We start from the raw sequence: 97059 nt of genomic DNA on the forward strand, positions 1-97059 counted from the left end.
ATTACCCATTACCCATTACCCATTACCCATTACCCATTACCCATTACCCATTACCCATTACCCATTACCCATTATGAAACCAATCCTATTAACATTAACTCTCATTCTCTCCTCTGGTATGAGTCAGATAGTTGAAGCAAAAACCCCGATCAAAAATCCCTCCTGGGATTTACAAGATCCGCCAATTGTCAATCAACTGACTCAAAATAGCGAATCCATAACCATTGGAAAAGCCGCGGATTTAATCACACAATGGTTAAATACCAAATCCAGAATTTTTGCCCCTCCCTTTGACCGTGAATCGCTCGGAAATTTAACTACGGGTGTATTATATGCGGATAGTTTAAAAGCAATTAATTTTTTACAGGAAAATAATGGCTATTATCAATATGGAGTCCAGAAAGTGGAATCCATAGAACGATTTGCAGCATCAGGAAATAAAGCTACCATAGAAGTCAAAGTGACCGAAGATACGACCTTATATAAAAATGGAAAAATTATCGAAAGTAGCTTTAATACAAAATTAGTGCGTTATAACTTAGAACAGTGGGATGGACTTTGGAGAATTGCTAACTCTCAAGTGATGAATTAAGGGTTTTAAAAATATAGCAACCGCCAAGGCAGTTAGGACATAGACTGATACTGAAACCTAGACGGTTAACTCTTTTCCTCCGGTGTTCCCTGTTCCCTGTTCCCTGTTCCCTGCTATAGCGATCGCGGAAGAATTTCTAATATTAAATTTATTAGAGATTTTAAAAATATTAATTGATTTCCCTTCCCTCGGGATTTGGCGGGGGAAGGGATTTAGTGGGTTAGGTTTTAGGGTTTACAAGGCCGAATCAAACGGCCCTATCCTAAAATTAACCTTCTTTTCCGGCAAAGCTTCCAGTTACAAAACTTAAACCTGAAGCATAGTCTTCGCCATAAGCTTCTTCTCCATGTTGGTCAATATCCAAACCTTGTTCTTCGACCATCGGTTTAACTCGCAGTTCCATGAAGGAACCCAGAATTTTGATAATGACAAAAGTGCCAACCCCAGCAAAAATGTAGGTAGCAACTACCCCAACAATTTGAGGAATTAATTGTCCTGGATTTCCATATAAAAGTCCATCAAACCCGGCAGGATTGACACTTTTTGTGGCAAAAACTCCAGTTAAAATAGCCCCAACAGTTCCGCCGATACCATGAACGGAATAGGTATCTAAAGAGTCATCAAATTCTAATTTCACCCGCCAACTGACGGCATAGAAACAGCAAACGGCTGTGATAGAACCGATTAAAATAGCAGCAACGGGGGTAACAAATCCTGCTGCGGGAGTTATCCCGACTAACCCGGCGAGGAAACCACTAGCAATCCCAACGGCTGTTGGTTTACCGCGTAAATACCATTCCACAATTGCCCAAGTCAATCCTCCGGCTGATGCTGAAACCATGGTGGCGACAAAGGCCACGGTAGCTAAAGAACCTGCACCTAAAGCACTGCCAGCATTAAAGCCAAACCAGCCAAACCATAACATCCCAATCCCTAATAGGACAAAAGGAACATTATGGGGAGCATGGGGAACCACCATAAAATTTTTCCGCGAGCCAATTATCCAAACGATAACTACCGCCGATACCCCGGAACTAATATGGACAACGGTTCCCCCGGCAAAGTCTAAAGCACCAATGGCTTGTAACCAACCTCGACCCCAAACCCAATGGGCTAAGGGAGAGTAAATAAATGTAGACCAGAGTACGACAAACCAAAAGTAAGCCTTAAAGGTGATGCGTTCCACAATCGCCCCGGAAATTAAGGCTGGGGTGATGATGGCAAACATCATCTGATACACCATAAACAACTGGTGGGGGAGGGTGGCTGCATAGCCGATGGGATCAGGTGTCTCGGCTGTGACTTTATTTAAAAATACCCAATCTAACCCGCCAATGAATTGTTCAATGCCTTGGCCAAAACCTTCCGAGACGGGAGTTGAGACATCAAAGGCGAGACTATATCCCCAGAATACCCAGGTAACGCCGACAATGCCCATTAAGATGAAACTCATCATCATGGTATTCAGGATGTTCCTAGAGCGCACTAAGCCACCGTAAAAGAAGGCTAAACCGGGCGTCATAAACAGCACTAAGGCAGCCGAAACTAACATAAAAGCAGTATCTCCGGGATTAATCGGGTTTTCTGCTGCTGCTTGCGCCCAAGCTGTTCCCGTCAGAGGGCCAGTTAATAGAATAAATGTTACTAATCCAATAATTCCTAGTTTTTTTAGCACGTTACCCCATCTTTCCCTATAAACCAAAAGTCTTTCCTGGTTAAAGTAGTATTTTTGCCATTGGTTCTTACTATGGTTCTGTATTCTCAAATACGATCTACAAATTCAGGGGTTTACCTATTCAACAAAATTAACCCCCAGTGTTCAGCCGAGGGTTATCTGGTTATTGGGTTGTGGAGTATCGTTCCTATTCCTCGTATTCAGGGATTTTGGTTTTTTCAGGAATATTAATCCGGGGAGGTTGATAGGGTTTGGGATTTTCGCCCTCATCCCAAGCTTCGGCATCTACCTCATCTTCATATTCATAGTCTAACTCTTTGGCATAGAATTTTTGTTCTTTACGCGGAGTCGGTTCAATCGGAACTAATTCCCGTTCTCGATAGCGGTCATCTTCATCCCGTTCGACATCGCCCCAGTTATCTTCTTCCTCATAGTCATTGTAAATCGGTTGGGGTTGGCGCAGGGGCTCGACTGGGTCCGGATGTTCTTCCCAGGCGTCATTTTCGTCCCAGGATTCTTCCTGAACCACCGATGCGGCGCGACTGCCTCGTTGGGGCGTGGTTTGGGGAAGTCCGGTTCCTAGCTGGTTAGCGGGTTTCACCGTTGGGGGATAATACATTCCCTCCTCTTCTTTTTCCCAAGGAGCTTCTCCTAAACCTAGGCGTTCTAACAGACCGACGGATAACTGTTGGAGTCTATCTTCTGAACCTTCAAAAACAATTAACCGATTCGGGCCACTACTGACAATTTCCTCAATGGATAATTCGTAGGTGCTGATCACTTGTTCAGGAATTTGAGGCAGACCAAGGGAGGCGATAATCAAGGATTGTATTTTGCCGTCGCGGGTATCGAATTTGAAGCCCCGCACCCGTCCCAGGGGTTCCCCGGTTTCGGTGATCACTTCACTATTGATCAGGGTGCTGTAGTTTTCTACATCCACGTCTTCTTCGAGGACGGTATCATCATCCACCAAAATTACGTCCCCGATTTCGCGGACACTACTCAGGTACATAAATTTTGGCATTCCAGCGATCGCTAGAATATTATTACGGATTCCGATCGCCACAATTTCACGCTGATCGACGTCTACCCAGAGTTGGCTGACGATCCCAAGTCGTTTCCCTCTGTCACGGGTAATCACTTGAGTGCCGAGAATTTCGGAGCGTTGGCAGATATGTTCAGATGTCATGCTAATAGAGAATTTCAGTTTTAAATGTTAAACATACAGATTACTCTACAATTCCTAATGTTATGGATGGGTATCCGTGCCATTAGTTTTTCGGGTTTCCTCTGCTGTGGGTGAAAACCTACCCTTGACCCATTATACAATGATGCTATCAGATGATGCGATCGCCAAGATGATTTCGGTGGAATTTCTCAGATTTTAATTGTTTTTTGCAGGGAAGTTAAAGATCCAACCCTGAGAACGATAGTGGTTCTCAAATGTTCCAGCCGATCTTTTTTCCAATTATTGCCGGAGTTGACCCCGAAGTTGGATTATATTGATCAAGCTAAACAGCAAGCAATCTGGGCGGGTTTTGAGCCAGTTTGTCCTCTAATGGGTCTACCACTAGCAACCTAGTCGGTTAGTTGTTGAGATTATAATATAATCCCATTTTAACCGAAATGAATAGAAGAAAATGGGATTATATTATTAAATATATTCCTTGAGCTAGAGGTTGAAACAATTGATTTATTTTAAGGTAGGTAAGTGATAAAGGAAATTCAAACAGATTTAATCAAAGTTTAGGAATCATCAAAATGAAGAAATTAATTCAAGCTCTGCGGTCTATATCCTTCAAAAATATTTTAGGTGTTTTTTTTGCAGGGTTATTAATGTTTATCAGTACCGCTTGTAGTAATAATCCTCCCACGGGAGCGAGCAGTCCCAAGCCAGATAAAGGATTAACCAGTGAACTTCCTAGCCCCGTTAAATCTACGGAAAAAGGCCAGATGTATGCCTATAACAACAGTGACCAAGATATTGTGAAACGGGTGAAAGATGTATCAGAAAAAGTCAGTAACTCAGCCAGTGAAATGGCAGGGGATTTGATGGAAGGAACCCAAAAGAACATTAAGAAGGCTGAAGGTAACACCAAAAAAGCCCTAAATCAAGTCGAGAAGGCGGCGGAAAAAACCTCAACGGATATTAAACGTCAGGCTTCTAAAGGTGCTGGACAAGTTAAAGATAAAGCAGGAGATTTCCAACGGCAGATACAAAAATCCTGATCAATTGGCTAAATTATTAACTCAGTTGCCATATCTATCTAAAGGTAGATGTCTCAGCAAATCCTGTGGGGTTAGATTGTAGAAACTATCGCACGTTCTCAATTCGCGCTTTCCCCAGTCAACTAAAAGCTGGGGATTTTTCATCGGGTAAGTTCTCCTTTGTTGAATTTCAAATTACGGATAAATTTCATCAATTCCCCCCATGATTTTTGCAGTTAAAATTCTGCAACCGAGTCAATCAGTCTAAGCGTTCAGTCCCCCAAATGTTGATTAATAGGAATGAGAATTGTAAATTCTGCTCCTTCTCCCGATTTGGAATTACAACTCATTTGACCCTGATGACGTTCAACAATAATTGAGTAACTAATCGATAGACCCAAACCCGTCCCACTACCGACGGGTTTTGTGGTGAAAAAGGGATCAAAAATTCGTTGTAGCACTTCTGAACTCATGCCTAAACCATTATCTGCGATCGCAATTTTAACTTGATTATGGTTGATTTTTTGGGTAAAAATGGTAATGGTGGGGGGATAATCACTCTGATTCAGAAGATGGCGACGATGTTCTAAGGCATCAATAGCATTACTAATAATATTCATAAAAACTTGATTGAGTTGAGAGACATAACAGTTCACTTTTGGCAGTTGACCATAGTTTTTAATCACTTCAATTTCCGTACTGTTGGCCGACCCTCGGAATCGGGGTTGTAAAATCATTAAGGTACTCTCAATGCCCTCATGAATATCAACAGGTTTCATTTCCGCTTCATCCAAACGGGAGAAGTTTCGCAGACTCAAAACAATATTCCGAATCCGTTCAGCCCCAACTTTCATTGAAACTAATAGTTTTTGTAAATCTGTGACTAAAAAGTCTAAATCAATGTCAGAAATGGTTTCTGTAATTAAGGGTTTAGGTTGAGGATATTCCTGTTGGTAGACGTGAATTAATCGGAGTAAATCTCGAACATATTCACTGGCGGGGGTAAGATTCCCATAAATAAAACTCACGGGATTATTAATTTCATGGGCAACTCCCGCTACCATCTGTCCGAGAGAGGACATTTTTTCACTTTGAATTAATTGGGCTTGGGTATGTTGCAGTTGATTTAAAGTTTGTTCTAAACGGGAATTTTTTTCGTTGAGTTGTTGGGTACGTTCTTGAACTTTATTTTCCACGGAGGCATATAACAGGGCATTTTCTAAAGACACCGCCGCTTGGGAAGACAGGAGGTTTAAAACTTCAATTCGCTCTGAGGTAAAGGCTCCGGCTGTTAAGTTATTTTCTAAATATAAAATCCCTAAAAGTTTCCCTTGGCTAATAATTGGAGTACACAAAATCGATTTAATTTGATGGCTATTAATATAGGGATCATGAGTAAATTGTCCTTCCAAGGTAGCATTCATTAATACCACATCATGACCTGTTCTTTCCACATAATAGATCACGGTTAAAGGTAAATCAGGGGAGGTTTCAACGTTGATTTTAGGATGAACAATAACTTCTTCCGTATCCGTGGAAGCCTCGGCTTCAATCACTAATTTTTCCTCTTTATATAAAATTAAAAATCCTTTTTGAGCTCCCGCATTTTCAATCACAATTTTCATTAAATTAGCTAATAATTTCTCTAAAACAATTTCCCGTGAGATAGCTTGAGAGGCTTTAATGACGGTGCTTAAATCCAATAACGCTAAACTACTACCATGGGAGGTACTTAGAGTAATTGATTCAGTTTCAAATAAGGACGGTTTAAGGCTGGCTAAATATTTGAGTTGAGGATATTGGCTTTCTAACTGTTCAATTTTACGAACTGCACCCCAACGTTGATAGCTGTAATAGGCTTCTCTGAGGTGAAGATTGGCATATTTAAGTTTATGATGATTCATCCAAAATTTAGCCGCCAGTTCGTGACTCAGGGCAACATTTTGAATAAATCCTGCTTCCTGTGCCGTTGATATTGCTTGTTCATATAAATCAATAGCTTCAAAGGAATCTTGAGAAATTCGAGCCAATTCTGCTTCGACCAAGAGATATTTAGATAAGAAATTGGTCGGACAGTTATCTGACCAGGTTTTAATTTTTTCTTGATTACTTTTAATTTTTTCTAAAAACTGCTGTTGTTGCAATTCTGAAACTTTGTCTAAATTTGCAATTAAAATTAAAGACGAATAAAAATAATATTCTGTGACGGAAATCAATCCCAGAATGAATTGTAGCAATTCTTCCACTTCTAAGGTGAGTTTTAAGGCTGCTTCTACCTGACCATATAGGTAGAGAACTTGCAATTTAAAAATTTTGTAAAGACACAGAGAATAGAATTTCTGATTTTGTTGGCTACTCTCGAGATAATCAGCTTCTGTGATTTCTGGGGCATCAAAAGATAATAAATCTGGGGTTTCATCGATTAAATTAAGCAGAATTCCTCGGAGTCCTGTTAAGGTATCAATCACTAGATGATTGTCAGTTTTATAGGCAAATTTTAAATAGTTTTTAACTTCAATTAAGAATTTAGGCAAGTTTACACCCTGCGCCATTAAATTTAGAGATTGATTATTTAATAAATAACCGGCATATTGCAAATCTCCAGAATCTAAAGCGGATTGATAACCTTCATGACCCAAAGCATTTGAATTCTTAATCGGTTCTAACCAATAGTTGAGACAACTAATTAGGGATGCAGATACTTTATAAACGGGATAATTCCACTTTTTATTAAGTTTTAAAGCCAGTTGACCCAACTCATAGGCGGTTTGATATTGATTAAAGATTGTAGCAACTAGAATCCCATAGGTGGCATAGAAAAATCCCGCTTCGGGAGAATATCCCGATTTAATCGCAACTTTCACACCATTAAGAATTACCACTGTCCATAAACTCGGATTACTGACATAGGCGGAGGGGGCTAAATTATTGAGAAGTTTTAAGATGATTTTTTTCTCCGATTCAACAATTTGGTTTTGCTCCAGGAAAGTCGATAGGTTATTAATATTAATCAATTTTTGTAGGGACTCTAATTCCTGGGGAATGACCGTTTGTAGATTTTCTGTGGGTAAATCTAATCCAAATAAAGCTAAGGCTTTAATTCCGGCATTGATAGAGGCTTCATATTTTAATTGTAAGGTATATTGGATTAAAAGTAGATTATAAACTTCAGCTTTTTCTAAATTAGATTGAGAGTGTTGTAAAATTAATTCAATTAGAGTTTCACTCTCGGCAAAATTTCCATTTAGGTATTCTATCTCGGCTCGTTCTCGATACAGTGAAAAGGCTAAGGAATAATATTCAAACCAACTATTATCGGGTAAAATTTCAATTCCGGCAATTAAATATTCCCGGGCGGCACTATAGGCCGTGGCATCTTTGGCTTTTTTTCCGGCTTCTAAGTTTAAACTTACCAGTTGCAATTTTTCTTGTTTATCGGTAATTAAAGATCGACCGACATTCAGGTGATCAACTAAATCAAATACTTTTTCCAACCAATATTGGGGCGGTGTATTAGCTAATAGTAACCGACCGATAGTTAGGTGAACGGATTGTTTTTGAGAGTCGGCAATTAAGGAATAGGCGGCTTGTTGAACGCGATCGTGGAGAAATTGATAATTCAGAACTAGATAGGGATTAATTTGTTCCGGTTCCAAATTATCAGCATCCAGTAGGGGTTTAATTAAACCTTCTTTTAACGCGGGTAATAAATCTTGGAAGGTATCAACGGATTCCTTACTATAAATTAAGGATAATGTATTTAAGTCAAATTGATTCCCCACACAGGCAACTAATTGTAAAACCTGTTGAGTTTTTGTGGGGAGTTTTTGGAGCTTACCAATCATCAATTCAACAACATTATCGGTGATGTCTAGTGCTTTAATTTCGGCAACATTCCATTGCCAAGCAATTTTTTCTGAGTTGAAGTTCAGAAGTTTTTCTTGATATAAAGTTTTGAGAAATTCATTGACAAAAAAGGGATTTCCCTCGGTTTTTTTGAAGACTAATTCGGCTAAAGGGAGAACGGTATGGCGATCGCTATGGAGAGTATCGGCCACCAATGCCGTCACCTGTGCCAAATTTAAAGCCGTGAGATGAATTTCATGAATTAAGCCTTCAGAACCAGCTTCTGGGGTAAAAGATTCGGACTTTAACCCTTCTAACATCATCATTAAAGGATGGGTAGGACTAACTTCGTTATCCCGATATGCTCCAATTAAAAATAAATATTGGGTAGCCTCATCCGTTAACATTAATTTCAGTAATTTCAAGGTAGCGGAGTCCGCCCACTGTAAATCATCAAGAAAAATAACTAAGGGATGTTCTGGTTGACAAAATAGACGAATAAAGTTCTGAAAGACTAAATTAAACCGATTTTGAGATTCGGTGGAACCCAATTCTAATACCGCCGGTTGCGGGCCGATAATCAGTTCAATTTCGGGAATTACATCAATAATAATTTGTCCGTTTGGCCCCAAAATTCTTAATAATTTTTCCCGCCATTGATCTAAATTTTCTTGACTTTCACTTAAGAGTAATCTGGCTAATTCAGAAAAGGCATTAACTAGGGCAGAATAGGGAATACTGCGTTGAAATTGGTCAAATTTCCCACTAATAAAATAGCCTTGTTTTTCAATAATTGATTTACAAATTTCTTGGACTAATACGGATTTTCCAATTCCCGAATATCCAGCAATTAACAAAATTTCGGTTTTCCCTTGACTCACTCCGTCAAAGGCTTCTATCAAGGTATTAATTTCAGTTTCTCTACCATAGAGTTTTTTGGGAATTTTAAATTGGTCAGAAATATCCTGCATTCCCAATTGAAATTCGCTAACGGTTCCTGTGGCTTGAACTTGTTTAAAACTATCTTCTAAATCGGCAATTAATCCCCAGGCACTCTGATAGCGTTCTTCGGGGGTTTTAGATAATAATTTCAGGACAATTCGAGAAATAATTGGGGGAATTTCGGGGTTAATTTCATGGGGAGGAATTGGTTGTTTTGCCAAGTGGGCGTGAACTAATTCCATCGGATCAGTGGTGGGAAACGGAACCTGTTGGGTTAATAATTCATAGAATGTTGCTCCCAAGGAATAAAAATCCGTTCGATAGTCTACGGAGCGGTTCATTCTTCCGGTTTGTTCGGGAGAAATATAGGCGAGGGTTCCTTCTAAATTTTGCGGGGGATGGAGCCGTAAAGATTCCTGAGTTAATCCACTAGAAATGCTAAAATCAATTAATTTAACCTGTCCGGTGGCGGGATTAAAAACAATATTAGACGGGTTAATATCTTTGTGAATTAAGTTAGCTGCATGAATTTCTCGTAATCCTTGGGCTATTTTAATTCCTAGGGTTAAAAAGCCTAATAGAGTAAATTTCTGAGTAGCTAACAAGATTTTTAACGATTCTCCGCCAAAATCTTCTAAGGCCATGACTAAAGTGTTTTGGTAGGTTTGAAGTTCATAAACTTTAATCACACTGTTTAAATTAAAGTTGCGAAGGATTTTATATTCTCGTTCATATTTTTGGATATCAGATTGAGGGGGAAATTCTCCCTGTAGCACTTTTAAAATTACGGGCGAACGATCCTGTTCCCGGATGGCTCGGTAAACAACGGAGTTAACACTCTCATAGATTTGTGCTAAGATTTGATATCCGGGCAAAGCAATCATGTTTGTTTCCTTCTGCACTGATTTAGGCTGAGTGGGTTAAGTTTCCGTGATCACTCAGAATGTTAATAGAGCTAAAAAATAATTATTGATACAACCTGAAAATATCGATTCCGTTATTAATTTAAGATACCGAACCTAGATCAACCTGATTGGTTAACGGCTGCTCTCAGGGATAACTAGAACTTTGACACTCTCACCTTTAAGCCTTCGGCTATAACGGGAGATTCTTGCTTCTTTGGTGATTGCCTCTTAACTAGACACCAAGATGGCTCTCAATGCCCCGCCAGAAGGACTCCACAAGGGTTTTATACTGGGTTTCTAGTCCAAGTTACCGTATGCCCTACGGCTAATATCTAGGTTTGACCTTTCCTTGAAAGTTTTACGTTGACTAGGTTTTTACAGCCAACAACCCCATACTTTCACTCTTTAATTTTCTAGGTACTGAGTTGGGTTTTAGCAGCCCACATTACTGGTTACTGCTCTGATAATTTTAACACTTACTGCTATTAATTTAACAATATTTGGCTTAAAGGATTCGCTATCGCTCAGTTTTTTATTGGCAAAAATTCATCTCGCGGTTAACCTTTCAGGTTGAACGGGAGTCCTCTTTTTGCATTACAGATAGAATAACATGGCAAGGGTAAAATGAGTAGGGTTTTCCCTTTGCCCGGTCAAAACAGCCTTTCTTGATGTTAGGACTGTACCATAATAACCGAGGCTACCTTTTTCATGGGTTTTTGTCGGAACATCCCCCACCGTTGCACCCAAAGGGGCGAGTCAGAACAAACCCAATCCAAAACAAGGCGACTTTACCGACATGAAACAGTCAGAAGTATTATCCGGTGTTCCCAGATCCAGTGTTCCCTTTTGATCAACAATTTTGAACACAACTCCAATAGGATTGCTATAGCTTTTTGATACTAATTGAATGGAGATCTGCCTCATCAATTACGCCTCTCAAGACCGTATTACCGAGCGATGATCGATCAAACCTTCCTCTGTCATTGGGTATAAATCAAGAAAATTTTAACTCGGTATTGAGACAGAGGTTAAGTTAATAGGAAGTTGATAGACTACTCCATAGATAAAACACATTTTAGCAATTTTTAATGTAATTTCTGGGTTGTGTTTGCTAATTTAATTAGGAGAATTTCATGTTTTTTCATAAAAAAGAACCCCTTGAAAAAAGTGTCCGTATTGATGAACCCAATCCTCGTTTTGCCCAATTACTTCTGGAACAATTTGGCGGTGCAACGGGAGAATTAACGGCAGCATTGCAATATTGGGTGCAATCATTTCATGTTGAAAATGCCGGTATTCGGGATATGCTCCAAGATATTGCCCTGGAAGAATTTGGGCATTTAGAAATGGTGGGAAAACTAATAGAAGCCCATACAAAAAATGTGGATCAAACGGAAGCCTTTAACAGTACCTTATTTTCAGTTCGGGGAATAGGCCCCCATTTTTTAGATTCTCAAGGTCAAGCCTGGACAGCCGCCTATGTGAATGAAGGAGGCGATGTGGTTCGAGATTTACGCGCCAATATTGCGTCGGAAGCAGGGGCACGACAAACCTATGAAGCGTTAGTTAAATTAGCGCCTGACCCCGGTACAAAAGATACCTTAGTCTATTTACTGACCCGTGAAATTTCCCACACCAAAATGTTTATGAAAGCCTTAGATTCCTTAGGGAAATTAACTGATCCGTTCTTTGGAAATATTAAACCGGACGAAACGGTTAATATTTACTATAATCTCTCTAGTGACGGTAAAGATAGTCGCGGCCCTTGGAATTCGGAACCCGATTTTGAATATATTGCTGAACCCCAAGCCCGTCATTAATTCTGTTCCCTTCTTAAGAATTTTGGGCTGAATTATTAATAGAAAAAGCATCTGGGAGTCTGGCCGAGTTTCGACCCCAGATGCTTTTTCTTTTCAGACTTCACTCCTCACACCCCTCAAATATACACGATTATTTGGGGATGTCAAGGAAAAACTCAAAAACAAAATCTACAGCCGGGATCAAGAATGGGTAAACACCTTAGACAACAGACGGTTGAGGCTGGAATTGGAACATGGAATAGATCACGTTTCGCCGAATATCGGTCATCATATCCAAGAACAACTCATATCCCTCGCTCTTATATTCGATTAAGGGGTCTTTTTGCCCATAACTGCGTAAACCGACGGACTCCCGCAGCGCGTCCATTTGCTGTAAATGTTCGCGCCATAAGGTATCAATTTGCTGGAGAATGAAGAAGCGCTCGGCTTCGCGCATTAACCCGGCTCGAATTTGATTGACTTGGTTTTCCTTGAGATCATAGGCATTGCGTAATTGTTCATGTAGGAAGGTTTTAATTTCATCTACGGATAAATCCACCAATTGTTCGGCGGTTAAATCCGCTAAAAGATAAACAAATTCCTTGGCTTTGGTAACAAGATTTTCTAAATCCCATTCTTCAGAAGGTAAGTCAGGATTAATATAGGCTTCCACAATATCATCCATGGTTTGTTCGCCGTATTTAATCACTTGTTCCTTCAAATCTTGCCCTTCTAAAACCCTTCGCCGTTCAGCATAAATTGCCCGCCGTTGGTTGTTCATTACCTCGTCATATTCAAATACCTGTTTACGGATATCGTAATAGTAGGTTTCAACTTTTCGTTGGGCATTTTCCAGCGATCGCGTTAACAATTTAGACTCAATGGGCATATCTTCATCAACGTGAAAAGCATCCATTAATCCGGCCACGCGATCGCCCCCAAAAATCCGTAATAAATTATCCTGTAAACTCAGGAAAAACCGCGTGGAACCCGGATCACCTTGGCGTCCAGCCCGTCCCCGCAATTGGTTGTCAATGCGTCGGGACTCATGGCGCTCCGTCCCAATCACATGAAGTCCCCCCAATTCCACCACTTCGTTATGTTCCCGTTTGGTGAAGTTTTCGTACTCGTGAACAATTAAGTTATAGACCTCGCGCAATTTCTGAATTACCGGGTCAGTGGTCGGTGCTTTTTCCGAAGCCACCGCTAATAAATCCTCCGCCTGTAACTCCGGTAAATTGCGTTCTCCATGGACTCCCACGGCAAAATCCACCGCTTCCTTCAGTTTTTGTTCCGTGGATTTCGATAATTCCGTCGGGAATAATTGGGTCGTTACCTTCCAGGTTTTAGCTTTTTTACTCTGATCAAATCCCTGGGCGGCGGGGCGACGACTCGCTGCTCCGCCGACAAAGGCTAATTCCTTTTCATCATCGGGTTTAACAATTTTTGGCATCAAATACTCGCGCATTTTTAGCCGTCCCATGAACTCCGCATTTCCCCCCAAAATAATATCCGTTCCCCGTCCGGCCATGTTGGTGGAAATGGTCACGGCCCCTTTGCGTCCGGCTTGGGAAATAATTTCCGATTCCCGTTCTACGTTTTCGGGTTTAGCATTTAATAAATTATGGGGAATTTTGCGTTGTTGTAATAAATTCGCGAGAATTTCCGATTTTTCTACGCTCGTTGTTCCGACTAAAACCGGACGCCCTTCTTTATGTAAATCCGCACATTCTTCAGCAATGGAAGTCCATTTTCCTTCTTCGGTTTTATAGACCACATCGGGTAAATCTTCCCGTCCGGTAATCCGGTTGGTGGGAATAATAGTAACTTGCAGTTTATAGATGCGTTCAAACTCCGATTCTTCAGTTTTTGCGGTTCCGGTCATCCCGGATAATTTGGGATATAACAGGAAGAAATTCTGATAGGTAATAGTAGCTAAAGTTTGGGTTTCCGGTTGAATATCCACCCGTTCTTTCGCTTCAATGGCTTGGTGTAAACCATCACTCCAACGGCGTCCCGGCATCACCCGTCCGGTAAATTCATCCACGATAATGACTTCCCCATTACCGATAATATAGTTGACGTCTTTAATAAATAATTCTTTGGCTTTTAAGGCATTAAAAACAAAGTGCGCCCAAGGATCATTCGGATCATATAAATCTTGAACTCCAAACAGTTCTTCCGCCCGGGCAAAACCTTCATCCGTCATCAGAACATTACGGCCTTTTTCATCCACTTCATAATGTTCTTCCTTTTCCATCATTTGGGCAACTTCCGCCGCCCGCATATATTTTTGACTCGGACGTTCCACCTGACCGGAAATAATTAAAGGTGTCCGAGCTTCATCAACTAAAACCGAGTCTACTTCATCAATAATGCAATAGTTAAACACCCTCTGCACGACTTCATCCATGGAGGTCGCCATGTTGTCGCGCAGGTAGTCAAACCCCATTTCACTGTTTGTACCGTAGGTAATATCACAGTTATAGTTTTTCTTCCGTTGGTCGGGATTCATTTCCTGCTGAATTAGCCCCACACTCAGCCCCAGGAAGCGGTGAATTTGTCCCATCCATTCCGCATCCCGTCGAGCCAGATAATCGTTAACGGTGATCACGTGAACCCCTTTTCCGGCTAAGGCGTTGAGATAGGCCGGAAGGGTGGAAACCAGGGTTTTTCCTTCCCCGGTTTTCATCTCGGCAATTTGCCCCGTGTGGAGGATAATACCGCCCAGGAGTTGGACATCGAAGTGTCGCATCCCCAAAACCCTCTTTCCGGCTTCCCTGACAACGGCAAACGCTTCTGGGAGAATTTCATCCAGGATTAGGTTTTCGTCGTCTCGGTTTTTGGCTTTGGCTAATTTTTCCTTAAATTCTCCTGTCTTGGCCCGAAGTTGTTCATCCGAGAGGCTTTGAATTTCTTCCTCTAAAATGTTGATATCCGTGACAAGAGGCTGATATTTTTTAAGTTTACGCGCATTCGGATCACCTAACAGAGCTTTTAACATGGCAAGAGCAGGATATAGTTACGAAAATTTATTGGTTTTGAATAAATCATTGTTGATTCTAGCATTTCCTGGCTGCATCTGTTATATGTTAAAGTATATCCAAGAGTTTTGAAAGCGACAATGTTTCAGGCATACAAATTCCGAATCTATCCAAATACCGAACAGCAAATCGCCTTAGCCAAAAGCTTTGGTTGTTGCCGTTGGTATTGGAATTATGCTCTAAACTTATGTCAAGAAACCTATAAGCAAACAGGAAAAGGGTTATCCAGAAAAGCAATTCAAGGATTGTTACCTGAATTAAAAAAGGAATATCCTTGGTTGGCAGATGCCTATTCCCAATGCTTACAAGTTGTCGCTCTCAATTTATCCGTATCTTACAAAAACTTCTTTGAGAAACGGGCGAGATTGCCTCGGTTCAAATCCAAACAGGGTAGACAATCAATCAGTTATCCTCAAAATGTTAAGTTTGAAGGGGATTATCTAAAACTACCTGGTAAAGTAGGGTTGGTTTATTGTTTGCGCCATCGGGAATTTCAAGGCGTAATTAAAACCGTTGCTGTCTCAAAAAATCCCGATGGGAAATATTCTGCTTCTATCTTAGTTGATGACGGCAAGGAAACACCCAACCTATCAACCAATGGAAAAGCAATTGGGATTGATTTAGGGTTAACTCATTTTGCGATTACTAGCGATGGGGACAAGTATAGCAACCCCAAACATTTTGCTAAACATCAACGCAACTTAAAACGAAAACAACAGAAATTATCCCACAAACAAAAAGGAAGTAATAGCAGACAAAAAGCAAGATTAAAGGTTGCTAAAGTCCACGCTAAAATCTCTCGTTGCCGGGAAGATTTTCTCCACAAACTATCCCGCAAGATAGTGAACGAAAACCAAGTGATTGCTGTAGAAAATCTAGCAGTTAAGAATATGGTAAGAAACCATAAATTAGCCAGAGCGATTAGTGATTGTGGTTGGGGAATGTTCTGTACAATGCTCAAATACAAAGCCGAAAAAGAAGGGAAAACCTATCAAGAAGTTGATCGATTTTTCCCTTCTTCTAAAACTTGTAACGTCTGTCTAAATCAAGTGGGTAGTTTACCACTTGATATTAGAAGTTGGATTTGCGAACATTGTCAAACAACTCATGACCGAGATATAAATGCTTCTATCAATATTAAAACTGAAGCCTTGCGGATACTTCGACTATGCTCAGTACAAGTTTTATCGTTGGGAACCAGCGATACTGCTAGTCTGAGGGGATGTCANGCCGGACTGTACGCGCCATAAACCCGCATAAATACCTGGTGCTTCTAAGAGGTTTTCATGGGTTCCTGATTCGACTAATTTTCCCTGTTCCATCACATAAATACAGTCGGCATTTCTAACCGTTGAAAGGCGGTGAGCGATCGCAATTGTTGTCCGATTTTTGGTAATCTTTTCTAAAGATCTTTGAATGGCGGCTTCGGTTTCATTATCGACGGCCGATGTCGCTTCATCTAAGATTAAGATGGGGGGATTTTTTAAGACTGCCCGGGCGATCGCAATTCTTTGTCGCTGTCCGCCGGATAATTTCTGACCCCGTTCTCCTACAATTGTCTCATATCTTTGGGGTAAATCCTGAATAAATTCATCGGCTTCGGCGATTTTTGCCGCTTCAATAATATCAGTTAAGGACGCATCAAAGGTTCCATAGGAAATATTTTCGGCAACGGTTCCATGAAACAGAAACACATCTTGACTGACTAAGCCAATCGCTTGTCGTAAATCCTCTAATTTCAAACGGTTTAATTCTATCCCATCTATAGTAATTACCCCGGCATTAATTTCATATAACCTCAATAATAGTTTTACTAAGGTACTTTTTCCCGAACCCGTAGCACCGACAATGGCAATAGTTTGTCCGGCGGGAATTTTTAGGGATAAATCTTGAATAATCTGATTTCGATTTTGATAGGAAAAATAGACATTTTTTAACTCTATTTCTCCCCTGACTGAAGCCACGGGTAGGGCAATATCCCCGGTATGAATTTCTATGGGAGTATCTAATAAATTCATCACCCGGTTAATAGAAGCCATAGCCCGTTGATATTGATCAAAGGTATCTCCCAGGCGGGTTAAAGGCCATAATAACCGTTGGGTAATAAACACTAAAACGCTATAGGTTCCCACGGCTAAAGCCCCAGAAGTGACTTGTAAACCACCTAATAATAAAGTTGCAATAAATCCAAATAAAATTAAACTTCTAATCACCGGAACGTATGCAGAAGATAGGGTAATTGCCCGACGATTACTTTGGCGATAGGCTTCACTATGTTCGGTAATTCTTTGGATTTCATACTGTTCGGCGGTAAAACTTTTAATAGTGGTAATACCGCCTAAATTATTAGCCAGTTGTCCATTCAGTAACCCAACTTTTTCCCGCACATCGGCATAACGGGGGGCGAGTAATTTCTGGAACCAAACCGAACCCCAAACAATAAAAGGCATGGGTAACATTGCCCACCAAGCAACAGTTGGGGCTAAAATAAAGAAGGCTGCTCCAATTACAATTACCGTTGTAATGACTTGGATAATTTCATTCGCTCCGATATCTAAAAACCTTTCTAACTGGTTAATATCATCATTTAAAATTGACATTAAATCGCCACTACTGCGTTCTTCAAAATAGGCTAATTCTAAGTTTTGTAAATGTCCATAGGCATCTAATCTGAGATTATGTTGCAAGGTTTGGGCTAAATTTCGCCACAACACTTTATAAGCATATTCAAAAACTGATTCTAAAGTCCAGATAATTAAGCTCAAAAACGATAACATTAACAATTGATTAAATGCCCCTTGAATTCCCCACTGGGACAGGAAGGAAACCTGGGGGTTAATGACAACATCAACGGCCCAGCCAATTAATACGGGCGGGGCTAAATCAAAGATTTTATTTAAAATTGAATAAACCGTTGCTAACCCAATCGTTTTTTGATAGGGACGAGCATACTGTAGAAGACGCTGTAACGGATGAGTTGTTTTAGACATTGCAATTATTAAAAAATAGACTGTTGAAACATGAATCCTTTAGGACTTAAGCAACTAGCATAATAGCTAAGAAGAGGGCGATGTTTCCTCAGCCCTACTGATTTAATAGAAATTAACGATGAGTTTCCTCTAATTCTGTACCCAGTATTCCCTAATATTTTCCCACAATAAACGGGGTATTAATTTTTCTGGCGCAATTTAGCTAAATTGGTTAAAGTATAATTAATTTATAGTTAGTCAAATATTTATATTTCTTAAGAGATTATATCAGGTCAATGCTTATGGTAGCATAAAAAAATAGCAGGTTATTGAATAACCAATAATTGTTATCAACTTTTTCATTAATTTTGGCTTTAGCTGACGAGCATATTTAGCCCCCATGTAACCCCCCATCATTGTTCCCGCCATCATGACTAATCCTTGCTGGCAAGCCAACAATTTGCTCCATTTTGGTGTTAATCCTGAGAGAATGCTAAATTTAGAGATTCTTCGTTTCACTCAGAATGACAAATCTCCTCCTGTCATGCTGAATGAAATGAAGCATCTGAGAGAATATTAAATGTTGTTTACGGAATGATTCTGTTTCGGGATTTCAAGCGTTAAGCTCCAGGTGAAATAACTTTTACATCCAAAAGATCGGCGATCTCCTCAAGAATATCTCCAATGTCTTGCGTTTGCTCACATTGGGCAACAACATATCCAAGGACATAGCTGTTAAACTTTTCAGCAGGTAAATAAACCTGATCTCCAACGTAACGTAATTGAGCAAATTCTCGAAAACAGGGATGGGTTTTAATTGCATCAATGCCATTAATAGAAGAAATACATCCCGGTTGGGGTGGAAGTAACGCTCTTAACCCCGATCTAAAAATGGTATCCTGATAATACTCATCTTTTGTAAAGGGATTCTGTCCTTGAATTACTTGCATGATGCAATCGTAGGGATTTAAGGCAGGATTGGAAAGCGGAATCAGATGAGAGTTAATACATTCACCCCCTAACCTACCGCCAATCTCTAAAATTTTAGGTTGACTGTTAACAACCATTATGTCAATGTGAAAGCCACACCAATTAATCCCGGTCAAGGGAATAGCCTGTTTTGCCATCTTAACAATCTTGTGTTGAATTTCTGTTGTTAATAAAGATGGCGTAATATTTTGATACTGAATTGGAAGTGTCAAGTCGTTTTCTTTATCAACAATTGAAAGGATAATCGGCTGACTATTAACAACCATACCCGCAACTGAGTGTTCACTCCCAATCAGTTCTTGTTCAACAATAAACTCATGTTGATAAAAGCCATAAGTGGGATCATTTTCAGGTCGGACTGTTCGATAAAAGTTAGCAATCTGTTGTTCGGCTTCTTCAGCAGAACGAATTTTAAAAATCCCCCGTCCAAAAGAAGAACCTGGCGGTTTTAAGACACAGGGAAAACCAACTTTTTCAATAGCCTGACCGATGTTATTTTTATCATTGACAATGGCAAAAATTGGGTTTGCTTCAGGGAGATATTGCTCAAGAATGCGACGGGTATTCGCTTTATTACGAACATTATGGGCTAGATCTGGGGATGTGCCTGGAAGACCCAAAGCGGCTGACAATCTCGATACCAAAGCAACAATCGGATCAGTCCATCCGATCACCCCTGCGATTTGAAGATCATGCTGTTTAATATAAGCCAAAATGTCGTTAAATGCTTGATCCTCATCCGTGAGGGGCGTTTGAATCAGATGGGTTAACCCATAAGCGTCATATTCTGCAATGGAGGTATCTGCTAGAAAAATATCCAGTCCATTGTTACGAGCCGCATTAATTTCTGCATCCCTCTCCAAACTGACAGAGCGGGTTCCAATATAGAGAATGTATTTTTGAGCCATTAAGTAGGTGGTCATAAATAGAGTTAAAATAAGAAATGAAGAAATATCAGAGGAATAGTCATGCCACTGAGGTTAAGAATTCAACTAACAGAAGAAGAAAAACAAGAGCTACTAACTCTGTATCAGCAAGAGAAAGTTCCGAAAAGAACAAGGCAGAGAATAGATATATTAATGTTTAGTGATGGAGCGCACTAAGCGCAGAAAGAATTAGAAAAATCTTAAAAAAAAAAGACTGGCGCTGGAAAAGAACAAAAGCCAGTTTAAAGAAAAAACAGAATCCCGAAAAAACAGCGAGCAAGAAAAGAGATTTGGAGACGTTAAAGCGTTATGAAGAAGAGGGTTTGGTCAGATTAAAATATTTAGATGAGGCAGGTTTTTGTTTATGGAGTCCTGTGAGTTACACCTATGTAAAAAAGGGGAAGCAGAAACAAATAAACCAGACGAAAAAGCGAGGAAAAAGATTGAATGTAATTGGAGTATTAGAAAAAGGAAAAAGTTTTGAGTACGGTTTAAGTTTGTCAGGAATTACAAGTGAGAATTACATAAAATTTATAGATTGGCAAGCGGAAAAAGCTGAAAAGCATTTTCAAAATACTCGACAAATTACCGTACTGATTCAAGATAACTACAGTGTCCATAAAAGTCAAAAAATACAAGAAAAAGAAAGGGAGTGGCAAGACAAAAAATTAGAATTTTTCTTCCTGTCTGCTTATAGCCCTGAATTGAATGAAATCGAACCAGAATGGCATCAATTAAAAACTCATGAACTGGCGGGAAGAATGTTTGAAGATGAATATGATTTGAGCCAAGCTGTGATTCAAGCCATTGAAGATAGAAACGAAAGAAATGATTGTACCTGCGATCGCTTGCGATTTAATTCCCTGAGTAACTCTCAAGAATTATCCTAAACAATCTTTTTCTATTATTGACTTTATTTATGACCACCTACTTACTAGCCAGAAGTTGGCTTCCAGAACCTAGAAAACAATGGCTTTGCTTGAGGTTGACTTCTAAGATTGATAAGCGTTTTGCCAATTCTAATGGCAGATGTAGGGGGTCAACGGTGCGGTTAATTTCTTCTATTATTGTTTGATTACTGTCTTTGAGCGCAAAGACGCAAAGGGCTGCAATCAAATAACGTTCTTCATTGCTGAGATCTGCCCAATCTAAACTAGATTCACTCACTTGTATTTTTTGCAAAATTGCGCTCAGTTCACCTTTGCGCTCAGAGCGCTCGCCTCCCCGTTCAACAATTGCTTTTCCACCCAGACCCAGAATAAAATCAGTTGCCGTAATGGATTTAATCAGAATCTGCAAATATAGGAATCCCTTGAGCAAAAACTCACCGCCTTCATCCTGAACTGATATTTGCGGTTTCGTAGCGAAGTCCTTACAGATATTATGAATTGCGATCGCAAGCTCTTGGGTTCGCAGCTTGTCAGGGGTGTTATACCGTCGTACCGAGTCAAGAACAGATCGAGCCGGATCGTACTGAACTTCTGAGGATTCCCAAATGTTAGGAACTCCATACAATAGAGATGAACTTTGAGTCATACCTCGATAAGCACTCAGCAATTCTGGAGGCAGTTGATCAGTTAATATTTCATTGCTCAGATTTGCCTCGTTGGGATCGGCTCGGTGTTGGTTCGCTCCCTGTAAGTCATTTTCAGCAGTTCTGGGACTTTTGAGATCAGTGGTTGTTTGCATCGTTTTATCCTTTATTTTTTTATCGTTCTGGTGGATAGTTGATGATCAAGCCAAAAAGTTTTGGCGAATAGTGTAAGTAAATTATTTAATTATACGAATGAGGGATTTTTAAAATTAAAATCAATGTTAATTTTTATATGAGCTTTCAGACGAGGGGCATCAAATAATCCTTCTTTTTCTTGATTTATGACCACCTACTTAGTCTGCGGAATATAGTTAAAAAGCCGGGGCCATGCCCCGGCTTTTTAGATCTGCGTTGTCTCTATTCAACAGCCGTCTGGCCCGCAGAAACTGTGTCCGTACAGCACCTCCGCCTCACAGATATAGATAATGCCCGCATAATCGAGGAAAAACTTTATTGCGACCTGATCCGCAATCTTGTCGGCCATATCCCGATCCGGGGTGAGCACCTCAAACTTTATATTCGCCTGGGTGTCAGAAACGCTGGGTTGTCCCGACGAGCGCACGTTGCGACTACCTTTACCGCCAGTTTCCAGAACCGTATAACCAGTTGCCCCGGCTTCTTCGATGATATGGGCGATCTTTTTCAGCAGAATCTTTTCCGTGACGATGACGAGCTTTTTGGCTTGCTTGGCCATGTTGGTTACCTCCTTACCTATGTGTATTGTCTTGTATATTAAGTTGCTTGGTCTGCCGAGCCAAGGGATCGCCGACAGACCGCGACCCGTCTGAGATTAGCCGCCACCTATCGCCTGGGCGAGCCCAAGGAAGAGCGGTATACACAAGCCGATCGCAACGGGTGTACCGATGGCTGTGGATGCGCCGATGTAGGCGGAGGGATTGGCCGACGGAATCCCGGCTCGCAACGTGGGTGGGCCTGAGATATCTGAACTCGAAGCCGCGATTACGGCCAGGATCACAACACCGCCTAGGCTGAATCCCGTGGCGTAGTGGGCAATCATGCCGAGACCGAAGGCGATGAACCCATGCACCAGGGGTGCGACTACACTATAAACAACGTACCACTGGGCTACCTTACGCAGTTCGCCAATCCTTGACCAAGCCTCCATACCCATGACCAGCATCAAGATCGAAAGCAAGCCACGGAAGAGGGGATCGTAGAAGCTTTTATAGACACTTTCCGGCTGGGTCAACAGGCCAAGAGCAATGCCGAGCAACATTGCCGATAGGGCAGGCCCCTGAAGGCTTTCCTGTATGATCGGCCATATTTTGACCCGATTATCCTCAGACTGCTGATTGCTGAGATACTCTTGCCGGGTGCCGGGATAATCTTGCTGATCGGGATAATTACCTGCCGCCACGGGCTGCTTGCTGAGATACTCCTGCTTGCTGAGAGACTGGCCTGCTGCACTAACCTTCTTCTTGTTGAGATAAATGTTTGCCACCACAATCGCCGTTACGAGCGCTGGGATATCCATGAAGGGATAGAGTGCCGCAGCCCATGCCTCGTATTGGATGTTTTGTTCTTCCAGTAGCGTCAGGGCGGCAGCCATGGTAGAGCCACTCACAGCACCAAATAATCCCCCGGTCGCAATCGCATCTACGGTTTTGACCTTCGGCAGATTGGCCAAAGTATAGCGTGCGATGAATACAACAAGAACCCCTACTGCTATAGCAAACGCTGCGGGTAAAATCATCTCCGTCAGGTTGGAATTGCGGATCGCCTGACCACCGGTCAGACCAATTTTCATGAGCAACATGAAGACGATGATCTGACAAATCGCCTCTGGAATTACCAATTCGCTACCGAGAGCGGCAATGACCATACCACCAATCAAAAACCCCAGTGTCGGGGACTGCAACTGCTTAACGAAGTCCATTAAAAACAATGACCAAAAATCCACGAATACCTCCTTCCGCCTCCTCTAACGAAGAGCAATTATTGTGATCAGTGAGCTTTAAGAAGTAAGGGTGCAGCGCTTCAACCCTATAGCACAGGTGTTACGCGAACACTTGTCGGCAGGGGGTTCAGAGATAGACGCTCTCCGAATGGGGCTGGAAGGTGTCGCTGTCCCTCAACAACTTCTATAGGTTAAGATCTATCAAGATCCAAAATTCCATGTATTTAAGTCTATCCTTAAATGAGCACAAACTTGCGATCGCTTTACATGGATCTGCCAAATAAATTTCAAATTCAAATCAAATGCAGCATTTCAACGGTTTGTCGCAGCAGGGATGCAGATGATTCAATCCTTTAGTTTACTTTCGTAATAATGCGATTTCTGCCTTTTTGTTTGGCTTCATATAAGGCTTCATCTGCCCGTTTAATTAATACTTGAATTGAGTTTTCTTTTGTTGGAATTAAAGTTGATATTCCTAAACTGAGGGTGAGCAAATCACTGACTTGGGATTGGGAGTGGGGAATATTTAACTCCCGAATGGCGGTCTGAATTTGTGTGGCTATTTGTAAGGCTTCGACTAGACGGGTTTGGGTCATAATCACCACAAATTCCTCCCCCCCATAACGGGCGAGTAGATTTCCGGGGGATTGAATCACTTGGTCGATGGCTTTAGCGACTTTTTTAAGACAATCATCTCCTTCTAAATGACCATAGGTATCGTTATAGGCTTTGAAATAATCTACATCACATAAAATCAAGGAAATCGGTTGTTTTTCCTGTTTATTTCTCAGCCATTCTTGATTTAAAAACTGCTCAAAACAATGACGGTTAGCAATTTGAGTTAACCCATCTAATCTAGCTAAACGAGATAGGTCTATTTCCATCTGTTTTCGTTCGGTAATATCTCGAATAGCTACAGAAAATCCATCCCCAAGTTTTACGGCAATAAAATGATACCAACCTTGATTATTTTTGCCTTTATAAAAAATATCCTCAATCAGAGGGACTCCAGTTTCTACTAAATTAACAAATTTTTTAAATAGATTAATATCTATTTTTTTTAAGATTTTTTTTAAAATAATTTTACCCTGTAAATTATATCGATCTCGGCTCAAAATTTGGCCGATAATTGGATTAATCACTAAACAGCGAAAATCCATAATTTCTCCATTTGTGGGGTCTCGCACCGACTGAAAGGCGGCGATTCCATCCATGGAAGTATTTAAAACACTTTGAATTAAGGCGCGAGATTGATATAAAATTTCCTCGGTTTCTTTGCGTCGGATAATTTCTGCTTGTAATTCTTGTTCTTTAACTAAACGTTGTTGAATTTCGATTTTTAACCGATGTTCCTGGGCTTGGCGGTATTGAATTTCTGCCTGTAACTGGTTTTTCTGTCTTTGAATCGTAAACTGAGTTTTAATCCGGGCTATGACTTCTTCGACTTGAAAGGGTTTACTAATATAATCCACCCCTCCTAATTCAAAGGCTTTAACTTTATCTAAAACTTCGTTTAAACCACTAATAAAAATAATCGGAATTTCCTCAGTCTGAGGATCACTTTTGAGTTGTTGACAGACTTCATACCCATCCATATCCGGCATTTTGATATCCAATAAAATCAAATCCGGTGGAGCAGAATGTATGGCTCTTAATCCTGATGTTCCATTAATTGCTTGACGAATTTTATAGCCTTGGTGTTTAAGCATTTCGGATAAAACTTTTAAATTTTCAAGTTTATCATCTATAATTAAAATTCCACCGGAATATTGTTTTTTTTCTCTAATATTCATTATTTTTTATTGTTTGAATAATATTAAAAATCTGATCAAGTTTATAATTAGAAACGAAATCCGTTAAGGTCTGGGATAGACCCGCCTGTTCCGAAGGAATTTCTTGAATTAAATCTAAAACCAAATCATAATCTAAATCCATACTAGCTTGATACAGTTCATCGACCCAAGCGGAGGGCATTTGGTTAAAGCTCTCATGGGTGAGAATAGAATTGGGGGGTTTGAACAGGTTGGGGGTGGGTTCAGCATAAATGTACTCAAGACCTAGATATTTTTTCATCATCTCAAAAATATGAAATTCCCGAAAGGGTTTTGTGATAAAATCATCACAACCCATAGCAAAGATCTGGGCTTTTTGGTCTTCTAAAACAGTCGCTGTAACTGCAATAATTACAGTATTATTATCCTTAGAACTACTTTTAATCTGTTGTGTGGCTTCCGAACCACTCATAATCGGCATAATCATATCCATAAAAATTAAATCCGGTTTCCATCCTTGAAAAATTTCTACAGCTTCCTTGCCATTGGCAGCTTCTTTTAATTGAAATCCCAAGGGTTGAAGCAGTTGGAATAATAACTTCCGATTGGAAAATTTATCATCAACAATTAATATTTTATAGGCGGGTTGATGGGGAACTAAACCAATGACTTGCTTGGGATAAATTTCCGGGGATAAATCTATATTTTCAATAGAGTGAGCTTGAATATCAAAGGTAAAGGTTGTGCCCATACCGACTTGGGAATTAACTTGAATTTCTCCTCCCATCAGTTGCACAAATTTTTGAGTAATTGATAGACCTAATCCGGTGCCTTCCTGGGTTTCTTTTCCGGTTTTGGTCTGTGTAAAGGCTTGAAAAAGCTGATTCATTTCTTCGGGTTCAATTCCAACTCCCGTATCTTTGACGGCAAAAATAAGTCGAATTTGTGAAGATGCAATTAGCCGACAAGCAACCGTTAAATTTATGCCACCTTTTGAAGTGAATTTGAGCGCATTATTTAGTAAATTAATTAAAATCTGACGCAGTTTAATTTGATCCGTACAGATATATTCAGGGACGGTTTCGGCACAGGTAAATTTTAAAAATAAGTTCTCATTTTGGGCTTTCAGGGAAAACATATCCTCTAAATCTTGAAGCAAATTATATAAATTAAAGTTAGTCTCATTTAAGGTAATTTTACCGGCTTCAATTTTAGCTAAATCTAATAGTTGATTAATTAAATTTAATAAATGTTCTCCGCTTTGTAAAATGATCTCGACTTGTTCTTGATGTTCGGGAGAAAGGGTTTTACTTCGATTCATTAATTGAGCAAAGCCTAAAATCGCATTCAGGGGCGATCGCAATTCATGACTCATATTTGCTAAAAAGGTACTTTTAGTCTGGTTTGCGACTTCAGCAGCCTGTTTTGCCTGTTCTAATTCTGCGGTTCGTTCGGTAACTTTTTGTTCTAGGGAAATATTTAATTGTTGTAATTCTATATTTAATTCTTGTAATTTTTGATTTTGTTCTAAAAGTTGTTGTTCTTGAGTATAGCGTCTTAATGCTTCTTGAACCGTTAAAATTAGGTCAGTTTCATCCCAAGGTTTACTAATATAACGATACAAACTTGCTTGATTAACCACATTACCCACGGATTGAACATCCGCCTGTCCGGTTAACATTATTTTTAACATTTGGGGATAATTTTGATGCAGTTGAATTAATAACTCATCTCCTTGCAATCCTGACATAATTTGATCGGAAATAACTAATGCGACTTCTAACCCTTCCTGGTATAATTCGGCAATCACTTCTAAGGCTTCTTCGCCACTTTCTGCCGATTCTAATTCATAATTTTGAGGTAAATGCCGTTTGAGTTGTTCTTTGAGACTTTCTAAAATAACGGGTTCATCATCTACACATAAAATTGCTAGTTGTTTATTCATAAAAAGGGAAATGAGAATTACGAATTACGAATTACGAATGGGCAATAACTCGACTTATCCTAATGCTGAGGCAATGGTTTGGGCTAATTCTTCTTCTGTCCAAGGTTTATAAATACAGCGATATAAATTAGCGTGTTTTTGGGCCCGTTTGATGGCTTCCTCATCCGCTTGTCCGGTTAACATCACTTTGATAATTTTAGGAAAGCGACGATGAACTTCAATTAAAAATTCATCACCTCGCATTTCTGGCATTAACCAATCAGAAACAATAATTAATACTTCAATAGCTTCTTGTTGTAAATCTTCTATAATATCTAAGGCTTCTGGGGCACTTTCTGCTCCTTCATAGATATACTCATTACCAAATCTACGTTTGAGTTGTTCTAGGATACTTTCTAAAATAAACCCTTCATCATCCACACAAATAATTGCTTTTTCTACCATTTTTTTATATCCTTGATTTTAATTAATGATTTTGGTATTAATTCCCAAACGGGTATCGGCATGGATCGATTCTAACATAAATTATTAAAGTAGGCTGTTATTAGCCTAAGAGCGAGGTAAACACAGGGTAAAAGTTGTGGTTCCAGGTTGGCTTTCAACGGCGATCTCTCCTTGATGTTTACTAATAATTTTTTTAACAATATCTAATCCTAAACCGCTTCCTTCTCCCAGGGGTTTAGTGGTAAAAAATGGTTCAAAAATTCGCGTTTGAATTTCAGAGGGAATCCCACAGCCAGAATCCGTAATTTTAATTATAAACTCGGTTTCTTTTTCTTCAACTAAAATTTTGATGGTTCCCTTACCATTCATGGCTTGAATACTATTATGAATTAAATTTGTCCAAACCTGCATTAATTCATCGGGATAACACTCAAAGGGATGGTTAATTTGATAGATTCGAGTTACTTCTATTCCCCGTTTAAGCTGATTATGATAAAGTTCTAAAACCGTATCAATTCCTTCTGTAATTAAGATCGATTGTTTTTTCCCACTATTATCATGACGGGCATAATTTTTGAGGGCAAAAACGACTTTAGAAGCTCGTTCTATGGCTGTGATCATGGTTTGATTATTGCGTTGCAGTCGCGCCAGATTATAAGTTAAATTTAATAACCATTCTTGTTCAGGATGTTGCAGAATAGGTAAAAATGATTCTGGATGATCATAAATCCCAATATCCACTAAGATATCAGCCACTTTTCGATGGGATTCGATGTGATAATCTTTTAGGGTTTGGGTTAATTGACGTTTATATTCGCGCTGTTCTCTCGTGGAAAGTTGTTGGGGATTGGTACGCGATCGCTCTAACATACTAAAAAACAAAAATTGTAGGTCTGGATTGAGTTTTTGAGAGAGTTTAGGTAATTCAACTAAAGATTCAATTAGAGCTTGACTATTATTATTGATAGAGGCTTGAATTGCCCCTAATGGCGTATTAATTTCATGGGCGATGCCTGCTACTAATTGTCCTAAAGCTGCCATTTTTTCCGATTGGATCAATTGACTTTGAGTGGCTTGTAACTGTTGCAGAGTTTGGAATAATTCCTGGGTTCTTTCATTGACTTGACGTTCTAAAGTTTGGTTATATTCAGCTAAAATTTGTTCAGCTTCTTTGCGGGAGGTAATATCAGTAATTGTGCCAACATATCCGGTAATTTTTCCTTGATTATCGCGTTCAGCCAGGGCTTTTCCATAGACCCAAATACTACTTCCATCCTGTCTAAGAAAACGATATTCGCACTGAAAAGGAATCCCTTCTTCGAGAAATGCTAACCAACTGGAAACGGTATGATCTCGATCTTCGGGATGAATTGTTTTTGTCCAGCCCATCCCCGTCGCCTCCTCTGGACTAAGACCGATCATTTCAAAGCTTTGGTCATTACCATAAATACAATTTCCTTTAATATCTGTGCGAAAAATTCCTACGGGTGCCGCTTTTGCTAAACTGGCATAGCGTTGTTCACTAATTTGTAAGGATTGATTCAGTTCTTGCATTTGAGTTAAAGTGGTTTGTAATTGCTTAATCATATTATTAAAAGAGCGAGTCAGTTCTCCTAATTCATCTTGGCGATTGGTTTCTAAGGGTTGATCCCATTGTCCAGCCGCAATATTTTTTGAGGACTGATTCAGTCGAATAATCGGTAATGTCACCCATCTCGCGGTTAAAATACCAATAATAATTGCCATTATTAAAGTTAATAAACACAATAATAAAGTAGTACGATTATTGGCTTTAATTTGATCTAAAAAATCATCTTCAGGCACAACTAAAATAATTAACCAGCCCAATTTTTTGTTATTAGAAAAAGGAATAACATTGAGAAAATGTTTTTCTTGATTAATAGAAAAATTAAATTTTGTGGAGATAGAAATATCATTAATATTTTTAAATTTTGTTAATAAATGTTGTGTTGCCGCTTGAGTTACTTGATTGTGGCTGGCTGTTGCTAAAAACAGTTGATTTTGATCTCCAACTTTTCTAAACGGTTGCTCTCCGGTAGAACTGGCTAACAAATGACCTTGAGGATCAATAATAAAAACCTGTCCGGTTTTTCCGATATTTAAGCCTTTGAGAAAAGCAATAATTTGGTCAAGCCGCAAGGTCGCCATTAAAATCCCTTCAATTTTTTTCTCCTGATTATAGATAGGTTCTAATGCACTAATTAATAAGCTGGGTTCTAACATAGAAACAAATACGTCACTCCAGACAGATTGGCGTTCTCTAAGGACTTTTAAATAAATGGGATGCTGACGTAAATTATAGTCTTTTTTAATTAATTTACCTTGACTTCGATTTCCCTGAGCATCGAGCTTGAAAGTATAGAAATTATTGCCCACATCATCCCCGACAACATTAACTTGAAAATCCCCATTTATAAGTTTTTGTCCTGTTCGTTGTTTATTTTGATTCGTCGCAATGCCAATAAAAGTGATATCGGGATAGAGTTTAACCTGTCGCCAAAGATATTTTTCCCAAGGATATAAATTATTTGTGTTTAAAAAACCTAATTTAATTTGATTAGAATTGGTTTGGTTAATCTGTTCGGGAGTTTCTAAGAAAAACTGTAAATTTTCCTGAACCCGATTGCTGACTTGATAAATTAATTGTTGGGCTAAATTTTCAACGTCTTTTTGTCCATTTTTAAAGGAAAAATAACCAACTAATCCCACTGTAGCGGTAATTTGTACGACAAATGGTAAGATTAAAACCGTTCTTAAGGGGAGTTTCCCAATGGTTTTGGCTAGTAATTGATTCGGGGGTGGAAGTAACATTATTTTTATAATAACTATCAGTAATAGTGAGGGGATAGCCATTGGTGTCAACTTAAGCCGAAAATCTCTGATTATAGCCAAGATTAGATCCCCCTAAATCCCCCCTTCGGCAAGCTCAGGGCACGGCCTTAAAAAGGGGGACTTGGATCTCCTCCTAGAATATAGGGTTTAAATACATAACAGCTTACTGTTAATTCAGTTTCCAGGAGAAGCTGGAGGAACTTCGGGCTCGGGAGACTGCATGATTGTAGGAGAATTTTGATAGGATTTATTAAAGCTCATGGCAACTAATGAAAATCCCAAATAAGCGGGTAAAATAATCGCAGTAATAAAAGCCAAAACCGTTAACCAAGACCCTAAATCATTGGATTTTCCATAGGTAGAACGATAGGGATCTTGCTTAATTTGATAGGGGTTTTCTTGAATTTCTAATCCTCTTAAACGCTTAAATCTAACCCGTCGGTCATCTAATTTTTCCACTAAAATCCAACCCATTTCGGCTTCTTCCTGACATAACCGTTTAAAAACCGTGGGATTGCGAAATACATCTTGACTGGCGCGGACAATCTTGTATTCCCATTCCTTGACTAAGGGTTCAAGAGATTCGGCATTGGAATAGCCGTTAGATTGTACGGATTTTGCACGCATTTTTTTGATATCTTCTGAGTCGTAGCGAGTCAATGTTTCTTCCTCCTCCTGTTCTAATTCTAAATTAATTTGGATGGAACAGAGCCAGTTAGCGAGTAAAACCGCATCAATTCCTAGACTACTGACCATCAGACTTAATACAGCAATTTCACTCATAATTAAGTGGGAGATAAATAACCTTCTATCCACAAATCACAACCCACAGAACCCCAAGTCATTCTTTCTAATAAAAGTGCCTCTGTCATTTGAGTAAAACCCAAATCTCCTACGGGAGAAAGTGCCGTTTTTCCCCCAATAATTTTAGGAGCAATAAAGGCTAAAACTTTATGAATGCTGCCATCTTTGAGTGCATTGGCGGCGAGGGTTCCCCCACATTCCCACAACACTGATAAAAATTGACGTTCATAGAAATAAGTCATGACCTGGGCGGGTGTCAAGGGGGACAATTCCGCGACCTCTACCCCCTTATTCTGTAGAAAATGTTGGAAATCTGGATTTATACCCTCCTCTGTTATAACTAAAGTTTTTGCCTCTTGAGTGTCCCATAAATGGGCTTGTTTGGGTAAATCTAAGGTACGACTCATGACCACTCGCAAGGGGTTGGGTTCCCCAGCATCGTGAGTTGTGAGCAAGGGATTATCTTGTCGGACGGTATTTCCGCCCACAATTACCGCATCACAGGCGACTCGTAACTGATGAACTTTTTGTCGGGCTTCTGTTCCCGTCACCCAATAACTATGACCGGTTGTAGTGGCAATTTTTCCATCTAAGGTCATGGCATATTTCCAAATTCCTAGGGGTTGATGATGTAGGATTTGATGAATAAATGCTTCATTTAATTGTTGACAATCGGTTGTTTCTATGCCTACAATTACCTCAATTCCCGCATCTTTTAACCGTTGAATTCCTGTGCCTGAAACCAAGGGGTTAGGGTCAACCATTCCGACTATAACTTTAGCCACTTTCGCGTCAATTAGGGCTTCTGTGCAGGGGGGAGTCCGACCAAAATGATTACAGGGTTCTAAATTGACATAAACCGTTGATCCCTGGGCTTGTTCTCCGGCATTTCTCAGGGCAAAAACTTCTGCATGGGGTTGACCCGCCCCGGGATGAAACCCTTCTCCAATAATATTTCCATCTTGAACAATCACACAGCCTACTAAGGGATTAGGTGCAGTTTTTCCTAATGCTTGACGGGCTAATTTTAAGCATTGCTGCATCATTTGTTGATCAAAATTTAAGGTCATAAAATAGGGGTTAAGGGTAATTACGAATTACGAATTACGAATTACGAATGGGTTATGGGTAATTAACAGTTAACTAATAGCTAATAACTAATAACTAATAACTGATGACTGATAACTGATGACTGTTTTAACTGTTTTCAATGGCGGGAAGTTGGGGTAGGATTTGGGACTCGGGAAGTTGGGGGGTTGTGGGGGAATTTCCTTGATAATCAGGGTTTAGGGTTGTGAAAATTGAAGTTCCAGAGGGGGATTGATTTTGGGCTTTGGTGAGTAAATCAACCGTATCCCCTAAAGCCATGGTTAAACTATTACGAGTTTCTAAATGGGCAGTTTTTTCGGCTTCGAGGGCTTCAACCAGTTGATGAATTTGTTCTCGGGAGCGATCGCGTTCTAACATCACCTCAATTAATTTTGCCTTAACTTCATCCAAGGTTTTTAACAGGTCAATCTCTTGGCGAACGGCGACCCGCACCTGTAGCTCATTAGGCAAGGGAGACAGACGTTGCCATCGTTCTAACTCGCCTCGCAGTTCTCCCACCTGTTCTAAATAGCGTCCGGCTTCTTGGCGTCGTTGTTGGGCTTCAGTATTGTAGCGTTGTCGCCATTGGTCGGAACTTTCGACCGCCGCATTGAGATCCCGTTGGGTTTGTGCCAACTGTTGTTTCAAGCGCTTAATTTCATCGAGCCACTGCCGAACATCCTGGGTCATAGAACTGGGAAAAATAAAAAATCGGGCAATTAATTGATTCTAAGATTTTATAACACAAGTCTGGGAGCTTGAAAACAAGCGTGTCTTCAGACCACCAGATCAAAAGCGACCCAGGGAAATTTATTCCCCTGTGAATATTTCCTAATCTATGTTAACATAAGTTAGGTCGAAAAAAGGAGATTTCTATGATAGTTCTGGAATTCAAAGTTAAAGGCAAACCCCATCAATACAAAGCGATTGATCAAGCAATTCGCACAACCCAATTCATTCGTAATAAAGCGATTCGGTATTGGATGGATAATTCAAGAGAATTAAAAGTTGATAAATTTGCCTTAAACAAATATTCCACAACTCTTAGAAAGGAATTTCCCTTTGTTGCCGACCTAAATTCAATGGCAGTCCAATCCGCCGCCGAGCGAGGATGGACTGCCATTGGTCGTTTTTACGATAATTGTAAGAAAAGGATTTCTGGTAAAAAAGGATATCCCAAATTTCAGAAAGATTGCCGTTCTGTTGAATATAAAACATCGGGATGGAAGTTACACCCCACTAAAAGACAGATTACCTTTACCGATAAAAATGGGATTGGTAAAGTTAAATTGTTGGGGAAGTGGGATCTCCATACTTATAATACAAAAGACATAAAACGAGTGCGTTTAATTCGTCGTGCCGATGGATATTACGCTCAGTTTTGTCTAAACATTACCGTCGCCGATGTTCAACCGAAAACTGGTAAAGAGATAGGACTTGATGTTGGTATTGAGTCATTTTACACAGACTCAAATGGTTATCAAGAAACGAATCCTAAGTTTCTGAGAAAGGCTGAACAATCAATCAAGCAATCTCAGAGACAAATCTATAAGAAAGTTAAGGGTTCATCAGGGCGACGGAAAGCTAGAAAAGTTTACGCCAAAAAACACTTAAAAGTAAGTAGACAACGGAATGAACACGCAAAGAGAATTGCGCGTAACGTATGCACATCTAACGATGTAGTCGTCTATGAAGATTTAAGTGTTAGAAATTTAGTTAAAAACCATTGTTTAGCTAAATCAATTAGTGATGCAAGTTGGTATTTGTTTCGGAAATGGATAGAGTATTTTGCAGCTAAGTTTAATAAATTGGCAATTCCGGTTGCACCCCATTACACTTCGCAGAAATGCAGTAATTGTGGGGTAATAGTAAAAAAATCTCTATCAACCCGCACCCATATTTGTAATTGTGGATGTGAGTTACATAGAGATACAAATGCTGCAATTAATATTCTAAATCTTGGGAAACAAACTAGGGATGGGCAATCCCGAAGTAACGCTAATGGACTAGAAACCTCTACTCTACTTGGGGAAACCCTGGCGGAGCAAGTATCTAGGTTGAAGTTAGAATCGAGCCTGTCTTCAGACGGTGAGAGTGTCAACTAAATATTGGTAAAATCTGTTAGATCTGATTAAAATACTGTTCAATATGAACTTTCAGAATTTCTAAGTTTAGTTTAATGCTCTGAAATAATTCGGAACAGAGGGTAATATTCTGCTGTTCTACGGCATCTTCTAGTTGATAGGCGAGTTGAGAAATCATTGTTGCCCCCACATTACCACTAGAACCCTTGAGCCGATGGGCATATTGGTGTAGGACTGTGAAATTCTGGCAGGCGATCGCTTCTTGAATTTCCATAAAATCCTGTTCGCTTCGGTCTATATAAACCTTTAATAGCTTTTGTTGAAACTCTTTTTTACCTCCCGAAATTCTTTGGAGTCGTTCTATATTTAAGGGATAATTTTCAGAGGAGAATGTTGCCATTGGAGCCGCTGTGAATAAGGAAGGGAGAGAAATGTCAGACTTGTGATTTTCTTGATGAATAATATAAGTCCATTTCATTAAAGTTGCCGCTAATTCCTCCTCTTGGACGGGTTTACTCAGATAATCGTCCATTCCAGCCGCTAAACATTTTTCCCGATCGGTGGGTAGGGCATGGGCGGTAAGGGCGATAATAATGGTATGGTGATCAGTTTCTTGTTGTCGGATTTTTTGAGTAGTGGCATAACCATCTAATTGGGGCATCTGACAATCCATAAACACAATATCATATTGTTTTTGATGCAAAATCTCTAGGGCTTCCAGACCATTATTCGCTAGATCGGCTTCATATCCCAAGAGACTCAGTTGATTTAAAATCACTTCTTGATTAATTAGATGATCTTCAGCTAAAAGAATCCTTAACTGGGGTTTAGATGGGGTTAAGAATTTGTCATCCCAGACAATTCTAGCTTGAGATTGTTGTTGGATATTCGATGAAATCTGGATCGCCATGGTTTTTAAGATCGCATCAAATAAACGAGAAGCCCTAACAGGTTTAATTAAATAACTGGCTATACCTTTATCTAATAGGTTTTCGGCTTTATCTCGGTGATTGTTCCGGGTCATTAAGACTAATTTTGTTGAGGATAAATTGTGATCTTTTTGGATAATATCAGTAATATTATTTGAATAAAAAGTTAATAATTTTTGATCGAAAATCGCGATATCATAGGGTTTTCCCAGGGTTCCTGCTTGGCCCAATAAAGTTAATGCTGATTCTGTATCCATGGCTTCATCTAACTCTATTCCCCAGGATTGAGTTAAAAAACGAATCGATTGACGAACTGCACTACTGCGATCAGCAACTAATAATTTTAAATTGATTAAACTAGGGGGGACAACTCGAGTAGGTTTGGTTTCTCCGATTAAAAATTGAGCGGTAAACCAAAATATTGATCCTTTACCGACTCTACTTTCAACCCCAATCTCACCGCCCATTAAATCAACTAATTGTTTAGAAATGACTAACCCTAATCCTGTCCCTCCATACTGACGGGTGGTGGAAGCATCCAATTGGGAAAAACACTGGAAAAGCTTATCTTTTTCTTCCGCAGCAATCCCAATACCAGTATCGGAAATTTCAAACCGTAATCGGGTTGTATGGGACGTATGAGAAAGTTGATTCACCCGGACGACGATTTCTCCGGCGGGGGTGAATTTAATCCCATTTCCTAATAAGTTTAATAGAATTTGGCGTAAACGACCCGGATCTCCGCGTAACTGACGGGGTACATTAGTATCAACAATAATAGCGAGTTCTAATCTTTTTTCTTCTGCCTGAGTTGCCACCCAATCAACAACGGTTTCTAAACAATTTTCCAAATCAAAATCTAGTGTTTCTAGTTTGACTTCGATCGCTTCTAATTTAGAAAAGTCAAGAATATCATTAATAATTGCCAATAAATGTTCCGCACTCATGCGAATTCCGTTAACAAAATTATGTTGTTTGGGAGTTAATTCGGTTTTTAATAATAATCCTGCCATCCCTAAAACTCCATTCATAGGAGTGCGGATTTCATGACTCATATTGGCCAGAAATTGAGACTTAATCCGGGCATTCTCTAAGGCGGCTTCCCGAGCTTCTACTAATTCATCAATTCGATCTGCTGCAATCACCACACCCCCAATTTGTTGATTGGATTCATACCAAGGATGAATCGCCCAGCGAATAATACTTTTTTTACCATTGGCATCATAAAATATATCTTCAGAATTGGAAATAATCTTTCCTTTTAATCCTTTTTTAAAGGCTTTTTTCCAAGTGTAAGGCATTTGAGGAAACACTTTTGAATCAGACTGTTTAAGGGAAGAAAGTTGTTGTTTTAATCGGACTAAACCAAAATCGGATAACCATTTATCACTGTAGGCAATATAGCTCATTTCTCGATTAAACATGGCCATGGCTACGGGAGCATGGGTAATAATTTGTCTGAGTTGTTGACTTTCTCTTTCGATCGCATCTTCTACTTGTTTGCGTTCTGTAATATCTCGACCGGTTCCATACATTAATCCAGTCTGGGCAACTCTAACACAATTCCAAGCAATCCATTTATAGGAATTATCTTGACAACGAAGTTGGGTTTCAAAGGAAAAGATCAGAGCTTCTTGAGTATTTTCTTCACTAATAGATTGTTCAACGGAACTTAAATGATCGGGATGAACTAGGGAGGTAAAGCAGGTTTTTTGGAGTTGTTGGGGAGTAAAACCCAGAATTTTTTCTACGGAGGGACTTACCCGTTTAAATAGTAAATTTCGATCAACAATAATTAGCATATCAACGGATAATTCAAAAAAGCGATCGCGTTCTAACTCTAATTGTTTGCGATCGGTAATATCTTCAATCACCGCAATACCATAGCGTTTTTCCTCCCTTTGATAATAGGGAGATTTATCTAACCATGATCCTAGGGAAACTGTTAAATTAATCCAGACAATTGAGCCATTTTTATGAATATAACGTTTCTCGATTGAATAACTGGAAATTTCTTGATTAATCAGGTTTTTAAATAACAATAAATCTTTATTAATATCCTCGGGATGGGTCAGATCGGTTAACCTATATCTTAATAGTTTTTCTCGGGGATAACCCAAAATATCACATAATTTTTGATTGACTTTTAGCCATTTTTGGGATATGGAAATATGACCTATGCCCACAGCAGCTTGTTCAAAGGTATCTCTAAATAGCTTTTCTTGGGCATGGGTTTGGGCTATTTGCAAGGCTAACTGTTGATCTAATTTTTGCATTAAATATCTGGCGAAAATAGATCCTAAAATTCCTAGTCCGGTTACGGCAAACATGGATAGCCATGTTAATTGAATCTGATCATTTTGATTCTTTCTACGTTCCTCAATACTCAGTTCTTCTTCGTCAATTAATTGATAAATCTCCTGGCGAGTAATCTGCATTTGTTCCCCCATCTCCAGTAAAAGATTTTGTGAATTTGCTGACTGCTGGGGGGATTTAACTGGAGATTTGATTGTATTTAAGTATACTTTAAAAAGTGCATTAGATTTATCAATAGACGTTTGCAGAGTTTTTAGTTTTTGAATTGTATTCGGATTATCTTTGGCTAAATCTCTCATTTCATTCAAGGAAATAAGTAGATTTTTAGTTGCTTTTTCGTGACTGTCTAAATATTTTTTTTGACCCGTTAACCCATAATCTTTGACAACAACTTCTGTGGTCAAAACTTGCGTTAGCAATTCTTGAGCTTGGTTTTTGACAAGATAGGTATGGTAAACTCTGTCTCTAGCTTCTTGTGCTTGGTATTGAAATGTGGCTGCGATCGCTAGACCAATGATTAAACTAGATATGGGAATCACAGCAATCAGACTGGCGCGATGACGTTGGATAAACCTTAGCCACTTCGGTAAGGAATCGGTAAAATCTGTATTCATATCTCCATCTTAAAGCAAGCCGTTAAACCAGAACACCGACATCTAACCGTTTCAATAAGTTAATCAACCCATAACAACATCTACAAAAACACCGATCTGAAGCGAGATCGGTGCATTGGGGGTGTTATGCCCCCTACCATAACAGATGAACACTCCGCTTTGAGGGGAACCTTGTGCTAGTTCTAAAATTGTCACAAGAATCAAATTCTCTAAGAGTTTGATTAATTCAGGTTCAAAAAACAGAGAAGATTAAGTTTAAGAGTTGTATAATAATACAACATTTGTAAAAAAAATTGATCGCCAATAGCCTAAGTCCTTCTTTTGAGGCAATTGGGTTATCTATTGTTTAATTCTGATTGAATCACCCTATGAATATTTTAATCATCTCCTCTACATTTCCCTATCCACCCAGTCGAGGAGGAACGGAGATTAGAACGTTTAACTTGCTCAAATATCTTCATTCTCGCCATCATGTTACTTTGATTACCCAAAGACATTCGGGGGTTAGTGATCAGGATGTAGAAGAATTGCGTCAATGGGTGAGTCAACTGGTGGTGTTTCCCCTGCCTCCCGAACCTCCGACTGGGGCTGTGGCTAAAGTCGGTCGGTTTATTAATTCCCTGGTCAAAAGTACCCCTCCTAATGTCCTTTATCGATATTCCCAAGAAATGCAAACTTGGATCGATCAAGCCGTTGAACAGGGCAAAGTTGATGTGATTACTTGCGAACATAGTGTTAATGAAATTTATATTCGACCGTCCTATTTAAAGCAGGTTCATACCGTTGTTAATATTCATAGTTCCGTTGTCGGTTGGACTCGTAATCATTTAGAAATGGGGGCTTCTCCCCATCCCCAACGCGATCGGATTTATTTACAATTACTCCTAGAACGCTATGAAAAACGTTATGCGGCTAAATTTCATGATTTAGTTGTCACCACCGAAGATGATGAAAAACAGTTTCGCCAATTTCAACCCCAGGGAGAAATTCATGTGGTTGCGAATGGGGTGGATTTAGAATTATTTCCCATGCGATCGCTTGATCCCAATAATCATAACCTGGTATTCGTCGGGGCCATGGACGCCTCCCATAATATCGACGCCGCCAGATTTTTCAGTCTCGAGGTCTTACCCATCCTGCAAAATTCCTATCCCGATACCACCTTTACCATTATCGGCGCCCGACCCGTTCCCGAAGTTCTACAATTAGCGAAGCATCCCGGTGTAATCGTCACGGGGGGAGTTCCCAAGGTCGTCGATTATTTACATCAGGGTACGGTCTGTGTCACGCCCCTCCGCAGTGGCTACGGAATTAAAAATAAAACCCTGGAAGCCATGGCCGCCGGGGTTCCGGTGGTAGCCAGCGATCGCGGTTTAGAAGGATTGGCCGTGGATGGGCCCCATGACCCCCATCGCGCCCTGCGCGCTAACACCGTGGCCGAATATGTAGAAACCATCAGCCGACTGTTTGAACATCCCCATCTGAGGGAAGAATTGTCGCAAAATGGGAGATTATTAATTGAAACTGAATATACTTGGGAACGAGCCGGTCAACTTTATGAACAAGTCTTACTGCGCCGTTAGAATCCTTCCATCCTATCAATCCCCATGATGAATCCGTTAGAGACAGGTCATCAACCCTCGCCCAGAAAAAAGAGTCAACCCCAAAAACCTACGGCTAAACCCGCTAAATCGGGGCAACAGCAGCGTCCAAATCGACGTTCCCAAACGACTGCTTTACCTGCGGGCAAAAAAACAGCCCCCCAAGCCCTGAAACCCAAATCGTCCCAGCCCATCAGCCGATTCTGGAAAAAATGGATTGCCGATGGAGTGGCTTTTACCCTACTTTTTGGGGGTACGACCCTAATTGGGGGCTGTGCCTGGTTTAGTTATCAACTAATTGTTAATCCTGATATTGGGGTTTGGTTAAATCAATTGTTACCCAGTTGGACACAAATTCCCCTACAACGCCGAGACTCAATTGTTACCTTAGAGGAAATTAATCAAGCCCTCAAAACTGAAGGATTAAGGGTGGGAAAATCCCTAACTTTACCGATGGTTGATTCCGTTTCTAAAACGGTGAATGAGCAAAAATCCGCATTCCCCCTTAACTCTTTATTTGTTAATGCCGACGGCGCTGTTCAACAGTCGAATGATTTATTAATTCCCATTATCAAAAGCCGTGAATCGAGTGTGACCCATCCCTGTGAAGGAGTATGCGAGGAAATTGTACAGGTGCGGGTTTATCAAGCGGTTAAAACCCCCTATCAGCGCCAGGGTAGCACTCAATATTATCGGTTAATTCAGCAGCTAGAAACTAAGGGGCCAGCCGAATCTTTTGTGATTGCATCATTAATTGGAACCGAATCTAATCAACAGGGTTCTAATAAGCCCTTACCCTTAACTAGACTGACACAATTTAAAGGCAAAGTTCCTCAAGGGGGGGTCTGGTTTAGTGTCCATAGTGAGCGGATAATCGCAGATAAAACCGTTCCCTATGGACAGATTCTGCATTACAATCCGAGTCATAATTATTTGAGTATGATGTTGGAATGGAAAAGTGCCGCCGGACAACAACCCATCTGGCAAGAAGTGACTGGAGGCAAAGATCCAGAATTATTAATTGAACAAACCATTGGGTTAGAGCCTCAGTTTAGTATTTATCAAGTCCAACCCTTGCAATTTATTCCTAACCCGATTCAATTAACTGCGATTTCCTTAGATGAAACCTTTTTAGATGATTATAATTATCGACAGGCTTTAAGATTAGCCCGCAGTGGTTTATGGTCACCAGCATTGGATTTAATTAAACCCTTGAAAAAAAATATAGTCTCTGGAAATAGTCCTAATTTGAAATGGTCAATGGCGGTTCAAGCCCAGTTAGATTTAATCGAATTTCATGCTAAAATTACTAAGGCTCAAGCGATCGCAGCTTGGGCAAGTCCCAGTCAACAGGTCTTAGCTAGTTTGATTGATGGACGCTGGAATGAAGCCCTAGAGTTCTTAAAAAATAGCCCAGGAAATCAACAGGAAATTGGCAATTTATTAAGATCAAATGGAGGAAGAATTAAAAATCGTTTGAACGCAGCTTTATTAGAAAATCCTGAACAATTGGAATTAAAGACCTGGGGAACTTTAATGATTGCGGCGGAAAATGGTAGAAATCGAGCGATTACTTGGTTAGATGAACAACCCCAAACAGAGCAAAAAGACCGCCAAGAAATCCTAGAGTTATTATTAAAATCCATAGAATAAATTCTATTCCATCAGATCATAACTTTTAACTTATTTTATAGCCTATCTAAATTTATGGGAGATCCAATTTCATCCCCATCTCAATTCGGTTTTTGGGAACATAAACGCCAGAAAGTCGCCTTTTATTTAGAAGATATTAATACTCCCATCGGAAAAACCGTTAATTTAACCTTAACCGGATTAATTTTAATCTCCTTAACCAGTTTTATCGCCCAAACCTATCCGATTTCTGATTTAGTTCATTCTCGGTTAGAATTGCTGGATTTTGTGATTTTAATTTGTTTTACAATTGAGTATTTAATTCGATTTTGGGCGGCTGATAATAAAAAAGAATTTCTATTCAATCCTTTATCTATTATTGATTTAGTTATTATTTTACAGGGTTATTTGAGATTTTTAAATATTAGTTATTTAAGAATATTTCGTTGGTTTAGAATCCTACGACTGATTCGATTTATTGATGTTAAAATCTCAATTTTTAGGATTAGAAGCGAAGATGGAGTCATTTTAGCTCGCATTATTTTTACCCTATTAACCATTATTTTTATCTTTTCCGGCTTAATTTATCAAGTCGAACATCCCGTTAACCCAGAGGTTTTTAAAACCTTCTTAGATGCGGTTTATTTTTCCGTCGTTACCATGACTACCGTAGGGTTTGGGGATGTCACTCCCATCTCAGATAAAGGAAGATTTTTAACCATCTTAATGATATTAACCGGAATTGCTTTAATTCCTTGGCAATTAGGGGATTTAATCAAACAATTACTCAAAACAACTAATCAAATAGAAACGATTTGTTCCGGGTGTGGGTGGTCAATTCATGACCAAGATGCGCGCTTTTGTAAACGCTGTGGCACTCAATTAAACCCTTAATTCATGATTACGTTGTTGCGCTTAAGCGCAATCTTTACAAGGGCTATAAACCAACAACAGGTTGATAACCAAACCTTAATATTTTCCCCCGACCCTCATCTTGAAAACGCTGTTCTCCCACTCCCACCACATCAATAATTATCTCACGGTCAGGGGGATTCCATTCTCCTTGACGGGGTTTAATTTCAATAATTAATTCCTGACTTTCTGGATAAACTTGATATTCTGTTATTGAATAAACTCCCTGAAGATACTCAAAAGAATCACCATCATCTTCATATAAAATCCCCTCTCCCGTCCCGGGAAACACCTTAAAAGTTAAACAATCAATGGGTTTTTCATCCACATATTGCATCACCGGTTGTAAAGGAATAATTGAACCTCCTTTTCCATAAAGTGGCATCCGTTCTAAAGGAGCATCTGCTAAAATATATTGTGATCCCGCATGGGGTTTTCCCGTCCACCAATCATACCAAATTCCTGCGGGTAAATACACCGCCCGAGATTCAATTCCGGGGCGATAAATCGGAGCAGCTAAAATAGCAGAACCCAATAAAACTTGATCGGATAAAGTATAGGTTTTGCTATCATTAGGATAGTGATAAAATAGGGGACGAAGAATTGGCGCGCCCGTTTGTGTCGCTTCCCAAAATAAGGTATAAAGATAGGGTAAAAGACGATAGCGTAATTCTAAATACTCCCGACAAATGCGTTCAACCCGTTCTCCAAATGCCCAGGGTTCATGTTGGGAGGTTGACAAAGCAGAATGACCTCGCATCAAGGGATATAAGATTCCCAATTGCATCCAACGGGCGAATAATTCCGGTGTAGCATTGCCTCCAAAACCTCCAATATCAGACCCTACAAATCCTACCCCCGACAACCCCATATTACACAACATCGGCAGAGACATTTCTAAATGTTCCCAAATCGAATGGTTATCCCCCATCCACACCGATGACCAGCGTTGAATCCCCGCATATCCTGACCGAGTTAAGACAAAAGATCGCTGTTTTGGTCGCAATTTTAACAACCCTTGGGCGCTAGATTTTGCCATCATTAATCCATATAAATTATGGGCTTCAGCGTGGGTTGTTTGTTCTTCTTTTGGCCCCTGTAAACTCTCTAAAGGAAAGGTAATTTTAGTTCCCTTATCCCCCAAAGGACGGTCATCGATGGCGGGTTCATTCATATCATTCCAAATGCCCGCAATACCAATATTTGTTAAGGTTTGATGGCATTCTCCCCACCATTTTTGGACTTGGGGATTTAAAAAATCGGGAAACACGGCTTTATCCGGCCAAACATAACCATGAAATAGTTCTCCGTTGGGTTTTCTAATAAAATAATTCTGTTTTAATCCTTGATCAAAAATAGTATAATTGGCTTCGGGTTCATATTTAACTCCCGGGTCAATAATGGTCACGGTTTTAAAGCCATTTTTTGATAAATTTTGAATCAAATTTTCTGGATTTGGAAATCGTTTTTCACTCCAGGTAAAAACTCGATATCCCTGCATATAATCAATATCTAAATGAATCACATCACAAGGAAGTTTACGGGTTCTAAATTGTTTTGTTAGTTCTTGAACAACGGTTTCTGATTCATAACTCCAACGACATTGATGATAACCTAAAGCCCAACGAGGAGGTAGGGGCATTCGTCCGGTTAGTTGGGTATAGGTATTTAAAATTTGCTCCGGTTTCGGGCCATAAATAATATAATAATCTAATTCTGGGGCGTGGGTTTCTATCTGCAAAATCCCTGGTTTTTTGACTCCAATATCGAAGCGACTCCAATAGGTACTATTTAAAAAAATGCCATAACTTAATTCCGGTCGTAGGGCTATAAAGACAGGAATGGCTTGATACATGGCATCAGTTAAAGCGTCATACTTGCGACAATTCTCTGTCCAATTGGTTTTAATTTCTCCCGTTTTATCTAAAAATCCGGTGCGTTCTCCAAAGCCATAAAAATGTTCTTCTGGTTCAATCTTTTTGTCAACTGCTGTTAACCCGGGTTGCCATTTAAACCCTAATTCTGCATCGGTTCCAAAGGGTTGATTTTGCCGATCATAACATTGAATTCGGTAAGGGTGATGTTGAACAGATATTCTGATTTTTTCGGTAATAATTTCTGTAGTTTCTTCGGTTTGGTTAGTTTGAAAGGGAGTGGGCTGCCATTCACTATCATCTAAATTAATCGCCCAAGATCGACGGGGAAGAAAATCACCAGAAGGAGAATAACGAATTCTAATTAAATTATTAGCTAATATACTAATTTTAACATAGACATTGCCGCAGTTAAAGAGAAGATGGCGATCGCCTATTTCTACACTTTGCACCGCTTCAATTGTTGACCAATTGGCGTCTAGGGCGTGTAACTGTCCGAAATATTGGGGCATATAAATAGGATTTTTATTTTAACTGTATATTATCATATCAAATCGAACTATTTATCCTTGTAATAAAGATTGTCCCCCATCGATCCAAACTTCTGTTCCAGTAATATGACTCGAAGCATCGGATACTAAAAATAATACCAGTTGTGCCACTTGTTCAGAGGTTCCAGGTTGACCATTAGTTAAGGGAATTTTACCTTCAGGAAATTCAACGAGTTCTTGAGTTTTTTCTAAATATTGTCGTTCAGTATTCTGATCGATTTCGGTGGTAATTGCCCCCGGACAAATGACATTCACTCTAATTTTATATTTCGCTAATTCTAGGGCGGTCATTTTAGCAAAAGTAACCTGGGCAGCTTTTGTACAAGCATAAGCTGTTGCTCCAGTATTACTAAACATTCTAGTTCCATTTACAGAAGAATTAATCACCACACTTCCCCCTTGTTTCTTCAGATAGGGTAAGGCATATTTTAAGGTATAAAAAGTTCCATCTAAATTAACAGAAATTGTGGCTTTCCATTCCTGGGGGGAAAGTTCTTCTAAAGGAGCCCAAACTCCGTTAATACCCGCATTAGCAAAAACAATATCAATTTTTCCCCAAGTTTCTGCTATTTTATCCATGGACTGTTGTACCTGTTCGGGGTAGGAAATATCCGCCGTGGTCATCATCGCTTCCCCACCAGTTTGTTTAATCTGATCAATCGTTTTTTGACCTTTTTCCGGTGTGCGATCGAGGGTGGCTATTTTTGCCCCTTCTTTTGCTAATAAAAATGCAGTTTCTTTCCCAATTCCTGAACCCGCTCCCGTAATTACGGCAACTTTATCTCTGAGTAACATTGACCGACTCCTATTTAATTTTATGAGTATTTTAATGTTTGTGATCTTTTTGATTTTTTACGTCTATCCCAAGAAAGATTTTTGTTTTTTCATGACAGTTTTTGGTTTAGTGAAGGATGGGGAATTTTTGAATAAACCACAAAGGCACAAAGACAGGAAGAAAGATGAGTAAGTTCAGCTTTAAGGTAGAATAAACGGAGTTTAAAAGAATGGGTTTATTATTTTTTATGATTTTCCTAAAATTGAAAATAATGTGCTATAATTAATAGCAACGTTGTTCTTGTTTCTCCCGTCATCTTGATCTTATTTCTGAATTTTTTACATTTTTCCTTCTATGATGAGTTTATCTTCGGTTACAGTATTGCTCAATTCTACAAGTTCAAAATGGCAGACTGCAACCTGGGATGATTATTTAGCCTATCGAGATCATCCCAGTTTAGAGCGAGTTAAGTTATTTTATCAGGAAGGTTATTTATTAATTGAAATGGGTGCAGAAGGAATTAATCACGCTAGTATTAGCGATTTATTTACCATGGTTTTTGCATTTTGGTTTACTCGTTTTCCCGTTGTTAGTTTTAGTTCATTAGGTCGCTGTCAACTGGAAAAAGCAAACCATCGTGCTTCAGCACCCGATCAGGTGTTATATATTGGTGAAAATTCACCTCGTTGGCAACAGGGAGAACCCCGTCGGGTTGACTTAAATCGTTGGCGGGTTCCTGATTTAGTGGGGGAAGTTTCTGATACAACTTTAGCCACTGATTTAGATGAAAAAAAACAACTTTATGCGGCGTTAGGGATTCCTGAATATTGGGTAACAGATGTTAAAGGAAAACAGGTGATTGCCTTTCGTTTACAAGAAAATGGCAAATATGAACAGATAGAATATTCTATAGCTCTTTCGGGTTTACCCATTATACTTTTAGAGCAAACTTTAGAACAATTAACCCAAGTAGAGAATGGTTTGGCGGCTCTCTGGTTTAATCAACAAATTGCTAATATTAATATTAAGGAATAGATATTTTGAACACTTTTCGCAGCTTTGATCCCAAACGTCAACGCAGTTTACTGGCTTTATTTATCGCCGGTTTATGTTTCTGGACAGGGATAACCACACTATTACCAACCCTACCGTTATATATTGAATCTCTTGGCGGAACTACACAACAAATTGGCTGGGTGATGGGGGCCTTTGCCTTGGGTTTATTACCGTCTCGATTGTGGTTTGGCCCCCTAGCCGATCGCAAAAGCCGCAAATTAGTCTTATTAATCGGAACAATAGTGGGGACGATCGCACCTTTCGGATATCTGTTTGCGGAGTCTATCCCCTTACTACTGAGTTTACGAGCCTTTCATGGGATCAGTGTGGCAGCATTTACCATAGGCTACAGTGCCTTAGTTGCCGATATAGCCCCCATTGAACGCCGGGGAGAAGTTATTGGATATATGAGTTTAGTGGCTCCGATCGGTATGGCTATTGGCCCGGCGGTGGGGGGATCAATGCAAGCGATGGTGGGTTACGACCCGATCTTTTTATCTAGTAGCGGGTTTGCGTTTTTAGCATTTTTAGGAATTTGCCAAGTTTGGGAACCCCAACATAATAAACCAACAAAAAAAGTCGCTTCTAATTCTTTATTAGAAAAGGGTTTATGGTTGTTTAAAATGTTATGGAGTCCCCCTTTAAGGGTTCCGGCTTTTGTGATGTTAATGGTCGGTCTAATCTTTGGAACTTTAGTCACATTTTTGCCTTTGGCGGTGAAGGAATCGGGGTTAAATTTTAATGCGGGATTATTTTATAGTACCGCCGCGATCGCTAGTTTTTTAGTCCGTATTCCTACAGGTAGAGCTTCTGACCGTTATGGTCGAGGTTTATTTATTACTGGGGGATTAATTTGTTATTTTTTAGCAATGTTACTCCTATCTCAAACTATGCACAGTAACATTATTTTATTTGCTGCATTACTCGAAGGAATGGGGGCGGGGGTTGTGCTTCCCATGATGATTACCTTAATTACTGATCGATGTTTACCCGAACAACGGGGTCAATTTTTCTCCTTATGTTTAACCGGATTCGATGTCGGAATTGCCCTAGCTGGCCCTATTTTTGGCATCTTTGCCGAACAGTTAGGTTATTCAGTTATGTTTGCTATAGATGCGGGTTTAGCTTTAATGGCTTTAATGAGTTTTATCACCTTTTCTAATAAAACAATTCGTCTTTCTCTCAAATTTGCTTTCGGTCAAGCTAAAGACATCTATAGTTTGAATTAACCCCAGATTCCGGTAATTATTTATGAACAAACGAGAACTAATTCAGCCTTTATTATTAACAGCAATAGCTGGGGTTTTCATGGGAATTGCTGCGGAACCCTGGGGACTGTGGGGGTTAGCATGGGTGGCGTTAGTTCCTTTATGGGTTAATGTTTTATCTAATTTTACTCTCCCTAGTTTTACAGGAATTAAAACCCCTTTATTATTAGCTTTAGTTTGGGGAATCGGCTATTACGGAGTCGCCCTATTTTGGATTACGGGAATTCATCCGATGACTTGGTTAGGAGTTCCTTGGTTAGCCAGTTTAGCGATTACCATATTTTGCTGGAGTTTTATCACCCTTTGGGGGAGTGCTTTAGTAATAATTTGGACGGGATTATTTGTAATTTTATCAGCTAAATTGGCTCTAAGATTCTCTAAGATTTCCCTAGCATTAACCAGAGTTTTAATCGCCACAGTTTTATGGTGTGGTTTAGAATTTTTGTGGGGTTCGACTGCTTTATGGTGGTCTTCTTTGTCCTATACCCAAAGTTTTGGAAATCTAATTATTTTACACTTAGGTAAAATTTCTGGCCCCACAACCATTACTGCAAGTTTATTAATTGTAAATGGGTTAATGGCGGAAGGTTTTATTTTAAATCGGGATAAATACTATTCTCAGACTCAAGATCAAAAATCCTATTTATTATTAATTTTAGCGGTATTATTTTTTGTCTTAGCTCATGGATTGGGGTTAATTTTGTATAGTATTCCTTTACAAAAAAATCCAGAACAGGCGTTAAAAGTGGGGATTATTCAAGGGAATATTGCCAATGAAGTTAAATTAAATTATTCGGGATTTCTACAAGCCTTAAATGGCTATACAACCGGATATGTTACCTTAGCTAATCAAGGAGTAGACTTTGTAGTAACTCCAGAAACCGCCCTACCTTTTTTCTGGACTGACCAGAATCAAAGACAAAATAGTTCGTTTTATCAAGCGGTTTTGAGACAGAAAGTTCCGGCTATAGTAGGAAGTTTTGCCTTAAAAGAAGGGGGATATACGAATAGTTTATTTTCCATGGATGGGGACGGAAATATTATCGGTCAATATGATAAAGTTAATTTAGTTCCTTTAGGGGAATTTATCCCCTTTAGTGAGATTTTAGGCAAATTCATTAGCCGATTATCGCCTTTAGAAGCCACATTAATTCATGGTCAACCTACTCAACAATTCCAGACGGCTTTCGGTCAAGCCACGGTGGGAATTTGTTATGATTCAGCCTTTGCAGACCATTTCCGCCGCCAAACCGCCCAAGGAGGAGAATTTCTGATTACGGCTTCTAATGATGCTTACTATTCCTCCGCCATTTTAGCTCAACATCATGCCCTAGATGTGATGCGAGCCATTGAAAATCATCGTTGGACAATACGCGCTACAAACACAGGATATTCGGGCTTTATTGACCCCCATGGAAAGACTCAGTGGATGTCAAACAAAAATACCTATCAACTCTATTCTGATACAATCTATCGTAATCAGACTCAAACCCTTTATGTGCGTTGGGGAGATTGGCTAATGCCTGTATTATTAATTGCAGGAATAACCCTATTTTTATTGAAGATTGAGCCTTTTTGATCAGTTTAATTCATACCAATAACTATAGCAACCCGCGCTGAGGTTGTAATATTTTAATCCTAATATGAAACAACCAGAAGTATTACTCTGTATTCCCTATTCCCTGTTCCCTTTTAATCAACAATTTTGAACACAACTCAAATGGAATTGCTCTATGATTAAGTCTGATTCAATTCTAATTGTGGATGATGAACCAGATGTTTTTGATGTTTTTGAGGGTATCTTATTCCGAGAAGGATATCAATTACATTATGCTTCCAATGGATTTGAGGTGTTTAAATTCTTAGAATCAAGTTTGCCCGATCTGATTTTATTAGATGTGATGATGCCCGATAGTAATGGCATGGATATTTGTCGGAAAATCAAACAAATTCCCGAATGGAAACCGATTCCTATTATTATGATCACAGCACTGAATTCTAAAGAAACCCTAGCTAAATGTTTAGAAGCTGGGGCGGAAGATTTTATTGGAAAACCGGTTAGTGCTTTAGAAGTTAGAGCTAGAGTTCGTTCAATGCTCCGACTCAAAAAACAGCATGATGAGTTAGAAAAGTCTCAACAAAAACTAGAAGAATTGCTACAATTGCGTGAGGATATGGCTTATTCCATAGTTCACGATCTGAGAAATCCAGTATTTGTAATTTCATTATCTTGTGAACTACTAACCCTAACAAATTTAACGGAAAAACAAGCCCACAAAGTTCATCAAATTGCTCACTCAGGAAGACAGTTAAATAATCTGATTAATTCTTTACTGTTGATGGCTAAACTAGAATCAGGTAAGGAATTACTGAATTCTAAACCTGTTAATCTGTCCTTGATAGTTGAAACCGTTATTAATGAATTTGAAGCCCAAATTATCAAAAAGGAGATAAAGATTACTGCTAAAATTCCTACAGTAAAACGGTTAGTAGTTGCCGATGCTGATTTAATCAAGCGAGTTATTGAAAATTTACTTGATAATGGGATTAAATTCTCTCCTTCAAACAGTGAAATTTTAATAGAAGTTGAATATCCAGTCAATACAAATACCGTTAAAGTTCATGTTCAAGATTCAGGGAAAGGAGTGAAAGATGAACTCAAGGAAAGTATTTTTAAAAAATATGAAACCGGTCAACGCTTTGAAGATGTGGCTCAAACCGGATTAGGATTAGCCTTTTGTAAAATGGTCATTGATGCCCATTTTGGTTGCCTTTCTATTCGCGATAACCAACCCCAAGGATCAATTTTTACGATTGAATTAAAAGCAGAATAATCAGTTATCAGTTAACAGTTTATTATCCATTAACCATTACCCTGTTACTGAGCGAAGTCGAAATATTACCCCAGGACTTACGCAAGGACGCTATATATAGCGCATTCAGGATCAGGCGATCGCTTGATTCAGACAGAAGGGCGATATGCGTCCGGCACGCTACGCGAGCGCGCTTATAAAAAGAGAATTAATCTGTGTTTGAATTGATAAGTAAACTAAATAAAAGAAAGCTTGAGAGAGGGATGTTTAAGCTCTTGGCTCAGGTAATCTGCTAACAAACTAGCTTTTAACTGATAGACAGTTTGAGAAACTTTCTTAGCCATACGAGTCAGAAAAACCCAAACTAATAAAGCGCAAGCAATGTGGTTTTTTTGAATACTCGCTTTACGGCATTGGCAAGATTCTATCCCCGTTAATTGTTTAATTTCTCGGTGAAATTCCTCAATTTTCCATCGCAGTTTACATTGAGAGATGACTTCATCTATTGAAGACTGATTTAAATCATTTGTAGCTACATATTCCGTTCTGTTGGCAGAAACAGTTACCCGAAATAGTTTAACTTTTTTATCTCTAGGGAATTTATTTATTTTGATTAGCTTTCCCTGTTTTTCTTCAATTTCAGACCAAATTAACTGTTCAATAGGCTGATATTTTTTTTGACCTCCTGTATCATCAACCAGCCGGTTTTTTTTGAGCGGAACATAATAAATTTTCCCTAAATTATCAATCAAAGCCATTAACTTTTGCGCTGCATATATATTGACGGCGGACAAGTTCAATTTTCGAGGAAAATCTTTTGTCGAGTACCGTATCATCAAAAACTAAACAAGCTTCGGGATGGCTCTGAAGTTCTGAATGCACTTTTTCCCAAATCACTTCGGGTGTTAAGTTTTCTGAATTCAAGTAACGATTAATTGTATCATGGCTAAACTCTTGAATATGTTCAGCGAAGTTGGTTAGAGTATAATTGATTTGGCTACTCAGGAGATATTGGCAATAGTATAGATAATTGATGCTCATATTTTTGGGCATAGATTCTGATGCTATTTTAACATTCCTTATTCTCCCAGGACTTACGCAGTGACGCTATATGTAGCGTACTAAGGAGTTAGCGATCACTAACCCAAAAGAAATCTGGAAACGGAGAATAAGGAATGTTAAAATAGCATCAGAATCTATGCCCAAAAATATGAGCATCAATTATCTATACTATTGCCAATATCTCCTGAGTAGCCAAATCAATTATACTCTAACCAACTTCGCTGAACATATTCAAGAGTTTAGCCATGATACAATTAATCGTTACTTGAATTCAGAAAACTTAACACCCGAAGTGATTTGGGAAAAAGTGCATTCAGAACTTCAGAGCCATCCCGAAGCTTGTTTAGTTTTTGATGATACGGTACTCGACAAAAGATTTTCCTCGAAAATTGAACTTGTCCGCCGTCAATATAGCGGCAATGAACATCGAGTGATTCGAGGAATTGGTTTAATAAGCTGTATTTATGTAAATCCTGAAACCGGATCCTATTCAGTGATTGATTATCGAATTTACGATCCAGATGGGGATGGTCACACCAAGCTAGATCATGTAGCAGATATGCTGAATGATGTCGTCTTTAAAAAAAAGATTCCTGTAGCGAAAGTGCTTATGGATAGTTGGTACGCAGCCCAAAAGCTAATGGCTTTGATTGATAATTTAGGGAAAATTTATTATGTTCCGCTCAAAAAAAACCGGCTGGTTGATGATACAGGAGGTCAAAAAAAATATCAGCCTATTGAACAGTTAATTTGGTCTGAAATTGAAGAAAAACAGGGAAAGCTAATCAAAATAAATAAATTCCCTAGAGATAAAAAAGTTAAACTATTTCGGGTAACTGTTTCTGCCAACAGAACGGAATATGTAGCTACAAATGATTTAAATCAGTCTTCAATAGATGAAGTCATCTCTCAATGTAAACTGCGATGGAAAATTGAGGAATTTCACCGAGAAATTAAACAATTAACGGGGATAGAATCTTGCCAATGCCGTAAAGCGAGTATTCAAAAAAACCACATTGCTTGCGCTTTATTAGTTTGGGTTTTTCTGACTCGTATGGCTAAGAAAGTTTCTCAAACTGTCTATCAGTTAAAAGCTAGTTTGTTAGCAGATTACCTGAGCCAAGAGCTTAAACATCCCTCTCTCAAGCTTTCTTTTATTTAGTTTACTTATCAATTCAAACACAGATTAATTCTCTTTTTATAAGCGCGCTCGCGTAGCGTGCCGGACGCATATCGCCCTTCTGTCTGAATCAAGCGATCGCCTGATCCTGAATGCGCTATATATAGCGTCCTTGCGTAAGTCCTGTCTCCGTTTCCAGATTTCTTTTGGGTTAGCGATCGCTAACTCCTTAGTACGCTACATATAGCGTCACTGCGTAAGTCCTGTACCCATTACCCATTACCCATTACCCATTACCCATTACCCATTACCCATTACCCATTACCTACCCCAAATCTTAATTTTATGTCTAGTGATTCTGATAATTTGTTTATTTCTCCTTTACAAAAGGCTATCACTACTGATCCATTGACCGTGATGCCAGAAACAATATTAAGTGAGGCGATCGCAATTTTCAACCAATCTCAAACCACCTGTTTATTAACTCCCAATTCCTTAGCCATAAATCAGGGGAAAACCTGTCTAATTGTTACCGTAGATCACCGACCCATAGGAATATTAACCCATCGGGACATTGTGCGTTTAATTGCTCAACAAGTTGATCTCAAAAGTTTGACCGTCAGGGAAGTTATGACTCAACCAGTAATTACCCTGCAACAAACAGAATTTAGCCATTTAAGCACAACTTTAAACCTACTCCAAAAGCATAAAGTTCGCCATTTACCCTTAGTTAATCCCGATGGTAAATTAGTCGGTTTACTCACCCATCGAGATTTAAAAAATGCCCTAGAACCTACGGATTTATTAAAACTACGAACCATTGAGGAGGTAATGACTTCCAAGGTTGTACAAGCACCTGTTAATATTTCCCTCTTAAAATTGGCTGAGTTAATCAATTCTGCCCAGGTGAGTTGTGTGGTTTTAGTTGAGGAAAAAATCTGCAATCAACAGCCATTAAAAATTCCCATGGGTTTACTAACGGAAGGAGATATTATCAAGTTTCAAGCATTAGGTTTAGATTGGAACCTAGAAGCCAAAAGCTTCATGAGCACCCCCGTCTTTTGCCTAAAGCCCAATGATACATTATTAGCGGCTCATCTGTTAATGCAGAAACACCATATTAATCGAATACCGATTGTTGACGATCGCGGGGAACTCAGAGGAATTATTACTCCGACGAGCATTTTGCAAGGAATTAACCCGATTGATTTATTAGAATTAGTGAATGTATTGCGACAAAAAGTTAATAATTTAGAAGTCCAAAAACTACAATTACTTCAAAGTCAAAATACTAAACTTGAAGAAAAAATTCAAGAACGAACAAATGCTTTAAAACGGGCTAATCAAAAATTGAAAGATGAGATTCAAGAACGAAATTTGATCGAAGCTAAAATGGCTTTACAGGCTTCTCTTTTAGATCAGGTACAGAATGCTATTATTGCCACGGATTTAGAAGGAATAATAATTTATTGGAATCAATATGCTCAAACTTTATATCAGTGGACAGCAAAAGAAGCCCTAGGTAATAATATTATTAATTTTTTTGTTCCTCTGGATCAACAGGATTTAGCCGAGGAAATTGTTTATGAAGTTATCAACAAAGGATATTGGGAAGGAGAATTTACCACCTCGCGTAAAGATGGTAGCACTTTACCGATTCATGTTTTTGATACTTTAATTCGAGATCAAGCGGGAAATCCCATCGGTTTAGTCGGGATTAGTTTTGATATTAGCGAACGCAAAAAAGCAGAACAGCAATTACACCAACGAGTTCAAAGGGAACGGCTATTTTACCAAACCGCCCTGCATATTCGTCAATCTCTGAATTTAACCGATATTCTGAATAATGCCGTGGTTGATATTCGGACAATTCTCAATTGTGATCGGGTTTTAGTCTATGAATTTGATTCTACATTTAATGGAACAATTGTGGCGGAATCGGTGGGAGAGGGCTGGACTTCCTGCTTAGGAATGTATTTGGAAGATATTTGTTTTAAAGCCGGAGGTGCTTTGGATTATTTGCAAGGTAAAAAAATTGCTATTAATAATATTCAAACAGCAAATTTATCAGAATGTCATGAACAATTATTAACTCGACTTCAGGTTAAATCTAATTTAGTTGTGCCGATTTTAATTCAAGATCAGAATCGAGAAAATGGAAATTTTATTTGGGGATTGTTAATCGCACATCAATGTTCTTCTCCTCGCAATTGGCAGCCCAGTGAATTAGAATTATTAGATGAAATTGCGGTGCAATTGTCAATTGGTATTCAACAATCCCAACTTTATCAAACGGCGGAAATGGAAATCAAAGAACGACAAAAAATTGAACATAAGTTAAGAATTCTGAATCAACAATTAGAAACTAGAATTTTAGATCGAACTGCTAAATTAGAACGTCAAGAACGCAAATCCCGTTTATTTGCCGAAATCGCTTTAAAAATTCGTCAATCTTTAGATATTGACCAAATTTTACAAACTACTGTAACCGAAGTTCAAAATATTTTAGGGTGCGATCGCGTGTTAATTTATCGAGTCTTTGACAATGGAACAGGAAAGACGATCGCAGAAAGTGTATTACCCGGATGGAATTCCATTCTCAATGTTGACTTTCCCGAAGAAGTTTTTCCCCTAGAATATCAACAACTTTATTCTAATAGAACTGTAAAAGCTATTGCAGATATCTACCAAACCTATCAAGAGACTACTCCCTGTTTAGTTGAATTTTTACAAGAATGGAAGATTAAAGCTAAATTGATTGTTCCGATTATTCAAAATAATATTTTTTGGGGATTTATGATTGCCCATCACTGTGTTTCTCCTCGAAAATGGACGGATTTTGAGATTGAACTGATGCGAGAAATTGCCGATCAAGTGGGTGTGGCTTTAGAACAAGCTCAATTAGTAGAAACCCTGCGGGAAAGAGAACAATTTATTGAAAGTATTGCCGATAGTAGTCCTAATATTTTATATCTCTACGATGTAGAGCAGAATCGCAGTATTTATAATAGCCGATCCTTAACGAACATTTTAGGATATACCTCGCTAGAATTATCTATAATGGGGGATAACTTTTCAATGCTTTTTCATCCTGATGATCAAGAAACAGTCATTAAACACCTAGAAGAAACCGCTCAAATGAGTGATCGAGAGATTAGTTACGTGGAATATCGCATCCAGCATAAAAATAAGGAATGGTTATGGTTTTCCAGTCATGCTACTGTGTTTAAACGAGATTCATCAGGAAACACCCAACAAATTTTAGGCGTGGCTCAAAATATTAGCGATCGCAAACAGGCTGAAGATAATCTTAAACGTCAGTTAGCGGCTGTAGAGGCTTCTATTGATGGAATTTCTATTTTAAAAAATGAAGAATATATTTATGTGAATAATGCCCACTTAAAACTATTTGGTTATAGTAGTCCCGAAGAATTATTAACTAAAAATTGGCGAGTCCTTTATACTTTGGAGGTAGTAAAATGGTTTGAAAAAGATATATTTCCCCTGTTAAAACAACAAAAATTCTGGCGGGGAGAAACCATCGGTTTAAGAAAAGATGGTACAACTTTTAATCAAGAGGTTTCCTTTACCGTCACCGAAGATGGGGATTATATTTGTATTTCTCAAGATATTAGTGAACGCCAAGCTGCCCTACACGAACGCCAACAAGCTGAAATTCAACTGCGTCAAACCAATGAACAATTGGCGATCGCCAACGCCGAACTTGCTCGGGCTTCCCGTCTGAAAGATGAATTTCTAGCAAATATGAGCCACGAACTCAGGACGCCCCTGAACTCAATTTTAGGAATGTCAGAAGTCCTACAAGAACAAACCTTTGGAGAACTCAATGAACAACAAAATCAAGCCCTAAAGCTAATTTATAGAAATGGAAAATACCTACTCGAACTAATTAACGATATTCTCGATCTCTCCAAAATTGAAGCCGGAAAATTAGACCTAGAATGCTCTCCCGTTTCTGTGAATGAACTCTGTCAACACAGTTTAAGTTTTGTCAAACAACAGGCTCACCAAAAAAATATTCGCCTCAGTTATCAGATTGAAGATGTCACCGAAGCCCTGAATGTAGATGAACGTCGCATCCGTCAAGTTTTAATTAATTTGCTCAATAATGCGGTAAAATTTACCTCTGAGGGTGGGAGGGTGCGCCTGGAAGTCAGAGGAGATATCGATGAAAAAAGGGTGTGTTTTTCCGTCATTGATAATGGAATTGGTATTGCTCTCGAAGATCAAGCCCGATTATTTCAAGTGTTTGTACAAATTGATAGCCGTTTATCCCGACGTTATGAAGGCACAGGTTTAGGATTAGTTTTAGTTAAAAAACTCGTGGAAATGCACGGCGGGACGGTTACCCTTGACAGTCAACCCGGAAAAGGCAGTTGCTTTACCGTCGCCCTCCCTTGGAATCCTGGGAGAGAATTGCCGACGCTGACTCCAGCGAAACTTTTAGACAGATCAGCCTGGTCGGGGAACACCCCTCGACAATCAAAACGTCCTTTAATTTTGCTGGCTGAAGACAATCCCGACAATATTCAAACCCTGCTTAACTACCTACAGGCGAAGGGATTTGATCTCGAAGTCGCCAAAAATGGGATCGAAGCAGTTCAAAAAGCGGTTAGTCTGCATCCAGATTTGATTTTAATGGATATTTCCATGCCAGAAATGGACGGCTTGGAAGCCATGCGCCAGATTCGGGCTAACCCACAACGGGCTACCCTACCCATCATTGCCCTCACTGCTTTTGCAATGGCTGGGGACAGGGAAAAATGTTTAGCAGCCGGAGCGAATGAATATCTGGCTAAACCCGTACAAATTCGGCAGTTAGTTCAGTTAATTCAGAGTTTTCTGTGGGAAAATCAGAGGAATAATCATGAACAATAGTAGAATTCCAGCCAAAAAATCCCGTAAATTGATTCATTTTTTTTCGTTGGGAATGTTAATCTGTATCGGTTTAGGAATATTAGTTAGTTGTTTTGAGCAACCGACAATACCCCTGCTTGTAGGCGTTAATAATTGGCCGGGTTTCGCCCCTTTATATTTAGCCGAGGAGTTGGGTTACTATCAAAATACTTCGATTGATATTGTTGATTATCCCTCTACAACGGAAGTTAGTAACGCGCTGCGTAGTGGGAATTTACAAGCAGGAGGGATGAGCATTGATGAAAACTTAATCCTGGCGGAAACCTTTCCAGAGGTTAGGGCAATTATGTTGATAGATGTATCCAATGGTGCAGATGTAATTATCGGGAAACCGGAGTTACAAACCCTAGCAGATATTAAAGGAAAAAAAGTCGGGGTGGAAAACACCGCATTAGGGGCTTATATACTGAGTCGGGCACTTGATAAAGCCGGACTTTCTCTACAGGATATTACTGTGGTTTCCCTGGATTTCTCGGAACATGAAGCTGGGTTTAAACAGGGTGAAGTTGATGCCGTTGTTACCTTTGAACCGGTTCGGTCTAATTTACTGGCAACTGGTGCTAAAGTCTTATTTGATACCACCAAAATACCGGGGGAAGTAGTGGATGTGTTGGTGGTACGTCAGGATACCTTAGAAACTCAATCTAAGGATTTAGAGCAGTTAGTGCGGGGCTGGTTTATGGCATTAGATTATTTAAAAAAAGAACCGGAAAATGCGGCTAAAATTATGGCAAGACGGGGAGGAATCACAGCGAAGGAATTTTTGGATTCTCTCAAATTACTGAGTTTTTTTACACCCACAGAAAATCAAAAACTTCTCTCGCAAACCGATCCGAGTATGGTTAATTCTGCTAATAAATTATCTAAATTAATGCAGGAAAAGAAACTACTACAATCAAATATAGATTTTTCCTCATTATTAGATGCTCGTTTTTTCACTCAATTGAATCAGTAATAATCAGTCATCAGTCATCAGTCATCAGTTATCAGTGTAAGAGTTAATACCATTACCCATTACCCTGTTACTGAGCGAAGTCGAAGTATTACCCATTACCCATTACCCATTACCCATTACCCATTCCTAATTCCCATTCCTAATTCCCCCTAAACCTCGAATCCATGAAACGTTTTGCTTTTAGTCTACCTCTGCGCGTCACTATTCCCAGTTTACTTCTATTTTTAAGTAGTGGACTAGGTTTATATAGTTTTATAACAGAAGTAAACGCAACCTACAAACGTCAGGAAAACAGAGTTGTAGAACAGGCAGATTTTTATAGTGAAAAAACTGTTGGCCTCTTAGAATTTATTTTACGGCGAGTTAACATAGATAATAAAAGTTTAGATGGGGCAAAGTTGGTGATTGGTGAAACGGGAGAAGAACCTAACTTACAATTATCAGCTTTCCTAGATGAAAATAATATTGTTATTTTTTCCAATTACTATCAATTACAACAAAAACCCATAATTAATACAAGTTTTTCCTATCTTTACCCCCAGATTCAACAGGCTAAACAAACCAAAGTTACAGAAAAAGTTTGGTCAGATAATCGGCAAATTTTAAAGGTGATTACCCCCGTCATACTTCCCCCAAAACCCAATCAATTGCGTCCTCAAGTGGGAACCCTACTCTCAATTTATGATCTAACTCAAACCAAAAAACAAGCCTATCAAGATGCCTTAAACCGTTCTTTACAAATGAATGCAGTGGTGCTAATTATTTGTTTATTGGTGTGGTTATTTTTTGAAATGACCTTAACCAAAAGAGTCTCGAGGTTGGTATTAGTGAGCCAGAATTTAGCTCAGGGAGATTTAAGCGATCGCAGCCGCCTAGAAGGGTCAGATGAATTAGCTCAAATTTCTATAGCATTTGATCAAATGGCCGAAAAAATTGAACAGGATACCTATAGTTTACAGGAATCTCAAATCGAATTGCAACAAAAAGCCACCGAATTAGAAAAAACTCTCACCCAACTCAAACAAACCCAAACCCAATTATTACAAAGCGAAAAAATGTCAAGTTTGGGTCAATTAGTTGCCGGAATTGCCCATGAAATTAATAATCCGGTGAGTTTTATTTTTGGAAATATCACCTATGCCAAAGAATATACAGATAGCCTACTCCATTTAATTTCCTTATATCAAACCCATTATCCCCAACCTGTCCCCGAAATTCAAACCGAAATTGATGAATTAGACTTAGAATTTATCACCTCAGACCTCCAGAAAATGTTCAATTCTATGCTAACCGGAAGTCAAAGAATTTCCGATATTGTCCTATCCTTGCGTTCATTTTCCCGTTTAGATGAAGCGGATATTAAAACCATAGATTTACATGAAAATCTTGATAACACCTTGATGATTTTAAAGCATCGTCTCAAAGCCCAAGCGTCTCGACCAAAAATTAAAATTGTCAAAAATTATGGCAATATTCCCTTAATTCATTGCTATGTCGGTCAACTGAATCAAGTGTTTATGAATATTTTTATTAATGCCATTGATGCCCTAGAAACAGTCCAACAAAACAGCCCACCCCAAATTTCCATCCATACGGATATTGTCACCGATTCCCAACCAAAAAAATGGGTACAAATTCAAATTTCTGATAATGGCTCAGGCATGGCTGAAACCGTTCGGAGTCGAATTTTTGAACCCTTTTTTACCACCAAACCCGTTGGTCGCGGGACAGGCATGGGTTTAGCCATCAGTTATCAAATTATTGTCGAAAAACATCAAGGTCAACTGCTGTGTACCTCTACACCTGGAGAAGGGAGTACCTTTATCATTACCTTACCCATTCGTAATTCGTAATTCGTAATTCGTAATTCGTAATTCGTAATTACCTCTTAACATTGAGGAGGTAACACACCTGTAGGCTGTGGTGTACCGTTGGGAGGATTAGTCACTAATTCGATAACCCCATCAGCCCGAACTATCCATCCTTGAGCCTCCTGAATATTTCGCCGTAGAGACGTGCCAATAGCCTTCGGCATGGCTGCGCCCGGGCGCGTCTCTACAGGAGATATTCTGGTGACAGGGGATGTTGTCGTGGGTTCAACTAAATTAATCCAATTGATGACCGTGGGTTCAGAACTTAAAGCATCATTGGGACTCGCAGGTAAACCCCCCCGTCCAGTAATCACAAATTGATTTTGTTCATTTCCCGAACACCGAGTTGTAATTAAGGTGGTGGGGTCAACCAAATTACTCGGTAACGACCCTATCCCGGCACTGGGGTCAACTTCTGGACTACTAATTTCCACCGCCCCGCTAAATTCCGCCCCTAACTCACTGGTGGCGGTAATATCACTGTTAGGAGTCTGAAATTCTCGAAACTGGGTTCCAAACACTCCTTGAGCATTAATTCTCACCTGTCCCCCTTTCCCTGCCTGAGCATTAGCGGTAATATCACTATTTTCCAAAGCCACTAAATTAGACGTTCCCAGGGTAATATTTCCCCCATCGGCGTTACTGGCATTAGTGGTAATTTGGCTATCCCGTCGCAGTTCCACCAGGCGCGCCTGTAACCGAATATTTCCCCCGGTTCCGGCTACCGTGGCGGCGCTAATGGTTCCGTCATTATCCAATAAAACCCTATCCGCCTGAATTTCCAAGTTACCCGCGGCCCCTTCATTGGTTCCCCGCACCCCAATTTCCGCCCCATTTCGCACCGTTAACCGTCCGGTATTAATCCGCAAATCCCCCGCACTACCCGCGCCACTGGTATTCGACTCAATAGAACTAGGAACAATACCATCGCCAATAGTTCCAAAGGAAACAGCTTCCACCGATTCATCAATATTGGTGGCAAAGCCCACCACATCAATGGAGTCCGAGGCATTTAAGGTTAAATTTCCGGCCGCCCCTTCCCCGCCAGTGGCCGCCGAAATTTGGGCTCCGTCGCGCACAACTAACCGTTGAGTATTCACGGTTAAATCCCCGGCGGGTGCGGTGCCTTTTTGTCCCTGGACGGTTAAGAGGGAAGATGAGGTGAGTAACCCACTCAAAAACCGCCCATCCTGGGACACGCCCCGCAGTTGTACCGATTCCGCATTCACAGTTAAATTGCCCCCTTTCCCCGCCCCCGCAGCCGAAGCAGATACCTGCGCCCCTTCGGCAACGGTCAGTTCCCGGCTGTTAATCGTGATATCCCCCGCGCCTCCAGTACCCAGGGTGGCGGTAAACAATCCCCCCGGGGAAGCGACGCCCGATTTCACCCCCCGCAGTTCCACGGTATCGGCATTCACCGTAATATTTCCCCCCTGACCTTCCCCGGAACGCCCGGGACTGGTGATGATATATCCATCTTGCAGGACGCGCAATTGGGGGGTAAAAATATTGATATCTCCCGAATCGCCAGGGCTAATAGTTCCGGTGACTACAATGGAACCGTTAGTAATATCAACGGATTTTGAGGCCAATAGGTTAATATTTCCCCCTGACCCCACCCCCACGGTCGGGGTTAAAATCGTCGCCCCGTTCATAATCTGGATTTGTTGAGTTTCTAGGGTGACATTTCCCGAAGCTCCTTCACCCACACTGACGCTAAAAATACCGTCATAAAGATTAGTGGGACTAAACTGTTCGGATAATAATTGTTCGATGAAAGATAGGGGTTGAGTTCCGACTAAATCAATCGAATTTTTGGCTTTAATATTAATATTTCCGGCGTTTCCTGTGCCAATGGTGGAGGAGGAGATAAAAGCACGATTATCTAATTGAAATTGTTCGGCTTGAATTTGGATTCCAGCCCCATTTAGGGCATCTAAAGTATTAGAAATAATCCGAGAACTATCGGTGAGGGAAACCATGCCTCCTTGAATGGTAATTAATCCCCCTCCGGCTCCACTGGTATCAATTTGACTTTGATTTAATAATTTAATTGAGCCGAATTGAAGGGTAGGGGCGTTGAATTGTTCGGGTTGGGGTTGTAAAGACCAAGTGCCATTTTTTAGGGCTGCTAATTCAATTCTACCATTAAAAGCGGTCAGATAACCTTGATTTAAAATCACATCTCCGCCGATTAAACTAATATTTTGACCGGGTTGGACTTGTAATCCTGTTTTTGCACTATTCCCATCAACTCCTATACCTAAAGATTGGGATTGATTTGTAATAGCACCGGGTTGATTTCCTAGTTGTAACCCGATAGGAACATTAACGGTTAATAGGGGCGGTGCTTGGGGATTGCTGGCACTAAATTCACCACCCTGCTCAAAAATAATACTATTAGCGGTACTAGCAGTAAAAGACCCTCCAATATTTAGTTGAGCATTGGGGCCAAATAATATTCCATTGGGATTAATTAAGAATATATTGGCTGTACCATTGGCTTGAATTAAACCTTGAATATTGGAAATATTATTGCCTGTAACCCGACTCATAATATTTTTAATCTCAATAGAATTATTGAAAAAGGCAGCCACACCTTCGGGAACTGAAAACTCTTTAAAACTATGGAATAAGTTAATCCCATTTTGGGTTCCACCTTCTATTTTAATGATACTACCATCGGGGGTAATAATAGTATTTTGAGGTAGGGTTTGGTCGGGTATAATTTGAGCGATCACTTTTGATAAATTCCAACTATTAATTAAGGGAAAAACCAATAAAATCAATGTTGTTTTCAAAAGAGATTTATTGTTTAAATTTTTCATATCTAATTCCTCAAATTAAGGGTTGAAAAACGGAAAATATAGCAAATCAATTTCCCTGATTTAATATAGAAACTTGTTTTTTGTACAGATTATTTTGCATCGGCATTTCCTGAGTAAGTAGGTGGTCATAAATAAAGTCAATAATAGAAAAAGATTGTTTAGGATAATTCTTGAGAGTTACTCAGGGAATTAAATCGCAAGCGATCGCAGGTACAATCATTTCTTTCGTTTCTATCTTCAATGGCTTGAATCACAGCTTGGCTCAAATCATATTCATCTTCAAACATTCTTCCCGCCAGTTCATGAGTTTTTAATTGATGCCATTCTGGTTCGATTTCATTCAATTCAGGGCTATAAGCAGACAGGAAGAAAAATTCTAATTTTTTGTCTTGCCACTCCCTTTCTTTTTCTTGTATTTTTTGACTTTTATGGACACTGTAGTTATCTTGAATCAGTACGGTAATTTGTCGAGTATTTTGAAAATGCTTTTCAGCTTTTTCCGCTTGCCAATCTATAAATTTTATGTAATTCTCACTTGTAATTCCTGACAAACTTAAACCGTACTCAAAACTTTTTCCTTTTTCTAATACTCCAATTACATTCAATCTTTTTCCTCGCTTTTTCGTCTGGTTTATTTGTTTCTGCTTCCCCTTTTTTACATAGGTGTAACTCACAGGACTCCATAAACAAAAACCTGCCTCATCTAAATATTTTAATCTGACCAAACCCTCTTCTTCATAACGCTTTAACGTCTCCAAATCTCTTTTCTTGCTCGCTGTTTTTTCGGGATTCTGTTTTTTCTTTAAACTGGCTTTTGTTCTTTTCCAGCGCCAGTCTTTTTTTTTTAAGATTTTTCTAATTCTTTCTGCGCTTAGTGCGATCGCTCTCTCTCGCAGAAGTTTTTCCGACAGTTGACGGCTATTATAAGTTCTTTCATCTGACTCTATACAAGTTTCTAAATATTCTATATCTTCTTCTTTCCACCTCCGTTTTCTTCCCGAACGAGGAGCATCAAATAATCCTTCTTTTTCTTGATTTATCCATCGAGTTATTGTTTTTCTTACCATGGCTTCTGAACACCTTAAAGTCTGGGCTATTTTTGAGACCATCCATCCTCCATCACTAAACATTAATATATCTATTCTCTGCCTTGTTCTTTTCGGAACTTTCTCTTGCTGATACAGAGTTAGTAGCTCTTGTTTTTCTTCTTCTGTTAGTTGAATTCTTAACCTCAGTGGCATGACTATTCCTCTGATATTTCTTCATTTCTTATTTTAACTCTATTTATGACCACCTACTTAATGGGAATTTCAATAATAAATTCTGTTCCCTGTCCCGGGGTAGAAATACATTGTAAACTACCTTGATGTTTTTCCACCACTATATTTTTGCAGATAGATAAACCAATCCCAGTGCCTTTCCCTACGGGTTTAGTCGTCAAGAAAGGTTCAAATAAATTATTTAAAATTTCCTCAGCCATACCCCCAGCATTATCACTAATTTTAATCGTGACATTATGATCATTGATAATATCAGTTTTAATCACAATCTGACCCGGATTAACCTGCAATTGTTCCATATTTTTTTGTTGATTGTTTTCTTCAATGGCATCAATCGCATTCGCTAAAATATTCATAAAAACTTGATTCATTTCTCCTCCATAACATTCAACCAAAGGTAAAGAAGAACTATATTCTTTGACTACATGAATTGCGGGATGATCCTGTTTTCGTTTTAACCGATTTTGTAAAATCATTAAGGTGCTATCAATGCCTTCATGAAGATTAGTTGCTCTCATTTTAGAACCATCCTGACGGGCAAAACTGCGTAAACTCAGAACAATTTCTCGAATTCGTTCTGCACCCACCTGCATCGATTCTAACATCTTAGGCAAATCTTCTAAAATAAAGTTTAATTCTACTGCTTCAACTTGCTGTTTAATCACCGGATGGGGATTAGAATAATACCGTTGATAAAGTTCAAAAATATTTAAAAGATTGTCGGTATATTCTTGAACATAAGCTAAATTTCCATAAATAAAATTAACCGGATTATTGATTTCATGGGCAATTCCCGCTAACATCTGCCCTAGGATTGACATTTTTTCATTATTCACTAACTGGGTCTGAATAATCTTAATTTGGTTTAAACAGTGTTCTAAAGCAATTTTATTATTTTCTGATTCTGCCATGGATATTTTTAATGCTTGAGCGGAGGATTCGACCGCCATCTCTAATTGATGATTGATTTTTTCAATTTGCAACTTTTCCTGTATTTCTATTTCTAACTGCTCTTGCAATAAATGATAGCTTTGTCTAATTTCTTTTCGAGCTTCTGCCATCCTCAAATAGTTACTAACTTTAAGTAAAAATTCCTCGGTTTCTAAGCAAGTAAAAAGATAATCCATCACCCCTAAGCTCAACCATGTTTTAATAGTTTCTTGTTCCTGGGAGTTCGTAATTAAAATAATCGGAATATTTAGACCCGAACTCTGCAATTGTTGACAAAACAAAAATTCATTCTCACCGGGCATGGAAACCGCTATAAAAATCAAATCAGCTAAAGAGGATTCCTCCATAGAAACCGCAGATTTATCAAGGTTTACCGACAATAAATTGACCTGTTTTTGACTCAATAAATCTAATAATATATGTAGGTCAATTGAACGATTATCAATAATTAATATGGTAGTTAATGCGGACTCACTCATCATTTCTTATTCCTCAATAAATAGTCAAAATTTACAATTGATTGCCTTTGATAAATTGTTTGAATAGGGGATTGGACAACTAACCTGTACAAAAAAGATATAACTTATTATTTGCCTTAACTGCCTTGCCCTAATATTCTCTCAAGAGTACCCCAGATACCTAAATCATACAATATTGTTAGGAAATGACAGGAAATTGAGGAATAAGGTTTCGAGGGTGGCGGAATGTTAACATACGACAAACCCCCTAATACCGACTTTACCCCCTTGATTCCATGAGCTTTCAATGTCCAGTCTGTGACTCTGACTATCAAAAACCGATTCCGCAAACTTGTTTAGTCTGTGGATGGGATTTACAATTCCATATATCAATACCAGAAGGTTTAAAACAGAATCAAAATCATTTAGATTGGGCAAAACAAACTTGGAAATACCGCCAAATTGTCGATATTGACCAACATAAAACTCCTTCTAAATCAAAAAAAAGATTAACTATTGCCGATCTTTTACCTCGGTTAGAATCCCTGGAAAATCAACTCCAACAAGCTACTCGGGAAAGACAAAACCTACAAAATTTGTTAGACTGGATATTACATTATTTAGAAAGTATTAACCCGGAATTATTAGTTAATATAACTCCCCCATCCGATCAAAATTTTCCTCAATCAGAAATTGGCATAGACTACAGTTCCCTGATTGAATTATTAGCCCATGGAGATTGGAAAACCGCCGATGAATATACCTGGAAATTAATGTTATATATTGCCGAAAGAGAAGCCGAAAAATGGTTAAGACCCGAAGATATTGAACGGTTTCCCTGTACGGATTTAAACACTCTAAATTGGCTCTGGGAATATTATAGTCAGGGATTATTTAGTTTAACCCGTCAATGGGAAATTTTCTATAATTTAGAAGGAGATTATCCAAAATTTTGTGACCAAGTTGGTTGGTGTCGGGGAGAAAGTTGGCTTTATTATGAAGAATTAAATTTTACCCTGAATGCACCTTTAGGACATTTACCTATTATTGCTTGGCGAAAACGAGCCTGTTATGGTGTAGGTAATACAACACCAAACGAAAATTTATCCTTAATTTTTTCGCGCCTTTCCACCTGTAGTAAGCCCTTCAGGGCTTAATCCCCCAAAACTTAAAAATATACAAGAAAGCCCTAAAGGGCTTACTACGGTTTTTTTAGGATTAAGATATCTTGGTAGTTGGTAGCTAGTGTTCGTCCACACCATAACCCATAATATTTGGCGGAAACTGTAAAACCCAATGCTTGAATCCACTTCATAACTAAGGCTTCTCGATGACCCATATCACTTTCGGGAATTTCTAAATTAGAGAAAAATGAGTCTTCAAATTCATGGATTAAATTTTGAGAACTTTTTCCTGCTTTAATCAGGGCTTCTGATTCTTCATTTAATAAAAAGAATGTACATAAACACCGTCCTCCGGGTTTAAGCACTCGATAAACTTCTTTAAGATAATTCTGAACTGCATTCGCATATAAGTGGGTAAATACGGAAGTTAGGAAAACAAAATCAAATTGTTCATCTGCATAGGGGAAATCATAGTTTTCTACTTTAATTGTTCCTTCTGTATTATAGCGTTTACTATAAATATTTGCCCATTTAAAGTTAAAATTAGGTCGATGTTCATGAATCATAGATTGATTCCAGTTAATCCATTTTTCAACAATATCAAACCCTTCATAACGAGCGCTATCATCTAAATAATAGGCGAGGGAATAGGCCATGCGACCCACGCCACATCCGGCATCTAAAATAGATTCGTGGGGTTTTAGTTGCGCTTTATTCACAAAATGACCAAGAAAATCACAGGCGACAAATTTAAAACTTCCTCCGACTCCTACTCGGTCTTCTTTCTCTGGAACCGGAAGACTAGATTCTAATAAATTAAATAAAACTTCTCCTGCTTCTCCGTTGACTAAAGGAATTAATTGTACTAAAGTATTAAATTGATTCGGTGCAACCACCTCTACAGGAATATAAATTAAAAATCGAGCTTGGTCAGCTTTAGGTAAGGTGGGAAATAGTTTATAAACATCGGGACTAGGCAGGTTTTTTTCAATTTTGAATTGAGTGATTTCTTGCCCCCCAATGATTAACTTAAACCCTTCTATGGGTTCACCTTGCAGTGAAGTTATCCATCCTTTTAAGCGGACATGATCGGTTTCTAGGGTGACATCTCCTAAACAACCTAGGGTTTTGAGGGGGGGATTAGATTCCATAAGGTAATTTTTGCTAACTTTAATTAGATAGGGAATTATTATCTTATTTTTGTTAACTTGTCAAGGGTAATAATATTAATAAATATAAATAAAATGTAGACTGTAGGTTGAAAAACAAACAGATTGATCATGTATTTTTAGCTTTAAGTTTATACTAATGCTTACTGATCACCGATCTCTTAATCAAAACAATTTTAAAAGATAACATCTTAAATTATTTTTTACAATAAATGATAATTTTTATGATTTCTTAACAATTGATCAAGGAATTATTAATTTTTACTGAATTTGCCACATATCACACCAAAATTAAACAATTTTATGGTAGGTTTCAACTGAAACTTATCAGGGTTAAACCTGATAGTTCAACTCCAGATATATTTTCAAGAGGTTTAATCATGCCGCTAACTAAGAGATGTATTGCCGAATTCTTTGGAACATTTTGGCTAGTGTTTGGTGGATGTGGATCGGCTGTTTTTGCTGCGGCATTTCCAGATGGAACGACTAATGCCCTGGGGATTGGATTTGCTGGGGTGTCATTAGCGTTTGGTTTAACCGTTTTAACCATGGCCTATGGCATAGGTCATATTTCCGGTTGCCATCTCAATCCGGCCGTTTCCTTTGGATTATGGGCGGGTAAACGCTTCTCAGGAGGCAAAGATTTAGCCATGTATATTGGCTCTCAAGTGGTTGGAGCGATTGTCGCATCCTTAGTGATTTATTTAATTGTCACGGGGAAAGCTGGATTTGATCCCGTTGCCTTTAGAAGTGGTTCCAACCCCTTTGCTACCAATGGATATGGAGAACATTCTCCCGGCGGTTATAATCTCGTTTCTGCTCTGATCGGTGAATTTGTCTTGACCTTCATGTTCTTAATGGTGATTATGGGATCAACCGATCGCCGCGCCCCTCAAGGCTTTGCCCCCATTGCCATTGGTTTAGGATTAACCTTGATTCACTTAATCGGAATTCCCGTTACCAATGTATCTGTAAATCCGGCCCGTAGCACTGGCCCCGCATTATTTGTGGGTGGTTGGGCTATCCAACAATTATGGTTATTCTGGGTCGCTCCGATTTTGGGAGGAATTGCCGCCGGGTTCACCTATAACAATTTATTTGGTGAATCTCCATCTGATCCCAATTCTTAATCTAAAACAGTTTTAAATTAATCCTCGTTTTGTGTTTTGTTTAAAACCTTTCCCTGTAAGTAGGTGGTCAAAAAGCTCGTTGTTGCGCTTGGGCACGCCGTGTCAGTGCGCTTAAGCGCAACAACAAGTTTAATTGTATATGCGTTGTTTATTCAGGGATCAAGATTCAAGCCTTATTCTTCCTCTCCCGATTCAAACGGTTTAATTGAAACTACCGGAGCAATAGAAGTCAGTTTTAACTCAGGATGATCGGCTTCCGCTTGACGACAATTCCATTCATTTTTAAACAGCAAAACTGGACGATCCCAGCTATCTTTCACCACCGCCGCGTTAAAAATTCGTCCGACTTTATTTAAAACTTCCCAACCTCCAGTTACCCAACGGGCCACAGTATAAGGTAAAGGTTCTAATAGGGTTTCAGCCCCATATTCATTTTGCAATCTAAACTGCACCACCTCAAATTGTAGTTGACCCACGGCCGCTAAAATCGGGTCACGTTTAGATTGATCAACAGAAAACATAATTTGTACCGCCCCTTCTTCCCGCAATTCTAAAACTCCTTTATGGAATTGTTTAAACTTAGAAGGATTGGGATTTTTTAAATAGGCAAATAACTCAGGGGTAAAACAAGGAATCCCTTCATATTCTAATTTTTTGCCCATATAAATTGTATCGCCAATGGCAAAAACCCCGGGATTATTTAATCCAATTACATCCCCAGGATAGGCGGTTTCAATCGATTGTCTTTCCTGGGCAAAGAGTTTTTGCGGACGGGAAAGACGGACAACTTTTCCAGTCCGGGCATGATTAACCGTCATATCCTTTTCAAATTTTCCCGTACAAACGCGCACAAAGGCCACCCGATCTCGGTGTTTGGCATCCATATTCGCTTGTAGCTTAAAAACAAAGCCCGTAAACTCTGGATACTCGGGTTCCATATTTCCCAGGGTACTCAGATGGGAACCGGGTTTTAAGGCATATTCTAAGAAGGAATCCAAGAATAATTGAACCCCAAAATTAGTCATAGCACTGCCGAAGAAAACCGGGGTCATTTTTCCAGCATGAACTAAATCCAGATCAAATTCCGAACCCGCGTGCTCAAGGAGTTCTAATTCTTCTTTTAATTGTTCATAAAGATCGGGATCTAAAAATTCCTGAATGTGGGGATCATCTAAGTCAAATACCGTATCTAACGCTTCTCGACTTCCGTGGGCGCTGCGTTCAAATAAATGAATTTTTTGTTTACGACGATCAAATACTCCTTTAAAGCGATCGCCCGTGCCAATAGGCCAATTTATCGGATAGGTTTTTAATCCTAATTCTTTTTCTATTTCATCGAGTAATTCTAAGGGTTCTTGACCCGGACGATCCATTTTATTAATAAAAGTAAAAATAGGTAGACCCCGCATTTTGCAGACTTCAAACAATTTGCGAGTTTGCGGCTCTAAACCCTTGGCCGCATCTTCTAACATCACCGCGTTATCAGCAGCGGCTAAGGTGCGGTAAGTATCTTCACTAAAATCTTGGTGTCCGGGTGTATCTAGCAGATTAATTTGACAGTTGTTATACTCAAACTGCAAAACCGTTGAGGTAATCGAAATTCCCCTTTGTTGCTCCATTGCCATCCAGTCTGAGGTGGCATGACGTTGGGCTCTGCGTACCTTAACAGCACCGGCTTCGTGAATCGCACCTCCGTACAGGAGTAATTTTTCGGTCAGGGTAGTTTTTCCAGCATCAGGGTGAGAAATAATCGCAAAATTGCGACGTCTCTCAACCTCCGTTTGAATTTCAGTTTGAATTTCTGTAGTCATTGAAGCCTAAATCGGGAATTTGTATCACATATACCATTTTGACACTCTCAGGTCTGAAGGCGCTGAGATTCTTGGTTCAACGAAACCACTTAATCAAAGTACCTTGCAGTGCTTTAACCAGAGGTGGGATTCTCCCCAAGCGTAAATTCGGGTATGCCCTACCCTATTCGCATTTCTGCGAGTTCTTTTTTTGCTTAAAAACTGGTCGTCTAGCTCCCATGAATCTTTTACCCACTGCTGGGGGAAAACTAGAACTTTGCAGTAGAACCCTATAGATTCAATTGTCAAGGTTCAGCGTTTTGCCGTTAGGCGACTAGGTTTTTATACAGGTTGTTTACCTTTTCCTGTTACTGGATATACTAACATAGATTAAAGAAATATTCACGGGGAATAAATTCCCCTGAGCGGTCACTGAGCCTGTCGAAGTGTCGCTTTTTATCTCAGGTATGAAGACGCTGAGTTTTTAATCTCCCAAATTTGTATTATAAAGGTTAACGGGGATTTTTGCTGGGTTGCATAGGAACACCCGATACTGTTGGTGCTATTATCAATTATTAATTCCCTTTTTTTGAACTCAAATTCAATATTTTATTGTATCTTTAATTCCTCAGAATAAATTCTCAATCCTCATGAACCCCACCTGGATGATCTCACAACAACTGGTTGTCATAACTGCATTCATGTCCCATGGTTCCTGTTACCTTTGGGAATCTAAATTAATCGGACTTCATCTGGTCTCGGATTTATTCACTGCGATCGCTTATTTTTCCATTCCTATCGCCTTAATGTACTTTGTTAATCGGCGTAAAGATCTCCCCTTCCCTAATGTTTTAATCTTGTTTAGTGCGTTCATTTTTGCCTGTGGACTCAGCCATTTAATGTCGATTTTCACCCTTTGGTATCCGGTATATTGGTTAGCCGGAGGATTAAAAGCAATGACGGCCCTGATTTCAATTTTTACCGCTTGTACAATTATTCCTTTAGTTCCCCAACTTTTACAACTTAAAACCCCTAAAGAACTTGAAGCACTGAACCAATTATTAAATAAAAGTCAAAAATATTATCAAAAATCTCAACAAATGTTGGAATTAATTATGAATACAATTCCCCAACGAATTTTTTGGAAAGATCGAAATTCCGTCTTTCAAGGGTGTAATTTACAAGTGGCTTTAGATACGGGATTAAAGTCTCCTGAAGATATTATTGGTAAAACCGATTATGATTTTTTTTACAGTTTAGATGAAGCTGAATTTTATCGAAAAATTGATCAAGAGGTCATGGAAACGAATACCCCGCGCTATCGAATTATCGAAACTCAATTAAGACCTGATGGAAAAATTATTTGGTTAGAAACCAATAAAATTCCCCTTCATGATTCTGAGGGAAATGTGGTGGGAATATTAGGAACATACGAGGATATTACAGAGCGGAAATTAGCGGAAGAATTATTGGCACAATCGGGAACTCGATTTCGACAATTGGCTCAACAGGAAAAACTGATTAATCATTTGGCAAATCAAATTCGTAACTCTTTAGATTTGAAAACAATTTTAGAAACAACTGTTTTACAGGTTTGGGAGTTAATGAAGGTAGATCGATGTTATTTTTGTTGGTATCGACGGCCAGAAATGGGTTTTCATTCAGATTATAAAAATTTATCTCAATCCTATTCTAATGCGGCTTATTGGGAAATTGTTGCTGAAGCTAAAGATCCGGCAATTCCTAATATTATAGGTCGATATCCTATAGAAGATGGGGGGATGGGATCTGAGAAAAATTTAGATTTTAAAATAGGACGAATTGATCAGATTGATCATGTACCTGAATCCCAAAGAAAGTCATTTTTACTCCAGTTTGGCTTAATATCGGTTCTGTCTCTCCCCATTCAAACCCAAACGGGAGAAATCGGGGTTTTAATTTGTGGAAATCATCAGGAACCCCGGTGTTGGAGTGATTCTGAAGTTGAATTATTACAGGCTGTCACGGCGCAAGTGGCGATCGCTATTAACCAAGCCCAACTCTATAATCAAACCCGAGAAGCCGCAGCTTTAGCTAGAGCTCAAACCCTAGAATTAGAAGCGACTTTAAATAAATTACGACAAACTCAAGCCCATTTAATTCAAACTGAAAAGATGTCTTCTTTAGGTCAGTTAGTGGCAGGGGTTGCCCATGAAATTAATAATCCGATTAATTTTATTTATGGAAATGTTGATTATGCAGCCCAATATCTGGAGGATTTATTGAATTTAGTATCCCTCTATCAAGAGCATTATCCCGATCCAGTTTCTGATATTCAAGAAGTGATTGAAACCGTAGATTTAGATTTTTTACAACGAGATTATCCCAAACTATTAAGTTCCATGAAAGTCGGGGCGAGTCGCATTCAGCAAATTGTTTTATCCCTGAGAAACTTTTCGCGTTTAGATGAAGCAGATGTTAAACAGGTGAATTTACATGAGGGCTTAGAAAATACATTATTGATTTTACAAAATCGTTTATCAGAAACCGGAGAAAGACAAAAAATTCAGGTGATCAAAAACTATGGGGAATTGCCCTTAGTCCATTGTTATGCAGGTCAGATGAATCAAGTATTTATGAATTTACTCACTAATGCTATTGATGCAATTCAGGAGCGAATCGTAGAACAAAATCAAGAAATTATTTCTAGTCTGAATCCTAATGATGTAGAGTTATATTCTGAAGATGATATCGGTTTTAATTCATTGAATTGTTGGAAACCCACGATTACGATTACTACAGAAGTCATGGAGGATAATCAGGTTTTAATTATCATTGCTGATAATGGGATGGGAATGACGGAAACCGTTAAAAATAAATTATTTGATCCATTTTTTACCACAAAACCCGTGGGAAAAGGAACTGGCTTAGGATTAGCTATTAGTTATCAAATAGTTGTGGAAAGACATCTGGGTAAGTTAAAGTGTTCTTCTCAAGTTAAACAAGGATCGGAATTTATGATTGAGATCCCAATTCAACAACATCAAAATCTGACTCTTGATCAAAACTAATTCCTTCATATAAAAGCTCAATGAGAAACTCAAATTCTATGCTTTGTAATGTGATCACATCTCCATTTGTGTACTCATAATAATACCACGTTTTTCCTTCCCATCGTCTATTCTAGGGCTTTTTCTTCAGTCCATTGCCTATATTTAAACTGATAATTTGTTCCCTTAATTGCCAAGGTTGCTAGATAGTTTTCTGCGGTTTCAATTCTTTGTAACGTCCAATTTTTAGCTAATTCCGAATCCTGGGAAATTTTCAAAATTTTTAGGTTGGAATCCAGAGGCGTGAAAATTTCAACTTCCTGTAACCCAACCAACCCTTCTCCCGTGGCCTTTAAGTAGGCTTCTTTGCACGTCCAAAGTCGAAAAAATGCAGCATATTGTGCTTCTGAATCAAGGGAATTTAACCACCGATATTCAGACTCACAAAAAAAGCGTTTTGCTAAGGAAATAAGTTCAATTTCCCGAATATATTCTATATCTATGCCGATATTTTCTTCCAGGGCGATCGCATAAATAGCTTTTCCATGGGCATGGGATAAATTAAACTGTAGCGGTAAGGGATCTTGATCTAAACTAGGTTTTCCTTTAGAACTATACTTAAATTTAATCCGTTCTGGCGAAAGGTTTAAATAGTGACCGAGAATAATTCTTAATATTCCCCGGGCAATCATAAACGCCTGTTGATCCCGTGGGAACTTGAATTGTCTTGCTCGTTTTAGCTCAGGATCAGCCAGAATACTTTGATAAAATTCAAGGTATGGAGGCGATCCTGTTAAATTTGTTTGCCAAATATGAACCGTATTGTGATATAATTCAAGAGTTGGTGAAACCATAGCCCCGATTAAATTTTTGGTATAATAGGTAATTTAACTGGATAGGTCTGATTCCGCTTTGAATGATTAAGAAAATAAATTGACGTTAGATTATAAGTGGTGAATAGATCAGATAATAAAGATCAATTGCCAATCCTAACCCGAGATGATCACTATGGAACCCTCAAAAAATCAGCGAAAAAAGCAAGTAAAGCGGGCGCTGGAAAAAACACCTACACCGAAATATGTCGATCAATATATTAGTGTAGCGAATCTCAGCTATTACCTGCAATTTCAACAGCAGTATTAAAAAAATTCGATATATAGCAGTATTACCCCTTAACCCTTACCCCTTGCTATATGTCATGCTTACACTACAGACTGATCTTGATCTGCGGTGATATCATACCAAATGGACAGCTAATTAATACTGAATATGGTTAACTTAACACCGAATCCGAGTTATAGCGTTACAATTCGTCTGGAACTACCTAACCGTGCCGGAATGTTGGCTAGTGTTTTTCAAGCGATCGCCAGCGTCGGCGGAAATTTAGGTCAAATTGACTTAATTGAACAAACTCTGCACAAAACGATTCGGGAAATCAGTGTGGATGCCTCGAGTGAAGAACACGCAGAACAAATTGTCCAAGCGGTAAAAGATTTAACTGAGTTAAAAGTATTAGCGGTTTATGACCGAACTTTTAATCTCCATCGCGCCGGAAAAATCAGTATTCAAAGTAAAATTCCCCTAAAATCTCAATCGGATTTAGCCATGGCTTATACTCCGGGTGTGGGTCGAATTTGTAAAGCGATCGCTGAAGATCCAGAGCAAATTTATCAACTGACGATTAAACAAAATACCGTCGCTATTGTGACTGATGGTAGTGCAGTTTTAGGCTTAGGAAATTTGGGGCCAGGTGCAGCTTTACCCGTGATGGAAGGGAAAGCCATGCTATTTAAAGAATTTGGAGATATTGATGCCTTTCCGATTTGTTTAGATACCCAAGATACTGACAAAATTATCGAAACTGTTAAATATCTTGCCCCAGTTTTCGGCGGCATAAATTTAGAAGATATTGCCGCCCCTCGCTGTTTTGAAATTGAAGCTCGACTGCGAGAGTCGTTAGATATTCCTATTTTTCATGATGATCAACATGGCACAGCAATTGTTAGTTTAGCCGCGTTAATTAATTCCCTAAAATTAGTCAAAAAATCCCGGGAAGATATTCACTTGGTTTTAAATGGGGCAGGTGCTGCGGGGGTTGCCATGGCGCGTTTATTCAAAAAAGCCGGAGTTCGTAATATTACTCTATGTGATTCTAAGGGAATTATTAGTCATAATCGCACCGATATTAACGAACAAAAACGGGAATTTGCTGTTAACTTATCGGGAACTTTAGCCGATGCGATGAAAGATGCGGATGTGTTTATGGGAGTTAGTGCTCCTGGGGTGGTAACTCCCGAAATGGTGCGATCTATGGCGAAAGATCCTATTGTTTTTGCTATGGCTAATCCAATTCCTGAAATTCAACCGGAATTAATTATAAATGATGTCGCCGTCGTAGCAACAGGACGCAGTGATTATCCCAATCAAATTAATAACGTTTTAGCCTTTCCCGGTCTATTTCGAGGTGTCTTAGATTGTGGAGCTAGAAGTTTAACAATTTCCATGTATTTAGAAGCAGCAAATGCGATCGCTTCTTTAGTTTCTCCCACGGATTTAGATCGGGAATATGTTGTGCCTTCGGTATTTGATAAACGGGTGGCTACGGCCGTCGCCAGTGCCGTTACCCATACCGCCCGTCAAGAAGGTTTAGCCCGCAATTAAAAAATCGTAGTGAGTCCTGAAGGACTCTCTTAAGGGTGTGAAAGACTCACTACGATTTTTTATATAAAAAATTTATTTGAGATAAACAACCATGTCTAAAATTCTGGTTATTGAGGATGAAGACTTAATTAGAGATAACATTATCGAATTACTAGAAACAGAAAAATTTGAAGTTTTTAATGCCGGAAATGGCAAAATTGGTTTACAATTGGCAATTCAGCATCAACCAGATTTAATTTTGTGTGATGTGGCGATGCCGGAAATCGACGGTTATGGGGTTCTCGTTGCTTTACAAAAAAATCCGGTCACGGCAACTATTCCCTTCATCTTCTTAACAGCAAACTCCGATGTCGGCGACCTGCGAAAAGGAATGCAGCTTGGGGCTGATGATTATCTAACCAAGCCTTTCACCCCCACAGAATTACTCAAAGCCATTGTGATTCGTTTGAAAAAAAACGCCACTTTAAAAGCTAATTATACTCACCAATTAAAAATAGCTGAATCTAAACTTAATCAATTAATTTATCAAGATAGCCCCACTAACTTACCCAACCGTTTATCCCTGTTGGAATATTTTCAACAAAGGTTGGATGAGTTTTCATTGCTGTCTGTTGCTAATCAAAATTGGCAACAAAATGGGATGATACCGATTATCTATTTAGGGATAGATCGGTTTGGTAGAATTAACGATATTTTAGGTTATGAAGGGGGAGATTCCCTTTTGAAAGCGGTGGCCGAGCGGTTAAGAAAAAGTTTACCTGCTGATAATATTATTATTCATATTGATAGCAATCAATTTGCAATTTTACTCCCACCAATTTTGGAGCAACAACAGATTAAGACCGTAATTGAAAACTTACAACAGCAGATCTCCGATCCCTTTGTGTTAACAAATCGAGAAGTTTTGATCACCGTTAGTGCTGGAATTTCCCTTTATCCCCAAGATGGTCGGGATATTCAACACCTGCTGCGGGAGGCCAAACAAGCCATGAATCAAGTTAAACAACAAGGAGGAAATCATTATAGTTTTTATATTCCTGCTTCGGAACATCAACTGTCGGAAAGGATTGATTTAGAAGTTGCTTTGCGGTATGCTTTAGAAAGAGAAGAATTGGAACTTTACTATCAACCGCAAGTCAGTTTGAAAACGGGAAATATTATTGGTGCGGAGGCCTTACTTCGCTGGAAACACCCCCAAAAGGGCAGGATTTCCCCAATAAAATTTATTCCTATTGCGGAAGAAACAGGTTTAATTGAATCCATTGGCGAATGGGTTTTATCTCAAGCCTGTCAACATAGTCAAGCCTGGCGATCTCAAGGTTTAGGACGTTTGCGCGTGGCGGTAAATTTATCGGGGCGGCAATTCCAAACACCTAATTTATGCCAAAAGTTAATGGAAATTTTACTCACTACGGGCTGTGAACCGGATTATTTAGAATTAGAATTAACCGAAAGTTTATTAATTCGAGATGCTGAATTATCCATCCAACAGTTACAGGCTTTAAAAGCCTTGGGAGTAACCATAGCTATTGATGATTTTGGGACGGGATATTCTTCCCTAAGCTATCTGCAAAAATTCCCCTTTGATGTGCTGAAAATAGATCAATCTTTTGTCCGCAATCTCCATACTAATAAAATCAATGCCACCATCACGCAATCTTTAATTTCAATGGCTCATCTGTTAAATTTAAAAGTGATTGCTGAAGGGGTAGAAACTCAAGAAGAATTAAATATCTTGCAGAGCTTTCAATGTGATGAAATTCAGGGGTATCTATTTAGTCGTCCGCTCAATTTAGAGGATTTTCAAACCTTAGTTAAAAGTGGAAGTCAATTAAATATTTCTCAACCTCATCCATCATAATCCTGAATCAAAATTATTGAGGAAATCAAAATGACCAGAATTTTAGTAATTGAAAATGAAGACTTCATTCGCGAGAGTATTTTAGAACTGTTAGAAATTGAAGAATTTGAAACCATGTCCGCCGAGAATGGAAAGATCGGTTTACAACTTGCTCAAAAATCTAATCCTGATTTAATTTTATGTGATGTGGTGATGCCGGAAATGGACGGTCATGGGGTATTAAAAGCATTACGAGAAGCACCAGAAACTAAGATCATTCCGTTTATTTTTCTAACTTCTAAATCCGATAAATTAGACTTGCGAAAGGGCATGGAATTGGGGGCAGATGATTATTTAATTAAACCCTTTACCCCCAAGGAATTGCTGAAAGCGATCGCCACTCAACTAGAAAAAAAAGCCTCAGTTCAAAAATTTTCCCAGGAAAAATTAGATGAACTCCGTAAAAATATTACCCATTCCTTGCCCCATGAATTAAGAACTCCTTTAAATGGAATTTTAGCATCAACGGAACTTTTACTCGATGAATTAGATTTCATGGAAACTAATGAGATCCGTGAAATTGTCGAGCAAATTTCCTTATCTGGGAAACGTTTATATCGGTTGACAATGAATTTTCTGCTCTATGCGGAATTAGAACTAATTGCCACCGATCCCAAAAAGATTGCCAGCTTACGTCAGGAGAAAACCCGATCCTCGCAAACAGTAATTACGGAAAAAGTAATGGCTCAAGTTCAAGAGGAAAAACGGCAGGCAGATTTAGTTCTCAATCTACAAGATGTGGCGATCGCCATGGCAGAAATGAGAGTAGAAAAACTGGTTGAAGAATTAGTTGATAATGCCATGAAATTTTCCGCCATCGGACAACCGATTGAAATTAACGGATTTGTTAAAGATAATCAATTTGTTTTATCAGTTAAAAACTATGGACGAGAGATCACCCCTCAACAAATAGCTCAAATTGGAGCCCATGTTCAGTTTGAACGCAAATTGTATGAACAACAGGGTTCGGGGTTAGGATTAGCCATTGTCCAAAAACTGATAGGACTTCATCAAGGTCAACTGATCATAGAAAGTCCCAGCGATCACCAAACTCTTGTAACCGTTTATTTACCTTTGTCTGCTTGACGGTTGACTATGGCTTTTTTTCTTTGAAAAATAACTATAATATCCGGTGATTTATGACAAAAAATAATAAAAAAGCAGAGAGGCAACACCTCCTTGACCAACAGGAACAAATAATTGAACAACGGGTACAACAACGCCTGCGGGAACTCCAACTCCCCCTCGACCCCAGCGCGCAACCAACCATAGAAGCTAAATTAGAACAAGCCCATCAACAGTTAACATTTCACGTCGAAAATTCTCCTTTAGCTGTGATTGAGTGGGATGAGCAGTTTCGGGTCAAACGGTGGTCGCCCCAAGCCGAAAAAATCTTTGGATGGAAGGCAGAAGAACTTCTGAATCGTCATTGGAATAACTGGGAATTTGTATATCCAGAGGATTTAGAACAGGTAAATGCGATCTCGTCGCGGTTGCTCAATGGTGAGGAAAACCGGAATATCTGTTGCAATCGGAACTACACAAAACAGGGGAATTTAGTATATTGTGAGTGGTACAATTCTGCTTTAAAAAACTCAAGTGGGCGAGTTATTTCTCTTTTGTCTTTGGTGCAGGATGTCACTATTCGTGAAACTGCCCAACAGGAACTCAAGCGTCGCGCCCGACAACAACAGGTGATTGCCGAATTAGGTCAATATGCCCTCTCACAAACCAACTTAGGGCATCTGGCCAAAAAGGTTGTGACCTTGGTGGGACAAACATTAGGGATCAAATATATTGAAATTTGGGAATTACTCCCCAACCAAGGCACATTTTTGTTAACGGCGGGATTAGGTTTGCGTCCTCGTTCGGTGGGGCGAGTTACCCGGAGCAATAGCCCCCAGTCCCAACCGGGCTATACATTATTAGTGAAACAACCCGTTATCGTTGAGGATTTGCGGGTCGAAACCCGCTTTAGCGTTAGCGATTCGGCATTTTTTTCCAATCATGATATTGTTAGTGGGGTAACGGTTTTAATTTCTGGAAAAGAAAAGCCCGTTGGGGTGTTAGGAATTCATTCTCAGGAGCAACGAACCTTTAGCGCCGATGAAATTAATTTTTTACAAGCCGTTGCTAATATTATTGCCTCTGGTGTAGAGCGCCAACAAGCCGAAGCGGCGTTAAAAACCCTAAATCAAGATTTAGAAATTCGAGTGGCTGACCGGACAACAGAACTAATTTTCACGAATGAAAAACTCCAGCGCCAAGTTGTAGAGTTAAAGAAAATAGAGTCTGAATTAGAAAATAAAGCTGATCAACAAGCAATTATCGCCGCATTAGGTCAAAAAGCCCTATCAGAAACCAATTTAGTTTCCCTCATTAATGAAGTGGTGATTCAGATTGCTAACAATTTAAACATTGAATATTGCAAAGTTTTAGAATATAGTTTAGAGGACTGTTTTCTCACCTTAGCAATTTGGGATGAACCCCTTAAAAATTATATTCTTCTGAGTCATGAACCCCTAATGTCACTATCCTTAAACAGAAATCAAGTCCCCGATAATCAGGAGGATTTAAAATCTAGCTTATTCTCTTGTACCTGCAAATATAGCGAGGATTTAGAGCCAAAAGAGCTTAATTATGGCAAGTTTAATTTTGTTAATCAAGGAATTTGTATTCCGATTCGGGGACAAAATTACCAGCAGTTAGGACAGATAGAAATTTATGGTAAAAAAAATCAACTGTTTCGCGAAGACGAGGTAAATTATTTGCAAAGTGTGGCGAATATTTTAGCAACGGCAATTGAACGAAAACAAACGGAAGTAGCCCTACGATTTAGTGAAGAACGATTTAAAATTACGCTAAAAAATTCGCCTATTATTGTGTTTAATCAAGATTTAGAGTTACGCTACACTTGGATTTATAATCCGGCGGGAGGATATGAATCAGAAGCCGTGATTGGTAAATTGGATTTTGATATTTTTCCCCGGGAAAATGCGATTCAACTCACCCAACTGAAACAACAGGTTTTGAACACAAAAGCGGGTTTGCGAAAAGAGGTGACTACTAATATAGGGGCAGATATTCAATGCTATGATTTAACCATTGATCCTTTGTGGGATTTAGAGGGAAATATTATCGGAATTACGGGCGCGGCATTAGATATTACCGATCGCAAAAAAGCTGAATTAGAGTTACAAGAAAGTCAACGGTTTATTCAACGAATTACTGACGCTATTCCTAATATTTTATATATTTATGATTTAATTGAAAGTCGCAATATTTATGTGAATCAAGAAATTACTAACATTTTAGGATACACGCCAGAACAAACTTTAGAAAAAGGTTCAAATTTCCTCTCTGAATTGATTCATCCAGAGGATTATATTAGTTTAGGAAAACATTATCAGAAAATTGCCACAGCCAAGGACGATGAAATTTTAGAGTTTGAATACCGCATCAAAGATACTCAGGGAAATTGGCATTGGTTGGTCAGTCGAGATACAATTTTTGCTCGGAATTCTGAGGGTAAACCTAAACAAATTTTAGGAGCCGCAACGGATATTACAGAACGGAAAAAGGTAGAAGAACAATTGCGGCTGAGTGAACGAGCGATCGCCTATAGTAGTAATGGTATTGTGATTGCTGATGCTCGACAACCGGATAATCCCATTGTTTTTGTCAACCCAGCTTTTGAAAAAGTCACTGGATATTCTGCGGCAGAAGCCCTGGGAAAAAATAGCCGTTTTCTTCAAGGTAAGGATCGTAATCAGCCCGAGTTAAAACAAATTAGAACCAGATTACAACAGAAACAAAATTGCAATGTTGTATTAAGAAATTACCGCAAAGATGGATCTTTATTTTGGAATGAACTAAATATTTCTCCCATTTATGATCAGGAGGGAAATCTCACCCATTATTTAGGAATTCAGAATGATATTACTGAAAATAAATTAGCCCAGGAACGTTTAGGTCAACAAGTGATTCGAGAACGATTAATTGCCACCATTACCCAACGAATTCGAGAATCTTTGGATCTAAAATCTATTTTATCCACAATGGTAACGGAAGTTAAACAATTTTTGAAAGCTGACCGGGTATTAGTGTATCGAATTTACAAGGATTATACAGGTTGTGTTATTTCTGAGGCCGTTAGTCCTGAGTGGTGTTCCCTTTTAGAAAAAACTTTTTCTGAAGAAATCTTTCCCTCCCAATGTCATAGCTATTATATTCAAGGCAAAATTGCCTCAATTGCTAATATTAACGAGGATCACATTTTACCCTGTTTAGTTGAATTTTTAACTCAATTTAAAGTCCAAGCTAAACTAGCGGTTCCTATTATTGAAAATGAGACCTTATGGGGTTTATTAATTGTTCATCAATGCAGTCAACCTCGACAATGGGAAGCCTGGGAAATTTCCCTACTAGAACAAATTACCAGTCAACTCGCCATTGCGATTCAACAATCTGAACTTTATGAACAATTACAAACAGAATTAAAAGAAAGATCTCTGGCTCAACAATCTTTATTAGTCAGTCAAGAACGATTAAAATATTTGCTATTTTCTAGCCCAGGAATTATTTATAGTGCCAAACCAGGGGAAGACTATCAAACCACATTTATTAGTGATAATATCAAGACTCTTTTGGGATATGATGTTTCCGACTTTACTCAATCTGGATTTTGGTTAAGTCATATTCATCCGGAGGATATCGGGAGAATTACAAATCAATTATCTCCATCATCTCCATTGTTTGAACAAGGATATTGTAGTTATGAATATCGTTTTCAACACCAGGATGGTAGGTATCGTTGGATGTATGATCAAGCTAAATTAATCCTCGATGCCCAAGGAAATCCTTTAGAAATAGTTGGATATCGGATTGATATTAGCGAGCGCAAAAGAATTGAAGAACAATTATGGGCAACTACATCTCGATTAAGCACATTGATTGAGAATTTACAGTTAGGGGTTTTAGTTAAGGATGAATTTCAGAGAATTGTATTAATTAATCAAGCTTTTTGCGATTTATTTAAAATCAAAGAATCCTCCGATAAACTGATCGGTATGGATGGCAAAACATTTTCCTTTGAATATCAAAATCTATTTAGCGATCCCGCACAATTTATTATTAGAAATAAAGAAGTCATGGGCAGAAAGCGACTGATCACGAATGAAGAAATCTCTTTAGTTGATGGACGGACTTTTGAACGAGATTATGTTCCGATTATGATTCAAGGAGTCTCTCAAGGTCATTTATGGATGTATCGAGACATTACTGAACGCAAAAAAGCAGAAGATACCCTGATGACATCCTTGCGAGAAAAAGAAGTTTTACTCAAAGAAATTCACCACCGGGTCAAAAATAACTTGCTGGTGGTTTCTAATCTTTTAGAATTTCAATCGGATTATATTCAGGAACCCGGATTAATTAAGGTTTTGGACGATAGCCGCAATCGGATCTATTCCATGGCTTTAATTCATGAAAAACTCTATCGTTCAACTAATTTAGAAAGAATTAATTTTGGAGATTATTTAGAAGATTTAATTGATAATTTGTTTGAATCTTATAATGTCCAAGATGGTCGAATTGAGTTTCAACTCGATATTGAACCCGTTGGTTTAAATATTGAAACTGCTCAACCCTGCGGTTTAATTGTGAATGAATTAGTATCTAATACCTTAAAACACGCCTTTCCTAATGGTCGCTCAGGAATTGTTTATCTGGGACTACATCAAAACCCCGAAGATAAAATTATTCTCACGGTTCGAGATAATGGCATCGGTTTTCCCGCCGGAGTAGACTTTAGAAATGTTGAATCCTTGGGAATGGAATTAGTTTGCACTCTCACCGAGCAACTCGAAGGAACTATCACCCTCAACCTAGAAAACGGAACCTTATTTACCGTTAGTTTTTCCGAACTCCAATATCGACATCGGTTTTAATCGGAAGCAATTGTCGGGTGCGTGTAGAGCTTCTCCCACGCACCAACAGATTATCCGTATACAGCCAAACCCGCTCCAATCAAAAAAATGTTAATATAGTTAATAGGGAAAGGAGGGAAAAAAATGGCAGCCATTAAAATTTTAATTGTCGAAGATGAATTGATCATTGCCAAAGGATTGGCGAGAAAATTAGAAAAACTAGAATATGTGGTGGTGGGGATTGCGTCCTCTAGTGTATCGGCATTAGAAAAAGTTACAGAAACCCAACCGGATTTAATTTTGATGGATATTGTAATTAAGGGGGATTTAGATGGAATTGAAACGGCAAAAATTATTCAAGAAAAGTTTAATATTCCGGTTATTTATGTAACAGCTTATGCTGATGATGAAACCTTAGAACGGGCTGAAAAAACGCAATCCTATGGATATATTCTCAAACCGTTTAAGGAGCGAGAAGTTCATGCAGCGATTAAAATTGCCTTAAACAAGCATCAAGCCTCCTTACAAATGCAGCATTCTTTGCAAGAAGCCCAATCGGTTAACGATGATAAATCGCGGTTTTTCTCCATTGCTTCCCATGATTTAAAAACCCCATTAACAGCGATTCAAATGTCCGCCGGAATGTTGAAAGATTATAGTGAAAAATGGCCAGAAGATAAAAAGCAAAAACATTTAGATAGAATTCAAAACTCCGTGCAGAATATGAACAATCTTTTAGAAGATTTGTTAATATTAAGTCAGGCTGAATCTGGGAAACTAATCTTTAGTCCTGAACCCCTAGAAATTGTTGAATTTTGTCAAGCAGTTATCGAAGAAATTAAACCCATTGCTAATACTAAAAATCCCCTGGTATTAATCACTTCTCCAGACGTTATTTTGGGAAATTTAGATAAACATTTACTGCGTCATATTTTATTAAATTTGTTATCTAATGCGATCAAATATTCTCCTGATGGGGGTAAAGTCAGCCTGACAATTCACCAAGAGGGTCAATTTGTCCGGTGTGAAGTGGCCGATCAAGGAATTGGTTTACCGAAAGATTATCAAAATAAACTATTTCAACAATTTGAACGCGCTAGTAACGTAGGAAATATTAAAGGAACGGGGTTAGGATTATCAATTGTTAAACAATCTGTTGATTTACACGAAGGTAAAATTACAGTTAAAAGTGAACCGGGAGAGGGAACAATATTTACGGTAATTTTGCCTTTGTAGACCCTAATTTTTTTAACGTAGTGAGTCCTTTAGGACTCCCTGAGAGGCGTGAACGCCTCACTACGGTTTTAACGACGGCGTAAGACTTCTAAAAGCGTTTTTAGAGTGTCTGGAATCGGCGCGATCGCTTCAATTATTTCTCCTGAAATTGGATGGTTTAAGGTAAGTTTCCAAGCATGAAGTGCCTGTCCGGGTAAATTCACACCAATAGCTTTTCCTCGACTATATTCCGGGTCGCCTACAATCGGATTTCCCATAAAAGCAGTATGCACCCGAATTTGATGGGTGCGCCCGGTTTCTAAGGTAAATAACATTAACGTATAGTTGCCAATTCGTTCTTGCATTTGCCAATGGGTAATCGCTTCCCGTCCACTATTTTCTATGGGAACAATTGCCATTTTTTTGCGATCAATCGGATGGCGACCAATGGGTTGATTAATCGTTCCTGATTCGGTTTTGGGAACCCCATAAACCACACCTAAATATTGACGACGGGCGGTTTTAGATTTAATTTGAGCTTGTAAACTTTGCAGGGCAAAATCAGTTTTAGCCACCACTATTGCCCCGGTGGTATCCTTATCTAAACGATGCACAATTCCGGGTCTTTGTACCCCGCCAATTCCTGATAAGTGATCACAATGGGCTAATAAACGATTAACTAGGGTATCATTTTGATGTCCTGGGGAGGGATGAACGACTAACCCAGCAGGTTTATTCAGAATTAATAGACAATCATCTTCATATAAAATATCCAGGGGAATATCTACTGCTTCTAAGTCTAAAGGTTCCGGGGGTGGGAGAATAATTTCTAAGCGATCGCCACCTTGTACAGATACTTTTTTGGTAGTACAAACCTGTTGATTAATTTTTACCCATCCGGCGCTAATTAAGTTTTGAATCCGCGATCGAGATAGATCAGGAATCTGTTGAGATAACCACACATCTAACCGTCGATGCTGTTTATCCTGGGGTAAATTTTCCGTATCTACGGTTAACTCAATCAGAGCGGAATCATTCATTATTTTGTTCAGGTTGTTGTTCTAGGGTGATCCCCAAGGTATCTAAGGTGATTCCCAAGTTTTTTTCTAAATTAGTTAAGGCATTCAGATAATCTATTTTAGCATTTAACTCGTTATTTTTAGCGTCATCTAAGTCAGTTTGCAACCTGACAAGATCTAAAAGTGTCGCCCCCTCTACACCCAACTTAATTTTCTCCACTTGGTTGAAAATTTGCTGTTCAACTAACTCTGTTTCTCGTCGAGCCAACTCAACTTTTTTTAAGTTTGATTCAATATCTTGTAAATCTTGACTGACATCAATATCGATGTTTTGTCTAGCTTCTATTAAATCATTTTCTGCTTTTAAAACATTAACCTGACTCTCTTTAAAATTACGCTCTATGCTGCGATCGCCCAGGGCTTTACTAAAATTTAATCCGGCTCGTAAGTCCGTTGTGTTTTCAGTGATTTCTGGTGCAGGTTTATGAATGAAACTGGTTTCTAAATTTATATTCCAACGGCGGTTATTTTCAGCAAGAATTAATTGTGTTTTTGCCTTTTCTAAATCCAATTTTGCTTTTAAATAACTGGGTTGATTCTCAAGTCCCGACTGTCTAATTTGATTAAAATCTAAAATTTGAGGCTGAATTTCTACCTGATCTGAAGCTATAATATTAACATCTTCATCAATATCTAATAAGTTCAACAACTTGAGTTGTTGTTGTTTTAAACTATTACGAGAACTTAATAAGGAGATTTCTCTCCTGGCAACCTGAGCTTGTACCGTAATCAAATCAGCCCTAGGTTTACGTCCAGCATCAATAAAAACCTGAGTATTTTCTACTTCTTTTTTAGCATTTTCTAAAGATTTTAAAGCAATTTTAACTTGCTCTTGAGCTTGTAATACACTGCGATAGGATATAATTATTTCCGTGATTTTATCAATTAAAGTAGATTTCAAATCGAGTAAATTAATAGTTTCTGTTATGCGTGCAACTTCAATATCAGCACGGTTAACTTTTGCACCGGCTCCTCTTAATAAAGGTTGTTTAAAGGTTAATGCTAAATTTTGTCTTAAAACATCTCGTTCTGAACCTGAATTATTTTCTTGTTGTCGCTGTCCAACCCAACCCATATTCAACTCTCCCCCCGTGGGAATTTTAATCACTAATCCTGCTGATAACTCTAAACCATTGCTCATCACGGTTGAATTTCCTTGACTAAGATCACTCCAGTTAATTGATAAACTTGGGGTAAAATCAGGATTAAATTTATCTTCCGCAACAATTAAATCTTGACGTTGGACAATGCGATCTAAATATTGATTTTTAATCGTCCGGTTATTTTCTAAACCCAAAATAATTACATCATTTAAGGTCAATTCAACGCCATCGATTTCAGTAACAACCGGAACCGGGGGAGAAGGTTTAACCTCGGGAAGTTGTTGAGTTATCCTCTGATATTCGGGACGATTAGCGGTTAAATTCAGAGGAGTCATACTATTTTCTATCATTTCCCTCGGGTTCGATTCCTCTGGCTCAACTTTAAATGAATAATTATCTATATTAAAAAGTTCAGGTTCGGGAGTTAAATATATATTTTGTTCCAAAGTTTTCAATTCAATAACTGAATTATTATTCGGGTTGGTATTTTCTAAAATTCCAAAAATATCGTTAGATTTGATAGGAGTGGGAGCAATTAAATTGCCTGTGGTAAAATTAATCGGAGCCGAGGGAGGAACTGGATTAAAATTAGCTGGAGGTTGAACCGCAGGAATTATAGGAGAGAATAATTCTAACTTTGTAGGCGATGGATTATTAATCGGTTGAGAGGGAAGGGCTATAAAAATTATCCCACCTACACCGGAGATTAAAGTGATAATTATTCCTAAAGGTAAAAACTTGAATGATTCAGATTCCGTTGAATTTTCCGAGTTGAGTGATGATTCCAACTCTAAATGATGCTGTTCTACCATAATGCTTAATCCCTGATTTTGTGATCAATGCTTAATTTTTCCCTATTCTCCTTTTAAGGCTTTTACTGGGTCAAGTTGACTCGCGCGTAAAGCTGGGAAAAATCCGGCTCCTACTCCGACTAATATAGCTGAACTCAGAGCCAGTATAGCCGTTCTATTTTCAAATTCATAGGGTAACTTAAATTGTTGCGCCACAACAACCGTTGCACCATGAACGGTGACAATGGCAATAGTTCCCCCAACAAAACTTAAAATCGCTGCTTCTAAAATAAATTGCAACAGAATATCTAATTGGGTCGCACCCACCGCCCGCCTGAGTCCAATTTCTGGGGTACGTTCTATCACCGAGGCGATGGTAATATTAGCAATTCCAACTCCTCCTACAATTAAAGAAATTGCACCGACTACTAATAAAGCTTTAGAAACAGAATCCAGGGTTTTTTGCTGTTCTAAAATGTCTTCAATGGTATTCCAAGCATAAAATTTATACCCAGGAAACCGTTGTTCTAATATTTTTTGTGTCTGTTTACTTAAAATCTCTAAATCTTCGATTTGATAGGGACGTAACGATATACCTCTAATATCTTTTTTGCCTGTAGCGGCACTAAAAATTGCCATGGGAACATAAACAACTCCAATGGGTTCTTCCCCCTCATCATATTTATGATCAATAATTCCAACTACCGTATAAGGTCGAAGATTTAGATAAACATTTTTTCCTAAAGGATCTATACTTTCAAAGAGTTTATCAGCTAAAAATTGATCAATAATAATTACAGGTTTATAGTTTTCAAAATCACTAGAGTTAAAGGAACGTCCAGCTATTAATTTAATTCCTGATGTGTTTAAAAAATCGATTGTTGTAGCCAGACTATCAGGATTCGCTTGGTTATCTTGAAAAATAATCTCTTGGTTTCCCATCCAATTCATGCCACTAATCGATTGTAAGCCTTTTAACTGTTGGTTTAATATTTTGATATCATCTAAACTTAGTGGTGCTGACTGTCTGGTAATCGGGTTTCTCTGTGAAACTATACGAACTTGTGGTGCATCTCGTTCAGCTAATTGTTGCTGAATCACCGCAGTGCTAATACTACCCACTTGCAAAGTTGCACTCACCGCAGCTACCCCCATAAATACCCCAATTCCTGATAGAAAAGAACGGACTGGACTTCCTAACAATGAACTACAACTTAATTGAATTAAACTCAGACCAGAAAGACTCATAATTCTGTATTTTGAATGGTTTTTATTCTCCTCTTAACGCTTTTACCGGGTCAAGTTGACTAGCGCGTAAGGCGGGGAAAAATCCGGCTCCTACTCCCACTAATATCGCGGAACTCAGAGCTAATGCAGCCGTTTTCGGTTCAAATTCATAGGGTAACTTAAATTGTTTAGCCACAACAACTGTCGCGCCATGAACGGTGACAACGGCAATAGTTCCTCCCACAAAACTTAAAATAGTGGCTTCTAAAATAAACTGTAACATAATATCTAGTTGGGTCGCACCCACCGCCCGCCTAAGTCCAATTTCTGGGGTACGTTCTATGACTGAGGCGATCGTAATATTAGCAATCCCAACTCCGCCTACAATTAAAGAAATTGCACCTACAACTAATAAGGCTTTAGACACAGAATCTAGGGTTTTTTGCCGTTCCAAAATATCCTCAGCAGTCTTATAAAAATCAAATTCATACCCAGAAAACTTTTTTTCTAATATTTTTTTAGCCTGTTCACCCATCGGGTCTAAATTTTCAATTTTAGAGGGACGCAAAAGCAAACTGTTGATTTCTTTTTGTCCTGTAACTGCACTATAAATGGCCATCGGAACATAAACAAACCCTTTTGGTTCTTGCCCACTCCATAGAGGTTTAGTTACAACAATCCCAACCACTACATAGGGTCTAAAATTAATATAAATAGTTTTTCCTAAAGGATCTATACTTTCAAAGAGTTTATCAGCTAAAAATTGATCAATAATAACTACGGGTTGATAGTTTTCAAAATCACTGGAATTAAAAGCTCGTCCAACAATTAATTTACGTCCTGATGTGTTTAAAAAATCGACGGTCATAGCCTGTAAATAGGGATCGGCTTTCTGATTCTGAAAAACAGCCTGTTCTGACCATATCCAACTACTGCCACTAATAGATTTTAAGCCTTTCAACTGTTTTTTTAGGATTATGATATCGTCTAAACTCAGTTCTACCGACTGTTTTGTAATCGGGTTCCAGGGTGTATAGATTTCTATTTGTGGTGCATCTCGTTCAGCCAATTGTTGAGCAATTACCGCAGTGCTAATATTTTTAACTTGCAAGGTTGCACTCACCGCGGCTACCCCCATAAATACCCCAATTCCTGATAGAAAAGAACGAACGGGATTACCGACTAGGGAACTGCAACTTAATCTAATTAAACTTAGAATAGAAAGACCCATAATGTTGTTTTTCAAACCTCGGAATTAACTATCTAATAGAGGCGTAAACGCCTCACTACGATTATTCCCCATTGATTAATTCTTTCAATTTGTTATGAACTTCCTGAATATCTTGCCACATTAACCATTTCGGAGATCCTTGTTCCTTAGAAGAATTTCTTAATAAATAAGCCGGGTGAAAAATGGGCATACATAATCTTCCTTCCCACTCCATCCATTGCCCCCTGATTTTACTAATTCCCCGTTTATCTCCCAACAAGGATTTAACCGCCGTTGCTCCAGTTAATAAAATTATTTTGGGATTAAGCAAACGAATTTGTTCTAATAAATACGGTTTACAGGCTTCGATTTCTGCTGGGGTCGGGGTGCGATTATTCGGCGGACGACAGCGAATAGCATTAGAAATATAAACCTCTTTTTCTGTACTTAAACCCACGGATTCCAAAATTTTTTCTAACAGTTGTCCTGACCTGCCCACAAAGGGTAAACCCTGCTCATCTTCATTTTGCCCCGGTGCTTCTCCGATAATCATAATCGGTGCTTGAATATTGCCTCGACCAATAACCGCATGGGTACGATTTTGCCCTAATTCACATCGATAACAATGATTACAATGGTTGGCAATTTCTTCTAAGGTTTGATAAGTTCCTACGGGAATGGCAATTTTGGCATCGGTCGGAATTAAATCCCGATTTGAATTCGATGATGGAGTAGCAGGCTCAGTATTTGTAAAATTAAATAAACTCAGTTGTTCGTGATCAGACATAATTAAATGGAGTAGAATTTAGGGTATGGGGTATTAATGATGAACCGATACCCAATTTACAACTATTTTCCATCCAGTGGTAATTTTTGAAGTTGCAACTCTCAACGGCAACAGTCATCATAGAGATGATGCAATGGTCGGGGGCAAGCAGATCATGTTATTCACACCAATATTTAAAGATCGGACTCAAGCGGGTGAAGAACTGGCAAAAGAAATTTTGTTACAGATGAGTTTAGAACATCCGAGTCGGGACACAAAAATTATTGTTTATGCCTTACCCCGTGGGGGTGTACCCGTGGCTTTGCCTATTGCGAAGGGGTTGCACGCTCCTTTGAGTGTGATTGTGGCTAAAAAAATCACCTTCCCGGATAACCCCGAATTGGCCTTGGGTGCGGTTACTGCCGATGGTCATGTGCTATGGTCGAAACGCAAACCCTTCGATCTTGAGCTTCAACAGAAGATGTTAGAACAGGCTCAGATAAAAGCCCAGCAGGCGTGGGAACGACTCTCCCCAGCCTGTCCTGAGATTAACCCCCATGGAGCTTTAGCCTTGATTGTCGATGATGGTATTGCCACCGGAATGACCATGGCTGTGGCGGCAAAGGCATTAAAAGCTCATCACCCCATGGCAATTTGGATTTGTGTTCCCGTGGCGCCACTAGAATTAATTCCTTGTATGCAGCAATGGGGCGATCACGCTGTTGTCTTAGAAACTCCCTATCCATTTTTTAATGTTGGTCGGTTTTATCAACAATTTGAACAGGTAGAAACAGAAACAGCTTTATCCGATTTACGACAACAAACTTGGCTACAATAAATTCTGATGCACAGTTGATGATTAATCATGATGAGACGTTGGAATTTTTGGTGGCAAACTTTAGTGTTATCAACCCAATATAACCCACCTCAATTTGTTGAGTTACTGATGTTAATATTAGGATTTTTTTTACTCCTGATTTGGATGGGAAATCAACAATGGCCCTATTTGGTGCTGTCGATGAGTTATGTCGCGGGATCATCTACTTCGATTTTAGTTAGGGAAGCGATGATTCCTTCCCCCAGTCTACAACTCCCCCAAAAACTAGCAATATTATTGTTAATTCTGAGCCTTTACACCCTCTTGGATTTAATCGGGTGAATAATTCCCCTAAATTTGATATAAAATTAAACGGTTTCCCATGGGATCATAAGCATAAATTTCTCGACCATGGGCGACTGTGATGATTTCTCCCGGGGGCGGATATCCTAGATTTTCCAAATGGGCGATCGCTTGTTCTAAATCCCGGACTTCTAAACACAAACTCATCCCGGTTTTACCCGTCGGAGAAAATTCAGAAATATCAGTAGTTTGGGGTTTAAAAATTCCTAATTTCAAACTCGGTAACTGAAATTCTGCATAACGATGGGGAATATAATTTAACGGTTGTATGCCCAACAATTGAGAATAAAACTCAACCATAATTTCCATTTTTGGATCAGCTAGGGTGACAAATGCCTGATTACAGTGTAAAACCATAAAGGGAATTAAAATATTTAACCTTAATATTAAACTTAAAATCGAGAGTGTAAACAATGACAAGAATTTTTTTGTCCGCAGGTCATGGAGGATTTGAAAATGGTGTAAGAGACCCAGGTACTATTGCCGGAGGGACAACCGAAGCCCAAGAAATGATTCGGATTCGGGATTTAGTCGTCGGTGAATTGCGCTCTCGGGGTGTACAAGTGATTGCGGTTCCTGATGATTTGAGTCAAACTCAAACCATTGATTGGATTAATACCCATTCCCGCTCTGGAGATAGGGCTTTAGAATTGCAAATGGGAGGCTCATCAAACCCTCTAATTCGAGGTGCTACAGCTTTTTATATTGCCAACAATCAATCTCGAAAACAAGACGCCGAATCCCTATTATTATCCCTGCTTCAACAAGTCCCCCAACTCCCCAATCGAGGAGCAAAACCCGACACTGAAACGGGCTTAGGAAGTTTAATTTTTTGCCGTTGGATTGCTATTCCTTCTCTGTATCTGGAGTTAGGATTTCTGACTAATCCCACCGATCGCGCTTTAATTCAAAACCGACGTCAAGATATGGCGATCGGGATTGCCAATGGACTCACCAATTGGTTAGGAAATAGTTCAACAAATCCTATTCCAAATGTTCCCCCAGGTACAGCCGTTTATGGTTCTATCGGGATTAATATTAACGGTCGTCTCTATGGAGAAAATGGAATTTTAGTTAATGGTAATTCTTATATTCCTATTGATTTAGTCGATAAGTTTGGATTGAATTTATCACAAATTTCTGCTCGGGTAAGAAGAATTAGATATAATAATATTGTTTATATTCGGGCTGTTGATTTCAAGAGTTTTGGAATTTCTGTGGGTTGGGATAATCCGAATCGAAGTGTGGTTTTTCGTTCTAATAGTCGTCCCTATCATAGTCAGATTGATCAGATTATGGGTAATGGTTTAACCACAGAAGTTCAATTAATTATGTTTATCAAAACCCAAGATTCTCCGATGATCAATACTGTTCCTGAAATTGCCAAACTTTATCGAAAAGAAGCAGCTATAGAAGGAGTGAATCATGATATTGGATTCTGTCAAATGTGTTTAGAAACTAACTTTCTCCAATTTGGCGGAATTGTTAAACCCGAACAAAACAATTTCGGAGGTTTAGGAAGTTTGGGTGGAGCTTCCGAAAGTGCTTCTTTCCCGACAATTGAAATCGGAGTCAGAGCCCATATTCAACATTTAAAAGCCTATGGAAGTTATGAACCTTTAGTGCAAGATATTGTTGATCCTCGCTTTGAATTTGTCACCCGAGGAATTGCGCCTTTTGTTCAACAATTAAGTGGAAGATGGTCAGATGATTCCACCTACGGCGATCAAATTTTAGCCTTACTCAGAAGACTGTATGAAATTTAAGTTATAGGGAATAGGGAACAGGGAACAGGGAACAGGGAACAGGGAACAGGGAATAGGGAATAGGGAATAGGGAATAGTGATTAAGTATTTGTAGCAAACACAGGACTTACGCATCACCGCTATCAATAGTAGGGGTAATTCATGAATTACCCCTACATCCAGGGTTACATCCCCCAATTTGCGTAAGTTCTGAAACATTAAAGGATGGAATATTAGGTCTTTGGGAATAAATGTTGTAGTTTCCGATGACGTTCTTGGGCGGATTCCTCTGACCAATTCCATAAACTTTCATAGAAAAAGAAAGAGACTCCAGCAAAGTTACGTTTGCGAGTTTCTGCTATTTGTTTTTCTATTATCTCCATGGGAGTTGAACGGTTTTTTAACCCGCTTAAAATTCCAATAGCTACGGGAATATGATTTTTTGCTAAAGTTACTTCCGAACGTTCTAACTCCGTGATAAATCGGTTTAAATCAGAGCGATAAATTTGTAAAACCAGTTCTTCTATCCATCCTTTTCGTTCCCAAGTAAACCAATCTTGTAAATAAGCAGGTAGCGAAAAATGTAAGGGATTTGGAGATAAAGAAACAATACAATCGGGCTTAATTGATTTAATGGTTTCAAAGGTTTTTTTCATGAATTGATTGATTTTATCGGCTCTCCATCTGACCCAATAGGTTTCATGAAAATCGGCAGAAGGAGATTGTCCGTTATGTTCCTGCTGATATAATTTAATGGTATAATCATCATAACCAAATTCCGCAGGTAAACCAAAATGATCATCAAATTGAATCCCATTAATATCATAATTTTTAACAATTTCACTAATTAAATTTAAAATAAATTGTTGAACTTCAGGATGGAAAGGATTTAACCAAACCCGTTCTTCAACTCCTTCTTTTTTAATCATGCTTCCGTCTTGTTTTTGAGTAATCCAATTCGGATGTTTTTTAACTAATTCTGAATTAGCAGGAGCCATAAACCCAAATTCAAACCAAGGAATAATAGTAAAATTCTGTTGATGTCCTTGAGTGACGATTTCTTGCAAAATATCCCTTTTTTCTAATCCCGGGTTGGGATCAACAGTAACTCCAAACACTTCCTGAGTAACAGAACTCGGATATAAAGTATAACCTCCTTGCCATATCGTCGGATATAGGGTATTAAAATTTAAGGATTTTAAGCGTTGCAATCCCGAGGTTAAATCCTGGGGAGAATATAAAATATTACTATCAACATTAGTGAGCCAAACCCCTCGAATCTCAGGGGAATGGGGTAAACTCTGACTCCAAGAATGTTGAAAATTAATCAATAAAAAAAATGCGATCGCCCCAATCAAATAAACAGAACTTTTGAAAAATTTATGGTTTAAAAAAACTTGCATAGAGCGTTAAAAATACTTAAAAAACCTAAAAAAATCGCAAATTGACTAAAAAAAATTTTACAAGCTGTTCAAGTTATGAGATATATAAAGATTAAGCTAATCTTAACCGAGAACCGAGGTTAATTCTTATGAATGAATTCCAAGCCCACCGTATTCGAGAAAATAATAGCACAAATATTGTATTTAACCTGTTAAACTCTAGTCCTTCCTTTTATAATCAACCTGAAATTACCATCAGCTTTAACCCCCAGGTCGAAATTCTTTCTCCCATTCCCCAAGGTAGGGAGGGTGAAACCACGACCACTAGCACGTCCCTATTGTCCACTGAAGTTATAACGACTGCCGATAATATTCTGGAACCTCCGACCCCGGTAATTCCCCAACCCCCACCCCCCCCAACCCCCCCC

The 97059-nt window shown here is 38.9% G+C and carries 64 protein-coding genes and 1 pseudogene; 32 read left to right on the forward strand and 33 right to left on the reverse strand.

Going from position 1 to position 97059, the window contains the following annotated elements:
• Nucleotides 1–592 (forward strand): ARC6/PARC6 family protein (locus tag PL9631_RS03530; RefSeq protein ID WP_231516632.1); only part of this gene is annotated, 592 nt, incomplete at its 5' end.
• 268 nt (nt 593–860) lie between these two features.
• Here the strand turns inward: PL9631_RS03530 and PL9631_RS03535 are convergent.
• Both PL9631_RS03535 and PL9631_RS03540 read right to left on the reverse strand, forming a co-directional pair.
• Complete coding sequence (locus PL9631_RS03535) at nt 861–2267, reverse strand: ammonium transporter (protein ID WP_231516633.1); 1407 nt, start codon at nt 2265–2267, stop codon at nt 861–863.
• Between the two features lie 187 nt (nt 2268–2454).
• Nucleotides 2455–3456 carry a PRC-barrel domain-containing protein gene (locus PL9631_RS03540; RefSeq protein WP_083617028.1) on the reverse strand — a complete coding sequence of 334 codons (1002 nt, stop codon included), beginning with the start codon at nt 3454–3456 and terminating at the stop codon, nt 2455–2457.
• A gap of 76 nt (nt 3457–3532) precedes the next feature.
• Here PL9631_RS03540 and PL9631_RS26950 point away from each other — a divergent pair, with 76 nt between their 5' ends.
• Both PL9631_RS26950 and PL9631_RS03545 read left to right on the forward strand, forming a co-directional pair.
• Complete coding sequence (locus PL9631_RS26950) at nt 3533–3655, forward strand: hypothetical protein (protein WP_269321680.1); 123 nt, start codon at nt 3533–3535, stop codon at nt 3653–3655.
• 373 nt (nt 3656–4028) lie between these two features.
• Nucleotides 4029–4496, forward strand: coding sequence for a DUF6658 family protein (locus PL9631_RS03545; protein WP_083617032.1), 468 nt, complete (start codon nt 4029–4031; stop codon nt 4494–4496).
• A 251-nt stretch (nt 4497–4747) separates the two neighbouring features.
• Here PL9631_RS03545 and PL9631_RS03550 read toward each other — a convergent pair whose 3' ends face one another.
• Nucleotides 4748–10147, reverse strand: a complete 5400-nt coding sequence (locus PL9631_RS03550) for a trifunctional serine/threonine-protein kinase/ATP-binding protein/sensor histidine kinase (protein WP_083617036.1) — start codon at nt 10145–10147, stop codon at nt 4748–4750.
• A gap of 1154 nt (nt 10148–11301) precedes the next feature.
• On the opposite strand from PL9631_RS03550, the gene PL9631_RS03555 reads away from it, so the two are divergent.
• Complete coding sequence (locus PL9631_RS03555; protein WP_083617040.1) at nt 11302–11988, forward strand: manganese catalase family protein; 687 nt, start codon at nt 11302–11304, stop codon at nt 11986–11988.
• A gap of 199 nt (nt 11989–12187) precedes the next feature.
• On the opposite strand, the gene secA is transcribed toward PL9631_RS03555, so the two are convergent.
• Nucleotides 12188–14971 carry a preprotein translocase subunit SecA gene (secA, locus tag PL9631_RS03560; RefSeq protein WP_083617044.1) on the reverse strand — a complete coding sequence of 928 codons (2784 nt, stop codon included), beginning with the start codon at nt 14969–14971 and terminating at the stop codon, nt 12188–12190.
• Between the two features lie 120 nt (nt 14972–15091).
• On the opposite strand from secA, the gene PL9631_RS03565 reads away from it, so the two are divergent.
• Nucleotides 15092–16261 carry an RNA-guided endonuclease InsQ/TnpB family protein gene (locus PL9631_RS03565; protein ID WP_083617048.1) on the forward strand — a complete coding sequence of 390 codons (1170 nt, stop codon included), beginning with the start codon at nt 15092–15094 and terminating at the stop codon, nt 16259–16261.
• Here the strand turns inward: PL9631_RS03565 and PL9631_RS03570 are convergent.
• The gene (locus PL9631_RS03570; protein WP_083617051.1) at nt 16196–18001 is read right to left on the reverse strand and encodes an ABC transporter ATP-binding protein; all 1806 of its coding nucleotides are present in this window, start codon (nt 17999–18001) and stop codon (nt 16196–16198) included. The genes PL9631_RS03565 and PL9631_RS03570 overlap by 66 nt on opposite strands.
• Nucleotides 18002–18600: 599 nt before the next feature.
• Entirely contained in the window at nt 18601–19893 is a 1293-nt protein-coding gene (locus tag PL9631_RS03575; protein WP_083617053.1) for an ATP-grasp domain-containing protein, read from the reverse strand.
• A 45-nt stretch (nt 19894–19938) separates the two neighbouring features.
• Between PL9631_RS03575 and PL9631_RS26955 the strand changes: the two genes are divergently transcribed.
• On the forward strand, nt 19939–20073 hold the full coding sequence (locus PL9631_RS26955; protein ID WP_269321681.1) for a hypothetical protein: 135 nt from the start codon (nt 19939–19941) through the stop codon (nt 20071–20073).
• 20 nt (nt 20074–20093) lie between these two features.
• Nucleotides 20094–20786 (forward strand): IS630 family transposase, encoded by a 693-nt coding sequence (locus PL9631_RS03580; protein WP_231516636.1) that lies wholly within the window; start codon nt 20094–20096, stop codon nt 20784–20786.
• A 37-nt stretch (nt 20787–20823) separates the two neighbouring features.
• On the opposite strand, the gene PL9631_RS03585 is transcribed toward PL9631_RS03580, so the two are convergent.
• The 10 genes from PL9631_RS03585 to PL9631_RS03630 all read right to left on the reverse strand — a co-directional run bounded on the left by PL9631_RS03585 (nt 20824) and on the right by PL9631_RS03630 (nt 33005).
• Nucleotides 20824–21585 (reverse strand): hypothetical protein, encoded by a 762-nt coding sequence (locus PL9631_RS03585; RefSeq protein WP_083617059.1) that lies wholly within the window; start codon nt 21583–21585, stop codon nt 20824–20826.
• 266 nt (nt 21586–21851) lie between these two features.
• A complete protein-coding gene (locus tag PL9631_RS03590; protein WP_083617062.1) occupies nt 21852–22184 on the reverse strand; it encodes a P-II family nitrogen regulator in 333 nt (110 codons plus the stop codon).
• 96 nt (nt 22185–22280) lie between these two features.
• Entirely contained in the window at nt 22281–23411 is a 1131-nt protein-coding gene (locus PL9631_RS03595) for a sodium-dependent bicarbonate transport family permease (RefSeq protein ID WP_083617065.1), read from the reverse strand.
• 350 nt (nt 23412–23761) lie between these two features.
• The gene (locus tag PL9631_RS03600; RefSeq protein WP_083617068.1) at nt 23762–25201 is read right to left on the reverse strand and encodes a diguanylate cyclase domain-containing protein; all 1440 of its coding nucleotides are present in this window, start codon (nt 25199–25201) and stop codon (nt 23762–23764) included.
• On the reverse strand, nt 25191–27125 hold the full coding sequence (locus tag PL9631_RS03605; RefSeq protein ID WP_083617071.1) for a response regulator: 1935 nt from the start codon (nt 27123–27125) through the stop codon (nt 25191–25193). The genes PL9631_RS03600 and PL9631_RS03605 overlap by 11 nt, the downstream gene beginning before the upstream one ends.
• Nucleotides 27126–27179: 54 nt before the next feature.
• A complete protein-coding gene (locus PL9631_RS03610) occupies nt 27180–27569 on the reverse strand; it encodes a response regulator (RefSeq protein ID WP_083617074.1) in 390 nt (129 codons plus the stop codon).
• Nucleotides 27570–27674: 105 nt separating this feature from the next.
• Entirely contained in the window at nt 27675–30401 is a 2727-nt protein-coding gene (locus PL9631_RS03615; RefSeq protein WP_197046256.1) for an ATP-binding protein, read from the reverse strand.
• A 195-nt stretch (nt 30402–30596) separates the two neighbouring features.
• Nucleotides 30597–31238, reverse strand: a complete 642-nt coding sequence (locus PL9631_RS03620; RefSeq protein WP_156090445.1) for a hypothetical protein — start codon at nt 31236–31238, stop codon at nt 30597–30599.
• Nucleotides 31208–32296, reverse strand: coding sequence for a bifunctional diaminohydroxyphosphoribosylaminopyrimidine deaminase/5-amino-6-(5-phosphoribosylamino)uracil reductase RibD (gene ribD, locus PL9631_RS03625; RefSeq protein WP_083617082.1), 1089 nt, complete (start codon nt 32294–32296; stop codon nt 31208–31210). Before ribD ends, PL9631_RS03620 begins: the two co-directional genes overlap by 31 nt.
• A gap of 127 nt (nt 32297–32423) precedes the next feature.
• Nucleotides 32424–33005: a hypothetical protein gene (locus PL9631_RS03630; protein WP_083617084.1), complete on the reverse strand. Its 582-nt coding sequence runs from the start codon at nt 33003–33005 to the stop codon at nt 32424–32426.
• 185 nt (nt 33006–33190) lie between these two features.
• Here PL9631_RS03630 and PL9631_RS03635 point away from each other — a divergent pair, with 185 nt between their 5' ends.
• Entirely contained in the window at nt 33191–34420 is a 1230-nt protein-coding gene (locus PL9631_RS03635) for an RNA-guided endonuclease InsQ/TnpB family protein (protein WP_083617087.1), read from the forward strand.
• Between the two features lie 16 nt (nt 34421–34436).
• On the opposite strand, the gene PL9631_RS03640 is transcribed toward PL9631_RS03635, so the two are convergent.
• Nucleotides 34437–38258, reverse strand: coding sequence for a PAS domain S-box protein (locus PL9631_RS03640; protein ID WP_083617090.1), 3822 nt, complete (start codon nt 38256–38258; stop codon nt 34437–34439).
• Between the two features lie 368 nt (nt 38259–38626).
• Between PL9631_RS03640 and PL9631_RS03645 the strand changes: the two genes are divergently transcribed.
• The 3 genes from PL9631_RS03645 to PL9631_RS03655 are packed head-to-tail and all read left to right on the forward strand — an operon-like array spanning nt 38627 to nt 42385.
• Nucleotides 38627–39841, forward strand: coding sequence for a glycosyltransferase family 4 protein (locus PL9631_RS03645; protein ID WP_083617092.1), 1215 nt, complete (start codon nt 38627–38629; stop codon nt 39839–39841).
• A 24-nt stretch (nt 39842–39865) separates the two neighbouring features.
• Nucleotides 39866–41512, forward strand: a complete 1647-nt coding sequence (locus tag PL9631_RS03650; protein ID WP_156090446.1) for a hypothetical protein — start codon at nt 39866–39868, stop codon at nt 41510–41512.
• A 54-nt stretch (nt 41513–41566) separates the two neighbouring features.
• Complete coding sequence (locus PL9631_RS03655; protein ID WP_083617098.1) at nt 41567–42385, forward strand: ion transporter; 819 nt, start codon at nt 41567–41569, stop codon at nt 42383–42385.
• 43 nt (nt 42386–42428) lie between these two features.
• On the opposite strand, the gene PL9631_RS03660 is transcribed toward PL9631_RS03655, so the two are convergent.
• Entirely contained in the window at nt 42429–44789 is a 2361-nt protein-coding gene (locus PL9631_RS03660; protein ID WP_083617101.1) for a glycoside hydrolase family 31 protein, read from the reverse strand.
• Between the two features lie 51 nt (nt 44790–44840).
• On the reverse strand, nt 44841–45623 hold the full coding sequence (locus PL9631_RS03665) for an SDR family oxidoreductase (RefSeq protein ID WP_083617103.1): 783 nt from the start codon (nt 45621–45623) through the stop codon (nt 44841–44843).
• Between the two features lie 334 nt (nt 45624–45957).
• On the opposite strand from PL9631_RS03665, the gene PL9631_RS03670 reads away from it, so the two are divergent.
• The 4 genes from PL9631_RS03670 to PL9631_RS03685 all read left to right on the forward strand — a co-directional run bounded on the left by PL9631_RS03670 (nt 45958) and on the right by PL9631_RS03685 (nt 50761).
• The gene (locus PL9631_RS03670) at nt 45958–46638 is read left to right on the forward strand and encodes a Uma2 family endonuclease (protein ID WP_083617106.1); all 681 of its coding nucleotides are present in this window, start codon (nt 45958–45960) and stop codon (nt 46636–46638) included.
• Nucleotides 46639–46643: 5 nt separating this feature from the next.
• The gene (locus PL9631_RS03675; protein ID WP_083617109.1) at nt 46644–47888 is read left to right on the forward strand and encodes an MFS transporter; all 1245 of its coding nucleotides are present in this window, start codon (nt 46644–46646) and stop codon (nt 47886–47888) included.
• Between the two features lie 22 nt (nt 47889–47910).
• Nucleotides 47911–49506 carry an apolipoprotein N-acyltransferase gene (lnt, locus tag PL9631_RS03680; RefSeq protein ID WP_083617112.1) on the forward strand — a complete coding sequence of 532 codons (1596 nt, stop codon included), beginning with the start codon at nt 47911–47913 and terminating at the stop codon, nt 49504–49506.
• Between the two features lie 154 nt (nt 49507–49660).
• Entirely contained in the window at nt 49661–50761 is a 1101-nt protein-coding gene (locus tag PL9631_RS03685; RefSeq protein ID WP_083617115.1) for a hybrid sensor histidine kinase/response regulator, read from the forward strand.
• Nucleotides 50762–50976: 215 nt separating this feature from the next.
• On the opposite strand, the pseudogene PL9631_RS03690 reads toward PL9631_RS03685, so the two are convergent.
• Nucleotides 50977–51781 (reverse strand): annotated as a pseudogene (locus PL9631_RS03690) (transposase).
• A gap of 169 nt (nt 51782–51950) precedes the next feature.
• Between PL9631_RS03690 and PL9631_RS03695 the strand changes: the two are divergent.
• From PL9631_RS03695 to PL9631_RS03710, 4 genes are all read left to right on the forward strand, one after another.
• Entirely contained in the window at nt 51951–52964 is a 1014-nt protein-coding gene (locus PL9631_RS03695; RefSeq protein WP_083617277.1) for an IS701 family transposase, read from the forward strand.
• A gap of 303 nt (nt 52965–53267) precedes the next feature.
• The gene (locus tag PL9631_RS03700) at nt 53268–57821 is read left to right on the forward strand and encodes a PAS domain S-box protein (RefSeq protein WP_083617117.1); all 4554 of its coding nucleotides are present in this window, start codon (nt 53268–53270) and stop codon (nt 57819–57821) included.
• The gene (locus PL9631_RS03705) at nt 57811–58815 is read left to right on the forward strand and encodes an ABC transporter substrate-binding protein (protein WP_083617120.1); all 1005 of its coding nucleotides are present in this window, start codon (nt 57811–57813) and stop codon (nt 58813–58815) included. The genes PL9631_RS03700 and PL9631_RS03705 overlap by 11 nt, the downstream gene beginning before the upstream one ends.
• A 164-nt stretch (nt 58816–58979) precedes the next feature.
• Nucleotides 58980–60668 carry a sensor histidine kinase gene (locus PL9631_RS03710; protein ID WP_083617123.1) on the forward strand — a complete coding sequence of 563 codons (1689 nt, stop codon included), beginning with the start codon at nt 58980–58982 and terminating at the stop codon, nt 60666–60668.
• A gap of 35 nt (nt 60669–60703) precedes the next feature.
• On the opposite strand, the gene PL9631_RS03715 is transcribed toward PL9631_RS03710, so the two are convergent.
• From PL9631_RS03715 to PL9631_RS03725, 3 genes are all read right to left on the reverse strand, one after another.
• Nucleotides 60704–63514, reverse strand: coding sequence for a two-partner secretion domain-containing protein (locus PL9631_RS03715; RefSeq protein ID WP_083617128.1), 2811 nt, complete (start codon nt 63512–63514; stop codon nt 60704–60706).
• Nucleotides 63515–63672: 158 nt separating this feature from the next.
• Nucleotides 63673–64755, reverse strand: a complete 1083-nt coding sequence (locus tag PL9631_RS03720; RefSeq protein WP_083616166.1) for an IS630 family transposase — start codon at nt 64753–64755, stop codon at nt 63673–63675.
• 53 nt (nt 64756–64808) lie between these two features.
• Complete coding sequence (locus PL9631_RS03725) at nt 64809–66227, reverse strand: ATP-binding protein (protein WP_083617130.1); 1419 nt, start codon at nt 66225–66227, stop codon at nt 64809–64811.
• A gap of 272 nt (nt 66228–66499) precedes the next feature.
• Between PL9631_RS03725 and PL9631_RS03730 the strand changes: the two genes are divergently transcribed.
• A complete protein-coding gene (locus PL9631_RS03730) occupies nt 66500–67360 on the forward strand; it encodes a GUN4 domain-containing protein (protein WP_083617133.1) in 861 nt (286 codons plus the stop codon).
• 44 nt (nt 67361–67404) lie between these two features.
• Here PL9631_RS03730 and PL9631_RS03735 read toward each other — a convergent pair whose 3' ends face one another.
• A complete protein-coding gene (locus tag PL9631_RS03735) occupies nt 67405–68478 on the reverse strand; it encodes a class I SAM-dependent methyltransferase (protein WP_083617136.1) in 1074 nt (357 codons plus the stop codon).
• A gap of 398 nt (nt 68479–68876) precedes the next feature.
• On the opposite strand from PL9631_RS03735, the gene aqpZ reads away from it, so the two are divergent.
• Nucleotides 68877–69626: an aquaporin Z gene (gene aqpZ, locus PL9631_RS03740; protein ID WP_083617280.1), complete on the forward strand. Its 750-nt coding sequence runs from the start codon at nt 68877–68879 to the stop codon at nt 69624–69626.
• Nucleotides 69627–69799: 173 nt separating this feature from the next.
• Here the strand turns inward: aqpZ and prfC are convergent, their stop codons facing one another.
• Complete coding sequence (prfC, locus tag PL9631_RS03745; protein WP_083617140.1) at nt 69800–71437, reverse strand: peptide chain release factor 3; 1638 nt, start codon at nt 71435–71437, stop codon at nt 69800–69802.
• A gap of 629 nt (nt 71438–72066) precedes the next feature.
• Here prfC and PL9631_RS03750 point away from each other — a divergent pair.
• A complete protein-coding gene (locus PL9631_RS03750) occupies nt 72067–74466 on the forward strand; it encodes an ATP-binding protein (protein ID WP_231516634.1) in 2400 nt (799 codons plus the stop codon).
• A gap of 107 nt (nt 74467–74573) precedes the next feature.
• Here PL9631_RS03750 and PL9631_RS03755 read toward each other — a convergent pair whose 3' ends face one another.
• Nucleotides 74574–75299 carry a 4'-phosphopantetheinyl transferase family protein gene (locus tag PL9631_RS03755; RefSeq protein ID WP_083617142.1) on the reverse strand — a complete coding sequence of 242 codons (726 nt, stop codon included), beginning with the start codon at nt 75297–75299 and terminating at the stop codon, nt 74574–74576.
• A gap of 154 nt (nt 75300–75453) precedes the next feature.
• Here PL9631_RS03755 and PL9631_RS26960 point away from each other — a divergent pair, with 154 nt between their 5' ends.
• From PL9631_RS26960 to PL9631_RS03780, 6 genes are all read left to right on the forward strand, one after another.
• Entirely contained in the window at nt 75454–75588 is a 135-nt protein-coding gene (locus PL9631_RS26960; protein WP_269321682.1) for a hypothetical protein, read from the forward strand.
• Nucleotides 75589–75714: 126 nt separating this feature from the next.
• A complete protein-coding gene (locus PL9631_RS03760) occupies nt 75715–77106 on the forward strand; it encodes a malic enzyme-like NAD(P)-binding protein (RefSeq protein ID WP_083617144.1) in 1392 nt (463 codons plus the stop codon).
• A 91-nt stretch (nt 77107–77197) separates the two neighbouring features.
• Nucleotides 77198–78967, forward strand: a complete 1770-nt coding sequence (locus tag PL9631_RS03765) for an EAL domain-containing response regulator (protein ID WP_083617147.1) — start codon at nt 77198–77200, stop codon at nt 78965–78967.
• 30 nt (nt 78968–78997) lie between these two features.
• Nucleotides 78998–80092, forward strand: a complete 1095-nt coding sequence (locus PL9631_RS03770; protein WP_083617149.1) for a hybrid sensor histidine kinase/response regulator — start codon at nt 78998–79000, stop codon at nt 80090–80092.
• 53 nt (nt 80093–80145) lie between these two features.
• A complete protein-coding gene (locus PL9631_RS03775; protein WP_083617153.1) occupies nt 80146–84954 on the forward strand; it encodes a PAS domain S-box protein in 4809 nt (1602 codons plus the stop codon).
• A gap of 123 nt (nt 84955–85077) precedes the next feature.
• Entirely contained in the window at nt 85078–86169 is a 1092-nt protein-coding gene (locus tag PL9631_RS03780; RefSeq protein ID WP_083617156.1) for a hybrid sensor histidine kinase/response regulator, read from the forward strand.
• Between the two features lie 68 nt (nt 86170–86237).
• Here PL9631_RS03780 and PL9631_RS03785 read toward each other — a convergent pair whose 3' ends face one another.
• The 5 genes from PL9631_RS03785 to PL9631_RS03805 form a co-directional block, all read right to left on the reverse strand.
• The gene (locus PL9631_RS03785; RefSeq protein ID WP_083617160.1) at nt 86238–87188 is read right to left on the reverse strand and encodes an RluA family pseudouridine synthase; all 951 of its coding nucleotides are present in this window, start codon (nt 87186–87188) and stop codon (nt 86238–86240) included.
• On the reverse strand, nt 87181–89142 hold the full coding sequence (locus tag PL9631_RS03790) for a TolC family protein (protein WP_083617163.1): 1962 nt from the start codon (nt 89140–89142) through the stop codon (nt 87181–87183). Before PL9631_RS03790 ends, PL9631_RS03785 begins: the two co-directional genes overlap by 8 nt.
• Nucleotides 89143–89184: 42 nt before the next feature.
• Nucleotides 89185–90369 carry an ABC transporter permease gene (locus PL9631_RS03795; RefSeq protein ID WP_083617166.1) on the reverse strand — a complete coding sequence of 395 codons (1185 nt, stop codon included), beginning with the start codon at nt 90367–90369 and terminating at the stop codon, nt 89185–89187.
• A 22-nt stretch (nt 90370–90391) separates the two neighbouring features.
• Complete coding sequence (locus PL9631_RS03800) at nt 90392–91579, reverse strand: ABC transporter permease (RefSeq protein WP_083617169.1); 1188 nt, start codon at nt 91577–91579, stop codon at nt 90392–90394.
• Between the two features lie 61 nt (nt 91580–91640).
• Entirely contained in the window at nt 91641–92345 is a 705-nt protein-coding gene (locus PL9631_RS03805; protein ID WP_083617172.1) for a uracil-DNA glycosylase, read from the reverse strand.
• A gap of 154 nt (nt 92346–92499) precedes the next feature.
• On the opposite strand from PL9631_RS03805, the gene PL9631_RS03810 reads away from it, so the two are divergent.
• Both PL9631_RS03810 and PL9631_RS03815 read left to right on the forward strand, forming a co-directional pair.
• Nucleotides 92500–93162, forward strand: a complete 663-nt coding sequence (locus PL9631_RS03810; RefSeq protein ID WP_083617174.1) for a phosphoribosyltransferase — start codon at nt 92500–92502, stop codon at nt 93160–93162.
• 27 nt (nt 93163–93189) lie between these two features.
• Complete coding sequence (locus PL9631_RS03815) at nt 93190–93483, forward strand: hypothetical protein (protein WP_407947571.1); 294 nt, start codon at nt 93190–93192, stop codon at nt 93481–93483.
• 9 nt (nt 93484–93492) lie between these two features.
• Here the strand turns inward: PL9631_RS03815 and PL9631_RS03820 are convergent, their stop codons facing one another.
• Nucleotides 93493–93861 carry a VOC family protein gene (locus PL9631_RS03820; protein WP_083617285.1) on the reverse strand — a complete coding sequence of 123 codons (369 nt, stop codon included), beginning with the start codon at nt 93859–93861 and terminating at the stop codon, nt 93493–93495.
• Between the two features lie 56 nt (nt 93862–93917).
• Here PL9631_RS03820 and tftA point away from each other — a divergent pair, with 56 nt between their 5' ends.
• Nucleotides 93918–95270: a hormogonium tapered terminus morphoprotein TftA gene (gene tftA, locus PL9631_RS03825; RefSeq protein ID WP_083617180.1), complete on the forward strand. Its 1353-nt coding sequence runs from the start codon at nt 93918–93920 to the stop codon at nt 95268–95270.
• Nucleotides 95271–95482: 212 nt separating this feature from the next.
• Here the strand turns inward: tftA and PL9631_RS03830 are convergent, their stop codons facing one another.
• Entirely contained in the window at nt 95483–96652 is a 1170-nt protein-coding gene (locus tag PL9631_RS03830) for a glycoside hydrolase family 10 protein (RefSeq protein WP_083617183.1), read from the reverse strand.
• Between the two features lie 128 nt (nt 96653–96780).
• Here PL9631_RS03830 and PL9631_RS26010 point away from each other — a divergent pair.
• Nucleotides 96781–97059: hypothetical protein (locus PL9631_RS26010; RefSeq protein WP_197046257.1), on the forward strand; the 279-nt coding region annotated here is incomplete at its 3' end.

It is taken from the genome of Planktothrix paucivesiculata PCC 9631, assembly GCF_900009265.2.
Lineage (GTDB): Bacteria > Cyanobacteriota > Cyanobacteriia > Cyanobacteriales > Microcoleaceae > Planktothrix > Planktothrix paucivesiculata.

Excerpts from the sequence above, each read along its gene's own strand:
- PL9631_RS03640 (WP_083617090.1), bottom strand. The coding sequence starts at position 38,258 with ATGAATACAGATTTTACCGATTCCTTACCGAAGTGGCTAAGGTTTATC.
- PL9631_RS03770 (WP_083617149.1), top strand. The coding sequence starts at position 78,998 with ATGACCAGAATTTTAGTAATTGAAAATGAAGACTTCATTCGCGAGAGT.
- PL9631_RS03670 (WP_083617106.1), top strand. The coding sequence starts at position 45,958 with ATGATGAGTTTATCTTCGGTTACAGTATTGCTCAATTCTACAAGTTCA.
- ribD (WP_083617082.1), bottom strand. The coding sequence starts at position 32,296 with ATGACCTTAAATTTTGATCAACAAATGATGCAGCAATGCTTAAAATTA.
- PL9631_RS03655 (WP_083617098.1), top strand. The coding sequence starts at position 41,567 with ATGGGAGATCCAATTTCATCCCCATCTCAATTCGGTTTTTGGGAACAT.
- PL9631_RS03615 (WP_197046256.1), bottom strand. The coding sequence starts at position 30,401 with ATGTTACTTCCACCCCCGAATCAATTACTAGCCAAAACCATTGGGAAA.
- PL9631_RS03665 (WP_083617103.1), bottom strand. The coding sequence starts at position 45,623 with ATGTTACTCAGAGATAAAGTTGCCGTAATTACGGGAGCGGGTTCAGGA.
- PL9631_RS03805 (WP_083617172.1), bottom strand. The coding sequence starts at position 92,345 with ATGTCTGATCACGAACAACTGAGTTTATTTAATTTTACAAATACTGAG.
- PL9631_RS03815 (WP_407947571.1), top strand. The coding sequence starts at position 93,190 with ATGATGAGACGTTGGAATTTTTGGTGGCAAACTTTAGTGTTATCAACC.
- PL9631_RS03630 (WP_083617084.1), bottom strand. The coding sequence starts at position 33,005 with ATGACCCAGGATGTTCGGCAGTGGCTCGATGAAATTAAGCGCTTGAAA.
- PL9631_RS03795 (WP_083617166.1), bottom strand. The coding sequence starts at position 90,369 with ATGAGTCTTTCTGGTCTGAGTTTAATTCAATTAAGTTGTAGTTCATTG.
- PL9631_RS03780 (WP_083617156.1), top strand. The coding sequence starts at position 85,078 with ATGGCAGCCATTAAAATTTTAATTGTCGAAGATGAATTGATCATTGCC.
- PL9631_RS03660 (WP_083617101.1), bottom strand. The coding sequence starts at position 44,789 with ATGCCCCAATATTTCGGACAGTTACACGCCCTAGACGCCAATTGGTCA.
- PL9631_RS03765 (WP_083617147.1), top strand. The coding sequence starts at position 77,198 with ATGTCTAAAATTCTGGTTATTGAGGATGAAGACTTAATTAGAGATAAC.
- PL9631_RS03730 (WP_083617133.1), top strand. The coding sequence starts at position 66,500 with ATGAGCTTTCAATGTCCAGTCTGTGACTCTGACTATCAAAAACCGATT.
- PL9631_RS03725 (WP_083617130.1), bottom strand. The coding sequence starts at position 66,227 with ATGATGAGTGAGTCCGCATTAACTACCATATTAATTATTGATAATCGT.
- PL9631_RS03720 (WP_083616166.1), bottom strand. The coding sequence starts at position 64,755 with ATGCCACTGAGGTTAAGAATTCAACTAACAGAAGAAGAAAAACAAGAG.
- PL9631_RS03635 (WP_083617087.1), top strand. The coding sequence starts at position 33,191 with ATGATAGTTCTGGAATTCAAAGTTAAAGGCAAACCCCATCAATACAAA.
- PL9631_RS03830 (WP_083617183.1), bottom strand. The coding sequence starts at position 96,652 with ATGCAAGTTTTTTTAAACCATAAATTTTTCAAAAGTTCTGTTTATTTG.
- PL9631_RS03775 (WP_083617153.1), top strand. The coding sequence starts at position 80,146 with ATGACAAAAAATAATAAAAAAGCAGAGAGGCAACACCTCCTTGACCAA.
- PL9631_RS26955 (WP_269321681.1), top strand. The coding sequence starts at position 19,939 with ATGCCACTGAGGTTAAGAATTCAACTAACAGAAGAAGAAAAACAAGAG.
- PL9631_RS03585 (WP_083617059.1), bottom strand. The coding sequence starts at position 21,585 with ATGCAAACAACCACTGATCTCAAAAGTCCCAGAACTGCTGAAAATGAC.
- PL9631_RS03800 (WP_083617169.1), bottom strand. The coding sequence starts at position 91,579 with ATGGGTCTTTCTATTCTAAGTTTAATTAGATTAAGTTGCAGTTCCCTA.
- tftA (WP_083617180.1), top strand. The coding sequence starts at position 93,918 with ATGACAAGAATTTTTTTGTCCGCAGGTCATGGAGGATTTGAAAATGGT.
- aqpZ (WP_083617280.1), top strand. The coding sequence starts at position 68,877 with ATGCCGCTAACTAAGAGATGTATTGCCGAATTCTTTGGAACATTTTGG.
- PL9631_RS03810 (WP_083617174.1), top strand. The coding sequence starts at position 92,500 with ATGTTATTCACACCAATATTTAAAGATCGGACTCAAGCGGGTGAAGAA.
- PL9631_RS03710 (WP_083617123.1), top strand. The coding sequence starts at position 58,980 with ATGAAACGTTTTGCTTTTAGTCTACCTCTGCGCGTCACTATTCCCAGT.
- PL9631_RS03600 (WP_083617068.1), bottom strand. The coding sequence starts at position 25,201 with ATGAATATTAGAGAAAAAAAACAATATTCCGGTGGAATTTTAATTATA.
- PL9631_RS03650 (WP_156090446.1), top strand. The coding sequence starts at position 39,866 with ATGATGAATCCGTTAGAGACAGGTCATCAACCCTCGCCCAGAAAAAAG.
- PL9631_RS03790 (WP_083617163.1), bottom strand. The coding sequence starts at position 89,142 with ATGGTAGAACAGCATCATTTAGAGTTGGAATCATCACTCAACTCGGAA.
- PL9631_RS03610 (WP_083617074.1), bottom strand. The coding sequence starts at position 27,569 with ATGGTAGAAAAAGCAATTATTTGTGTGGATGATGAAGGGTTTATTTTA.
- PL9631_RS03750 (WP_231516634.1), top strand. The coding sequence starts at position 72,067 with ATGAACCCCACCTGGATGATCTCACAACAACTGGTTGTCATAACTGCA.
- PL9631_RS03605 (WP_083617071.1), bottom strand. The coding sequence starts at position 27,125 with ATGAATAAACAACTAGCAATTTTATGTGTAGATGATGAACCCGTTATT.
- PL9631_RS03705 (WP_083617120.1), top strand. The coding sequence starts at position 57,811 with ATGAACAATAGTAGAATTCCAGCCAAAAAATCCCGTAAATTGATTCAT.
- PL9631_RS03545 (WP_083617032.1), top strand. The coding sequence starts at position 4,029 with ATGAAGAAATTAATTCAAGCTCTGCGGTCTATATCCTTCAAAAATATT.
- PL9631_RS03575 (WP_083617053.1), bottom strand. The coding sequence starts at position 19,893 with ATGACCACCTACTTAATGGCTCAAAAATACATTCTCTATATTGGAACC.
- PL9631_RS03685 (WP_083617115.1), top strand. The coding sequence starts at position 49,661 with ATGATTAAGTCTGATTCAATTCTAATTGTGGATGATGAACCAGATGTT.
- PL9631_RS03695 (WP_083617277.1), top strand. The coding sequence starts at position 51,951 with ATGAGCATCAATTATCTATACTATTGCCAATATCTCCTGAGTAGCCAA.
- PL9631_RS03755 (WP_083617142.1), bottom strand. The coding sequence starts at position 75,299 with ATGGTTTCACCAACTCTTGAATTATATCACAATACGGTTCATATTTGG.
- PL9631_RS03820 (WP_083617285.1), bottom strand. The coding sequence starts at position 93,861 with ATGGTTTTACACTGTAATCAGGCATTTGTCACCCTAGCTGATCCAAAA.
- PL9631_RS03645 (WP_083617092.1), top strand. The coding sequence starts at position 38,627 with ATGAATATTTTAATCATCTCCTCTACATTTCCCTATCCACCCAGTCGA.
- PL9631_RS03760 (WP_083617144.1), top strand. The coding sequence starts at position 75,715 with ATGGTTAACTTAACACCGAATCCGAGTTATAGCGTTACAATTCGTCTG.
- PL9631_RS03735 (WP_083617136.1), bottom strand. The coding sequence starts at position 68,478 with ATGGAATCTAATCCCCCCCTCAAAACCCTAGGTTGTTTAGGAGATGTC.
- secA (WP_083617044.1), bottom strand. The coding sequence starts at position 14,971 with ATGTTAAAAGCTCTGTTAGGTGATCCGAATGCGCGTAAACTTAAAAAA.
- PL9631_RS03785 (WP_083617160.1), bottom strand. The coding sequence starts at position 87,188 with ATGAATGATTCCGCTCTGATTGAGTTAACCGTAGATACGGAAAATTTA.
- PL9631_RS03590 (WP_083617062.1), bottom strand. The coding sequence starts at position 22,184 with ATGGCCAAGCAAGCCAAAAAGCTCGTCATCGTCACGGAAAAGATTCTG.
- PL9631_RS26960 (WP_269321682.1), top strand. The coding sequence starts at position 75,454 with ATGGAACCCTCAAAAAATCAGCGAAAAAAGCAAGTAAAGCGGGCGCTG.
- prfC (WP_083617140.1), bottom strand. The coding sequence starts at position 71,437 with ATGACTACAGAAATTCAAACTGAAATTCAAACGGAGGTTGAGAGACGT.
- PL9631_RS03700 (WP_083617117.1), top strand. The coding sequence starts at position 53,268 with ATGTCTAGTGATTCTGATAATTTGTTTATTTCTCCTTTACAAAAGGCT.
- PL9631_RS03550 (WP_083617036.1), bottom strand. The coding sequence starts at position 10,147 with ATGATTGCTTTGCCCGGATATCAAATCTTAGCACAAATCTATGAGAGT.
- PL9631_RS03715 (WP_083617128.1), bottom strand. The coding sequence starts at position 63,514 with ATGAAAAATTTAAACAATAAATCTCTTTTGAAAACAACATTGATTTTA.
- PL9631_RS03540 (WP_083617028.1), bottom strand. The coding sequence starts at position 3,456 with ATGACATCTGAACATATCTGCCAACGCTCCGAAATTCTCGGCACTCAA.
- PL9631_RS03555 (WP_083617040.1), top strand. The coding sequence starts at position 11,302 with ATGTTTTTTCATAAAAAAGAACCCCTTGAAAAAAGTGTCCGTATTGAT.
- lnt (WP_083617112.1), top strand. The coding sequence starts at position 47,911 with ATGAACAAACGAGAACTAATTCAGCCTTTATTATTAACAGCAATAGCT.